Annotated in this window: 96 protein-coding genes, 2 tRNA genes and 1 pseudogene (2 of these 99 cut by a window edge); 44 read left to right on the top strand and 55 right to left on the bottom strand. The window is 71.2% G+C overall.

Annotated elements, in window-relative coordinates; translation table 11 throughout:
• Positions 1-181, bottom strand: partial view of an ArsR/SmtB family transcription factor gene (locus ACIREO_RS08275; RefSeq protein WP_404106570.1) — the 5' portion only. It extends 167 nt beyond the left edge of the window; only the first 181 of its 348 coding nucleotides appear in the window; the start codon lies at positions 179-181; its stop codon lies off the left edge, out of view.
• A 167-nt stretch (positions 182-348) separates the two neighbouring features.
• Positions 349-537 (bottom strand): hypothetical protein, encoded by a 189-nt coding sequence (locus ACIREO_RS08270; RefSeq protein ID WP_404106569.1) that lies wholly within the window; start codon positions 535-537, stop codon positions 349-351.
• Positions 538-881: 344 nt separating this feature from the next.
• Here ACIREO_RS08270 and ACIREO_RS08265 point away from each other — a divergent pair, with 344 nt between their 5' ends.
• From ACIREO_RS08265 to ACIREO_RS08250, 4 genes are all read left to right on the top strand, one after another.
• The gene (locus tag ACIREO_RS08265) at positions 882-2,015 is read left to right on the top strand and encodes a serine hydrolase domain-containing protein (protein WP_404106568.1); all 1,134 of its coding nucleotides are present in this window, start codon (positions 882-884) and stop codon (positions 2,013-2,015) included.
• A 275-nt stretch (positions 2,016-2,290) separates the two neighbouring features.
• A complete protein-coding gene (locus ACIREO_RS08260) occupies positions 2,291-2,737 on the top strand; it encodes a nitroreductase family deazaflavin-dependent oxidoreductase (protein WP_404106567.1) in 447 nt (148 codons plus the stop codon).
• A 66-nt stretch (positions 2,738-2,803) separates the two neighbouring features.
• Positions 2,804-3,190, top strand: coding sequence for a hypothetical protein (locus ACIREO_RS08255; RefSeq protein ID WP_404106566.1), 387 nt, complete (start codon positions 2,804-2,806; stop codon positions 3,188-3,190).
• Positions 3,191-3,252: 62 nt separating this feature from the next.
• A complete protein-coding gene (locus ACIREO_RS08250; RefSeq protein WP_404106564.1) occupies positions 3,253-3,789 on the top strand; it encodes a MarR family winged helix-turn-helix transcriptional regulator in 537 nt (178 codons plus the stop codon).
• A gap of 61 nt (positions 3,790-3,850) precedes the next feature.
• On the opposite strand, the gene ACIREO_RS08245 is transcribed toward ACIREO_RS08250, so the two are convergent.
• Positions 3,851-4,597 carry an SDR family oxidoreductase gene (locus tag ACIREO_RS08245; RefSeq protein ID WP_404106562.1) on the bottom strand — a complete coding sequence of 249 codons (747 nt, stop codon included), beginning with the start codon at positions 4,595-4,597 and terminating at the stop codon, positions 3,851-3,853.
• A gap of 104 nt (positions 4,598-4,701) precedes the next feature.
• Positions 4,702-4,827 carry a hypothetical protein gene (locus tag ACIREO_RS08240; RefSeq protein WP_404106561.1) on the bottom strand — a complete coding sequence of 42 codons (126 nt, stop codon included), beginning with the start codon at positions 4,825-4,827 and terminating at the stop codon, positions 4,702-4,704.
• 565 nt (positions 4,828-5,392) lie between these two features.
• On the opposite strand from ACIREO_RS08240, the gene ACIREO_RS08235 reads away from it, so the two are divergent.
• The 9 genes and pseudogenes from ACIREO_RS08235 to ACIREO_RS08195 all read left to right on the top strand — a co-directional run.
• A complete protein-coding gene (locus ACIREO_RS08235) occupies positions 5,393-5,827 on the top strand; it encodes an SRPBCC family protein (RefSeq protein WP_404106559.1) in 435 nt (144 codons plus the stop codon).
• A 109-nt stretch (positions 5,828-5,936) separates the two neighbouring features.
• The gene (locus ACIREO_RS08230) at positions 5,937-7,733 is read left to right on the top strand and encodes an ABC transporter ATP-binding protein (protein ID WP_404106557.1); all 1,797 of its coding nucleotides are present in this window, start codon (positions 5,937-5,939) and stop codon (positions 7,731-7,733) included.
• A gap of 42 nt (positions 7,734-7,775) precedes the next feature.
• A complete protein-coding gene (locus ACIREO_RS08225) occupies positions 7,776-8,069 on the top strand; it encodes an ArsR/SmtB family transcription factor (RefSeq protein WP_404106555.1) in 294 nt (97 codons plus the stop codon).
• Entirely contained in the window at positions 8,066-8,458 is a 393-nt protein-coding gene (locus tag ACIREO_RS08220; RefSeq protein WP_404106553.1) for a VOC family protein, read from the top strand. The genes ACIREO_RS08225 and ACIREO_RS08220 overlap by 4 nt, the downstream gene beginning before the upstream one ends.
• A 412-nt stretch (positions 8,459-8,870) precedes the next feature.
• Positions 8,871-10,889 carry an ATP-binding protein gene (locus ACIREO_RS08215; RefSeq protein ID WP_404106551.1) on the top strand — a complete coding sequence of 673 codons (2,019 nt, stop codon included), beginning with the start codon at positions 8,871-8,873 and terminating at the stop codon, positions 10,887-10,889.
• Between the two features lie 7 nt (positions 10,890-10,896).
• Complete coding sequence (locus ACIREO_RS08210) at positions 10,897-11,331, top strand: roadblock/LC7 domain-containing protein (RefSeq protein ID WP_404106549.1); 435 nt, start codon at positions 10,897-10,899, stop codon at positions 11,329-11,331.
• Between the two features lie 2 nt (positions 11,332-11,333).
• Positions 11,334-11,705, top strand: a complete 372-nt coding sequence (locus ACIREO_RS08205; RefSeq protein ID WP_404106547.1) for a DUF742 domain-containing protein — start codon at positions 11,334-11,336, stop codon at positions 11,703-11,705.
• Positions 11,683-12,303 (top strand): GTP-binding protein, encoded by a 621-nt coding sequence (locus ACIREO_RS08200; protein ID WP_404106546.1) that lies wholly within the window; start codon positions 11,683-11,685, stop codon positions 12,301-12,303. The genes ACIREO_RS08205 and ACIREO_RS08200 overlap by 23 nt, the downstream gene beginning before the upstream one ends.
• Positions 12,300-12,602 (top strand): annotated as a pseudogene (locus tag ACIREO_RS08195) (GAF domain-containing protein); the annotation flags it as partial. The gene ACIREO_RS08200 and the pseudogene ACIREO_RS08195, both read left to right, overlap by 4 nt.
• A gap of 56 nt (positions 12,603-12,658) precedes the next feature.
• Here the strand turns inward: ACIREO_RS08195 and ACIREO_RS08190 are convergent.
• On the bottom strand, positions 12,659-13,384 hold the full coding sequence (locus ACIREO_RS08190) for a TetR/AcrR family transcriptional regulator (RefSeq protein WP_404106544.1): 726 nt from the start codon (positions 13,382-13,384) through the stop codon (positions 12,659-12,661).
• 59 nt (positions 13,385-13,443) lie between these two features.
• Complete coding sequence (locus ACIREO_RS08185; protein ID WP_404106543.1) at positions 13,444-14,034, bottom strand: TetR/AcrR family transcriptional regulator; 591 nt, start codon at positions 14,032-14,034, stop codon at positions 13,444-13,446.
• 142 nt (positions 14,035-14,176) lie between these two features.
• Between ACIREO_RS08185 and ACIREO_RS08180 the strand changes: the two genes are divergently transcribed.
• The 3 genes from ACIREO_RS08180 (at position 14,177) to ACIREO_RS08170 (ending at position 16,506) form a co-directional block, all read left to right on the top strand.
• The gene (locus ACIREO_RS08180; RefSeq protein ID WP_404106542.1) at positions 14,177-15,223 is read left to right on the top strand and encodes an aldo/keto reductase; all 1,047 of its coding nucleotides are present in this window, start codon (positions 14,177-14,179) and stop codon (positions 15,221-15,223) included.
• A gap of 95 nt (positions 15,224-15,318) precedes the next feature.
• Positions 15,319-16,266, top strand: a complete 948-nt coding sequence (locus ACIREO_RS08175; RefSeq protein WP_404106540.1) for an NAD-dependent epimerase/dehydratase family protein — start codon at positions 15,319-15,321, stop codon at positions 16,264-16,266.
• 166 nt (positions 16,267-16,432) lie between these two features.
• Positions 16,433-16,506 (top strand) — tRNA-Pro (locus tag ACIREO_RS08170).
• On the opposite strand, the gene ACIREO_RS08165 is transcribed toward ACIREO_RS08170, so the two are convergent.
• The 12 genes from ACIREO_RS08165 to ACIREO_RS08110 form a co-directional block, all read right to left on the bottom strand.
• On the bottom strand, positions 16,472-16,795 hold the full coding sequence (locus ACIREO_RS08165; RefSeq protein WP_404106538.1) for a hypothetical protein: 324 nt from the start codon (positions 16,793-16,795) through the stop codon (positions 16,472-16,474). The genes ACIREO_RS08170 and ACIREO_RS08165 overlap by 35 nt on opposite strands.
• A gap of 108 nt (positions 16,796-16,903) precedes the next feature.
• Positions 16,904-17,998 carry a Rieske 2Fe-2S domain-containing protein gene (locus ACIREO_RS08160; protein ID WP_404106536.1) on the bottom strand — a complete coding sequence of 365 codons (1,095 nt, stop codon included), beginning with the start codon at positions 17,996-17,998 and terminating at the stop codon, positions 16,904-16,906.
• Positions 17,995-19,050: an MDR family NADP-dependent oxidoreductase gene (locus tag ACIREO_RS08155; protein WP_404106535.1), complete on the bottom strand. Its 1,056-nt coding sequence runs from the start codon at positions 19,048-19,050 to the stop codon at positions 17,995-17,997. The genes ACIREO_RS08160 and ACIREO_RS08155 overlap by 4 nt, the downstream gene beginning before the upstream one ends.
• Positions 19,047-20,690 carry a phytoene desaturase family protein gene (locus ACIREO_RS08150; RefSeq protein ID WP_404106773.1) on the bottom strand — a complete coding sequence of 548 codons (1,644 nt, stop codon included), beginning with the start codon at positions 20,688-20,690 and terminating at the stop codon, positions 19,047-19,049. Before ACIREO_RS08150 ends, ACIREO_RS08155 begins: the two co-directional genes overlap by 4 nt.
• Before the next feature lie 11 nt (positions 20,691-20,701).
• The gene (locus tag ACIREO_RS08145) at positions 20,702-22,387 is read right to left on the bottom strand and encodes a phytoene desaturase family protein (RefSeq protein ID WP_404106533.1); all 1,686 of its coding nucleotides are present in this window, start codon (positions 22,385-22,387) and stop codon (positions 20,702-20,704) included.
• Entirely contained in the window at positions 22,374-31,700 is a 9,327-nt protein-coding gene (locus ACIREO_RS08140) for an amino acid adenylation domain-containing protein (RefSeq protein WP_404106532.1), read from the bottom strand. The genes ACIREO_RS08145 and ACIREO_RS08140 overlap by 14 nt, the downstream gene beginning before the upstream one ends.
• A 178-nt stretch (positions 31,701-31,878) precedes the next feature.
• The gene (locus ACIREO_RS08135) at positions 31,879-32,784 is read right to left on the bottom strand and encodes a sterol desaturase family protein (protein ID WP_404106530.1); all 906 of its coding nucleotides are present in this window, start codon (positions 32,782-32,784) and stop codon (positions 31,879-31,881) included.
• A 1,051-nt stretch (positions 32,785-33,835) separates the two neighbouring features.
• Positions 33,836-34,912: a recombinase RecA gene (recA, locus tag ACIREO_RS08130; RefSeq protein ID WP_404106528.1), complete on the bottom strand. Its 1,077-nt coding sequence runs from the start codon at positions 34,910-34,912 to the stop codon at positions 33,836-33,838.
• A gap of 172 nt (positions 34,913-35,084) precedes the next feature.
• Positions 35,085-36,101, bottom strand: a complete 1,017-nt coding sequence (locus ACIREO_RS08125; RefSeq protein WP_404106527.1) for an alpha/beta hydrolase family protein — start codon at positions 36,099-36,101, stop codon at positions 35,085-35,087.
• A 284-nt stretch (positions 36,102-36,385) separates the two neighbouring features.
• Positions 36,386-37,285, bottom strand: coding sequence for a DUF2510 domain-containing protein (locus tag ACIREO_RS08120; protein ID WP_404106525.1), 900 nt, complete (start codon positions 37,283-37,285; stop codon positions 36,386-36,388).
• 72 nt (positions 37,286-37,357) lie between these two features.
• Positions 37,358-38,029 carry a response regulator gene (locus ACIREO_RS08115; protein WP_404106524.1) on the bottom strand — a complete coding sequence of 224 codons (672 nt, stop codon included), beginning with the start codon at positions 38,027-38,029 and terminating at the stop codon, positions 37,358-37,360.
• Positions 38,030-38,031: 2 nt separating this feature from the next.
• Positions 38,032-38,985, bottom strand: coding sequence for a HAMP domain-containing sensor histidine kinase (locus ACIREO_RS08110; RefSeq protein WP_404106522.1), 954 nt, complete (start codon positions 38,983-38,985; stop codon positions 38,032-38,034).
• Between the two features lie 211 nt (positions 38,986-39,196).
• On the opposite strand from ACIREO_RS08110, the gene ACIREO_RS08105 reads away from it, so the two are divergent.
• The 5 genes from ACIREO_RS08105 to ACIREO_RS08085 all read left to right on the top strand — a co-directional run bounded on the left by ACIREO_RS08105 (position 39,197) and on the right by ACIREO_RS08085 (position 43,385).
• Positions 39,197-39,472: a DUF3040 domain-containing protein gene (locus ACIREO_RS08105; protein ID WP_404106520.1), complete on the top strand. Its 276-nt coding sequence runs from the start codon at positions 39,197-39,199 to the stop codon at positions 39,470-39,472.
• 82 nt (positions 39,473-39,554) lie between these two features.
• The gene (locus tag ACIREO_RS08100; protein WP_404106518.1) at positions 39,555-40,286 is read left to right on the top strand and encodes a FadR/GntR family transcriptional regulator; all 732 of its coding nucleotides are present in this window, start codon (positions 39,555-39,557) and stop codon (positions 40,284-40,286) included.
• A gap of 152 nt (positions 40,287-40,438) precedes the next feature.
• A complete protein-coding gene (locus ACIREO_RS08095) occupies positions 40,439-41,206 on the top strand; it encodes a (Fe-S)-binding protein (RefSeq protein WP_404106516.1) in 768 nt (255 codons plus the stop codon).
• On the top strand, positions 41,203-42,753 hold the full coding sequence (locus ACIREO_RS08090; protein ID WP_404106514.1) for a lactate utilization protein B: 1,551 nt from the start codon (positions 41,203-41,205) through the stop codon (positions 42,751-42,753). Before ACIREO_RS08095 ends, ACIREO_RS08090 begins: the two co-directional genes overlap by 4 nt.
• On the top strand, positions 42,750-43,385 hold the full coding sequence (locus ACIREO_RS08085; RefSeq protein ID WP_404106512.1) for a lactate utilization protein C: 636 nt from the start codon (positions 42,750-42,752) through the stop codon (positions 43,383-43,385). The genes ACIREO_RS08090 and ACIREO_RS08085 overlap by 4 nt, the downstream gene beginning before the upstream one ends.
• Positions 43,386-43,401: 16 nt before the next feature.
• Here ACIREO_RS08085 and ACIREO_RS08080 read toward each other — a convergent pair whose 3' ends face one another.
• From ACIREO_RS08080 to ACIREO_RS08055, 6 genes are all read right to left on the bottom strand, one after another.
• Complete coding sequence (locus ACIREO_RS08080; RefSeq protein ID WP_404106511.1) at positions 43,402-45,294, bottom strand: DUF2264 domain-containing protein; 1,893 nt, start codon at positions 45,292-45,294, stop codon at positions 43,402-43,404.
• Positions 45,291-46,319, bottom strand: coding sequence for a hydroxyacid dehydrogenase (locus ACIREO_RS08075; protein ID WP_404106510.1), 1,029 nt, complete (start codon positions 46,317-46,319; stop codon positions 45,291-45,293). The genes ACIREO_RS08080 and ACIREO_RS08075 overlap by 4 nt, the downstream gene beginning before the upstream one ends.
• A 37-nt stretch (positions 46,320-46,356) precedes the next feature.
• Complete coding sequence (locus tag ACIREO_RS08070) at positions 46,357-47,232, bottom strand: carbohydrate ABC transporter permease (RefSeq protein ID WP_404106508.1); 876 nt, start codon at positions 47,230-47,232, stop codon at positions 46,357-46,359.
• Positions 47,229-48,230 carry a carbohydrate ABC transporter permease gene (locus ACIREO_RS08065; RefSeq protein WP_404106506.1) on the bottom strand — a complete coding sequence of 334 codons (1,002 nt, stop codon included), beginning with the start codon at positions 48,228-48,230 and terminating at the stop codon, positions 47,229-47,231. The genes ACIREO_RS08070 and ACIREO_RS08065 overlap by 4 nt, the downstream gene beginning before the upstream one ends.
• 48 nt (positions 48,231-48,278) lie before the next feature.
• Positions 48,279-49,646 carry an ABC transporter substrate-binding protein gene (locus ACIREO_RS08060; RefSeq protein WP_404106504.1) on the bottom strand — a complete coding sequence of 456 codons (1,368 nt, stop codon included), beginning with the start codon at positions 49,644-49,646 and terminating at the stop codon, positions 48,279-48,281.
• A gap of 102 nt (positions 49,647-49,748) precedes the next feature.
• Positions 49,749-50,879 (bottom strand): substrate-binding domain-containing protein, encoded by a 1,131-nt coding sequence (locus tag ACIREO_RS08055; protein WP_404106502.1) that lies wholly within the window; start codon positions 50,877-50,879, stop codon positions 49,749-49,751.
• 147 nt (positions 50,880-51,026) lie between these two features.
• On the opposite strand from ACIREO_RS08055, the gene ACIREO_RS08050 reads away from it, so the two are divergent.
• The gene (locus tag ACIREO_RS08050) at positions 51,027-51,794 is read left to right on the top strand and encodes a sulfite exporter TauE/SafE family protein (RefSeq protein WP_404106500.1); all 768 of its coding nucleotides are present in this window, start codon (positions 51,027-51,029) and stop codon (positions 51,792-51,794) included.
• 22 nt (positions 51,795-51,816) lie between these two features.
• Here ACIREO_RS08050 and ACIREO_RS08045 read toward each other — a convergent pair whose 3' ends face one another.
• Positions 51,817-53,346 carry an amino acid permease gene (locus ACIREO_RS08045; RefSeq protein ID WP_404106772.1) on the bottom strand — a complete coding sequence of 510 codons (1,530 nt, stop codon included), beginning with the start codon at positions 53,344-53,346 and terminating at the stop codon, positions 51,817-51,819.
• 91 nt (positions 53,347-53,437) lie between these two features.
• The gene (locus ACIREO_RS08040; protein WP_404106498.1) at positions 53,438-54,445 is read right to left on the bottom strand and encodes a hypothetical protein; all 1,008 of its coding nucleotides are present in this window, start codon (positions 54,443-54,445) and stop codon (positions 53,438-53,440) included.
• Between the two features lie 374 nt (positions 54,446-54,819).
• On the opposite strand from ACIREO_RS08040, the gene ACIREO_RS08035 reads away from it, so the two are divergent.
• Genes ACIREO_RS08035 through ACIREO_RS08025 form a run of 3 tightly spaced genes read left to right on the top strand, consistent with a single transcriptional unit; the run spans position 54,820 to position 58,939 of the window.
• Complete coding sequence (locus ACIREO_RS08035; RefSeq protein WP_404106497.1) at positions 54,820-56,253, top strand: FGGY family carbohydrate kinase; 1,434 nt, start codon at positions 54,820-54,822, stop codon at positions 56,251-56,253.
• On the top strand, positions 56,250-57,671 hold the full coding sequence (locus ACIREO_RS08030) for an FAD-dependent oxidoreductase (protein WP_404106495.1): 1,422 nt from the start codon (positions 56,250-56,252) through the stop codon (positions 57,669-57,671). The genes ACIREO_RS08035 and ACIREO_RS08030 overlap by 4 nt, the downstream gene beginning before the upstream one ends.
• Positions 57,668-58,939 carry an FAD-dependent oxidoreductase gene (locus ACIREO_RS08025; RefSeq protein WP_404106493.1) on the top strand — a complete coding sequence of 424 codons (1,272 nt, stop codon included), beginning with the start codon at positions 57,668-57,670 and terminating at the stop codon, positions 58,937-58,939. The genes ACIREO_RS08030 and ACIREO_RS08025 overlap by 4 nt, the downstream gene beginning before the upstream one ends.
• 19 nt (positions 58,940-58,958) lie before the next feature.
• On the opposite strand, the gene ACIREO_RS08020 is transcribed toward ACIREO_RS08025, so the two are convergent.
• The 3 genes from ACIREO_RS08020 to ACIREO_RS08010 form a co-directional block, all read right to left on the bottom strand.
• Complete coding sequence (locus ACIREO_RS08020; protein WP_404106492.1) at positions 58,959-59,312, bottom strand: hypothetical protein; 354 nt, start codon at positions 59,310-59,312, stop codon at positions 58,959-58,961.
• Between the two features lie 60 nt (positions 59,313-59,372).
• Positions 59,373-59,795 (bottom strand): DUF350 domain-containing protein, encoded by a 423-nt coding sequence (locus ACIREO_RS08015; protein ID WP_356715627.1) that lies wholly within the window; start codon positions 59,793-59,795, stop codon positions 59,373-59,375.
• A gap of 106 nt (positions 59,796-59,901) precedes the next feature.
• A complete protein-coding gene (locus tag ACIREO_RS08010; RefSeq protein ID WP_404106490.1) occupies positions 59,902-60,444 on the bottom strand; it encodes a DUF309 domain-containing protein in 543 nt (180 codons plus the stop codon).
• A 107-nt stretch (positions 60,445-60,551) separates the two neighbouring features.
• On the opposite strand from ACIREO_RS08010, the gene ACIREO_RS08005 reads away from it, so the two are divergent.
• Together ACIREO_RS08005 and ACIREO_RS08000 are read left to right on the top strand one after the other, a co-directional pair.
• Positions 60,552-63,206, top strand: a complete 2,655-nt coding sequence (locus ACIREO_RS08005) for an ATP-binding protein (protein ID WP_404106489.1) — start codon at positions 60,552-60,554, stop codon at positions 63,204-63,206.
• A gap of 49 nt (positions 63,207-63,255) precedes the next feature.
• Positions 63,256-63,329 (top strand) — tRNA-Pro (locus ACIREO_RS08000).
• Between the two features lie 291 nt (positions 63,330-63,620).
• Here the strand turns inward: ACIREO_RS08000 and ACIREO_RS07995 are convergent.
• The 6 genes from ACIREO_RS07995 to ACIREO_RS07970 form a co-directional block, all read right to left on the bottom strand.
• Positions 63,621-64,472: a ketose-bisphosphate aldolase gene (locus tag ACIREO_RS07995; protein ID WP_404106488.1), complete on the bottom strand. Its 852-nt coding sequence runs from the start codon at positions 64,470-64,472 to the stop codon at positions 63,621-63,623.
• A gap of 95 nt (positions 64,473-64,567) precedes the next feature.
• A complete protein-coding gene (locus ACIREO_RS07990; protein WP_404106486.1) occupies positions 64,568-65,518 on the bottom strand; it encodes a DMT family transporter in 951 nt (316 codons plus the stop codon).
• Complete coding sequence (locus ACIREO_RS07985) at positions 65,515-66,507, bottom strand: BadF/BadG/BcrA/BcrD ATPase family protein (RefSeq protein WP_404106485.1); 993 nt, start codon at positions 66,505-66,507, stop codon at positions 65,515-65,517. Before ACIREO_RS07985 ends, ACIREO_RS07990 begins: the two co-directional genes overlap by 4 nt.
• Before the next feature lie 49 nt (positions 66,508-66,556).
• On the bottom strand, positions 66,557-67,714 hold the full coding sequence (locus tag ACIREO_RS07980) for an SIS domain-containing protein (RefSeq protein ID WP_404106483.1): 1,158 nt from the start codon (positions 67,712-67,714) through the stop codon (positions 66,557-66,559).
• Positions 67,711-69,006: a D-tagatose-bisphosphate aldolase, class II, non-catalytic subunit gene (locus ACIREO_RS07975; RefSeq protein WP_404106482.1), complete on the bottom strand. Its 1,296-nt coding sequence runs from the start codon at positions 69,004-69,006 to the stop codon at positions 67,711-67,713. The genes ACIREO_RS07980 and ACIREO_RS07975 overlap by 4 nt, the downstream gene beginning before the upstream one ends.
• Positions 69,007-69,189: 183 nt before the next feature.
• On the bottom strand, positions 69,190-69,978 hold the full coding sequence (locus ACIREO_RS07970) for a GntR family transcriptional regulator (RefSeq protein ID WP_404106481.1): 789 nt from the start codon (positions 69,976-69,978) through the stop codon (positions 69,190-69,192).
• Positions 69,979-70,386: 408 nt separating this feature from the next.
• Here ACIREO_RS07970 and ACIREO_RS07965 point away from each other — a divergent pair, with 408 nt between their 5' ends.
• The 3 genes from ACIREO_RS07965 to dacB all read left to right on the top strand — a co-directional run bounded on the left by ACIREO_RS07965 (position 70,387) and on the right by dacB (position 75,099).
• Complete coding sequence (locus ACIREO_RS07965) at positions 70,387-72,462, top strand: glycoside hydrolase family 36 protein (protein ID WP_404106479.1); 2,076 nt, start codon at positions 70,387-70,389, stop codon at positions 72,460-72,462.
• Positions 72,463-73,040: 578 nt separating this feature from the next.
• On the top strand, positions 73,041-73,313 hold the full coding sequence (locus tag ACIREO_RS07960) for a hypothetical protein (RefSeq protein WP_404106478.1): 273 nt from the start codon (positions 73,041-73,043) through the stop codon (positions 73,311-73,313).
• A gap of 505 nt (positions 73,314-73,818) precedes the next feature.
• Positions 73,819-75,099 carry a D-alanyl-D-alanine carboxypeptidase/D-alanyl-D-alanine-endopeptidase gene (gene dacB / locus ACIREO_RS07955; protein WP_404106771.1) on the top strand — a complete coding sequence of 427 codons (1,281 nt, stop codon included), beginning with the start codon at positions 73,819-73,821 and terminating at the stop codon, positions 75,097-75,099.
• A gap of 53 nt (positions 75,100-75,152) precedes the next feature.
• Here the strand turns inward: dacB and ACIREO_RS07950 are convergent, their stop codons facing one another.
• Positions 75,153-75,719 (bottom strand): DJ-1/PfpI/YhbO family deglycase/protease, encoded by a 567-nt coding sequence (locus tag ACIREO_RS07950; RefSeq protein WP_404106477.1) that lies wholly within the window; start codon positions 75,717-75,719, stop codon positions 75,153-75,155.
• 88 nt (positions 75,720-75,807) lie between these two features.
• On the bottom strand, positions 75,808-76,260 hold the full coding sequence (locus ACIREO_RS07945; RefSeq protein WP_404106476.1) for a DUF5709 domain-containing protein: 453 nt from the start codon (positions 76,258-76,260) through the stop codon (positions 75,808-75,810).
• Between the two features lie 146 nt (positions 76,261-76,406).
• Between ACIREO_RS07945 and ACIREO_RS07940 the strand changes: the two genes are divergently transcribed.
• The 5 genes from ACIREO_RS07940 (at position 76,407) to fes (ending at position 84,330) form a co-directional block, all read left to right on the top strand.
• Complete coding sequence (locus ACIREO_RS07940; RefSeq protein WP_404106474.1) at positions 76,407-77,033, top strand: alpha-ketoglutarate-dependent dioxygenase AlkB; 627 nt, start codon at positions 76,407-76,409, stop codon at positions 77,031-77,033.
• Between the two features lie 115 nt (positions 77,034-77,148).
• Positions 77,149-78,465, top strand: a complete 1,317-nt coding sequence (locus ACIREO_RS07935; protein WP_404106473.1) for an acetyl-CoA carboxylase biotin carboxylase subunit family protein — start codon at positions 77,149-77,151, stop codon at positions 78,463-78,465.
• A gap of 39 nt (positions 78,466-78,504) precedes the next feature.
• Complete coding sequence (locus tag ACIREO_RS07930; protein WP_404106472.1) at positions 78,505-80,535, top strand: CocE/NonD family hydrolase; 2,031 nt, start codon at positions 78,505-78,507, stop codon at positions 80,533-80,535.
• Between the two features lie 105 nt (positions 80,536-80,640).
• Positions 80,641-82,929: a catalase gene (locus ACIREO_RS07925; protein ID WP_404106471.1), complete on the top strand. Its 2,289-nt coding sequence runs from the start codon at positions 80,641-80,643 to the stop codon at positions 82,927-82,929.
• Between the two features lie 132 nt (positions 82,930-83,061).
• Complete coding sequence (gene fes / locus ACIREO_RS07920; RefSeq protein WP_404106470.1) at positions 83,062-84,330, top strand: enterochelin esterase; 1,269 nt, start codon at positions 83,062-83,064, stop codon at positions 84,328-84,330.
• 19 nt (positions 84,331-84,349) lie between these two features.
• Here fes and ACIREO_RS07915 read toward each other — a convergent pair whose 3' ends face one another.
• A complete protein-coding gene (locus ACIREO_RS07915; protein ID WP_404106468.1) occupies positions 84,350-84,811 on the bottom strand; it encodes a MarR family winged helix-turn-helix transcriptional regulator in 462 nt (153 codons plus the stop codon).
• Between the two features lie 90 nt (positions 84,812-84,901).
• Between ACIREO_RS07915 and ACIREO_RS07910 the strand changes: the two genes are divergently transcribed.
• Positions 84,902-85,273, top strand: coding sequence for a VOC family protein (locus ACIREO_RS07910; protein ID WP_404106467.1), 372 nt, complete (start codon positions 84,902-84,904; stop codon positions 85,271-85,273).
• 94 nt (positions 85,274-85,367) lie between these two features.
• On the opposite strand, the gene ACIREO_RS07905 is transcribed toward ACIREO_RS07910, so the two are convergent.
• The 6 genes from ACIREO_RS07905 to ACIREO_RS07880 all read right to left on the bottom strand — a co-directional run bounded on the left by ACIREO_RS07905 (position 85,368) and on the right by ACIREO_RS07880 (position 94,749).
• Positions 85,368-89,306 carry an amino acid adenylation domain-containing protein gene (locus ACIREO_RS07905; RefSeq protein ID WP_404106466.1) on the bottom strand — a complete coding sequence of 1,313 codons (3,939 nt, stop codon included), beginning with the start codon at positions 89,304-89,306 and terminating at the stop codon, positions 85,368-85,370.
• A gap of 88 nt (positions 89,307-89,394) precedes the next feature.
• Positions 89,395-90,027, bottom strand: a complete 633-nt coding sequence (locus ACIREO_RS07900; RefSeq protein ID WP_404106465.1) for an isochorismatase family protein — start codon at positions 90,025-90,027, stop codon at positions 89,395-89,397.
• Positions 90,028-90,075: 48 nt separating this feature from the next.
• Positions 90,076-91,725 (bottom strand): (2,3-dihydroxybenzoyl)adenylate synthase, encoded by a 1,650-nt coding sequence (locus ACIREO_RS07895; RefSeq protein WP_404106464.1) that lies wholly within the window; start codon positions 91,723-91,725, stop codon positions 90,076-90,078.
• Positions 91,722-92,921 carry an isochorismate synthase gene (locus ACIREO_RS07890; RefSeq protein WP_404106462.1) on the bottom strand — a complete coding sequence of 400 codons (1,200 nt, stop codon included), beginning with the start codon at positions 92,919-92,921 and terminating at the stop codon, positions 91,722-91,724. The genes ACIREO_RS07895 and ACIREO_RS07890 overlap by 4 nt, the downstream gene beginning before the upstream one ends.
• Positions 92,922-92,983: 62 nt before the next feature.
• On the bottom strand, positions 92,984-93,772 hold the full coding sequence (locus ACIREO_RS07885) for a 2,3-dihydro-2,3-dihydroxybenzoate dehydrogenase (RefSeq protein WP_404106461.1): 789 nt from the start codon (positions 93,770-93,772) through the stop codon (positions 92,984-92,986).
• Positions 93,769-94,749: an ABC transporter substrate-binding protein gene (locus tag ACIREO_RS07880; protein ID WP_404106459.1), complete on the bottom strand. Its 981-nt coding sequence runs from the start codon at positions 94,747-94,749 to the stop codon at positions 93,769-93,771. The genes ACIREO_RS07885 and ACIREO_RS07880 overlap by 4 nt, the downstream gene beginning before the upstream one ends.
• Positions 94,750-95,023: 274 nt before the next feature.
• Here ACIREO_RS07880 and ACIREO_RS07875 point away from each other — a divergent pair, with 274 nt between their 5' ends.
• From ACIREO_RS07875 to ACIREO_RS07865, 3 genes are read left to right on the top strand one after another with little or no spacing between them, the layout of a single operon-like run.
• Positions 95,024-95,995 carry a FecCD family ABC transporter permease gene (locus ACIREO_RS07875; RefSeq protein WP_404106458.1) on the top strand — a complete coding sequence of 324 codons (972 nt, stop codon included), beginning with the start codon at positions 95,024-95,026 and terminating at the stop codon, positions 95,993-95,995.
• Positions 95,992-97,089 carry a FecCD family ABC transporter permease gene (locus ACIREO_RS07870; protein ID WP_404106456.1) on the top strand — a complete coding sequence of 366 codons (1,098 nt, stop codon included), beginning with the start codon at positions 95,992-95,994 and terminating at the stop codon, positions 97,087-97,089. Before ACIREO_RS07875 ends, ACIREO_RS07870 begins: the two co-directional genes overlap by 4 nt.
• 8 nt (positions 97,090-97,097) lie before the next feature.
• The gene (locus ACIREO_RS07865; protein ID WP_404106454.1) at positions 97,098-97,913 is read left to right on the top strand and encodes an ABC transporter ATP-binding protein; all 816 of its coding nucleotides are present in this window, start codon (positions 97,098-97,100) and stop codon (positions 97,911-97,913) included.
• On the opposite strand, the gene ACIREO_RS07860 is transcribed toward ACIREO_RS07865, so the two are convergent.
• The 3 genes from ACIREO_RS07860 to ACIREO_RS07850 are packed head-to-tail and all read right to left on the bottom strand — an operon-like array spanning position 97,897 to position 101,299.
• A complete protein-coding gene (locus ACIREO_RS07860) occupies positions 97,897-99,255 on the bottom strand; it encodes an MFS transporter (RefSeq protein WP_404106453.1) in 1,359 nt (452 codons plus the stop codon). The two genes, ACIREO_RS07865 and ACIREO_RS07860, sit on opposite strands and share 17 nt — an antisense overlap.
• Positions 99,256-99,299: 44 nt before the next feature.
• The gene (locus ACIREO_RS07855) at positions 99,300-100,220 is read right to left on the bottom strand and encodes an amidohydrolase family protein (RefSeq protein WP_404106451.1); all 921 of its coding nucleotides are present in this window, start codon (positions 100,218-100,220) and stop codon (positions 99,300-99,302) included.
• Positions 100,221-100,273: 53 nt separating this feature from the next.
• Entirely contained in the window at positions 100,274-101,299 is a 1,026-nt protein-coding gene (locus tag ACIREO_RS07850; protein ID WP_404106450.1) for an amidohydrolase family protein, read from the bottom strand.
• 219 nt (positions 101,300-101,518) lie between these two features.
• Here ACIREO_RS07850 and ACIREO_RS07845 point away from each other — a divergent pair, with 219 nt between their 5' ends.
• Entirely contained in the window at positions 101,519-102,187 is a 669-nt protein-coding gene (locus tag ACIREO_RS07845; protein ID WP_404106448.1) for a GntR family transcriptional regulator, read from the top strand.
• A gap of 22 nt (positions 102,188-102,209) precedes the next feature.
• Here the strand turns inward: ACIREO_RS07845 and ACIREO_RS07840 are convergent, their stop codons facing one another.
• The 5 genes from ACIREO_RS07840 to ACIREO_RS07820 all read right to left on the bottom strand — a co-directional run bounded on the left by ACIREO_RS07840 (position 102,210) and on the right by ACIREO_RS07820 (position 106,110).
• On the bottom strand, positions 102,210-102,704 hold the full coding sequence (locus tag ACIREO_RS07840) for an FBP domain-containing protein (RefSeq protein ID WP_404106447.1): 495 nt from the start codon (positions 102,702-102,704) through the stop codon (positions 102,210-102,212).
• 82 nt (positions 102,705-102,786) lie between these two features.
• The gene (locus tag ACIREO_RS07835) at positions 102,787-103,287 is read right to left on the bottom strand and encodes an NUDIX hydrolase (RefSeq protein ID WP_404106769.1); all 501 of its coding nucleotides are present in this window, start codon (positions 103,285-103,287) and stop codon (positions 102,787-102,789) included.
• 64 nt (positions 103,288-103,351) lie between these two features.
• Entirely contained in the window at positions 103,352-104,251 is a 900-nt protein-coding gene (locus ACIREO_RS07830; protein WP_404106445.1) for a hypothetical protein, read from the bottom strand.
• Positions 104,248-105,261, bottom strand: coding sequence for an SPFH domain-containing protein (locus ACIREO_RS07825; RefSeq protein WP_404106443.1), 1,014 nt, complete (start codon positions 105,259-105,261; stop codon positions 104,248-104,250). Before ACIREO_RS07825 ends, ACIREO_RS07830 begins: the two co-directional genes overlap by 4 nt.
• A gap of 201 nt (positions 105,262-105,462) precedes the next feature.
• A complete protein-coding gene (locus ACIREO_RS07820; protein ID WP_404106441.1) occupies positions 105,463-106,110 on the bottom strand; it encodes a TetR/AcrR family transcriptional regulator in 648 nt (215 codons plus the stop codon).
• A gap of 164 nt (positions 106,111-106,274) precedes the next feature.
• Here ACIREO_RS07820 and ACIREO_RS07815 point away from each other — a divergent pair, with 164 nt between their 5' ends.
• Together ACIREO_RS07815 and ACIREO_RS07810 are read left to right on the top strand one after the other, a co-directional pair.
• Positions 106,275-107,090, top strand: a complete 816-nt coding sequence (locus tag ACIREO_RS07815; RefSeq protein ID WP_404106440.1) for a phosphatase PAP2 family protein — start codon at positions 106,275-106,277, stop codon at positions 107,088-107,090.
• The gene (locus ACIREO_RS07810; protein WP_404106438.1) at positions 107,087-108,076 is read left to right on the top strand and encodes a hypothetical protein; all 990 of its coding nucleotides are present in this window, start codon (positions 107,087-107,089) and stop codon (positions 108,074-108,076) included. The genes ACIREO_RS07815 and ACIREO_RS07810 overlap by 4 nt, the downstream gene beginning before the upstream one ends.
• A gap of 29 nt (positions 108,077-108,105) precedes the next feature.
• Here the strand turns inward: ACIREO_RS07810 and ACIREO_RS07805 are convergent, their stop codons facing one another.
• Positions 108,106-108,639 (bottom strand): PadR family transcriptional regulator, encoded by a 534-nt coding sequence (locus tag ACIREO_RS07805; protein ID WP_404106436.1) that lies wholly within the window; start codon positions 108,637-108,639, stop codon positions 108,106-108,108.
• Positions 108,640-108,671: 32 nt separating this feature from the next.
• Positions 108,672-110,687 carry an FAD-dependent oxidoreductase gene (locus tag ACIREO_RS07800; protein WP_404106768.1) on the bottom strand — a complete coding sequence of 672 codons (2,016 nt, stop codon included), beginning with the start codon at positions 110,685-110,687 and terminating at the stop codon, positions 108,672-108,674.
• 207 nt (positions 110,688-110,894) lie between these two features.
• Here ACIREO_RS07800 and ACIREO_RS07795 point away from each other — a divergent pair, with 207 nt between their 5' ends.
• Positions 110,895-111,431, top strand: coding sequence for a DoxX family protein (locus tag ACIREO_RS07795; protein WP_404106434.1), 537 nt, complete (start codon positions 110,895-110,897; stop codon positions 111,429-111,431).
• 42 nt (positions 111,432-111,473) lie between these two features.
• Positions 111,474-112,316, top strand: a complete 843-nt coding sequence (locus tag ACIREO_RS07790) for a DUF1206 domain-containing protein (protein WP_404106432.1) — start codon at positions 111,474-111,476, stop codon at positions 112,314-112,316.
• A 17-nt stretch (positions 112,317-112,333) separates the two neighbouring features.
• Here the strand turns inward: ACIREO_RS07790 and ACIREO_RS07785 are convergent, their stop codons facing one another.
• Positions 112,334-113,644, bottom strand: partial view of a cryptochrome/photolyase family protein gene (locus ACIREO_RS07785; protein ID WP_404106431.1) — the 3' portion only. It continues 69 nt past the right edge of the window; only the last 1,311 of its 1,380 coding nucleotides appear in the window; its start codon lies beyond the right edge, outside the window; its stop codon occupies positions 112,334-112,336.

The raw sequence follows: 113,644 nt of genomic DNA, 5'->3' as shown, positions 1-113,644 counted from the left end.
TCGTGTGGTGGGTCAGCGTCGAGCGCGGCAGGTCGGGACCGAGCTCCAGGCTGTCGACCTCCCCGCGCTTGGTGAGGATACGGACCATCGTCAGGCGCAGTGGCTCACTGAGCGCGAACAGCACGCGCGGGAGCGCGATCTCATCCGCATCGGGATGGTGGTACGTACGGGCCGCAGCCATCACGCCACTCCAATCGTCCGGGAATTCTCGCACGATAATAGTGCGGGAATTCTCGAACGATCAACCCCTGGCGGCACGGTTCCGCACTGCCGGTTCGACAGCGGGTGCCGAGCGGTTCTCGCTCCCCGGCGGTGTCCTTGTCACGTAGGGGCCGCAGACCGTGACGCTCACGGCGTTCGCCGGCGGCGGACGGTATGGCCGTGGATGGTCAGCCAGGTGCCGTCGCCGAGGGCCGGCGGGTCGAGGCAGGTTGTGCCGGGGTAGTGGAGTTCGCCCACGGGCTGGAACGAGCGGGCGTCAAGGATGAGGTGCTGGGCATCGTCGTTGTCCAGGCCGCGGAAGCCGAGGTCGGCCAACGTAGAGGTAACCGGCTCCGGGCGGTTCCTCAGCCCTCGGCGGGGACCTGAGCGGGCGTGAACCGGACCGACGGGCCGTCCGGCGGGTCCGCGTCGTCCCGTCGGCTCCGGTGACCTCAGGGCCAAGACGCCAGGGGCGGTTGCACCTCTACGCTTCTGCGTTGCCTTCGTGCTCGTGCTCGTGCTCGTAAGGAGGTGTGGGGCAGGATCCCGCGCCGCTCGCTCGAACGCCGGATGAGATGTCGCGCGAGGAGCGGCCCTTGTGGCGCCGCTGCCGGGGAATAGGGTCCCGGGTGGGCGGGTTGCCGGAACCACCGGATCCGTACGGCAGTTGGGGAGGGCCCATGGCAGTCCACGGCACGGTGGCCGCCGGTTTCGAGGGAGTGCGGGAGGAGTTCGCCGCTTTCGTCACGGGCGAGGAGCATGCGCCGGGCGCGCAGCTGGTGGTGCATCGTGGCGGCGAGCGGGTGGCGGACCTGTGGTCGGACGGGGTGACCGGCGAGTCACTGCTCGGTGTCTTCTCGTCCACCAAGGGCGCGGCGTACCTGGTGACCGCGCTCCTGGTCCAGGACGGGGTCCTGGACCTCGACCGTACGGTGGCCTCGTACTGGCCGGACTTCGCCGCAGAGGGCAAGAGCGGGATCACCCTGCGCGAGCTGCTCGCGCACCGGGCCGGGGTGATCGGCCTGGATGCCGGCTTCGCCCCGGCGGAGCTGGCGGACGACCGGGCGATAGCGGCCCGCCTGGCAGGGCAGCGCCCGTTCTGGCAGCCGGGGCGGTTCTTCGGCTACCACGGGCTGGTGATCGGCGCACTGGTCGGAGAGGTCGTGTTCCGGGCCACCGGGCGCACCCTGCGGGAGTGGTACGAGGAGCGGATCCGCGCCCCGTACAACCTCGACCTGTGGCTGGGCCTCCCGGAGGCCGAGGAGCCGCGCTTCCTCACCACCCTGCCGATGCTGCCGACGCCGGGGCAGGCGGCCGAGCTCGAGGCCGCCGCGAGCAGCCCGTACAGTCTGGGCGGCATCGCCTTCAACGAGCACGCGCCCGGCAACGTGGAGCTGTACGACTTCCCCAACTCCCGCGCCGTGCGCGCGGGCGGCCAGGCGTCGGCCGGCGGCATCGGCTCCGCGCGTGGCTTGGCCGGCATGTACGCGGCGGCCGCCTTCGGCCTGGACGGCGGGAGCCCCCTGCTGAAGCCGGACACGGCCGCCGAGTTCGCCCGGATCCACTCCGAGGGCAAGGACCTGGTGAGCGGCCAGCCGCAGGCGTTCGGCCTGGGCTTCAACACCTTCGGTGCCCGCTTCCGGTCCACGGGCGCCGGCGCCTTCGGCCACAGCGGCGCAGCGGGCTCCCTCGCCCTCGCCGATCCCCGGCAGGGCTTCGCCTACGCCTACACCCGCCGCCGTTACGTCTTCCCGGGCGGCGCCGCTCCTGAGAACGAGCGGCTGCTGTGGTCGGTGGTCCGCGCGCTCGGATGACGAAAGCGGGGCGCGGCCCGGAGATCCGGATCACGCCCCAGTCGGCCAGGGGTGTACGGCCACGGGTGCCGTCCGTGGCACGTGGACGTGCCATGCCGGATCCCGCTAATTTAGTCGATGCAAAGCTTGCATCATCGAATGGTCGGCGGAGGCAGTCCGACAACCACGTCCAGCCCGCTGCCCGAACCACGCGCCCTACGGGAGGCATCGTCATGACGACAGGAGGACAGCGGACGCCGCAGCGTCCCGGGCTTCCCCGAGGCTGGCGGCGACGAATGGCCCGTTTGCCCGTGGGGCTCTTCCGGGTGGGGCTGGGCCCGGTGTTCGGGCGACGTCTGCTGCTGCTCCATCACCAGGGCCGCAGCACCGGCCTGGACCGGACCGTGGCGCTGGAGGTCGTCGCCTACGACCGCGAGGGCGGCAGCTGGACCCTCGCGTCCGGGTTCGGGCCGAAGGCCGCCTGGTATCAGAACCTGCGCAGGACACCCAAGACCACGGTCCAGGTCGGCAACCGGCACTACGCCGTCACCGCCCACTTCCTCCGGGAGGGCGAAGGGGCCGAGGTCATGGTGCGCTACGCGGCCGGTCATCCAGGCACCGCCCGCCGCCTGTGCTCCTTCATGGGCTTCGAGGCCGACGGCAGCGTGGAGTCCTACCGGCGGGCCGGTCATGACATCCCGTTCGTGCGACTGGACGCGGAGCCGGGACAGCCCCTGCCCTGAGGCGGGGCCAGGGCAGGAGAAGGGGGAGCGGGTATGAGTGAGCCGGGTGATCACGGAGCGTCGTCCGTGCCGGACGAAGTATGGCGGAAGTTCGCCGAGGACACCGAGGGGGCGATACGCGGGTCCGCGCCCCGGGAGCCGTCCGCGCGTGAGAGGGGGTCGGGGATCCGGGTAACCGGCGAGTACGGGGCGGGGCGCGGAGCGGCGGATGAGCCGGTGCGGTGGGTAGGCGAGTGCTACGACGCTCCGCAGGGGCGCCGGACGTGGCGAGAGCTCAGCGGATGGGCCCGATTGCGTTATGTCGGCCAGGTGATCGTCACGGCTGCCGTCCTGACGGTCCTTCTCCTGACGGTGTCCCGGCGTCCCTCCGAACCGGAGCCCGGCGCCGGCCGGCCGGGTGATGTCATGCTGCAGGAACGGGAGGGCCCCGCGGACGCGGCGTACGTGCGATGAACCTGCGCCCCGGTGAAGGGCAGGCCGTGCCGTGAGCTCCCCGCGCACGGTAGAAAGGTGACATGGCTGAGCGAAGCGCCCGGAACGAGGGCATGTCCGATGTGGACGCGGTGACGCGGGCGGTGTTGACGGCGTCACGGCTTCTGGTCGCGGTGTCCGCACGTTCGCTCGCCGAGGTCGAGGACCGCGTGACTCTGCCGCAGTTCCGGATGCTGGTGGTCCTGTCCACCCGTGGGGCGACGAAGCTTGTCGCGCTCGCGGACCTGCTGGACGTGGCACCGTCGACGGCGATGCGGATGGTGGACCGGCTGATCGCCGCCGGGCTCGCGGACCGGCAGGTCAACCCGCACAACCGCCGTGAGACCTTGCTCCAGCTCACCGACGAGGGGCGTAGCACGGTCGAGGAGGTGACGGCGCGGAGACGGCAGGACATCGCCGGCATCGTGGAGCGGCTCGACCCGGTCCAGCGCCTCGATCTCGTCACCGCCTTGACCGCCTTCAACGAGGCGGGCGGGGAACCGGCCGCGCCGGTCCACGACGACGACCCCGCGCTCCATCCCTTGGGCTGGACGGATCTGCCGAAGGGGCACACAGCCTGACTTCGGCCGCGCGGAGCGCTGCCCACATCCGGGACTCACGGCGGACTCCGGCGGACCGGGTTCACGCCGCTGTGCCGCGCGCCAGCCAGTCCGCGTACCGGGTGGGAGCGAGCGAGGCGTCGCCCTTGCCCGTGAGGACGTCTCCCCGGACCACCGCGAACATGCCGGCGGTGTCGTCCGTGGTGACGGTACGGCCGTCCGGACGTGCCGCGAGCGTGATCCTTCCGAGTTCGTCGAGGGGAAAGACCTCAGGGCCCGCGATGTTGTGAATCCCCTGGAGCGGGGTGCCCACTGCGGCTTCGGCGACCGCGTCGGCGACATCCTGTGCGGCGATCGGCTGGATCGGGGTGGTGGGCAGCCGGACGGTGTCATCGTCGGCCGTCCAGCTCATGACGGCGTCGACGAACTCCATGAACTGCGTGGCGCGGACGATGGAGTACGGGATCGGTCCCGCAGCGAGAATCTCTTCCTGGAGTGCCTTCGCGCGGTAGTAGTCCAGTTCGGGTACCTGGTCCACGCCGACGATCGACAGTACGACGAAGTGGCGCACCGAGGCCTTCCGGCCGGCGTTCAGCAGGTTGTCCATCGACTGCCGGAAGAAGGCCGGTGAGGCGGCGTCGAAGGTCGGGGAGTTGGTCAGGTTGACGATGACGTCGGCGCCGGACACCGCCTTCTCCAGGCCCTCGCCGCTGATGACGTCCACGCCCGTCGACTTCGAGTGGGGCACCGCCTCGTGCCCCTCGGCGCGCAACGTCCGGACGGTCCTCGCCCCGATCAGCCCGGTACCACCGATCACCGCGATCTTCATGACAGGCCCTTCCGCCTGGGGACGTCCTTGTCCCTTGCTGCAGCTACCGGTCCACTCAAACACGCCCGTCTCCGGAGCGCATACGCTCCGAGCGCTGCGGCCCGTCAGCCGGCCGTCATGGCCGCATGGTGCTCCGCGAGACGTTCCGAGGACAGCACCCGCGGGTAGACAGCGACCTTGCCGATCCCGCCGAGGAAGAAGGAGCGCAGTGCCGCGCTTCCGATGCGCACGGGCGACGTGGTGTCGCCCGGGACGATGTCGTAGATGGACAGGACATCGCTGTCCGGGACCTCGATGTACTGGTCGCTCGTGCCGTCGAACAGGGTGCCGGGCCGCCGTTGGGCAGATGAGTGTGTCCGGGGGAGCCGTGCTAGGCCGCCGTCGCTCCGCCCGGGGACACCTCGGTGCCGGCTCCTCCGAGTCTCAGGAACAGCACCGGGTCGTCGAGAAGGATCATCTGGTCGTAGCTGCTCACGAGCACCCTCCTTGCGTTCCGGCCGCGCCGAGGTCCCGCCGGTGCGAGGTGTCCCGTACGTCGTGTCTCGCGGCGCCGCAGAAAATGGTGGCGAACCGTCTCACTCCAGGAGGCGAGGACGGTGGCGGGAACGGCGCTCGAGCGGGCACCGCGAGACGAGTTGAGTGCGCCGGAGCGTGCCCCCGCAGGGACGCGCCGGCCGACCGGGGGACACGGAGGGGCATGCGTGAGCTGCCGACTGCCGGGTAGTCGGCAGTTCACGGTATGACCGAGCGAAATGACCGAGCGAAATGACCGAGCGAAAGAAGGAGTTGTTCTTCATGTCCTCATCCCTCGTGGAAACCGTCGACATCAATGCGCCGGTCGGCGTTACCTGGGCGCTGTGGAGCGATGTGACGCAGTGGCCGAAGTTTCTGAGCCACGTGCGCCGTGTGGATCCGATGGACGAGGTCCGGTTCTCCTGGCAGCTGTCCCTGCCGGGCGCCGACAAGAGCTTCGTCGCGGAGCTCACCGAGGTCGTCCCGCAGGAACGGATCGCCTGGAAGACGATCGAAGGCGTGCACCACGCGGGCGTGGTCACCTTCCACCGGCTCGACGACACCTCCAGCCGGGTCGCCCTGCAGATCGAGTACGACCCCAGCGGATTCGTCGAGCACCTGGGTGCCCTGACCAATCTCGACTCGGCACTGGCCAACTACGACCTGGGCGAGTTCCAGAAGCTGGCCGAGTCCACCACCACGGGTGACGGCCGTTAGGGCCTCTCGTCCGGATCATGCCGGGGAAGCTGCGTGACCCCGTCGGCCCGGTGTCTCCTCCAGTGGAACGGGGGTTGTCGGCGGCGGCGGGAGCGGGTGGGATGATCCCATGAAGCAAGCGCTTTCACCGCTCTCCGCCGAACCCCTGGCACCCTTCCACCACCTCGACCACCGCTACCGCGGCGAGAACCCCGTCCGCACCCTCGGCCACCTCTTCCGGCCCGACCGCGGCCGGCTCGTCCTGGCGGCGGGCATCTTCGTCGTGAAGCACAGCCCCATCTGGCTGCTGCCGCTGATCACCGCCACGGTGCTGGACGTGGTCGTCCAGCACGGACCCGAATCGGGGATCTGGAAGTCCACCGGCGTCCTGCTGTTCATCCTCGTGATCAACTACCCGCTCCACCAGTGGTACGTGCGGCTCCTCGGCGGCAGCATCCGCCGCATGGGCACGACCCTGCGTTCGGCGCTCTGCCGCCGGATGCAGCAGCTCTCCATCGGCTATCACGCGAGGGTCAGTTCGAGCGTCCTCCAGGCCAAGGTGGTCCGTGACGTCGAGGCTGTGGAACAGATGGTCCAGCAGAGTTCCGACATGGGCCTCGGCGCCGTCGTCACACTGGTCGGCGGGCTCGTCGTCATCGGCATACGGGTGCCCGAGTTCCTGCCCCTCTTCCTCGTCGTGGTGCCCGCGGCCGGCTTCCTCGTGATGAAACTGCGCAGCCGGCTGCGCAGCCACAACGAGTCCTTCCGTCGCGAGGTCGAACACCTCTCCTCCCGTGTGGGGGAGATGACCACCCTCATCCCCATCACCCGCGCCCACGGACTTGAGCGGACCGCGCTCGGCCGGGTCGACGGTTCGCTGCGCCAGGTGTTCGCGGCCGGACTCCGCCTGGACATGATCAACGGCCGGTTCGGATCGCTGGCCTGGGTCATCCTCAACACGCTCGGTGTCCTGTGCCTTTCGGGCTCGGCCCTGGTCGCCTACCACGGCTGGATGCCCATCACCGCAGGCGACGTGGTGATGCTCAGCGCCTTCTTCACCGTGCTGACCGGTTCCGTGACGACCCTCCTCGGCCTAGCTCCCGTCCTCACCAAGGGCTTGGAGTCGGTGCGTTCGGCAGGTGAGGTGCTGCAGGCGCCCGACCTGGAGAACAACGCGGGCAAGGCGTCGGTGGAGAGCGTCGTCGGCCGTATCGACTTCGAGGACGTCGGGTTCGTGTACGAGGACGGGGAGCCGGCGGTCGACAAGTTCACCCTCTCCGCACGGCCGGGCGAGACCATCGCGCTCGTCGGAGCCTCGGGTGCCGGCAAGTCCACCGTGCTCAACCTGCTCATCGGGTTCATCAGGCCCACCTCGGGGCGCATCCTGCTCGACGGCACCGACATGGCCGGGCTCGACCTCCGGACCTACCGGCGCTTCCTCTCGGTGGTGCCCCAGGAGTCGATCCTCTTCGAAGGCAGCATCCGCGACAACGTCACGTACGGCATGGGGGACACGGACGAGGAGACGCTCGCACGCGCCCTCCGGGACGCCAACGCGCTGGAGTTCGTGAACGGTCTGCCACGCGGCCTGGACACGGTCATCGGGGAGCGCGGCGCACAGCTGTCGGGCGGTCAGAGGCAACGTCTCGCCATCGCCAGGGCGCTGATCCGCGATCCCAGGGTGCTGGTGCTCGACGAGGCGACCTCCGCGCTCGACAACCGTTCCGAGGCCCTCGTGCAGGAGGCACTCACCAGGCTCGTGCACGGCCGGACCGTCTTCGTGGTCGCCCACCGGCTCTCCACGATCCAGGGCGCCGACCGGATCGTGGCCATGGAGGGCGGCCGGATCGCCGAGGTGGGAACACACGAGGAGCTGCTGAGCGGGGGCGGTGTGTACTCCGGACTTCAGCCCGCCCGCCCTGTGTGACCGGGCTTGATAGGCAAGTCGGTACTTGCCTAAGGTGTGGTCATGGCGGAGGATGTGTTCAAGGCCCTGGCCGATCCGACCCGTCGGCGCATCCTCGACGAGCTGAGGGAACGCGACGGCCAGACCCTGTTCGAGATATGCGCGCGGCTGGTGACCAAGTACGGTCTCGGGCTGTCCCGCCAGGCGATCAGCCAGCATCTGGCCGTCCTGGAGTCCGCGGGCCTGGTCCTGGTGCGGCGCCAGGGGCGCTACAAGTTCCACGATCTGAACACCGAACCCCTTGAGCACATCGTGACCCGGTGGCTCAGGTCCGACACGCCGGAGAGCAGCGCATGAAGATCCATCTGTCCAGTGTCTTCGTCGATGACCAGGAGAAGGCGGTGCGCTTCTACACGGATGTGCTGGGCTTCGTGAAGAAGGACGATGTTCCGCTCGGTGCGGACCGATGGCTGACCGTTGTCTCGCCGGAGGACCCCGACGGGACCCAGCTGCTGCTGGAGCCCGACGGCCACCCCGCGGCCAAGCCCTACAAGGCCGCGCTGGTCAAGGACGGTATCCCGGCCACCTCCTTCGCCGTGGAAGACGTGCACGCCGAGTTCGACCGGCTGTGCGGGCTCGGGGTGCGCTTCACCCAGGACCCGCTGGAGATGGGCCCGGTCACCACGGCGGTCCTGGACGACACCTGCGGCAACCTGATCCAGATCGTGCACAGCGAGAGCGAGTAGGAGCCCGGCGGCGGGCCGCGTGGGCGGTCGGACCGCCCGGGCCCGCCGAGGCGCGCGTACGAAGGAGCGGGGAGCCCGGAACGCCGGGGGCTCCCCGCTCCTTCGTGCGCGCCGGTTCCGCGCGCCCGTGCAATTCGTGCGTACGGCCGACGCGCGGCACTCTGTGCGGAGTGGGTGCTGGAGGGATTCGGCTGTCCGTGCGAGTCGTCATACCAGAGCGGGACGCCTGGCGGGCAACTTCGACAACTGCACGTCGCGCACGGGCGATTGACGACTACCGTGTGTGTCCGGTGATCAACGGTGGGCTCATATCGGTCGAGCCTGCCCCAGCCGTTGGCCCGGGCCTGACCGACCACCGTAGGTGTCACCACACGAATGCCGATTCCTGGTGCCCCACGTACCGAGGACGATGATGTCTCAACTTCGCGCACCCACCGCGCGACCGGAACGCCGCGAAGGCGGACGGCACGGCCGTCCGGGTGGCCGTTCGCACTCGGCGACGAGCCGGCCGCGCGCCGCGCAGCCCGCCTCGGACGGCCGGCTGCGACCACAGCTGCTGCGCACCGCCCTCCTGCCGACCGTGGCCGCCCTCCTCAGCGGAGCCGCAGCCGTCATCTTCACCCTCCGTTCCTCCGGGGTGCGCCCGTCAGGCAGTCTCCTGGCGGCGCTCGGCGGATCCGGGGCACTGGCCGTGGCGGCCGTGGCGGCGGCCTTCCTCGGCGCCGGCCGTGTCGCCACCGGCGTGCTCGACCGCGCCCTGGCGCTGCGGCGCACCGGCGCGCAGCACCAGGCCGAGCTCCAGCGCGTCGTGGAACAGCTGCGCGACGGCGAACCCCTGGCCGCCCGCCGTCCGACGCCGGCCGCCGCCGACGACGCGGACGCCTTCGACCTTCTCGCCCAGGAGATGGGCCGCTCGCAGGACGAGGCGGTGGCGGCCGTCATCGAGGCCTCGCAGCTGTTCCGCGGCAACGGGAACGAACAGAAGGTGGAGGTCTTCGTCAACCTGGCGCGGCGGCTGCAGTCCCTCGTGCACCGGGAGATCCAGATCCTCGACGAGCTGGAGCACGAGGTCGAGGACCCCGACCTGCTCAAGGGGCTCTTCCATGTGGACCATCTCGCCACCCGCATCCGCCGGCACGCCGAGAACCTCGCGGTCCTCGGCGGCGCCGTCTCGCGGCGGCAGTGGAGCAACCCCGTGACCATGACCGAAGTGCTGCGCTCGGCGATCGCCGAGGTCGAGCAGTACCCACGGGTCAAGCTTGTCCCGCCGATCGACGGCACCCTGCGCGGACACGCCGTCGCCGACGTGATCCACCTCCTCGCCGAACTCGTCGAGAACGCCACTGTGTTCTCCGCCCCGCACACCCAGGTCCTGCTGCGCGCCCAGCGCGTCACCGCCGGGCTCGCCCTGGAGGTGGAGGACCGGGGGCTCGGTATGCCCGGCCCCGAGCAGAAGCGGATGAACACCCTGCTCGCCGACCCGGACCAGGTCAACGTCGCCCATCTGCTGCAGGACGGGAGGATCGGGCTGTTCGTGGTCGCCTCCCTGGCCCGCAGACACGGCATCGCCGTACGACTGCAGAGCAACATTTACGGGGGCACGCAGGCGGTACTCGTGCTGCCCGAGATCCTCCTGGGCATCGACATCGATGCCACGACGGCACCCGACGCGGTCCTGTCACCCGGGGCGGGCGAACCGTCGCAGGCAGCCGCGCAGCGGGCGGCGGTCCAGCCCCCGCTGCGGTTGGACCGGCCCCCCGGGCAGGACCGGCTCCAGGGGGAGGGGCCGCCGCTGCCGCTGCGTGCCGAGCGGGTCGACCGGCCGAACCTCGCGGCGCCCCCGGCGGGCGTCCGGTCCGCCGAGACGTCCGCCCCCGCCCCGTCGGCCGGCCCCGCCGCGTCGCCTTTGTCCGCCCCGCCGGTCGTGCCCGCCCCGTCCGCCGGCCTTGATCCGCCGGTCGCGCCCGCCGGGTCCGTCGCATTCGTACGGTCCGCCATGGACGCCACCGCCCCTGTCGAGGCGCCCCAGGCAGACGGCGCGGGCCCCGGCCGTCCGCAGCTCCCCAGGCGCAGCAACCAGGAGCATCTGGTCCCGCAGCTCAGGGACGCCCCGGTCCCGCGCACCGAGGACGAGAACGCCCTGCACGACCCCGGTCTGATGGCGGCCTTCCGGCGCGGGGTCGACCTCGCCGAGGCCCAGACCGCCGAGGAGCCGGAGACGGCGGACGCGGACGGCGCACCGGCCGCCGGGCCCGCCGCCCCCGGTCCCGCCGTGACCGTCGGGGCGCAGCGGTCCCACGGCCTCGCCCCGCTGCCGTTCCGCGCCCCCACGACCACAGCGACAACCGGTGCCGAGCGGATGGACCCGGATCACCGGGGACCGCGGACGCCCGAACCGGATCCACGAACCGAGAACATGTTCAAGGAGTAGATGCACCATGACGAGCGAAATGCCGTCCGGTCAGGTCTCGGACCTCGACTGGCTGTTGAGCGGCCTTGTCCAACGCGTGCCCCATACGCGCAGCGCCGTCCTCCTCTCCGCGGACGGCCTGGTGAAATCCGTTCACGGGATGGACGCGGACAGTGCCGATCACATGGCGGCCCTGGCCGCCGGCCTGTACTCACTCGGCCGGAGTGCCGGTGCCCGGTTCGGTGACAACGGCGACGTGCGGCAGGTCGTGGTCGAGCTCGACTCGACGCTCCTGTTCGTCTCCACCGCCGGCTCCGGAACCTGTCTCGCCGTCCTCGCGGGCCGTGAGGCGGACGCCGCAGTGCTTGGATACGAGATGGCCATGCTGGTCAAGAGCGTGCGCCCCTATCTGATGACGCCGCTCCGGCAGCCGGCCGGAGCGCCGTTCACCCCGGGGCTGTGAGAATGCCGGCCCCGCAGGACGGGCCGTTGCTCGACGATGCGGCAGGCCGGCTCATCCGCCCGTACACCGTGAGCAACGGCCGGACGAGGCCGACCACCGTGCTCGACCTGCTCTCCCTGGTGATGGCCACCGGAAGCGAGCCCCAGGTCCACCTCGGTCCTGAACACACCGTGGCCCTGGAGCTCTGCCTCGGACCCACGTCCGTGGCGGAGGTCGCCGCTCATCTCCGGCTCCCCGCCGTCATCACCAAGGTCCTTCTGTCCGACCTGGTCGACTGCGGGGCGGTCACCGCGCACGCCCCTGCGTTTCATGACATGCCAACCGACCGATCCCTGCTGGAGGCAGTGCTCGATGGTCTACGACGACAGCTCTGACAGCTCCGGAAGCTCCGAATACTTTCCCGTGGCCCTCAAAATCCTGGTCGCGGGCGGATTCGGCGTCGGTAAAACGACGTTCGTGGGTGCCGTCAGCGAGATCGCACCCCTGAGTACCGAGGAGCTCCTGACACAGGTCAGCGCGGCGACCGACAGCCTCGAAGGCATCGAATCCAAGTCGGCGACCACCGTGGCCATGGACTTCGGCCGGATCACGCTGTCCGAGCAGCACGTGCTCTATCTCTTCGGTACCCCGGGTCAGGAGCGCTTCTGGTTCATGTGGGACGAACTGTCCAAGGGCGCCCTCGGAGCAGTCGTGCTGGCAGACACACGCCGGCTGGCCGAATGCTTCGCGGCGGTCGACTTCTTCGAGCGGCGCGGCATCGGATTCGTCGTCGCGGTCAACGAGTTCGACGGCGCCTACCGTTACGAACCGGAAGAGGTGCGGGCGGCGCTCGACCTCGGGCCCGCCGTGCCCGTCGTCCTCTGCGACGCGAGGATCGCCAGCTCGGGCACCGGGGCGCTGGTCACTCTCGTCCAGCACCTCATCAACGCCACGGCACCGGCGCCGCTCTCAGGTTTCGGAGCGCATCCGTGACCTCGTTCGGGACGAGCCGCCCGCTGGTCACTTCCCTAGGGCCCCGCCGGAGCGCGCGGCTGCGGAGACTCGGTCCGGGAGCGCGCGCCGACGCCTCGTTCGACAGCTTCGACAGCTTCGACGCCTTCGCCGACCGGGTGGCCGAGGTGACCGCGACACCGTTCTCGATGGTCAACTTCATCGACGAGAAACGACAGTTCTTCGCGGGGCTGCACACCCAGGCCGGCATCCGGGGCGGAGCCGACCTGAGTGCGACTGCCGCGGCCGCGGCCGGCGGAGTCCGCTGTCCGGCCCGGGAGTTCGTCCTACAGATCGAGCGCCGGGAGGCAGGGGCCCCTGACCGCGGGGCGCACGCTCAGTCCAGTGCGAACGCGTCCGCGAGCAGGTGAAGTTGCGTGCCGAGCAGGGTGTCACCGCTGTGTCCCATCCCGGTGAACTGGCCCGCCGTCTCGAGCCCCACCGAGCCGTGCAGCTGTGCCCATACGAGCACGGAGCCAGCCAGCGCGTACGCCGCGCGGCGTGTGTCGGAGGCCGTGTGCGGGGCGTACCGGGCGACCCACTCGGCGACCCCCGCGTCGGCCGCGAGCCAGGTCTCCATCTCGGTCACCAGCGCGGAGCAGCTCGCTCCCGGTGACCCGTCGGTGAAGAGCGGCAGGAACGGGCCGAGCACCGCACGGGCCCGGTCCCGGGTGTCGTCGGGGGCGACATAGCCCGGCACGGGTGCGCCCTGGATCAGCAGATAGCGGTGCGGCTCCGCCGCCGCCCAGGCCCGGTAGGCGCCGCCCAGGGCATGCAGTCGCGTACGCGGACTCCGCCCCGCCGCCTCCGCTCCGGCCGCCGCATGGGCGACTGCCGTGGCCGCGTCGTCGTACGCGTCCCTGATCAGGGCGCTCAGAAGATCGTCACGGCCGGCGAAGTACCGGTAGAGCGCCGGACCCGAGAGGCCCATCTCCTTGGCGACGCGGGTCAGCGCGAGAGCGCCGGCTCCCGACTCGGCCAGCTGCCGCAGCGCCGTGTCCTTGATCTCCGACCGGGTCTGCTCCCGGTAGCGGGCCCGTGGGCTTTCCTGGCCTCGGACCATCGGGACTCCTCTGCTCGGCGGACAGTACCTGCTAGACGCACTCACCTTCGTTATGGATCCTAACAATGCCCGCGCCATCGGTCCGGGCGGGTGATGCCGTCCATCAGCAGGTCGAGCAGCCGCTCGGCCTGTGCGCGCTGGTGAGCGGCCCCGGCTGCGAGGGTGACGCCCGCGAGGTTCATGAGGATGTCGGTCGGGGGGACGTCCTCCCGGATCACTCCCTGGCTGATCCCGGCGAGACGGAACTCCTCGATCGCGCCGGTCAGCTGCTCGCGCGTCTGCGAGCTGAGCTGCTCGTCGTCCCGCAGGAGCGTCTTGAGCGTGTCGGCCATGCCGTGCTTGGTGGCGAGGTAGTCCAGCACCTCGGACATCCATGCGCGCAGGGCCCGGTCGGCGGGCAGCTCGCCGAGCAGATCGGAGGTCCGTGCGGAGAGACGGGCCGTCTCGTAGCGATAGGTGGCGTCGACGAGCTGCTCCCGGGTCGGGAAGCGCCGGTACAAGGTGGCGATGCCGACACCGGCGTCCTTCGCGATCTGCTTCAGGGTCGCGGCGGCGCCGTCCCGTGTGAAGGCCAGGGCTGCCGCGGCGAGGAGTTTGTCCTCGTTGGCCCGGGCGTCGGCCCGGACCGGTCGGCCGGACGGATCAGGCATGCGGTTCTTCCTCTCGGCTTGCGAAGCGGAGTCGGCTCCGCTTAGGTTGCGAGTAAGTGGAGTCGGCTCCGGTTGTCCGGACGTTAGCAGGCCGCCTTCGCTCGTTCCATCGCGCCACCGCGATCAGAGAAGGGCATCGGTCATGCAGTACCGCACGCTGGGAAGCACGGGAGTCCACGTCAGTTCGCTGTGCCTGGGGGCCATGATGTTCGGGCAGTGGGGAAACCCGGACCACGGTGACTCGATCGGCATCATCCGCATGGCGCTCGACGCGGGCGTCAACATCATCGACACGGCCGACGTGTATTCGGGCGGCGAGTCCGAGGTCATCGTCGGGAAGGCGGTTGCCGGGCGGCGCGACGACGTCGTCCTCGCGACCAAGGTGTCGAGCCCGATGGGTCCCGGTCCCAACGAGCGCGGCGCCTCGCGGCGCTGGATCGTCCGGGCCTGCGAGGAGAGTCTGCGTCGCCTGGGTACGGATCACATCGACCTCTACCAGGTGCACCGGCCTGATGCCGCCACCGGCCTCGACGAGACGCTGGGCGCGCTCTCCGATCTCGTCCGCGCGGGCAAGATCCGCTACGCGGGATCCTCGACGTTCGCGCCCTCGGCCATCGTGCAGGCGCAGTGGACCGCCGAGAGCCGGCAGCGCGAGCGCTTCGTGTGTGAACAGCCGCCGTACTCCCTCCTGGTCCGGGGGATCGAGGCCGATGTGCTGCCCACCTGTGAGGCGTACCGGATGGGGGTGCTCGTCTGGAGCCCGCTGGCCGGGGGGTGGCTGTCCGGCCGCTGGCGCCGCGACGCGGCCGGCCTGTCCAGTCACCGCACACGGACGATGCCCTTCCGTACCACTGCCTCCCATTACGACCTGGACGTACCGGGCAACCAGGCCAAGCTCGACGCCGCCACGGAACTCGCCGCCATCGCCGAGGAGGCGGGCCTGTCGCTGGTCCAGCTGGCGCTGGCGTTCGTCACCACGCATCCCGCGGTCTCCGCGGCGATCATCGGCCCGCGCACCGCCGATCATCTGCGCGGCCAGCTGAGCGCCGCCGACATCGTCCTGGAGCCCGCCGTGCTGGACCGCATCGACCGTGTCGTGGCGCCGGGCGTCGATCTCAACCCCGATGACGCGGGCTACGGCGCCGCCGTCCTGCGGGATCCGAAGCGCCGGCGTCGCGGGCCGGAGTGAGGAGTCGGACCGCCATTGCTATGACCCATCGCAAGAGTTACAGTCTCTAACGGAAGTGAGAGGTTGTAACTCTCGATGAGTCGAAGGGGCACACCATGACCACCGCACCCGCTCTCCACGCCGTTCTCGGCGCCGGACCGGCCGGTACCGCCCTGGCCGGGGAACTCGCAGCCCGGGGCCACCGGGTCCGTCTCGTCGACCGGAAGGGGCAGGGGCCCGGGATCGCGGGCGTCGGCCGGTTCGCGGCAGACGTGTCCACCCCGGAAGGCGCCCGCGAGGCCGTCGAGGGGGCGGCGGTCGTCCACCACTGCGTCAACGTCGGGTATCACCTGCAGGTCGAGATGATGCCCCGCATACAGAAGGCGGTCCTCGCGGCGGCCGAGGAGGCAGGCGCACGGCTGGTCGTCCTCGACACGCTCTACCCGTACGGAGAGACGCACGGCGCCGTGATGACCGAGGACACTCCGTGGAACGCGACCAGCCGCAAGGGCGTGATGCGCGCGGAGCTGGACGCCCGGTACCTCGCCGCGCACGCCGAAGGACGTGCCCGCGTCGTGCTGGGCCGCTCCGCCGACTTCTTCGGGCCGGGCGTGCTCAACTCCACGCTGGGCGGCGCCGTGTTCCCCGCGGCGCTCACCGGGGGAGAGGTCCCGGCCTTCGGTGACATCGATCTGCCGCACAGCTACACGTACATCGCCGATGTCGCGGCCGGGCTCGCCACCCTCGGTGACAACCCGGACTCCGACGGACGCGTCTGGCACCTTCCCACGGCACCCGCGCTCACCACGCGGAGGGTCCTCGCGATGATCGAGGAACGCGTCGGCCGTCCCCTGGACCTCACCATGGTCACCGAACCCCGCGCGTTCGGTCCCTTCGACGAGGTGTTCATGGCGGAGTACGCCGAGATGTTCTACCAGCACACCGAAGGCCAGACGGTCGACTCCTCCGCCATCGAGAAGGCCTACGGGCTGTCGCCCACCCCGCTCCCCGAGGCTCTGGACGCCACCCTCGCCTGGTACGGGACACTCCTCGCGGCGCGCTGAGAGCCGCGGGACGCGGGCCTCGGCGCGTAACGGGCGGCTGCTCACGAGGGCGCTCCCGCCTCTGTTGGGTCCGGGCCTGCACGAAACGGGTTCGTGAGCACCGGTGCAAGTGCGGTATTGTTCTCATGCGCGTTCAGCCAGGGGAAACCCCAGGTCAGACGGGCAGCGGGACGTGGCGCAGCTTGGTAGCGCACTTGACTGGGGGTCAAGGGGTCGCAGGTTCAAATCCTGTCGTCCCGACTATGCGGAAACGCAGGTCGGAGGCCGTTCTCTCATCCGTGAGAGGGCGGCTTTTCGTGCGTCCCGGAGCGTGCTGGTCGCAGTGTGGTCGCACGCCTGGGCCGGGGCTGGTTCGCCTGGGTGCTGGGGGCGGGTGGTGCGGGGGAGCGGAGGGGTTGTTGTCGATGGCGGAGAGCGTGCAGCGGATGTAGAGCACGCCCTTGTCGAGGTGGACGTCGTCCCAGTGCAGGCCGAGGGCCCCGCCCTTGCGCATGCCGGTGCCGATGAGGACCTCGAAGAGGTCGGCCATCTCGGGGTCGGTCTGATGGCAGTGGGTGAGGAATCGGGCTGCTTCCTCCGCTGTCCAGATCCGTCGTTCCGGCGAAGCCCCCGCCCCCGGCTTCTCGGAGCGGCCAGGCTACGTCACCCTGTTCTCCGATTCCCCCGCCGCTCCCCGCATCACCGACGACGGCACCCGCGCCCGCAGCCGGTCCGGCGGGTAGAACTGCCGGGCCCAGAGGCGGAACGGGCCGATCGGGCCGTCGCCGCGGGCCAGCCGGGGCGGAGACACGTACCGCTTCGTCGCCCAGACCGGGAAGTCCTGGGACACGAAAGCGCAGTTGCCCCGGAACATCACACCCGCCAGCAGCCGGTGTACCGAGCCGCTCACCCGGCGGGCCAGCGGGGCCGGGAGGGCGGCCGGCTCGGCCACCTCGAAGCGGCTCGTCTGGCGCAGCTGGAAAGCCGCGGGCGCGATCATCGTGGTCGTGTATACGGCACAGGTGCGCACCCCGAACCGAGGGAGCGCCGTGCACACGTGCACCCGGCTGATCCCGTTGCCCTCCAGCGTCACCTCCAGCGGACTCGCGCCCAGCAGCGGCACCCGCTCCTCGGAGCGCACCGAGATCCGGAAGGACCGCCCCTCGAAGACCGCCGGCTCGGCTACCTCCGACGCGCCCCAGCCGTGCAGCGGCGTGAAGTGCCCGATGTCCACCGTGTTCTCGACCACGTCCTGGCTGTGCCCCGCCATCTCCCACGCGGCCAACCGCGGCGCCCACGTCCCGAGCGTGTGCCAGGGCGTGAGCTCCCAGTCCGGCGCCCGCCCGTCGTGGTGCCGCCACACGAAGACGGCGCCGTCGACCTCGCGCACCGGCAGCAGGGTCAGGTCCGAGGACGGCGGCGGGGGCGTGCCGTACCCCGTCCGCGTGCAGGCGCCGTCCGGGCCGAAGGCGAAGCGGTGGAAGGGGCACAGCAGTTCGTCGCCCTCCAGCGCGCCGAGCCCGAGGTGCGCCCCCAGGTGCGGGCAGTACGGGCGGACCGCCCGCACCTCGCCGTCGCGGAGCCGGTAGAGCACCACGTCCTCGCCCTGGAGCGGCCGGGTCAGCAGCGCCCCCCGCACCACCTCCGAGGAGAACGCCACCGAGAACCAGCCGTCGGGGTACGGCAGGACCGGCTCGTGCGCGTCGGCCGGGCTCGGGCCCTCCGTGAGCGCCCGGGTGTGGCCGCGCCTCACAGCTCGACCAGCACCTTGCCGAAGGACGCCGCGCGGTCGCTGTACAGGCTGCGGTAGGCGGCGGGAATGGAGTCGAAGCCGTGGTGCACGGTCTGCTGGTAGCGGATCGCGCCGGCGCGCACCAGCGGCCCCAGCTCGGCGTGCAGCGCCGCCCAGTTGTCCTCGGTGAACCACTCCAGCGCGAAGATCCCGCGGATCGTCGTGCGCGGGAACATGATGTACGGCAGCAGCCGGGGCCCGGTCCACTCGCCGCCAACCTGGCTCGCCCACTGCCAGCACACCGCGACCCGGCTGTCCACGGTGAGCATCGTGAAGACGGTGTCGGTCATGACCCCGCCGAGGTTGTCGAAGTACCGGTCGACGCCGCCAGGAGCCGCCTCCGCCAGGTCCTCGCGGAGCTGCGCCGGGTCCCCGCCGTGCCGGAAGACGACGACGGCGTCGAAGCCGAGCGCCGTCAGCCGCGCCGCCTTCTCCGGCGAACCGGTCGTGCCCACCACCCGCGCGCCCGCCCGCTTCGCCAGCTGCCCGACCAGCGTGCCGATCGCGCCGGACGCGCCGCTGATCAGGACCGTGTCGCCTGGCCGTACGGCCAGGAAGGTGGTGAGGGCGCCCCACGCGGTCATCCCGGCGCCGCCGAGGATGCCGAGCGCGGTGCTCAGCGGCAGCGCCTCGTCGTAGTGGGCCGGGTCCAGCTTCCGGTACGCGGGGAAGACCATCGGGAACGTGCCGGTCTGCCACAGCGCCCCCGCGCCGTTACTGACCAGGTGGGTGCGCCAGCCGCCGAAGCCCTGCACGAGGTCCCCGACGCCGAACATCGCCCGCGGTCCGGCCGCCAGCACCTCCATGATCGAGTCGGCGCCCATGTGGGCGCCCACCGGGGTGTCCAGGGCGATCCCGTGGAGGTACGGGTCGACGGAGACGTACCGCGTGCGCAGCAGCATCTCGTCCTCGGCCAGGTCGGTGTCGAGCTCCTCCACCTCCTTCACGTACATCCGGTCCACGTCCGGCACGCCGTCGTTGTGCTCGCTGACGATCCACTTCTCGGTCTTCACGGGGTCGCTCCTGCGGGTTCGATGAGTTGTACGGGGAGAGGGGCGCTGTCGTCGACGGAGGCGGTGAACGGCCGCCCGTCGTCGCGGCAGACGAAGTGCATGACGTGCCGTCCCGAGGCCGCGGCCCGGATCAGGCCGCCGGTGGTGGCCCAGACGCCGGACAGATAGAAGTCCGCGAGCCCCGGCAGTCCCGGACCGTGTCGCTCGACCTCCTGCTCCACGGTCTCGCCGCTGTCCACGAACGGCTGCCAGCCGAGCACCGTGCCGTCGTAGTTGCCGGTGTAGCGGACCTGGGTGAGCGGGGTGGACACGTCCCGCACCACGATCGCGTCCCGCAGCCCGGGGTGCCGCTCGTCGAGGAAGTCCACGATCGTGTCCCGCACCTGCCGCTTGGCCCGCTGGTAGTCGCGCCCGCGCCCGACCGGCAGCGTGTGCAGCTCCTCGCCGCGGCGGATCCGGGTGAACTGCTCGGGACCGGTGCTCAGCTCCCGCCACGGCGCGATGTCGCAGAAGTACGTGGCGTACACCACGGAGGTGCCCGGCGGCGACAGCTCCGGGTAGTGGCGGCTGCGGAACTGCACGTTGACGCTGGGGTGCCGGATGCCGGTGAGCCGTTCCGCGACCGCTTCCTCCAGGAGGTACGTGGTGCAGGGCTCGCCGTCCGGGAAGGGCCGGCGCAGCCCCAGGAAGACCGTGAGGTAGCCGGGGAAGACCATGTCGGGTTCCGTGATGGTCCGGGTGTACAGCTCCCGGTACGTGTCGGTGAGGTAGCGGCCCTTCAGCAGGTCGAGGAGCGTGGTGCGCCCGTCGCAGGCGGAGACCACGATGTCCGCCCGCAGCTCCGTGCCGTCGCTCAGCCGGACCCCGGCCGCCCGGTCGTTCTCCACCAGGATCTCCACGACCCTGGCGTTGTACATGACCTCGCCGCCGAGCCCCCGGTAGCGCTCCTCGACCGAGCGGGCCAGGCCCAGCGAGCCGCCCTCGGGGACACCGGCCGAGGCGTCGGCGTGCGCCGCGAGCTGGAAGTAGAACGGCAGCACGGGGAAGTTGGGATGCTTCTCGTACAGGATGAAGTTGAACGCCTCGCGCAGCAGCGGGTCCCGGAAGCGCTGCGAGTAGTCCCGCATCAGCGTGCCGATGGAGCGCCGGATCACGTTGAAGTAGGGGACCAAGGACGCCAGCATCCGCCAGCGCTCCAGGCGGCCCATGAGCCCGACCGGGGTGAGGAACGGGTAGCGGGCCAGTGCCTTGCGGAAGGTCCGCAGCCCGGCGCAGAAGTCGCGGATCACCCGGGCGTCGCCGGGGGAGAGGGCGAGCAGGTGCGCTTCGAGGCGGTCCGGATCGGAGTAGAAGTGGACCGCCCGCCCGTCCCGGCCGCGCACCGTGTTGAACACGTCGAAGTTGCGCATCCGCTTGCCCTGGAGCGCGCCGAGCTCCAGCCAGATCTGGTGCATCTCGTTGCCCGGCCCGCTGCCGAGCAGCCAGCTCACACAGCAGTCGAGTGTGAAGTCGCCCCGGTCCCAGGCCGTGCAGGAGCCGCCCGGGATCTCGTGCATCTCCAGCACCCTGCTGCGATAGCCGTTCATCTGGGCGTAGCAGCCGGTGGAGAGCCCGCCGAGCCCTCCGCCGACGATCAGCATGGTCCTTCTGGTCATTCGGCCACCGCCGCCTTCCCGGCGTCGCCCCGCTGTTCGAGTCGTGGCAGCCGGTCCAGCTTCCCGGGATGCCACGGCCCGGCACCCTCGCTCGGCCAGGCCCGGAACTCCCGGCCCAGCTCGTCGCAGAGGAACTGGACCGCGTACCGGCCGCTGGTCGCGGCCCGGATCAGGCCGCCCATCCCGGTCCACTGCCCGGCCATCGAGAAGCCGCTCAGCCCCGGCAGCCGCATCCGGTCCCGGTCCACCAGCGCGGTCGACACGTCGTCGGCCTCGGAGAACGCCTTCCAGGCCAGGATGCTGCCGTAGGTGTTGCCGGTGTACCGCTCCGTCGTCGCCGGCGTCGCCACGTCCACCAGCTCGATCCGCTCCTCGAGGCCCGGATGACGCTCGGCCAGGAAGCCCCGCAGGAAGTCGACGACCTCCTGCTTGCGCTCCCGGTACGCCCGCCGGTCCGCCTTCCGCAGATCCTGCCAGGACCGGTGGTCGGTGAAGTACGTGCAGTGCAGCACCGACTTCCCGGCCGGCGCGAAGCCGTCGGCGTAGTCGGACCGCCGCTGCACCACCAGACTGTGCTGGAGGCTCCCCGGCAGCGCCGCGCCCCGCTCCGGACCGAGGAGGTACGTGGTGCTGTGTGGCTCACCGGCGGGCAGCGGGCCGTCGATCCCGACGAACGCGGAGACCACCGCCGGGTACAGGTTGTCCGGCCGGTCCAGCAGCTCCGTGTACAGCCGCTCGGTGCGGGGGCTGCTCCACCGCCCCTCCAGCAGCCGGTCCAGCACCGTCGGCCCGTCGCAGGCGGCGATCACATGGTCGGCGAAGTGCTCCTGCCCGTCCCGCAGCCGTACGCCGACCGCCCGCCCGTCCTCGACGAGGATCCGCTCCACCCGGGCGCGGTAGCCGATGTGCCCGCCGAGCCCCGTGTACCGCTCCTCCACCGACCGGGCCAGACCCAGCGAACCGCCCTCCGGGAAGCCCGCGTTGCCGTTGAAGGCGCAGGACATCGTGAAGAGGAAGGGGAGCAGCGGGAAGCCGGTCAGCTCCTGGAGGAACATGTTCGGGAACGCCTGGCGCAGCAGCGGGTCCTCGAAGCGGTCCGCGAACCGGCGCATCGGCGTGGCCGCGGTGCGCCAGTACAGCCGGAACGCCGGCAGGATCGCGAGCAGCGTTCGCGCCTTCTCCGTCAGGGACTTCAGCGGCGGCGGCTTCAGCTCCCAGTGCGGGGCGAGCCCCGCGAAGCGCCTGAGGTCCCGGCAGAACGCCCGGATCAGGCGCTCGTCGCCGGGCGAGAGCTCCAGCAGGTGCTTCTGGAGCCGGTCCGGGTCGTTGTAGAACGTGACGGACCGGCCGTCCTCCGTCACCACCCGGTTGAACTGGTCGAAATGGGTGATCCGCTTCCCGTCCAGCGCCCCGAGCTCGCGCCACACGTCGTTCGCCCCGGTCCCGGGTGCCGTGCCGATCAGCCAGTCGATGCAGTAGTCGAAGAGGTAGCCCTGCCGAGCCCAGGCGGTGCAGCAGCCCCCTGGCAGCACGTGCTTCTCGAAGATCCGGCTCTCCAGCCCACTCATCTGCGCGTAGCAGCCGGCGGCCAGACCCGACATGCCCGCGCCGATGATGATCACCCGGGGCCGCCCGCCGGGAGGCCGGGCCTCCCAACGGGGCCCGCCGTCACGCACGCCCATCTGCGGCACCTCCTGCCAGCAGCGCCCGGACCAGCTCCGCGTTCCCGTCGAGGAACGAGCCGTCGAGCATCTCGGCGTGCCGCCCGTGCCCCTCGCGTACGGTGCACCCGGCGGCGGTGACCCCGTGCCAGCCGCCGGGCTCGTCCGCCGCGAAGCGGAGCAGCTTGTCCTGGTCGGAGATCACCGCGATCGGCGCGCCGAGCACACCGAGCGACGGGTGAGCACCGCAGTGCGCCAGGTACTCGCGGGCCTGCTCCACGGTCTCCCGGGCGACGATCTCGGAACCGGTGTGCCGCCGCAGGTGCTCCGCGAGCTCCGCCTCGAACTCGGCCAGGTGCTCCTCGCCGAGGGCGACGGCCTCGGCGATCCGGTACGAGTCCATGATCAGCACGAGGTCCACCGCGCGGCCCCGCCGCTCCAGCTCCCCGGCGATCTCGAACGCGAGGTTGCCGCCGAGGGAGTAACCGAACAGCGTGTACGGCCCGCCCGGGTGCAGCTCCTCGGCCAGATCCGCGTACCGGGCCGCCTTGCCCGGACCCGGCAGGTAGTTGAACGCGGCGAAGCGGTGCTCGGGCAGCCGCGCCGCGAGCTGCCGGTACACCAGCCCGTGCCCGCCCGCGGGCGGCAGGCAGAACACCGTCGCCGCCGGGTCCGCGCCCGGGTTGAACCACAGGTACGGCTCGGCGCCGGGCAGCCGCCCGGTGACGACGTCCTCCAGGGTGCGGGCCATGCCGTGCAGGGTGCTGGTCTGGAACAGCCGCCCGACCGGCACGGACGCGTTGAACTCGGTCCGCAGGTGGTGGATCAGCTCGATCAGCTTGATCGAACTGCCGCCCGCCTCGAAGAAGTCGTCCCGCAGCCCCGGCCGCTCCAGCCCGAGCAGCGACCGCCAGTGCGCCGCCATCCGCGTCTCGTACAGCGTCACCGGCGGTTCGTACCTCTCCGGTCCCGCCTCCGCGCGCGGCTCCGGCAGCGCGCCGAGATCGACCTTGCCGTTCGCGGTCAGCGGCAGCGCGGACAGCTCCGTGAAGTGCGCCGGGATCAGATACGTCGGCAGCTGCTCCGCGAGGTGGCGGCGCAGTCCCCGGGCGTCGGCCACCGCGCCCGGCGCGGGCACGCAGTAGGCGCACAGCACGTTCTCGCCCGTCTCGTCCCGCCGTACCGTCACGCACACCTGCGCCAGCTCGGGCCGGGCGGCCAGCCGCGCCTCGATCTCCCCGGTCTCCACCCGGTGGCCGCGCACCTTCACCTGCCCGTCGGCCCGCCCGAGGAGGTGCAGCACCCCCTCCGCGTCCCAGTGCCCGAGGTCCCCCGTCCGGTACAGCCGTACGGGTTCGCCGCCCGGTTCGAGGGTCACGAACCGCTCGGCCGTCCGCTCCGGATCGCCCAGGTAGCGGTCGGCGACGCCGGCGCCGCCGATCCACAGCTCACCGGCCACCCCCGGCGGCACCGGCTCGCCGTGCCGGTCGAGGACGTACAGCTCGCTGTTGGGCAGCGGCCGGCCGACCGGCACCATCCGGCCCGGCTCCAGCCCCTCCGCCGGCCCCTCGTAGTAGGCGCTGTCGATGGTGGCCTCGGTCAGCCCGTACGAGTTGACCACCCGGGTCCCCGGCCCGCACAGCGCGACGAGCCTCCGGTGCTCGCCCGCCCGCCAGGCGTCCGAGCCGACGATCACCAGGCGCATGAACTCCAGGCCCAGCCCCTCCCGCTCGCAGTGTGCCAGCAGCCCGCGCGCCACCGACGGCACGAACTCGCCGCAGTCCACGCCCTCCGCGCGCATGGTCCGGTAGAGCCGCGCGGTGTCGAAGAGGAGGTCCCGGTCGACGAGGACCAGCGTCCCGCCCGAACACAGCGCCCGGACCAGGTCCCCGGTGAACACGTCGAAGGAGACGCCCGCCATCTGCAGGTGCACCCGGACGTCGGTGTCCAGCCGGTACTCCTGCTGCCAGGCGACGAACACCGAGGCCAGGTTGCGGTGGCTGACCCGCACCGCCTTGGGGCGGCCGGTGGAACCCGAGGTGTGGATCACGTATGCCGTCTGGTCGAGGCCCACGGCCGGCTCCGGCCGCTCCTCGGTCCCCGGCCGGTCCAGCTCGTCGAGGGTGACCGGCCGTCCCGGCAGCCGGTCCGCCTGGCCCCGCCGCCCGTCGGTCAGAACCAGCGTGGCCCCGGCGTTCTCCATCAGCTCGGCCAGCCGCTCCGCCGGGTGGTCCCGGTCCAGCGGCAGATACGCGCCCCCGGCCCGCCACACCGCGAGCAGCGCGATCACCAGCTCCGGCGACTTCGCAAGACGCACCGCCACCACCGTCCCGGCGCCGACGCCGCGTTCGCGCAGCGAGGCCGCCACGCGCCGCGAGCGCTGGTCAAGCTCCCGGTAGCCGAGCCGCCGCCCGCCCGGCACGGACACCGCGACCGCCTCCGGGAACTGCGCGGCGATCTTCCCGATCAGCTCGTGCACCGGCACGTCGTGGTCGATCCGTCGGCCGACGCCGCCGAACCCGGTGACGATCCGCTCCCGTTCCCCGGCCCCCAGCATCGGCAGCCGTCCCGCCGGGCGCTCGCCCTCCGCGCGGGTCAGGCCGTCGAGGAGGTTCCGGTAGTGCGCGGCCATCCGACGCGCCGTCGCCGCGTCGAACAGGTCGGTGTTGTACTTCAGCACGCAGTGGAAGCGCCCGTCGGACCGGTCCTCGTACGCGGACAGCGTGACATCGAACTGCCCCTCTTCCTCGGGGAGTTCGATGTACTCCAGTGTGTACCCGAAGCGCTCCACGGCCACCTTGTGGGTGAGCAGGATGAACATCGCCTGGAAGACCGCCGAGCGGCTCGGGTCGTGCTGGAGGCCCAACTGCTCCACGAGCAGCACGAACGGGTACTCCTGATTGTCGAGGCCCCCGAGGACCGTGTCCCGCACCCGGCCCAGCAGCTCGGCCACCGACGGCTCCCCGGCCAGGCTCACGTGCAGCGGCAGCGGATTGACGAAGTAGCCGTAGACGGAGGCGAACTCCTCCTCGGTGCGCCCTGTGACGGGGCTGCCGACCACGATCTCGTCCTGCCCCGACCAGCGGTGCAGCAGCAGGTAGTACGCGGTGAGCAGCACCGTGAACAGGGTGACGTTGTGCTCCCGGGCCAGCGTCTGCACCCGGGCGCTGAGCTCGTCGTCGAGCTGGAAGAACTCGGAGGCGCCGTTGTCGGTCTGCACCGGCGGGCGCGGCCGGTCGGTGGGCAGTTCGAGCGCCGGGACCTCCCGCGGCAGGTGCTCCCGCCAGTACTCCAGCATCCGCCGCGCCTCGGGCCCGGCCAGGAAGCGGTTCCGCCGGTTGAGGAAGTCCAGGTAGCGGGCCCGGACCGGGGCCAGCTCCGCCGGCCGGCCGGTGCGCAGCCCGTGGTAGACCTCGAACAGCTCCTCGATGAAGGTGAAGGTGGAGATCGCGTCCGAGACGATGTGGTGGACCGCCTTCATCAGCACCCAGCGGTCCGGGGCCCGTCGGAACAGCCGCAGCCGCACCAGAGGATCCCGCTCCAGGTCGTACGGCCTGCGGTACTCCGCTACCAGCCGGGCGCGGACCTCGTCCCAGGGCAGCCCGGACACATCGAGAAGACCGGTGTCGGCGATGGCCTCGGGCCGCACCCGCTGGACCGGACGCCCGTCCTCGGTGGTGATGTTGACGCGCAGGCTCGGATGCCGGGCGATCAGCGTCCGGAAGGCATCGAACAGCAGCTCCGGGTCGAGCTCCGCGCGCACCTCCACCGCGCCGCCGATGTTGTACGCGAAGCCGTCCGGGTTGAGCTGCCGGAGAAACCACAGGGCCTGCTGGTTGTGGGTGAGTGGGTAGCACGCCTCGTCGGTGAACAACTCCACCGCCGTCTCCGCCACCGGACCCCCGGCCGCCGCGAGCTCGGTCAGCCCCGCGTGCAGCCGCTCGGTCAGCTCGCTCACCGGCCCATTGCTGAGCAGCGCCACCACCGGCAGCGAGACCCCCAGCTCGGTGTGGGTCCGGGCCCGCAGCTCCATGGCGAGCAGCGAGTCCAGACCGAGCGAGCCGAGCCGGGCGTCCGCGTCGACCAGCTCCGGCCGCACCCGCAGCACACCCGCCGCGAGGGCCGCGAACCGCTCGGCCACCAACGCCGTACGCGCCGCCTCGTCGGCGGCGCGGAACGCGTCGAGCAGACTGCCGCCCTGCCCCGCCGGGACCTCCCGCGCCGCCGCGGCGGCGAGCGCCGACACCAGCGGCGGCGGGGTGGGATACCAGGACAGGAACACCGGCCAGTCCACCACCGCGGCCACCAGCAACTGGGCCCGGTCCTGCCCGATCACCCGCTCCAGGACCGCCATGCCCGCCTCCGGCGCCAGCGAGCTCATCCCGCGCGCGTCCCGGTAGTGGGCGACCAGCCCGAGCTCCTCGATCATGCCGGTGGCCCACGGCCCCCAGTCCAGGCTGAGCGCGGGCAGACCGAGCGCCCGGCGGTGATGGGCGAGCGCGTCCAGGAACGCGTTCCCGGCCGCGTAGTTGACCTGACCGGCCGTGGTCAGCAGCGAGGCGACCGACGCGAACAGTACGAAGTGCTCGACCGGCTCGTCGCGCAGCAGCCGGTGCAGCAGGTACCCGCCGTGCACCTTCGGCCCGTAGCCCGCGTCGAACGCTTCGCGGTCCAACGACGGCAGCAGGACGTCCCGCACCTGTCCCGCGAGGTGGAACACGCCCCGCACCGGCGGCAGACCGGCGGCCCGACGCCCGGCCAGCCAGCCCTCCATGGCCGCCGCGTCGGTCACGTCTACCGCGGCGACCAGCACCTCTGCGCCGAGCGCTTCGAGCTCGCGCAGGAACGTGACCCGCCGCCCCTCGGGGCCGCCCGGATCGAGCTCCCGCCACGCGCCGCGCTCCGGCACGCCGGTGCGGCCGAGCAGGACCAGGCGCCGGGCCCCGCGCCGTACCAGGGTGCGGCAGAGCAGCCGCCCCAGCGCCCCGAACGCGCCCGTGACCAGATAGGCGCCATCCGCGCGCAGCCGCAGCGGCAGCGGACGGGTCAGCCCCGCGGGCGGACGCAGCCGGCTGAGGTGCCGCCGCCCGGACCGCAGCGCGATCTCGCCCTCGCCGTCGTCCGCCGTGAGCGCGCGCAGCAGCACCTCGGCCTCGCCGGGACCCCCGGCCGGGTCGAGATCGATCAGTTTGCCGCTGTGACCGGTGAGCTCCTGCTGCCACAGCACCCGGCCGATGCCCCAGGCGGGCGCGCCGAACGGCTCCACCGGCTTGCCCGGCACCACCGCCTGGGCGCCCCGGGTGACGATGTGCAGGCGCCCCTCCGGGCACGCCTCGGGCAGCACCTGGGCGAGCAGGACGAGCGAGTAGCCGCCGACCGTGCCGATCCCGTCGAGGTCCGCCGCGCCGACCGTGTCCAGCGGGGGCAGATCGAGGTTCCACATATGCACCACGGCTCCGAACCCCGGCCCGAGTTCGTCGAACAGCCTGCGCAGATCGGCCTCCGATTCGGGTCGCACGGTCATGTGCCGGGCCCCGCTTCGGTATCGGCTGCCCGGGCGGACCAGCCGGCACCGCCCGCCGCGCGCCACGACCGCCTCGGCCATTCGCGCGCCGAGCCCGCCCTCGTCGGCGAAGACCACCAGGTCGAGCGCGGGGGAGCCGTCGGGACCGTCCCCGGTCCCCTCGGCGGTCCCGCCGTCCTCCGGCGCCTCGGTGGGCGTCTCCTCCCAGACCACCTCGGCCAGCCAGCCGTCGATGGTGCCGAGCTTCACCGAGGAGGCCACCCGGTCCACCGCCGCCGCGCGGAAGCCGCTGATCCGGCCGAGCGGCGTCCCGTCCTCGGCGTACAGGGCGAGGTCGCCGACCAGTTCCTCGTCGCTCTCCGCGGTCACCGTCGCGTGCGCCCACAGGGCCCGGTCGCCGACCGCGTCCAGCCGCAGCTCCGCGATGCCGACGGGCAGCCGGATCCCGGCGGACCGGCCGTCGTCCGGCGTCATCGCGGTGAGCATGGTCTGGAAGCAGGCGTCCAGGAGCACGGGGTGCACATGGCAGTCCGCGGCCCCGTCGCCCATGCCCGGTGTGGGCCGGATCAGCGACAGCGCCTCGCCGGGCGCAGTCCACACCTCGTCGATCGCCCGGAACGCCGGGCCGTAGTGGTAGCCGAGCGCTGCCAGTTCGCCGTAGCACGCCTCCCGGTCGAGCCGACGCCCCGCCCGCGCCCGTACCGCGTCCGTTTCCAGCGGTTCCGCGAGCCGGCGTGGCTGCCCGGTGCGGACGACCCCGCTCGCGTGGACCGTACGGTCCGGAGCCCCGGTCCCGGAACCGGCGAGGGAGGCGATGGTGAACCCGGCCTCCTCCGGCGCGAAGGCCAGCTGGACGGTCGTCGCCTCGCCGTCGGGCAGGAACAGGGCCCGGGAGAACTCGACGTCGGCCAGGGTCGCCGTGTCGCCGCCGGTCAGCGTCCGGACCGCCTGCGCGGCCATCTCCAGGTACCCGGCGGCCGGGAAGACCGTGCTGTCCTCGATCCGGTGGTCGGCCAGGTACGGCAGCCGCTCGGTGTCCAGGCGGCTCTCCCAGGTCGGCTGCAGCGCGGAGGTGCGCCGGCCGAGCAGCGGGTGGTCCAGCCGGCCGAGCCGGATCTGCTCCACCGGCGCGGGCTCCACCCAGTACCGCTCCCGCTGCCACGGATAGCCCGGCAGCGGCACCGGCCGCCCCACGGGCTGGAGCACCGACCAGTCCACGTCGACGCCCAGCGTGTACAGCTCCGCGAGGGAGCGGGCGAACCGCTCGGGCTCGTCCTCCCGGCGCCGGATCGACGGCAGCGTCACCCCCTCGACGGCCCGGCCCTTCAGGCACTCCCGGATCGAGTGGCCGAGCACCGGGTGCGGACCGATCTCCAGGAACAGCGTGTACCCGTCGTCGACCAGCCGGTCGACCGCGGCACGGAACCGGACGGGCCGCCGGACGTTCTCCCACCAGTACGCGGCGTCCAGCTCCGGCCCCCGCGCACGCCCCTCGCGGGCGGTCAGATACAGCGGGAGACCGCCGGCGCGCGGCGCGATCCCGGCCAGCGCCTCGTGCAGCTCGGCCTCGATCGGGTCCATCCGCACGCTGTGGTACGGCACTTCGACGTCGAGGAACCGGGCGAAGACCTGCTCCCGCTCCAGCCGCCCGGCGAGCTCCCCGAGGGTGTCCCGGTCCCCGGACAGCGTCACCGACGCCGGGCTGTTCACGGCGGCGACCGACACGTGGTCCCGGTACGGGCGGACCAGCCGCTCGGCCTCCTCCTCGGACAGGTTCGCCGCCAGCATCACGCCGGTGCCCGCGAGCCGGTGCTGGAGGGCGCTGCGCGCCAGCGCGATCCGGACGGCGTCCTCCAGGCCGTACACCCCGGCCTGGTGGAAGGCCGCGATCTCGCCGGTGCTGTGCCCGACGACGGCGTCCGGCCGCACCCCGTGGTGTTCCCACAGCGCCGCGAGCCCCACCTGGACGGCGAAGTTGGCGGGCTGGGCGAGCCAGGTCTCGGCCATCCGGGACTCCGCCTCGGGCCGGGTCAGCTCGTCGAGCAGCGACCAGCCCGCCTGGCGCCGGACCTCCCGATCGCAGCGCTCGACCGCCTCCCGGAACACGGGCTCGGCGTCCAGGAGCTCGCGCCCCATGCCCCACCACTGCGGCCCCATGCCGGTGAACACCCACACCAGCCGCCGCGCCCCGGGCTCCCGGAGGCGGCCCCGCACGGCCCGGGGGTGCTGCTCCCCGCGCTCGCAGGCGGCCAGTACCTCGTCGAGGGAGCCGGGCGGGCCGAGGGGGGAGTGGACCACGGCGAGGCGCTCCTCGAAGTGCTGGCGGCGGTGGGCCAGGGTGTGCCCGAGGTCCGCGAGGGGCACTCCGGCGGCAAGTTCGCGGCGGACGCCCGCGGCCAGTTCGGCCGGGCCCGACGCGTGCCGGGCACTCAGCGGGAGGACCGAGCGGGCGGGCGTCCGGGCCGTCGCGCGCGGCTCCTCCGGCGGGCGGGGCGGCGCCTCCTCCAGCAGGACGTGGGCGTTGGTGCCGCCGAAGCCGAAGGAGTTGACGCCTGCCCGCGCGGGTCCCTCGTGCTCCGGCCAGTCGACCGGTGCGGTCGGGATCTCGAAGGGCAGCGCGGCGAAGTCGATGGCGGGGTTGGGCTGTTCGAGGTTCAGGTGCGGTGGGATGCGGCGGTGCCGGAGGGCCAGCGCCGTCTTGATCAGGCCCGCGACGCCGGCGGCGGCCTCCGTGTGCCCGATGTTGGTCTTGACCGAGCCGACGTAGCACCGCGCCCCGGGCGCCCGGCCCTGCGCCAGTACCCGGCCCAGCGCCCGCGCTTCGATCGGGTCGCCGACGGGGGTGGAGGTGCCGTGCGCCTCGACGTACTGAAGGCTGCCCGGTGTCACTCCCGCCTCGGCGCAGACCCGCTCGATGAGCGTGGCCTGGGCGTCGGCGCTGGGCACGGTGATGCCGTTGGTGCGTCCGTCCTGGTTCACCCCGCTGCCGATCACCACGGCGTGCACCGGGTCGCCGTCGCGCAGCGCGTCCGAGAGGCGCTTGAGCGCCACGACGCCGACGCCCTCGGCCCGTACGTAGCCGTCGGCGGAGGCGTCGAAGGCGCGGGAGCGTCCGTCGGGGGAGAGGAAGCCGCCCTTGGTCTCGGCGATGGTGTACTGCGGCGCGAGGTGCAGCAGGGTGCCTCCGGCCAGGGCGAGTTCACTCTCGCCGCGCTGCAGGCTCTGGCAGGCCAGGTGGACCGCGACCAGGGAGGAGCTGCACGCCGTGTCGATCGAGATGCTGGGGCCGCGGAAGTCGAGGCAGTGCGAGATGCGGTTCGAGACCATCGTCATCATCGTGCCGGTCGCGGTGTGCGCGGACAGCGTCTCGAAGCCGAGGTCGGCGAACTGCAGGATCTTGTAGTCCAGGGTGAAGGCGCCGATGAAGACGCCGACGTCCCGCCCGGCCAGTTCGGCGGGCCGCTGCCCGCCGTCCTCCAGCGCCTCCCAGGACACCTCCAGGAGCTTGCGCTGCTGCGGGTCCATGTGCTCGGCCTCGCGCGGGCTGATCCCGAAGAAGTGGGGGTCGAACTCGTCGAAGCCGTCGATGTAGCCGCCCCGGCCGCCGGTCAGCCGGCCCGGCTTGGCCCGGTCGCGGCTGCCGAGGGTCGTGGTGTCGTACCGGTCCGCCGGGGTGGGGACGAGACAGTCCCGGCCTTCGATCAGGTTGCGCCAGAAGGACCGGTGGTCACCCGCGTGTCCGGGGAGCCGGCAGCCGATGCCGATGATGGCGACCTTGTCGCGGTGGGCGGCGCTGGGTGAGTCCGTCATGGTCCAATCCGGTGGAGACGACGCCTCGGTACGGGCCGGGCGGGGGCGTATGGGGGCACGACGCCGGTACGGCGCGGGACTGCGCGGTACGGGGCGGGGAGGTCGCGGTACGGAGCGGGTGTGCGCGGTACGGGGCGGGGAGGTCGCGGTACGGAGCGGGTGTGCGCGGTACGGGGGACTACGCGGTGTGGGGCGGGCGGCGCACGGGGTGGAGCAGGCTGGCGACGATCGAGCCGGTCTCCGGGAACGTGGCGGGGTCCTTGACACCGACGATCGCCGGGCGGCGGTCCGGTCGCCAGGTGAAACTGCCGAAGAGGCGGTCCCAGACCGAGAGGTCCACGCCGAAGTGACCGGCCTCGGCCAGGTCGGCGCTGTGGTGCAGCCGGTGTTGCTCGGGGCTGGCCAGGACGTGGTGGAGCGGACCGAGTCGGACGTCCACGTTCGCGTGCACGAAATAGCCTTGGACAAGGGTGAAGAGCGCCACCGCGAAAAGGCAGTCGGCTGAGAATCCGAGAAATCCCAGTGTCAATTGGACCGTGCCCTGTTTGAAGGCGACATCCAGTAGGTGGTTGACGCCGTTATTGGCGACGTTCACTTTTCCCGGGACGTGATGAATTCCGTGTACCTTCCACAGCCATCGATTGGAATGCGCCCAGCGGTGGGCGAGGTAGCCGGTCAGTGAGGAGGCCAGCAGCGCGAGGGGCACCTCGGCCCCGAGCGCGAGCCCCGGTCCCGTGACGGGGGTCGCGGCCAGAACGGCCGCGACGACCGACTGGCCGAGCACAGCGCCGGCCATGGTGAACCCGAAATAGGCTGCGTACCAGCACAGTTCCCGGCCGCTCGGGTGCCAGTCGGTCCGGTGCGGAATCAGCCGCTCCAGCGCCGCGAGATAGACGATGGTGCCGATCAGGAAGAGCTGGACGGCCCGGCCCCGGTCCCAGTCGAAGCGCAGAACCGAGGTGAAGAGCCAGACTGCGGACAGGAGCAGAATCGGGTACGCGGCATAGCGGAGACACTCGCGGGCGGACGCGCCGGTGGTCCACGCATTCGCCGGCAGCGACCCCGTATCGGGTCGATCTTCCATGCGGAGAATCTCCATCACATCCGAATAGGGAGTTCGCAGAGTAGCAGCGGACGTGAGGGGCCGTGAATGAGTGAAGGGCGTTTTTTGGCCAGCGCGGTAAGGGGGGCGCACGAGGGTAATTTATAAGAAGAAGTTCTTTTCATTGTTCGGTGCCCGTGGGGCGGGGTGGAGGGCACGGGGTGCCGGTGACCGGAAGTAACGATTCCGCACTCGCGTGGGCGGCGTCGGCCATGCCGGTCGCCACCCACGTAGAGAGCGCTTACTGCGGGGTCCCGGGCCCGGCGGATATGCCCGAAACCATCGCCCCGTGGGAGCGCGTGTGGGGCCACGGGCGGAACGCGAGCCGTACAACTCGGGCGGCCGGACCGCACAGGAGCCCGCAAGGAGAGAATGTTTGTGGGCAGAGGCCACCGACAGCTCGGGCAAAGCCGCGCCACGGCTTCGCCGAAGGGGACGTCGATCTGGTTCACGGAGGCGGCTGACCGCCGCGTGCGGCACTCGGGGCTTCCGTGGAGCTTGCCCTTGCCTGTCGCCGAGACGTGGCAGGTGATGAGGATGTCCCGGGTCGACCCAAGGGGAACCTCAGGTGTAATGAGGGAACCGAGCATGACTAAGCTCATCGCGAGTCGAGGACATGTCGGCAGGCTATGCGCGGGCGCTGACAGTCCGCCGGTCAATCTGCCCTCTCCACCCTGCAGTGACCAGAGATGCCAGAGCGATCCTCACCGCCAGGACGGTGATCCTGGGGACCAGTTGGGGACCACACGGTACGCGCGGTGGTGCACGATGCATGCTTCCATGCACAACTTGTGCCCGGATTGAGTCTGCTATGTCCAGAAAATGTCCTTGACCCTCACTCCTGGGGGTCAAGGGGTCGCAGGTTCAAATCCTGTCGTCCCGACTGGAGACAGTCGTAGCTCAGGGCCGGTTTCGGAGAGATCCGAAACCGGCCCTTGGCCGTTCTGGGGGGGCAGGATCAAGGCCGTGGAGCGCTCCGCGACGCTGGACGCGTCGGAAAGCCTGGCCTCCGGCCGGGCCGCGCCCGTGTCCGTCAGGCGGGGCTTCCCGCCGGGGCTTGGGCGGTATCCGGGACCGGGACGGTGCCCGTGTCCTCGGCGGCCGCGGCCTTCGCCGATACTCCGATTCCGAGCTTGTCGAGGATCTTCCTCTCGATCTCGTCGGCGCGATCGGGGTTGTCCTTGAGGAATTTGCGGGAGTTCTCCTTGCCCTGGCCGAGCTGGTCGCCCTCGTACGTGTACCAGGCGCCGGCCTTGCGGACGAAGCCGTGTTCCACGCCCATGTCGATCAGACCGCCCTCACGGCTGATCCCCTGGCCGTAGAGGATGTCGAACTCCGCCTGCTTGAACGGCGGCGCCACCTTGTTCTTGACGACCTTGACGCGGGTACGGTTGCCGACCGCGTCGGTCCCGTCCTTCAGCGTCTCGATACGCCGGATGTCCAGACGCACGGAGGCGTAGAACTTCAGCGCCCGGCCACCGGTCGTGGTCTCCGGCGAGCCGAACATCACGCCGATCTTCTCGCGCAGCTGGTTGATGAAGATCGCCGTCGTCCTCGTCTGGCTGAGCGCGCTGGTGATCTTCCGCAGCGCCTGGCTCATCAGGCGGGCCTGCAGACCCATGTGGGAGTCGCCCATCTCGCCCTCGATCTCGGCACGTGGCACCAGGGCCGCGACGGAGTCGATGACGATCAGGTCGATCGCTCCGGAACGGATCAGGATGTCGACGATCTCCAGCGCCTGCTCGCCGTTGTCCGGCTGGGACAGGATGAGGTTGTCGGTGTCGACGCCGAGCTTTTTGGCGTACTCCGGGTCCAGAGCGTGCTCGGCGTCGATGAACGCCACCGCGCCGCCCGCCTTCTGTGCGTTCGCCACGGCGTGCAGTGTCAGCGTCGTCTTGCCGGAGGACTCCGGTCCGTACACCTCCACCACGCGGCCGCGCGGCAGACCGCCCACACCGAGCGCCACGTCCAGCGCGGTCGACCCGGTATGGATCACCTCGATGGGCTCGTTGGGCCGCTCGCCGAGGCGCATGACCGCGCCCTTGCCGAACTTCCGCTCGATCTGTGCGAGCGCGGTGTCCAGCGCCTTTTCGTGATCGGTTCCTGCCATGAGTTTCACCCGGTCCGATTGAGTGGCACGCCACACGTCGGAGAACGTGAGCGTCTACTGCCGACAACGGACGTGTCGGAGATCCCAAAAACGAACATCCGATCGAATTTCGTGTCCAGTGAAAGGTACCAAACCGAGGGAAGCGGGACGGCGTGCGCGCCGGACCGCGGCGTCAGCCGTTGACGCCCGAGTGATCCGTCGAGGCGGTGGGGGCCGGTCCCTGGTCCTCCTTGGACTCGACGTGCCCGTAAGCCTCTGGGCCGGTGGCCAGTGCGTCCCGCGCGCTCCGCCAGGCGTTGTCGTCCCGGTGAAAACAGGTGAGCAGATAGGCCGCGGTGAGTTCGGCGACCGCGGCGACCCGCCCGGGGTTCTCGTCGGTGGTCTCGGAGCCGTCGTAGCCGTGGATTCCGCCGAGGAGGTGCTCGCCGTCGAAGACGGTGAGCAGCGCCTTGGGGCCGGGGGCGAGGTGGTAAGGGTCTGCGTGCCAGTCCGGTCCCATGGTCGTCCAGTGCTGGGAGTCGTCCTTGTCGCCGGCGACGATGAGTGCCGGGGTGGTCATGGTGGACAGGTCGATGGTGCGGAAGACCGGTGCCCTCTCGGCCATGTGTCCGTCGAGGGTGTCGCCGCCCCTCCCGATGGCTGCGAACAGGACGCCCTGCTTGATCCGTGGCTCCAGGTGGTTCACCTCTTCTCCCGTGGCGGGGTCGGTGACTCGGGCGCCGAGGAGGAGCTCCGCGGTGAAGCCGCCGAGGGAGTGGCCGGCCACCGCGATGTCGTCGTGGTTCATGCGCCCGGCGAGCTGCGGCACGGCGTTCTCGATCTCGTCGAGCCGGTCCAGGATGTGGATCATGTCCTCGGCGCGGGAGCGCCAGAAGAGCGGCCCTTCGGGGGTCTCGGGGACCAGGTGGCTGAGGGTCCTGGAGCTGAGGTGGCTCGGCTGGATGACCACGAATCCGCGGGATGCCCAGATGTTGGCGACCGGCGCGTAGCCGTCGAGCGAGGAGAGGTTGTTCGCGTTGCCGTGGCCGTGGGAGAGGAGGACGACCGGCAGGTCGGCTCCGGTGGCGGGTGCGGAGACGCGGATGTGGAGATCTGTCGGGCGTCCTGGCACGGACAGTGCGACGGGGCTGTACGACAGCACGGGGGTTGACAGGCCTGCGGTGCCGGAGATGGAGGTTGATGCCTTCATGACGCGCCTTCCTCGGGGTTTCCCGGGACTCGTTCGCGCTCCCCTGGATCGGCTGTGCTTGGGAGCGCGAGTGGGGCCGCTTCGGACGACACCGAAACGGAACGTTGCTCCATTTACAATACGGAGCGCCGTTCTGCCTGGCAAGCGCAAATGGATCGTTGTTCCGTTTTCGCGGCGGCGCCGTACTGTTCGCGGCCGTGGCGTACGCGTGGAGGACACTGCGGCACGCGACCGGGGGCTGTACCGGAAGTGTCCGGTACAGCCCCCGGTCGCGATCGGATCACTCAGGCGGTCTCGCCCGAGCCGGAGCCCGAACCGGCCCCTTCCGCCTTCTTGATGCCCTTGGTGATGTCGTCCAGGACCGACAGCTTCGGTGCGTCGGTGTTGATGTCGAAGCCCGAACGGACCATCACCAGCATGCTCTTGATGTTGGGTGAGGGGAACGCGAGCGACTCGACGTAACCGTCGTCGCCCTTCTTCGTCACCACCTTCCAGCGAACCAGATAGCCCTTCTGCCCGGCGATCGTGACCTCCTCGGACTTGAGCTCCTCGTGCGAGGTGATGCCGCCGGAGGCCTTCTCGCCGTACGACTCCTCGGCGTTGGCCTTGATGTCGGCCTCCGCCGCGGCCTTCGCCGTGGTCGCCTCGATCTCCAGGGCCTGCGCCGGTGCGGAGGACACCCCGCCGCGCACACACTTCTGGGACTCGTCGCCGGGGCAGGTGTACTCGCCGGTCGTCACTCCGGCGCCGATCGAACCGGACTGGCCGGTCCAGCCGTCGGGCACGGGGATGCTGATGCCGCTGGCCGCGTCGGTGGCGTAACCCTCCTCGGTCTGCGGCATCTGCTGGTCGGGGCTCTGCTGGCCCCCGCCACCGTCCTGCCCGCCGCCGTCGGGGGCACCCGGCAGGCGCGGGCTCCCCGAGGGGGCGGGCGCGGCGGACGAGGTGTCGGCGCTGCCGTCGGGGCTGTCGCCCAGCAGGTACCCGCCGCCGCCGACGGCCGCGAGGACGACGACACCGGCGGCTATGCCCGCGCCTATGCGTATGCGACGGCGCCGGACCGTCGCGGGGGGTATCCGGAGCTGGTCGGTCCAGTGGCTCCCGTCCCACCAGCGTTCCTGAAGGGGGCCGATTCCTGAGTGCCCGGGGTCTGGATGCCAGCCGGGCGGGGTCGTCTGGGTCACGAGAGCACCGTAGGGGCACTGGGTGAGAATCCTATGAAACGCACAGCGTGGCCGTAGTCACGTCCCAGGCCCCTACGGCTCGATCAGCCCGGCCCGGATCGCGTACCGGGTGAGTTCCAGGCGGTCGCGGAGCCCCAGCTTCTGCAGCAGGTTGGCCCGGTGCCGCTCGACGGTCTTGATGCTGATCACGAGCATGCCCGCGATCTCCTTCGAGGAGTGGCCCTCGGCGACCAGCTTGAGGATCTCCTCCTCCCGCTCGGTGATCGCCCGGTCCGGGATGTCGCCGCCGTCCTTGACCCGGTCCAGGTAGTTCCGGATGAGAGCGGTGACCGCGCCCGGATAGAGGAACGGCTCGTCGCGCATGGCCGCACGGCACGCCTCGACGAGATCCCGGTCGGCGACGGACTTCAGCACGAATCCCGAGGCGCCGGCCTTCAACGCCTCGAAGAAGTACTGCTCGTTGTCGTACATGGTGAGCATCAGGATGCGCAGCTCCGGCATGGCCCGGGACAGCTCACGGGCCGCCTGAAGGCCCGTCAGGCGTGGCATCGCGATATCGAGGACGGCCAGGTCGGGCCGCTCCGCGCGCGCCATCTCGATGGCCTCGGCGCCGTCACCCGCCTCGGCGACGACCTGCAGGTCCGGTTCGCCGTCGAGGATCAGCCGCACGCCGCGGCGGACCAGGGCGTGGTCGTCGGCGAGGAGGATGCGGGTCTTCCCGGATCCGGCGGGGGAGTGGGGCATGGTCAGGCACTTCCGTTCCGTACGGGCACGTCGAGGCGTACGTCCGTGCCACCCGCCGCACCGGTGCCGAGAGTGAGTGTGGCGCCGATGAGCAGGGCGCGTTCGCGCATGCCACGCAGGCCCGCGCCCTCCGGGGCGCCCCCGAGGCCGCGGCCGTCGTCACGGATACGCAGCTCCACCCCGTCGGGGCTGCGGCGCAGAGAGAGTTCGAGCAGGGTGGCCCGCGCGTGCCGGACGGTGTTCGTGACCGCCTCCTGGGCGATGCGGTAGACCACGAGCTCCGCCTCCTCGCCGAGCGGCGGCAGGTTCTTCTCCATCCGCCGTCGGATCGTCATGCCTCCTGGTGTGGGCGTCTCGGTGGTCAGTGCCGTCAGGGCGCTGACCAGCCCCAGCTCCTCCAGGACCCCGGGACGCAGCCGTCGCGCGATCCGTCGGATCTCGTCGAGGCTGCCCCGGGTGATCTCCTGGACGTGGGCCAGCTCCTCGCGCAGGGGATCCGGCGCGTGACCGGTGACCCGCTTCAGCTCCAGCAGGACCGCGGTCAGCGTCTGGCCCACCTCGTCGTGCAACTCCTGCGCGACACGGCGGCGTTCGGCCTCCTGGGCCCAGAGGGCCCGGGCGCTGCTCGTCGCGCGCTCCGCCTCCAGCCGGTCGAGCATGCTGTTGAAGGTCTCGATCAGGGCCGCGACCTCCCCCTCGCCGGCGACCTCGGGGCGCGGCCGCGGGCTCAGCAGGTCGATGGTCGTCATGGCCCTGGTGACCCGTTGCAGCGGAGCGAGCCCCAGGCGCAGGAGCAGCGCGTTCGCGCCGAGCATCAGGGCCATTCCGCCGGCCAGAATGAGGGCCTCGGTCAGTACCACCGGGGCGGACACGGTGATCGGGCCGAGCAGCAGCAGGGCCCCGGCGGCGACCAGCACCGCGGCGTTGAGCAGGAAGATGCGCCAGAACAGGGACAAGACCGCACGGCCTCCTTCGGACGGGTACACGGGCGGGTGACTGTCTCCACTATCGCCGGTCGGTGGTGTTGCGCGTCGGCGTCCCCGCTCCGTGGCCGCGTCTGCATGGTGAGCCCCCTCGAAGATGGGTGTCAGCCCCTATGTCCCGAGGCGTCCGCCGGCACCGACGATGGAGTCGGACCCGACGGGTCCGATCCGGGAGGGAGTCACCATGACCCATCACGACGAGCGGCTGCGCGGCATCGAGGACCGGCTCCGCAGTGACGACCCCGAACACGCCGGCACCCCGGTACGGGACGCCCGGCGCGAGGTCCGCCCCGGCCGGACATGGCTGTGGCTCACCGTGGGCGTCGTCGGCCTGGTCGCCGGCATCGTCATCGGTCACGGTCTGCTCATCGCCGCCGGCCTGGTGGTGGCCGGGATGGCCGGACAGCTCCTCGACCCCCAGCGCAGGGGGCCACGGGGCGGCGTACCGCGTCCCCGCTGAGCCGTCTCCGGGCTTTGGTCCGACCACACGTGCTGTGTGACATAGTCGGGTCATGTGTATCGCCCGGAACAGGGAGTAGCGGATGCCCGTCGAGTGGCAGCCCGTACGACAGTCCCGCACCCATGAGCTGGTGCTCCAGAGCATCGAGCAGCGGGTCTTCGCGGGAGAGCTCAAGGCGGGCGACCGCCTGCCGCCCGAGCGGGAGCTCGCACCCGTGCTCGGCGTCAGCCGGTCCGCGCTGCGTGAGGCGCTCAGGGTGCTGGAGACCATCGGCGTCCTGGTCGCCCAGCCCGGCCGGGGCCCGGACTCCGGGGCGCGCATCGTGCGCAACCCGGACGACGCGCTCGGCCGGCTTCTGCGGCTGCACTTCGCACTCGGCAGTTACAGCCTGCACGATGTGCTGGAGGCGCGCGTCGTGCTCGAGCGGTCGAGCTGGGAGGCCGCCTCCCGGCATGCCCGGGCCGAGGATCTGGACGAGGCCGGGGAGCTCGTCCGGAGGATGGGGGAGCCGGATGTCGGCGTGGCCGATTTCAACGACCTCGACACCCGTTTCCATGTGCTGATCGCCGGAAGTTCGGGCAACGCGCTCACCTCCACGCTCACTTCGGCGGTGCGCGAATCCGTCCGCCCCCTGATCCTCCGGGCGCTGGAGGAGACCGCCGACTGGCCGGCGGCGGCGGGGGCCCTCAACGCACAGCACACGCAGCTGCTGCGGCTCGTGCGTGAGGGCAGGGGCGGCGAGGCGGCCGATCTGGTCGAGGAACACATCCGGGACCTCCACGGAACGCTGGTCGACGAGAACGGCACTCCGTAGGGCCGGGGCGACGGCTGCGGAACGGGAGCGGGGACGGTGCGCACGCACCGTCCCCGCTCCCGTTCCGTCGTTCTCCGGTGCAGCGCGCCCACAGGGTTCCCTGCTAGGACCGAGGGTAGTATGGTCGGACCATAAATCCCCGAGGAGGCCCCATGCGTATCGGACTCTTCGCCACCTGTCTGGGAGACACGCTCTTCCCGGAGGCGGTGAAATCCACCGCGGTGCTGCTCGCCCGCCTTGGCCACGAGGTGGTCTTTCCGCCGGACCAGACCTGCTGCGGCCAGATGCACGTCAACACCGGCTACCAGCGTGAACCCGTCCCGCTGGTGCGGAACTTCGCCGAGCAGTTCGGGGACGCCTCGATCGACGCCGTCGTCATGCCGTCCGGCTCGTGCGCCGGCTCGGTCCGCCACCAGCACGAGATCGTCGCCGAGCGGTACGGCGACGCCGCGCTGCGTGCCGGGGTCGCCACGGTCAAGGCCAAGACGTACGAGCTCTCCGAGCTCCTCGTCGACGTCCTCGGCGTCACCCAGGTCGGTGCCTACTTCCCGCACCGTGTCACCTACCACCCCACCTGCCACTCCCTGCGGATGCTGCGCGTCGGTGACAAGCCGCTGCGGCTGCTGCGCGCCGTCGAGGAGATCGACCTCGTCGAGCTGCCCGAGGCGGACTCCTGCTGCGGCTTCGGCGGCACCTTCGCCGTGAAGAACGCCGAGACCTCCACCGCGATGCTCCAGGACAAGATGCGCAACATCTCGGACACCAAGGCCGATGTGTGCTCCGCCGGGGACTCCTCCTGCCTGATGCACATCGGCGGTGGGCTCTCGCGTATCAAGTCCGGTACGCGCACCCTGCATCTGGCCCAGATCCTCGGATCCACCCGCACAGCGCCGTACGCCCTGATGGAGGCCGCCCGATGAGCACGTTCCTCGGCATGCCCGCCGCCCCGCCCCGCTCCCCGTACGGAACCGGAAACCTGCGAGGGGAGCGCAAGTTCCCCGAGGCCGCCCACGACGAGCTGCGCAACGAGCAGCTGCGCCGCAACCTCGGACGGGCCACCCGCACCATCCGTGCCAAGCGCATCAACGTCACCGGTGAACTCCCGGACTGGGAGCAGCTGCGGGACGCCGGATCGGCCATCAAGACCGACACCATGAACCGCCTGCCCGAGCTGCTGGAACAACTGGAGGAGAAGGTCACCGACCGCGGCGGCACCGTCCACTGGGCGCGCGACGGTGTCGAGGCCAACGAGATCGTCACCCGGCTGATCAAGGCCACCGGTAGCAGCGACGTCATCAAGGTCAAGTCGATGGCCACGCAGGAGATCGGCCTCAACGAGCATCTCGAAGAAGAGGGCATCACGCCCTACGAGACCGACCTGGCCGAGCTCATCGTGCAGCTCGCCGACGACAAGCCCTCGCACATCCTGGTGCCCGCGATCCACCGCAACCGCGACGAGATCCGGCAGATCTTCCTCGACGAGATTCCCGGCGTCGACCCGGATCTCGACAACGTGCCCGCGCACCTCGCCGCCGCGGCCCGCGCCTATCTGCGCGAGAAGTTCATGACGACCAAGGTTGCCGTCTCCGGTGCCAACTTCGGTATCGCGGAGACCGGCACCCTCACCGTGGTCGAGTCGGAGGGCAACGGCAGGATGTGCCTGACCCTGCCCGACACCCTCATCACCGTGATGGGGATCGAGAAGGTCCTGCCGCGCTACCAGGACCTGGAGGTCTTCCTCCAGCTGCTGCCCCGCTCCTCGACCGGCGAGCGGATGAACCCGTACACCTCGATGTGGACCGGCGTGACTCCGGGCGACGGACCGCAGGACTTCCACCTGGTCCTCCTCGACAACGGCCGCACCGCCGCTCTCGCCGACACGATCGGCCGCGAGGCGCTCAACTGCATCCGCTGCTCGGCCTGTCTCAACGTCTGCCCCGTGTACGAGCGGGCCGGCGGTCATGCGTACGGATCGACGTACCCCGGCCCGATCGGGGCGGTGCTCACCCCGCAGCTCGCCGGGATGGACGCGGCCAAGAACGACCCCAACAGTTCGCTGCCGTACGCCTCCAGCCTCTGCGGCGCGTGTTTCGACGCCTGCCCCGTGAAGATCGACATCCCCTCCATGCTCGTCGAACTGCGCCACCAGCACACCGAACAGTCCGGAACCACGGCGGAGAAGCTCGCCATGAAGGCCGCGGCCACGGTGATGAAGTCTCCCAGGATCTACACGGCCGCGCAGAAGGCCGCCTCCCTGAGCCGCTCCGTCGGCGTCGGTGGACGCGACCGCACCATCTCGCACCTGCCCGCCCCGCTCCACGGCTGGAGCGACAGCCGCGACACCGCGGCCCCGCCCAAACAGTCCTTCCGCTCCTGGCTGGCCTCCGCCGAGGGCAGGTCCACCATGCGCGAAGCCTCCGAGGAGGGCGCCGCCCGGCGCTCCGACGACCAGCAGGAGGAGCAGTGACGACCACCGCACGCGACACGGTGCTGGGCAGGATCCGGGACGCCCTGGCCCTCGCGCCCACCCCAGGCGGCGAGATCCCCCGCGACTACCGCACGGGCCGCACCCTTCCGGACGACGAACGCCTCACGCTCCTGACCGACCGGCTCGTCGACTACAAGGCGCAGGTCCATCCCTGCACCGGTGACCGCACGGCCGAAGTGGTCGCCAGGATCCTGCGCGAGTGCGGAGCCCGGCGGATCGGAGTTCCGGACGGCCTGGACGAGCAGTGGCTCACCGCCTACGACGGCGAGGTCCAGCGGGACTCCGCGGACATCCCCGCACCCAGCCTCGACGCGCTGGACGGTGTGGTGACGGCCTCCGCCGTCAGCTGCGCGGAGACCGGCACGATCTTCCTCGACGGATCGCCGGACCAGGGCCGGCGCGCCCTGTCCCTCGTCCCCGACCTCCATGTCTGCGTGGTCGACCTGTCCTCCGTCGTGGCAGGCGTCCCGGAGGCGGTGGCCCGGCTGGTGCCGGACAGGCCGACGACCCTGATCAGCGGTCCTTCGGCCACGTCCGACATCGAACTGGAGCGGGTGGAGGGCGTCCACGGCCCCCGCACCCTCGCCGTGGTGATCCGTACCGACGCCTGAGGAGCCTGGGCGGAGGTCAGGGGGAGTGGGTGACCTCCAGCGGCGCGAAGCCGATACGGGTCGTCGTCCCGTCGTCGGCCCAGCGCACCGCGACCGTCTCCCCGTTGACGTCCACGCCGCTCACCGCCGTGGCGAGAGGGGAGGCGTCCGGCTCGGCGGAGAGGGAGGCCAGCGCGACCAGCACCTCGGTTCCCTCCACATCGGCACCCAGCCGGGGCAGCACCGCCCACCGGGTGAACGCCGTGCCCTGCGGAGCCCGTACGACCTCCTGGTCGGGCCAGCCGTGCAGCCCGTGCAGCGCGGAACGCACCGGGCCCTGAGGGTCCGTCGCCCAGCCCGTCAGCTCGGCGCGTGTCCCGGCGGGCGCGCCCAGGACCCGGTGCACCCGTAGTTCGTACCGGCCCCGGACGACCGTGACGCTCTCCACACGCAGCCCCGGCACCGTCGGCGCGCCCCGGTCGAAGACCGGCGTGTGCCAGGACGCGGCCCATCCCCAGCCGTCCCCGTGTCCGGCGCCCAGCGGGTGGATCCGGACCCGGCTGCTGCGGGAGCCCGCGACCCGTACCGACAGATGGTTGTCCGCGGTGTTCGCGGCCGCCGTCGGGCCGGTGGCCGTCGAGTACGCGTGGCGCGCGTAGAGCGGGTCCGACAGGCCCGCGGTCTCACCCTCGTGCGGCCTGATGTGGTCGCTGCCGTGGTTGTGCAGCCGCACGATGCCGTCCGCCCGGGTCGACTGCACCAGCAGTCCGGGCGACGGCAGCGACAGCACCCGGTCGGGGCCCTCGCTCGGGGCGGGCTCCTCCTCCGCCGTCCACAGCGGGTGCTCCGCCGGGGCGAGGAGCGCGACGAAGGCCTTCGAGGCCCAGTACGGCGACGAAGGACCGGAGTACACCTGGAGTGACGCGTCGTGCGGACCGTGCCAGCCCAGGCTCAGCAGACCGTCGTCCCCCACCGAACCGCGCTCCAGGAAGTACCGCAGGGAGCCGCTGATCAGCCGGCGTGAGACACCCGGCGCCAGCGGGGTGTGCCCGGACACCGCGCCCATCCCGACAGCGGCGCCCGCCGCGAACCGGTAGGTGACGGAGCGCCCGAAGTGCAGCGGCGCGCCGTCCGCGCCGAACATCAGCGAGAAGCCGTCCAGATGTTCGCTCAGACGTGCGCCGTAGTGCGCGGACAGCTCCGCGTCGCCCGACAGATACGCGTCCAGCACGGGATACAGGTGCAGCGCCCAGCCGTTGTAGTGGTCGAAGGCGCGCCCGTCCCCGTCGGCGTACCAGCCCTCGCCGCGGTACCACCCCTCCAGCAGGTCGAGTGCCCGCTGCCGGACCCGTGCCGTCTCCGCGTCGCCCCGGCCGACCGACTCCAGGAATCCGGCCACGGAGAAGGGGAAGAGATACCAGTTGTTGGGTGCCGGCGTGTGCCGCAGGGCGCCGCGCAGCCACTCCTCCGCCCGGTCCTGGGTGGCGGCGTCCAGCCGGTCCCAGAGCCAGGGGCGGGTCAGCCGCAGTCCGATCGCCACCGAGGCCGACTCCACCATCGGCTGGCCGAAGACGGTGTGGTCCAGGATCAGCGGCCAGGACTCGGCGTCGTCCCGCCCGGCCGAGCGGGTACCGGCGGTGAGCCCGTCGGCGTACCGCTCCAGCCAGTTGTGCGGGTCCTTGCCCTCCGCGCCCGCGACCCGGAACGCGGCGGTGAGGAACGTACGGGCATAGCCCTCCAGGCCGTCGGACCTGACCCCGGAGCCGGAGGGGCGCCCCGGCAGGTCGAGCAGGGCGCGGCCGGGGGTGGCCCACTTCCAGGCGGCGTCCAGCAGTCCGTCCGCCGTCGCTTCCCAGTGGGCCCGGGTGTAGCCGGTGTACGGGCTCGACACGCGGTCGTCGGAGGGGAGTTCGAAGGGAGTGGATGTCATGCGAGGAACGCCAGCCTTTCGCGTCGTACGGGATGGGTGAAGCCGTCGCCCGCGGCCCAGCGGGCGACCTCGCCGACGGCCAGATCGGCCAGCCGCCGCAGTTCGTTGCCCTGGGATCCCGCGAGATGGGGGGTGATGACCGCGTTCTCGCAGTCCCACAGCGGATGGCCGGCCGGAAGCGGGTCGGGGTCGGTGACGTCGAGCACCGCCCGGATCCGCTCCGTCCGCAGTACGTCCGTGAGGGCGTCCTGGTCGACGACCGCACCCCGGGAGGTGTTGATCAGGACGGCGTCCGGCCGCATCGAGGTGAGGAGTCCGCGGCTGACCAGCCCCGTGGTCCCGGGCAGAAGCGGTGTGTGGACGCTGACCACGTCGCTCTCCGCGAAGAGCCCGTCCAGGGTGACGGGGCGGACGCCGAGCCCGGCGGCCTCCTCGTCCGTGACGTACGGGTCGTGGAGCAGCACCCGCAGGTCGTAGGGGCGCAGCAGCTCGATCACCCGTCGGCCGATCAGGGATGCGGACAGAATGCCCACCGTGCGGCGGTAGTTGCCGACACCCGGCGGCATCGCGAGCCAGTTGTCGCGAATGCGGGTGGCCCGGTATTCCCCCGCCCGCTCCAGGACCCGTTTGCCGGACAGCAGGATCATCGCGACGGTGTACTCGGCGACCGGCAGCGCGTTGGCGGCGGCGGCCGACGACACCTCGATGCCCCTGTCCCAGCAGGCGTCGGTGACATGGCCGCGTACCGAGCCCGCCGTGTGCACGACCGCCCGCAGGGCGGGCGCGGCCTCCAGGACACCCGCGTGGATCGGCGGGCAGCCCCAGCCGGTGATCAGGACCTCCGTGTCCGCGAGTACGGCCCGGGCCTCCTCGGTCGTGAAGTCGTCGATCGCGGGGAGGGGGGCGAGAGCGCACACCTCGGCCAGTGCTGCCAGGGAGTCGGGGGAGAGCACCGCGGCTGCGGCCTCGGCCCCCATGGCGAGCGCGGCTCGCGGACGGCGGGATGCGGGGGGAGTGCTGGGCATGGTTCTCCTGAGCGGTGGTCCGGGCGGGGCGGCACGGCTACTTGACGGCACCCGCCGTCAGTCCGGACCGCCAGAATCGCTGGAGCAGGGCGAAGGCGAGGATCAGGGGCAGCACCGCGAGCAGCGAGCCCATGACGACGACGGGGTAGTACTCGGGTGATACGGACGCGGAGCTGTTCCAGGAGTACAGGCCGAGGCTGACGGGGTACAGGTCCTGGTCGGAGAGCATCACCATGGGCAGGAAGAAGTTGTTCCAGATGGCCGTGAGCTGGAAGAGGAAGACGGTGATCAGTCCCGGCCCCAGCATGCGGAGCGCCACCCGGAAGTAGGCGGCCAGTTCGCCCGCTCCGTCCATCCGCGCGGCCTCCAGCACCTCGTCGGGCACGTACCCCTGGCTGAAGATCCGGCCGAGGTAGACCCCGAACGGATTGAACAGGACGGGGATGAAGACCGCCCAGAAGGTGTTCACGAGACCGGTGCCGGAGGCCATCAGATAGAGCGGCAGGGCGAGCACCGTCTGCGGCACCATGACGGCGGCGAGCACCAGGCCGAACAGCTTCTCCTTGTGGGCGAAACGGTACTTGTCGAAGGCGTAGCCGCACGCGACGCTGATCAGCGCGCCCAGGGCCGCGCCGAGCACCGCGTACAGGAGGCTGTTGCCGTACCAACGGCCGTACAGCCCGCCGTCGATGGTGAAGAGGTCCTTCATGTTCTGGACGAAGGAGAAGCCGCTCAACGACAGGATGTCGCTGCTGAACAGGGTGTCCCTGTCCTTGGTGGAGGCGAGAACCAGCCACAGCACCGGCAGCAGGGTGTAGAGCACCGAGACGAAGACCACCAGGTTGACCACGGAGCGCCCGAGAAGCCGGGGCCGCAGGGCAGAGGCGGTGCGAGAGACGGTCGACGCACTCATCGGGTGGCCTCCTCGGCGGCGTTGGCGCGGTTGGTCCAGCGGGTGACGCCGTAGGAGAGGGCGATCGTGCACAGGAGCAGGATGACCGAGGCAGCCGCCGAGAGACCGTAGTTGTTCCGGGTGAACGCCGCGTCGTAGATGTACATGCTGGGCGAGAAGCGCGAGTTGATCATCGGGGTCGACTGGCTGAGCAGCATCGGCTCGGTGAAGAGCTGGAGCGCGAAGATGAGCGTGAACATCGCCACCATGACGATCGACGAACGCACCAGCGGGGCCTTGACCTGGAGGGCGGTGCGGACGGGGCCCGCGCCGTCGACGACCGACGCCTCGATGACCTCGCGGGGGACCGCCTGCAGGGCGGCGTAGAACACGACCATGTTGTAGCCGAGGTTGCTCCACAGTGCGATGTTCACGATGGACGGGAGCACCATGTGCACCCCGAGGAAGTCGACGGTGATGTCGGCGCTGCCGAGCAGGTCGATGACCGGACTGATGCCGGGGGTGTACAGGTACAGCCAGATCAGGGCCGCGATGATGCCCGGCACGGCGTGCGGCAGGAACAGGGCGAGCTGCACCGTGGCCCGGAGGCGGACCACGCCGGAGTCCAGCAGCAGTGCCAGCACGAGGGCGCCGATCACCATCAGCGGGATGTAGACCACGCAGTACAGGGCGACGACACCGAGACCGCTGAGGAACGTCGGGTCCGCCAGGACGGCGGTGTAGTTACGGAGCCCGGCGAAGACCGTCCGCTCGGGGCCGAAGCCGAGCCCGGGCTGATCGTCGCTGAAGAAGCTCAGATAGGCGGCGGTGGCGACCGGGATCAGGAAGACGGTCACCAGAAGGACGAAGAACGGTGTCATCAGGACGCCGCAGGCGCCGAGTTCACGCCGGCGGGCGGACCTGCGGCCCACGGGTGCCGGTGCGGCGGCGGCCGGACTCTTCGGTGACGGCCGGGCGGAGGCGTCCGCCGGTACGGACACGGGGGTGGTGCTGGTCATGGGTGTCACCTGCCTCTCTGCTGCTGGGAACGGGGTGCGGATCGCCGGTCAGGTGGTGTGCCGGGTGGTGGAGAGGCCGAGCGCCCTGAGGTCGGGCATCGTGCCCTCCTGCGCCGCCCGGACCGCTCCGAGGATGGAATCCTGGCCTCCGCTCGCCCGTGCCAGCCCGTCCTTCATGATCCTGCCGGTGGCCGTCATCCGGGGGCCCCAGATCCAGCCCGGCCGGATCTTGTGGGCCTCCTGCTCGAAGAGGGTGTAGATGTCCTGCCCGCCGTAGTAAGTGCGGTCGAAGGCCTTGCGGCCCACGTCGACGAGGCCCGGCGCGGCGGGGTACTGGCTGCTCGCACCGCTGGAGAGCCGGGCTCGCAGTGCGTCCGGATGCGAGACCTGCCAGTCGATGAACTCCATCGCGGCCTCCGGGTGCCGGCTGTCCTTGGTGACCGCGAAGGTCGAGCCGCCATGGGTCCCGACACCGGGGTCGGCCGGATCCCACTGGGGGAGCGGTGCGAGTGCCCACTTCCCCGTCTGCTTCGGACGGGCTTTCATCTGTGCACCGGCGTCCCACGCGCCGCTGAGCCGGCTGAGCACCATGCCGTCGCCGATCTGGACATCGCTCTGACGGCTCTCCACCGCGTTCATGAAGACCAGGTCCTGGTCGGTCAGCCGCTGCCAGAAGGCGGACACACGGCGGGTGGGCGCGTCGGCGAGCGAGACGTTCCAGGCGCCGCCCGCCGTGTCGAACCACTGGGCGCCCGCCTGCCAGGCGAACGCGGCGAGATGGGTGTCACCGTCCGTGGGGAAGAGCGCCATCCGCCGGTCACCGCTCTTGCCCCGTACGGTCCTTGCCGCGTCCTCGAACTCCTCCCAGGTGCGTGGGACGGTCAGCCCGTAACGCTCGAAGAGGTCGGTGCGGTAGTGCAGCACCATCGGTTCTATGTCGAGCGGGACGCTGAACACCCGCTTCTCGAAGGTGGTCAGCCCCAGGGCCTGCGGCAGCAGTTTCGCCCGCAGCCCTTCGCCAACCAGGTCCGTGATGTCGCGGCAGACCCCGTCGATGGCGAAGCCCGGGACCTGCGGGTATTCGAGGGTGGCCACGTCCGGGGCGTTGCCGGCCCGTGCGGCGCTGCTGAGCTTGGCGTAACCGCCCTGGGTCCCGGACGGGACCTGCTGGTAGTCGACCTCGATGGTGTCGTGCCCGCGGTTGAACGCGTCCACGACCTCCTGACTGCCCCGCAGGGCGGACCAGAAGGTGATCCGCGTCTTCCTGCCCGTCCTGCTGCTTACGTTCCTGCCGGTACTGCTCGTACCGCCCGATCGTGTGTCTCCGCCACCGCCTCCGCAGGCGCTGAGAGCGCCTGCCAGAGGAAGTGCGGTGATCGTGGCGAGCACGGATCGACGGCTCTGTCGACCAGGCATGTGCGCCTCCCGCGGCTCCTGATTCGAGACACGGGGAATACTGATCGGCTGATCGATAGCGGTCAATAGATCGATCAAAAGAAGCTTGAAGTGTTCAAACGATCAGTTGGCCGACTGGGGCAGCCCCTGGGTCGATCCCCGCACTTCGAGGCGGGGAAGCAGCTCCACCCTGCGCACGGGGCCGGCCGTGCCGGGCGGGTGCGCCAGCCGGTGCAGGAGCAGTTCGGCCGCCGCCCGTCCGATCTCCGCCCTCGGTGGGGCGACCGCGGTGAGAGCGGTGCTGCCCAGAGCGGCGACGACATCGTCGTACGCCACCACGGAGCAGTCCCGCGGTACACGGATCCCGCTCTCCGTCAGCCGCTGGACCAGCATCAGGGCGTCCTCGTCGCCGTGCAGGACGGCGCCGGTCACACCGCGCTCCCGCAGCAGCACGGTGAGATCCGGGACCGACTCCCGTGTGCCGGGTTCCCCGGGGCCCGCGTTCGGGGAGCTGAGCACCACGGACCAGTCCTCCACCTCCGGCCGGGAAGCGGCGATCTCGGTGAACGCGGAACGTATGGAGCGAGCCGTCGGACTGTCGTTCCTGGCGGCCAGCACGAGCCGGCGGTGGCCGAGCGAGATCAGGTGGTCGACGGCCAGGTGGATCCCGTACCAGTGGTCGGAGCAGACCGAGTCCAGGGCGTGCAGCGCGCTGCCGGGCCGGGGTCGCCGCTCCATCAGGACCGTCGGTACGCCCAGTTCGGCGAGCCAGCCGTAGTCGGCCTCCTCGCCGGCGGCGCTCCGCCACCGGGGGGCGATGAGCAGACCGCGCGCCCCGGCTGCCAAAGCCCGCTCCACCTGCGGCCGTTCCGCTCCGGCCGCCTGCGGGGCGATGTGGAGGGTGATGCGGGTCCCGGCCTCCTCCAGGGCCGTCCTGGCGCCGTGCAGGGTCTCGTAGAGATAGGAATGCCGCTCAGGGACGACCAGGGCGACCGCGGCCCCGTCGCCGTCCGGTTCCCCGCTCCGGGCGGCGGGTACGGCCGGCACAGCCGTGGCCGGGCCGGGATCCCCCATCGGACGGACCACCCCGTGCCCACGCCGCAGCATTCCCGTCCTGGCCAGCTCCTCCACGTCCCGCCGCAGCGTGACCGCCGAGACGTCCAGCTCGGTGGCGAGCGAACTCACCTTGACGGCACCGCGCGCGTGCACCACCGCGAGGATGCGCTTGCGCCGCAGCTCGACCGGCTCCCGCATGCTGGCCCCCTTGCCTACCGCTGTGCGATGTTCGTTTGAACGTTTCTCATGAATGATCGCAGCATAGCGAGGGACGGCGGCTCCGGACGGCCACAGGACGGAACGATGATCCGCCGAAGGGACGATGTGTCTACCATCTGATCCGAAATGGACACCCTCACGCTCTGGCCACTGGCCGCGCTCGCGGCGGCATCCCTGCTCGTCGGCTTCTCCAAGACAGCCGTCAGCGGCGCCAACACGATCAGCCTCGCGGTCTTCGCGGCCGTACTGCCGGCCCGCGAATCGACCGGAGTGCTGCTCCCGATCCTGATCGCAGGCGACATCCTCGCCGTGCTGGTCTACCGCAGGCACGCCCACTGGCCCACGCTGCTGCGGCTCTTCCCCGCCGTCGCCGTGGGCGTGGTTGCGGGCACCGTCTTCATGCTGTGGGCCGACGACGAGGCCGTCGCACGCTCGATCGGCGCGATCCTGCTCTTCATGGCGGGCGTCACCCTCTGGCGCCGACGAGCCCGGCCCGAGCCGCCGGCGGAAGGGGAGGACACGGACGAACCCTCACGCGGCGGGCGCCTCAAGGCCCGGACGTACGGGGTGCTCGGCGGCTTCACGACGATGGTCGCCAACGCGGGCGGCCCCGTGATGTCTCTCTATCTGCTCTCGGCGGGATTCCGCAAGCTCGGGTTCCTCGGGACGTCGGCGTGGTTCTTCCTGATCGTCAACACGTCCAAGGTGCCGTTCAGTGTGGGACTCGGCCTCATCGACGCGCAGTCGCTGTTGCTGGACGCCGCACTGGTGCTCTTCGTCATCCCGGGTGCCTGCCTCGGCCGGGCCTGCGTCGGCCGGATCAACCAGAAGGTCTTCGACCGGATCGTGATCGGAGCCACCGTCCTGGGCGGCCTTCAGCTGCTGCTGCGCTGAAGACCGCCCGGGGGAGCGGTCGTCAGACGATGCCCTCGGCGATCTCCGCCTGCTCACGGGCGTTCCCGTACGCGGCCGGGGTGCTGTACGAACGGCGCGCGACGAACCACCACACCGTGGCCAGGACCAGCACGGCGACCAGGGCGATCGACGCGTAGTTCATCGAGTCGATGGTCACCGGCGAGGACTGCGGCAGCAGGAACAGCACGGACACGGCCGCCACCCAGACCACGGCGATCCAGCCGATCGGCTTCGACCAGCGGCCGAGATGCCAGGGCCCGCGCTGGAAGCGGTCCCCGGCGCGCAGCTTCAGGTAGATCGGGATGGCGTACGCGGGCGTGATCCCGATGACGTTGATCGCGGTGACCGCCCCGTACGCGGTCGCGGAGTACAGCGACGGAACCGCCAGCAGAGCGGCGACAGCGACCGACAGCCAGACAGCCGGCACCGGGGTCTGCGTACGCGCGCTCACCTTGCGCCACAGGGCCGAGCCCGGCAGCGCGTTGTCACGGCTGAAGGCGAAGACCATTCGGCTGGCGGCCGCCACCTCCGCGTTGCCGCAGAACAGCTGGGCCGCGATGACGATCAGCAGCATGGCGGTGGCACCCGCCGTGCCCAGCGCGTCGATGAGGATCTGGGCCGGCGGGACCCCGGTGGCACTGTTCTGGGTGCCCGCGTAGTCCTGGATGGCGAAGGTCAGTCCGGCCAGCAGGACGAAACCGGCGACCCATGAGACCCAGATGGCGCGGACGATGCCCTTGGCCGCTGTCACCGAGGCGTTCGAGGTCTCCTCGGAGAGATGGGCCGAGGCGTCGTAGCCGCAGAAGGTGTACTGCGCCAGCAGCAGGCCGATCGCCGCCACGTAGATCGGGTTCTCCCAGCCGGTGTCGTTGACGAACTCGGTGAAGACGAACGACGGCGACTGGTGGTTCGCGGGCACGATCGCCAGCACCGTCACGATCACGGCGACACCGGCCAGATGCCACCAGACGCTGATCGAGTTGAGCACACTGACCAGGCGCACACCGAACAGGTTCAGCACGGCGTGCAGCAGCAGGATGCAGAGGAAGATCAACATGGTGGAGCCGGGGGTGGGGTCGAACCCCCACTGCAGATTGAGCAGAGCGCCCGTGAACAGCGCAGCCCCGTAGTCGATACCGGCGATCGCGCCCAGCAGCCCGAGCAGGTTCAGCCACCCGGTGTACCAGCCCCATTTACGGCCACCGAGCCGGTCCGCCATGTAGTACAGGGCGCCGGACGTCGGATAAGCGCTGGTGACCTCGGCCAGCGCCATGCCCACACAGAGCACGAACAGGCCGACGCCGGCCCAGCCCCAGAGCATCACGGCCGGGCCGCCGGTCGACATGCCGAAGCCGTACAGCGTCATGCAGCCGGAGAGGATCGAGATGACGGAGAAGCTGATCGCGAAGTTGCCGAAGCCGCCCATGCGGCGGGCCAGCACCGGCTGGTAGCCGAGTTCGCGCAGCCGCTGCTCCTCGTCCTTGTGCGGCGTGGGCTCCGTGCTCGACGGAGGCGAGGCGGATATGGACATGGAGACGACCTCCAGGTGGGGGGAACGGGGACGGTAGAAGTCATGGGTGGAGTAACGCCGTGCGCTCACTCCGCGGAGGGGCACGGGCCGGTCAGCCGTGCGGATCCCTCCCGGGCTCGGGCCCGGCGGCCAGACAGCGGCTCCGGGCCCGGAGGAACACCTCCTCGGCGCCGGCCGGATCCTGCGGGGTACGGGTGCGGTGGGCCCAGGGGACAGACGTGTAGTACGGCCCCATCGCACGGAACACCGGGGCGGCGTCGGCGAAGCGGAGCGAACCCCACAGCGCGTGCGCCAGATGGTTGAGGTCGAGCAGGGACAGGGCGGCCGGGTCCGCGGCGGCGAACCAGACGCGCAGGGCACGCCGGGCGTCGCGCTCGCCGTCCTCGGTGACCCAGTGCAGGTCCAGCGCCCGCTCGTTGCCGTGCTCACGGCGGTAGCGCTCCACCCGGACGTACAGCGGCAGCGCATGGAGCGCGGACCCTTCAGGGGCTGAAGAGGCCGCCCACTGGACGAAGTTGACCGCCTCGGAGAGTGTGCCGCTCGCCTGTCTCGCGTAGACGAACTGCAGCATCCGGTGGTAGGCCTCGCGATTGAACGGATCGCGTTTGTCCGCCTCCGCCAGCAGCCCCCACGGCCCGGGGAACAGCATCGGGCCGGGCGGGCGCAGCCGGTGCTCCTCCAGGCGCTGCCCCTCGTCGAGCTGGGACAGCGCGAGCAGGCAGACCCAGGGCACCGGGTCCGAGGGCGAGGCGTGCGCGGCGGAGCGACACCCCTCCCACGCCTCCTGCCACAGCTCCTGGGCTCTCGGGCGCCCTTCCCGGTGGGCCCGTACGGCCCGTTCCACGGTCACCCGGGCGTGCATCACCGCAGCGGCCACACTCCGGGGCTCCTCGGCGAGCCAGGCCTGCACCATGTCGGAACCCGCCGCCACGGCCGCGAGTACCTGGGTCCGCTGGGTCCACAGAGCCCAGTCCGGTGTGCTCTCCAGCAGATTCCGCATGGCGAGCCAACGGCCGGTACGCAGGTCCTGTAGCGCCACACGCAGCGGGTGGTCGTGCCCTGCTGGGTGGTAGACCGGCCGGAAGTCACCGGAAGCCATGTACGCGCCCCGCCCCTGAACGCGCGGTGGGGGCGGGGCGGTGGGCCGGGCACAGTGGCACGGCGCAGGTTCTACTCGTCATGAATCCTCAAGGAACGTGGGGGGTTGGGCTGTCTGGTCTCGAACTGTCATTGGTCATCGTCCGGTTGTGTGCTCGGCGGTGAGTGTAGAGCGCTGCGGGCCTCTCTTCCGGCGACTCTGCGGATCTTACTCAAGTAGCCTTCATATACCGGACGTTGCGCGCTTCCGCCCCCTTCGGGCGGGATGTTCCGGTGAGGGTTGACGCAGGGCGTGGTCTGCACGACTGTGGGCGCGGGGACCAGATGATCACGATTCCGCCCGAGTCAGGGCGGTCCGCACGGCTGGAGCGTGGATTGACGAAACCGGTGCTCGCCATCGACCAGGGGACGTCCGGGACCAAGGCGCTGGTGATCTGCCCCGAGCGCGGGGTGATCGGTTCCGGTTCCGCGCCCGTGCGCACGCGGTACGGCGCCGGGGGCCTCGTGGAGGCCGACCCCGCCGAGCTGATCGGGTCGGTCCTCGACGCAGGCCGGCAGGCGGTCGCGGACGCCGCCGAACCCGTGGCGGCCGTCGGCCTGGCCAACCAGGGCGAGACGGTGCTGGCCTGGGACCCCGCGACGGGCCGGGCGCTCACCGACGCCGTCGTCTGGCAGGACCGGCGTGCGGAAGGGATCTGCGCCGGCCTCTCCGCCCACGGGGACGAGCTGAAGCGGCTCACCGGGCTGCCGCTCGATCCGTACTTCGCCGCGCCCAAGATGGCGTGGGTACGCCGCGAACTGACCCGGGAGGGTGTCGTCACGACCAGCGACTCCTGGCTGGTCCACCAGCTCACCGGATCCTTCGTCACCGATGCCGCCACCGCGGGACGCACCCAGCTCCTCGACCTCCACGACGTCGGCTGGTCGACCGCGGCCCTGGAGATCTTCGGCCTCTCCGACGAAAGGCTGCCCGCGGTCGTCGACTGCGCGGGGCCGGTCGGCACCACCACCGCGTTCGGCGGCGAAGTTCCTCTGACCGGTCTCATCGTCGACCAGCAGGCCGCCCTGCTGGCGCAGAACGCGCTGGAACCCGGCCAGGCTAAATGCACCTATGGCACCGGGGCGTTCCTCCTCGCCCAGACCGGCGGCCGGCCCAGCACCGGCTCCACCGGCCTGGTCAGCTGTGTCGCCTGGCGCCTCGGCGGGCGGACGGACTACTGCCTCGACGGACAGGTCTACACGGCGGCCTCGGCCGTGCGCTGGCTCACCGACCTCGGTGTGATCTCCGGGGCGGCCGACCTCGACCCGGTGGGCGCCTCGGTCCCCGGTACCGGCGGGGTCACCTTCGTCCCCGCGCTCGCCGGCCTCGCCGCCCCCTGGTGGCGCAGCGACCTGCGCGGCTCCGTGACCGGTCTCGGCCTCGACACCACTGCCGGCCACCTGGTGCGCGCCCTCTGCGAGGGCATCGCCGCTCAGGTCGTCGCCCTCGCGGACGCCGTCGCGTCCGACCTGGGGGCCCCGCTGACCTCGCTGCGGGTGGACGGCGGGCTGACCCGCTCCTCCCTGCTCATGCAGACCCAGGCGGACCTGCTGCAACGACCGGTCGAGGTCTCGGCACTGCCCGACGTGACCGCGCTCGGCGCCGGCGCGGTGGCCAGGCTCGGGCTCGATCCGCGGCTGTCGCCGAGCAGCGCCGCCCCCGAGTGGCGGCCCTCCGCCGTGTACGAACCACGGATCGGCCCCGAGGAGGCGTCCGAGCGGCTCGCGGGCTTCCGTGCCGCGGTGGACAGCCTGCTGGAGCGCGCGTGACCGTCACCCTCACCACAGCAGGCCCGCTGTCCTCGGAGCAGGACGCCGAGGACACGTACGACGTGACCGTCGTCGGCGCGGGCGTGGTGGGCGCCGCCATCGCCCGCGAACTGGCCCGGTACCCCCTGCGCACGGCCCTGATCGACGCCGCCGCCGACATCGGCGACGGCACGTCGAAGGCCAACACCGCGATCCTGCACACCGGATTCGACGCCGTCCCCGGCTCGCTGGAGGCCAGGCTCGTACGCGAGGGGCAGGAGCTCCTCGCCGCCTACGCCACGGAGACCGGCATCCCGGTCGAGCGGGTCGGTGCCCTCCTCGTGGCCTGGGACGAGGAACAGCTCGCCGCACTGCCCCGGCTGCGGGACAAAGCCGGACGCAACGGCTACCACGCGTCCCGCATCATCGACGCCGACGAACTGCGGACCCGTGAACCGCATCTGGGGCCCGGCGCGCTCGGCGCCCTCGTCGTCCCCGACGAGAGCGTCATCTGCCCCTGGACCACCCCGCTCGCCTTCGCGACGCAGGCCGTCCGGGCGGGCGTGCACCTGCATCTCAACTGCCGGGTGCGGGGCATCGGCAGCGACGCCGGGGGGCACACACTCACCACCTCGCGAGGCCCGCTGCGCACCCGCTACCTGGTCAACGCCGCCGGTCTTCACGCCGACGAGATCGACCGGCTCCTCGGCCACGACGTGTTCACCGTGACCCCGCGCCGCGGGCAGCTCATCGTCTTCGACAAGCTCGCCCGCGAACTCGTCCGCCACATCCTCCTGCCGGTCCCCGGAGCGGCGGGCAAGGGCGTCCTGGTCGCACCGACCGTGTTCGGCAACGTCCTTCTGGGACCCACCGCCGAGGAGCTCGACGACAAGACCGACACCGGGTCCACCGCCGACGGCCTGCGCCTCCTGCGCCGGAAGGGCCACCGGATCGTGCCCGCGCTCCTCGACGAGGAGGTCACCGCCGTCTACGCCGGCCTGCGCGCCGCCACCGGGCAGGAGGACTACCGGATCCAGGAGTACCCCCGCCTGCGCTACGTCGCGGTGGGCGGCATCCGCTCCACCGGCCTCACCGCGTCCATGGCGATCGGCCGCCATGTCATGGGACTGCTCGCGGCCACCGGCCTCGAGCTCGCCGAGCCGCACGACCTCCCGTCCCTGACGATGCCCAACCTCGGCGAGGCGTTCCCCCGCCCTTATCGCAGTGCCGGCCTCATCGCCGGGGATCCGGCGTACGGCACCGTCGTCTGCCACTGCGAACAGGTCACCCTCGGGGAGATCCGGGACGCGCTGTCCGCGACGATTCCGCCGCACTCCCTGGACGGCCTCCGGCGCCGTACCCGCGCGCGCGGCGGCCGGTGCCAGGGCTTCTACTGCGGCGCCGCCGTCCGCGCCCTGTTCGAGGAGGCACGACCGTGACGCGACACGCACGCGACGTAGACGTCCTGATCGTCGGCGGAGGCCCGGCCGGCCTCGCGGCCGGAGCCGAACTCGCCGCGGTGGGAGCGGGCCGGGTGGAGATCCTGGAGCGCGAGCAGGAGGCGGGCGGGATCCCCCGCCACTGCCACCACGGCGGATTCGGCGGGCGCCTCGCCCGGTCCGCGTACGCCTGGGCACAGGCGACCGGATCGGCGTACGCCCCGGGCGGCACGGGCGGGCCCGCCTACGCCAGGCTGAGCGTGGCAGCGGCCGTCGACGCAGGAGCCGCCCTGCGCACCGGAGTCACGGTCACCGGGTGGGCGGGACCCCGCACCGTCGAGACCACCGGACCCGGGGGCCTGGAGCGGATCACCGCCCGGGCCCTCGTCCTCGCCACCGGCGCCCGCGAACGCCCGCGCAGCGCCCGTCTGATCCCCGGCACCCGGCCACCCGGCGTCTACACCACAGGTGAACTCCAGCAGGCCGTCCATCTGTACGGGCAGCGGATCGGCACCAGGGCGGTCGTCGTCGGCGACGAGCCCGTCGGCCACGCGGCCGCCGCCACACTGCGCGCCGCCGGGGTCCGCGTCGTCGCCATGGTCACCGGCCGGCAGCCCCGCCCCGTCCGGCTGCGGAACCGGCACACCCCGCTGCTCACCGGAGCCACCGTCACGGGGCTCACGGGCAGGACACGGCTGTCCGGGGTGACTCTGCGCCGCCACGACGGCCGCACCACGACCCTGCGCTGCGACACCGTCGTCCTGACCGGCGACTTCGTGCCCGACCACGAACTGGCCAGGCGCGGTGGGATCCTCCTCGATCCCGGCACCCGAGGACCCGCGTACGACGCGGCGTTCCGCACCTCGGTGCCGGGTGTCTTCGCCGCCGGGAATCTGCTGCACGCCGTCGAGCACGCGGGGTTCGCGGCCCAGGAGGGCCGAGCCGTGGCGGTGCCCGTACTGCACCGGCTGGCCGGCACCGAGGAACCGGCGGGAGGCGGACGGCGCCTGGTGGTCGACGCACCCCTGCGATGGATCGCCCCCAACGTGACGGATCCGGACGGCGCGCGACCGCAGGGGGACCGGTTCGTGCTGCGCACCGCCCGGCGGCTGTCCCGGCCGCTGCTCGTCGTCTCGCAGGACGGGCGCGAACTCCACCGGCAGCGGCTGCTTTCGGCCGCCGTCCCGGGCAGGCCGTTCCATCTGGCGGCCGACTGGGCCGGCCGGGTCGACCCGGCCGGCGGAGCCGTACGGATCACCGCGCTGTGACGGGCCGGGCGGGGCCGGCTCAGGGAATGAGCAGCCAGTCGGCGCCGACGGCTGCCACGAGCCCCGCGCCCAGCAGCCAGCTGCCGAGCCGGGTGCGGCCGTTCCTGCTCAGCTCGATCACCACACCGCAGAGGATGAGCGCGAGCCCGTAGACCCCGACGACCAGGACCGACGAACGGCTGGCGATCCGCAGGGCCAGGACGACGGCCATCGCCGCCATGCCGACCGAGGAGAGAACGATCCGCAGCCGCCGCGCCTGACGTGGCGTGAGTCTCTGCTCCGGCGCGGCGGCCCCCGGTATCGCCGCGGGGCTCTCGCCCGGCTCGTGGTCCTGCTCTTGCCGGCGGTCCTGGTCCTGGTCAGAAGTGCTCATGACGCCGGATCGTAATGGCTGCGCACCGTGATGTTCGCCGGACGGGGGATCCCGGGCCGATCAGGCGATCGACGCCGACACGATGGCGGACACCGCCAGGTTGCAGGCGGCCGTCACCCACACCGCCGGGTGGGGCTCCCGCTCCACCAGCGTGGCCCCCAGCTTTCCGGGCGTGACCAGGTCCACGACCAGGAAGGCCACCGCCATCATGATCAGACCCAGCAGCCCGAACGCGGCCGTCGAGGCGAGCCCCTTGCCGAAGTCCTCGTACGTCGTCCAGATCGACGTGAACACGATGCCGCCGATGCCCAGCAGCGCCGAGCTCAGAAGCAGCGCGGCGTTGCGGTTGCGCTCCTCCCATATCTGGCGGCCGAGCTTGCCCGGTGTCAGGGCGTCGATCAGAAATATGCCGAGAACGAGCAGTACGACGCCGAGGGCCCCGTATGCGGTGGCACGGCCGAGGCCGTTGATGATGTCGGTCATCGGGGCGTCCGTCTCCTGAGCGAGTTGGTCGAAGAATGGAACGTGAATGAGACCGGCGTGATCAACACGCCGTCAGGAAGGAGCAAAACCTATCGCATGGGTGTGTTCACTCTCCGGCCCGGTCTCCCCGCAGCAACCAGGGTGCCTCCGCGGCCGCGTCCACCGCGGCGGCGCCCCTGGTGTCTCCCGCCGCAGCCTCCTGCCCCTCCAGCCCGGGCGGGTCCACCCGGCCCGCCAACTCCCGTGCCCAGCTGATCAGCCCGTCCACGCCGATCCCGTGCGGATCCGACGTCCGGAACCCGTCGACGGCGGCGGCGCCCCGCCTCAACAGCCGGGCCCCGCCCGCCGCGTTGCCCCGGGCGGCATGGGTCAGCCCCACCGCCATCTGCGCGAGACCCCGCCACAGCTCCCGCTCCGCGTCAGGCCCCGACTTCCAGGCGTCCTCGAAGACCTCGTGGGCATGGAACGGCATGCCGGCGTCCAGCAGCCGCTGGGCCTCGCGTACCGACTCGCCGGGGGCGCGCACCACACCCTCGGGCTGCCGCTCCACCCCCGGAGTCCCGTACGGCAGGGGGCGCCCCAGCCCGTCCCGGGGGCGCGCATTGCGCGCCCGCCCTTCTTCGTCGCGGTCCCTGCGAGATTCGTCCACCCCCTGATTGTGCCTCGCACCTGCGGATAACCGCGGGAACCCTGTCCGCCTGTACCCGCGCACGGTTAGGCTCGGTCCTCTTCACAACCACCCTGGGAAGGGGAGGCATGAAGCCGTCCCGGCCGTTGTACGAGCGCGAACCAGAACTCGCCGCAGCCGCAAAGGCGTTGGACGCCCTCTGCGGCGGACAAGCAGTTGGGGGACTGCTGGTGTTCAGCGGCGAAGCCGGCATCGGCAAGACCGCGCTGCTCGGAGAGATCCAGGCCATGGCCGCCGACCGGTGCACCGTCTGGTCCGCCCGCGGCGGCGAGACGGTCACCTCGGTCCCGTTCCACGTCGTACGCCAACTGCTCCAGCCCGCGCTGGTCAGGTTCCCCGCCGACGAGATCCGCGCCCTGTTCGGCGACTGGTACGAGATCGCGGCACCGGCGCTCGGCCTCTCCGACCCCAGTGGCCCGCAGCCCGACCCGCAAGGTGTCAGGGACGGCCTCGACTACGTCGTGGCGCGGCTCGCCTCCCGCCTCAGCCACCGGCCGCTTCTCCTGATAGTGGACGACGCGCACTGGGCCGACGGCGAATCCCTGGCCTGGCTCTCGGGCTTCACCGCGCGGCTGACCGAACTGCCCGTGCTGGTCGTCCAGGCGCACCGTCCCCAGGAACTCGCCGACCGCAACGCCGACTGGGCCATCGCCCGCACACCGGAGAGCCGCACCACCGGCCATCCGGCGCTGACCCGGGTGGCGTTGCGCGCGCTCACCCCCGAGGCCACGGCCGACCTGGTACGCGCAGGCCTGGGTGACCACGCCGACGGTCCCTTCTGCCGAGAGGTCTGGGCCGTCACCGGAGGCAATCCGTACGAAGCGGTCGAACTCGTCGCCAAGGCGCAGGACCGCGAACTGGCGCCGGTGGAGGAATCGGCCGGGCTCCTGCGCGAGCTCGGCGCCTCCGCCCGGGGCAGCGGTCTCGTCGCCCGCCTCGAACGGCTGGGTACCAACGCCAACCGCTTCGCCTGGGCGGCGGCCGTGCTCGGCACCGAGATCTCCCAGGAGCTCGCCGCGACACTGGCCGGCATGAGCTCGGCGGAGGCCGCCGACTGCACGGCCCGGCTGCGGGACGCCCGCATCGTCAGCGGCTTCGACCCGCTGGAGTTCGTCCACCCGCTCATCGCCACCGCCGTCTACCGCTCCATCCCGCCGGCGACGCGCACCGCCATGCACGGACGGGCGGCCTGGGCGATCACCCAGGCCGGTCTCGGGGCCGCGGCTGCCTCCCGCCATCTGCTCGAGGTCCACCCGGACGACGACCAGGAACTGGTCGCACAGCTCCGCGAGGCAGCACGGCAGCACCTCGCCGTCGGCGCCCCGGAAGCCGCCAGACGCTGCCTCGAACGCGCCATGGACGAGCCGCCGCGCCCCCACGACAGAGCGGCGCTGCTGTACGAACTGGGCTGCGCCACGCTGCTCTCCTCGCCGGCCACCACGGTGCAGCACCTGCGCGCCGCACTCGACACGCCGGGGCTCGACGGGACGCTCCGGATCGACGCCACCTTCCGGCTCGCCTCCGCCCTGTCCCACAACAACCAGCTCAAGGAGGCTGCGCTCTCGCTGGCGGCCGAGGCGTCGCGCACCGCACCCGGCCCCGGGCTGATGCGTCTGCAGGCCGCGCACTTCCTGTGGGAGGGCATGCAGGCCGCCGAGGACGACGGGCCCGCACGGTCGGCCCGCCTCGCCCGCAACGCGGACCACCTCAAGGGCCGTGACAACGCCGAGCGCGCCCTGCTCACCCTGCGGGCCTTCGACGCCATGCTCCGTGGCGAGAACGCCCAACTCGTCGTCGGCTTCTGCGAACGGGCGCTCGTCGACGGGCGGCCCGCGCGCGGGCTCGGCTGGACCGACTCCGAGTGGGGCTTCGAGCTCCCCACGATGGTGGGCATCACCTACGCGTTCACCGACCAGCTCGACCGGGCCGAGGCACTCTTCGGCGAGGCCGTGCGTGCCTTCGAGATCTCCGGCTGGAGCGGTGCGCACCTCGCGTTCGCCCACACCCTCCTCGGCCTCGTGCACCGCAGGCGCGGCCGTCTCGCCGAGGCGGAGGGATTCCTGCGCGAAGGGCTGCGCCTCGCCGACCGGGCCGGCAGCGGACTGCCCGTCCACTGGGACGCCACCTGTCTCCTTGTCGACACCCTGCTCGCCCGCGGCCGGACGGCGGAGGCCCGGCTGGTCGCCGACCGTTACGACTTCGGCCCGCCGTACCCCAGCGCGATGGTCCTGCCGGACGCTCCCTGCGTACGCGGGCGGCTGCTGCTGGCCGAAGGGCGCACGGAGGAGGCCGTGGCCGAACTGGAGTCGGCGGGAGCCGCATTGGAGCCACGAGGCCGCTTCAACGGCGTCTGGGCGCCCTGGGCCGGGGATCTCGCCCGTGCCCTGGCCGACAGCGACCCCGTCCGGGCCGCCCAGCTGGCCACCCGGGCACGGGTCCACGCGGAACGCTTCGGCACGGACACCGCGATCGGCGAGGCCCTGCGCTGCGTGGCCCTGTTCGCACCGGCGGAGGAGGCCGCCCACCTGCTGGCCGAGTCCGTACGCCACCTCGAGTCGTCCTCGTCCGCCTACGAGCACGCCGTGGCCCGCTTCGAGTACGGCACCGCGATCCGCTCCCGTCAGGAGGTCGCCCGGGCCGAGAAGCTCGCCGCCGCGTGCGGCGCCGAAGGGCTGGCGACCCGCGCCCAGCAGGTAGGGGCGTCGATGCGGGCCTCGGAGTGAGGTAATGTTTGTCCTGCGCGGTCACCCGGGAACACCGGGGGAATCGCATCGGGACGTGGCGCAGCTTGGTAGCGCACTTGACTGGGGGTCAAGGGGTCGCAGGTTCAAATCCTGTCGTCCCGACTCGAGAGAGTCGCAAATCAGGGCCGGTTTTGGAGAGATCCGAAACCGGCCTTTGATAATTTTGGGGCCAGTTGGGGACCGGCGTTCCTTGACCGGTGACAGCGGGTGAGGACGTGCGGGCTCGGCAGGGAGCGCGGTGCGCGGAGCACGCTGAGGTGTGCGGAGACTCACGCTACGGCGAGGCGCACCCACAGGCCGCCCTCCTCACCATCACAGGACCACCGGGCATCAACCATGATCCACCGGACAGCTCATAGGCGACATCCGGTGCGGGGAAAGCTTCGGCCCCGCTCAGCCACTCACCACACCGAGCAGGACCCGGACCGTCTCCGCCATCGCCTCCCGGCCCTGGGCGACGTAGGGGCGGGGGTCGGTCAGGTCGGGGCGCTGCGCCAGTGTCTCGCGGACCGCGCCGGTGAACGCGACGTTGAGAGCGGTACCGATGTTGATCTTCACGATGCCCGCCTGAACGGCTTGTCGCAGATCGTCGTCGCCCACGCCCGACGAACCGTGCAGCACCAGAGGCACGGGCACGGCCTCCCGCAGGCGTTCGATGAGCGCGTGGTCCAGGGTCGCGGAGCGTTCGGTCATCGCGTGGCTGCTGCCGACGGCGACGGCCAGGGCGTCCACGCCGGTGTCCGCGACATAGCGCGCCGCCTCCCGCGGGTCGGTGCGCACCCCGGCCGCGTGGGCGCTCGCGGGAGCGTCGGGCTTGCCGCCCACATAGCCGAGTTCGGCCTCCAGCCACAGGCCCGCGCCGTGGGCCCACTGGGCCGCGGCGCGAGTGGCGGCGAGGTTCTCGGCGTACGGCTGCGCCCCGGCGTCGAACATCGCGGAAGAGAACCCCGCGTCGGCCGCCGTGCGCAGCAGCCGCATGTCCGTCACGTGGTCCAGGTGCAGTGCGACGTCGACGTCACAGGCCTTGCCGACCTCGGCCGCGGCCCGCGCGATCGGCTCGACCCGGCCGCCGTGGAACCGTACGGCGTTCTCACTGATCTGCAGGATCACCCCCGGGGCGCCCGCGGCGACCGCGCCGGCGGTGATCGCCTCGGCGTGCTCCAGCGTGATCACGTTGAACGCCGCGACGGCCCGGCCTGCGGCGGCGGCCTTCGAGACGAGTTCGCGCGTGGGAACCAGGGGCATGGAGGTGTCCCCTCGCTTTCATGTCGGTTCGGTGGGTACGGGCCGGTGCCGGCCCGTACCGCTACGTGGTTCGGCCGGTACGGGTATGTGGGCGATCAGGACTTCTGCGGGGCCGGACGCACGTCCGCGCCGTCGTCCGCCGCGTCCGTGGCCACGGAGTTCTCGCCGCTCTTCTCGTCGCTGTAGACCATCAGGGTCGAGCCCGCGAGGGCCAGCACGATACCGAGGGCGCCCCACACGTTCGGGAGCGTCCGGTAGACCGCCAGGGACAGCACGATGGTCAGCACCGGGGCCAGCGCGTTGGTGATGGGGGCGACGACCGTGGCCTTGCCCCGGCTGAACGCCATGACCAGGAACAGCGCGCCGACCGCGTTGAGGACCTGCGTCACCGCGGTGAGTGCCGGCGCCTGCCACGGAGCGTCGGACGGGAAGTCGCCCATCATCACGAACGCCACCGGAACCAGCAGCAGGCCGCTGATGGTCATCCAGCCGAAGGTCGTCGCGTCGTTGACCCCGACCACTGCGGCCTTGCGCATGCAGAACGCCTGCACGCCCCAGGCAACACAGATCAGGATGGCCATCAGCAGCCATGGGCCGTGCGAGTTCGAGTCGTCCTTGCCGCTGGGAATGCTGAGCAGCACGATCGCCGCCAGCGCCGCGACGACACCCACCAGGGCGAGCCGGTTGATCCGCTCCCGCAGCAGCGCCATCGCCATGAGGACGGTGATCACCGGGGAGAGCGACACCAGGGGGAAGATCAGGTACGCCGGGCCGTTGGCGAGCGCGTGGAACAGCAGGAGCTGGCCGCCGGCGCCGGTCAGTCCCGCGATCAGTCCGTACACGGCGGCGATCGGCCGGCGGTCGAACTTTTTGCCGCGCATCGCGAAGTACGCGGGTATGAGCATCGTGAGGGCCCAGATGATGTAGATCATCTCGTTGGGGTAGCCGTACCTGCTGTTCGGCTCGCTGGAGAAGGCGCCCCACACACCCCAGAACAGGACCAGCAGTGACGCGTACAGGATCCAGCTCTTCGTGCCTCTGTTCATCGGTCTTCCCCTTCTGAGGCAGAGATCCCGGAGGCCAAGCGCAGCGCGTTGAGCGCGGGCTGGTCGAGCGGGGTTCCGGCGATTTTCGCCGCGTACAGGGCGGCACCTACGACGGGCTCGTACAGTGGGTGTCGCAGTTCGTAGTGGGTGAAACGACTCTTCAGTCCGGTGGCGAACTCCTCCAGAACCGCGCCCGCGCCGAAGGTGCCGCCCGAGTAGGAGACCGGTACGGTCTCGTCCGGGCCGAACTCCAGCCGCTCGCGGGTGACTTCGACGAGCAGGGCGAGTTCCCGGCCGGCCTCGGCGAGGATCGCCGAGGCCGCCTCGTCGCCCAGACCCGCCGCCTCGGCCACCGAGCGGCTGAGCGCGGCGATCCGGCCGCGGTCGCCCTGCCACTGGTTGTGGACGACGTCGATCACGTCAAGGTCGGACGCGAGATCCAGGTGGCGTCGGAACACCTCGGCCAGGGGGCCCTCGGGGAGCCGTCCGTCGCCCATCCGCGAGAAGGCGTTGAGGCCGCGGACCGCGATCCAGTGCGCCGATCCCTCATCGCCGAACATCTCGCTCCAGCCACCGACGCGCACGCCCCGGCCCAGCCGCTCGCCGTAGGTCATGGAGCCGGTGCCGCTGATGACGTTGATGCCGTCGACCGCGCCCAGTGAACCGGCCCAGCCGCAGACCATGTCGTTGTCGCAGGCGTAGCGGTGGTGTCCGAGCACGGCTCGCGGGGTCGCGTTCAGTACGGGCAGATCGCGGGCCGCCTCCCCGTAACCGGGCAAGCCGAAAAAGGCGTACTCGATGTCGGCGGGGGTCAGCTCGGCCGCCGCACAGACAGCGTCGACGCCTTCCCCCAGCACACGCTCGACGAGCTCGATGCCGTGGGAGAAGTAGTACGAACTTGCCGCCTGCGCTCGCGCCACGACTTGTCCGCCCCGGTCGACCAGGCAGAATGCGGTTTTCGTACCGCCGCCGTCGACACCTAGGAACATCGTTGTACCTCCGTCTGGCGCCCTGGATCCGCGCCGTTGATGCCTTTGATCAGTTGTGCAAGGAGTGCAGGGTCACGCCCTGCACGACGCGGTTGATCTCACCCGAGGGGAACGGGTTGTCGGCCCGCAGGCCCCGGGCCTGGGAGGCGCGCAGGGCGATGAGCTGGGCGTACACCACAGCGGACAGCGCCAGGGCGACGTCCTCGACCCCATCGAGGCCCGGCAGCGGCCAGGCGTCGTTGCCGTCCGCTTCCGCCTCGGGGCCCGCGGAGACGGTGACGACGCTGCCGGCGGGAAGATTTCCGCGCAGCTCCGCGGAGATGTCCTGGTCGTACTTGCGGGTGTAGGGGTCGTTCGACATGTACACCACGACGACCGAACGCTCGTTGAGTACCGCCTTGGGACCGTGCCGGAATCCCAGCGAGGTCTCCGAGACGGCCATGAGCCTCCCACCGGTGAGTTCGAGCACCTTCAGCGCCGACTCCTCGGCGAGGCCCTTCAGCGGGCCGCTGCCCAGGAAGACGATGCGCTCGGGCTCGCGGGCCACGAGGGCGCCGACGGTGCGGTCCACGGCGTCGCTCTCGCAGATCGACTCGACCGCCTCGGCCAGACGTTCGGCGACCCCGTCGTAGGCGCTGCCGCCGAGAGCGAGCAGTGCCGCGAGCGTCATGCACGTGAAGCTCGACGTCATGGCGAAACCGCGGTCGTTGGACGCGGCCGGCATCAGCAGCACGTGGGACTTCGGCAGCTCCGCGTGCTCGCGGGCCAGGCGGCCCTGCTCGTTGCAGGTGATCACGAGGTGGTGCACCTCGGAGAGGACCTGGTCGGCCAGGGCGGTGGCGGCCACAGACTCCGGACTGTCGCCCGAGCGTGCGAAGGAGACCAGCAGCGTGGGAACGTCCTCGGCGAGACAGCCGCGGGGGTCGGCGACGAGGTCCGTGGTGGGGACCGCGTCGACGCGGCGTCCCAGGCGCCGGGCCAGGGCGGGCTGGAGCACCTGGCCGGCGAACGCGGAGGTGCCGGCACCGGTGAGTACGACGCGCAGGTCACCGCGGGCGACGAGCGGACGCAAGAAGGCGTCCAGCGACTCCCGGGAGGCCGCGACGATCCGGTCGACCTCCCGCCACAGGGCGGACTGCTGCGTGATCTCGCGGACGGTGTGGGCGGCGCCGTCGTCCAGGGACAGGGCGCCGGAGGGCGTGGTCACACGTGCTCCATCAGGTGGGGGTGGGAGGCGCGGTCGTAGTCGCGCAGAACGTCACGGACGTGGTCCACGGCCAGGTCGCGCGGCCGGGCGGCGAGCCCGCCGTGGCGGATGCGGGCGTACTGGAGTGGGAGGTGGGCGCTGAGCAGCGGCAGGGGGATGTCCACGGCCGAGAGGTTGTCCATCAGCCGTGCCTGGGCCTTTTCGATCTCAGGGTCGGGCCAGTAGTAACGCATCCGGTCGCTGTAGCTGTAGCGGCGTGCGAGGCGCTGCCCGGCAGCGCTGCCCGGGTAGTAGCCCTCCCACTTGGCGGGCTCGGCGAGCATCCGCTCCTCGACGACCTCGGGAAGGCGTGACCGCTCGGCGGCCGGGACCAGCTCGTCCTCGATCGCGGCGAGGGCGAACAGCGCCTCGCGCAGGGCGAAGGTCAGCCCGGGGCCCACCTTGAGGACCGCCCAGTGGTCCTCGACCAGCGCGGTGAGCGCCTCGGCGGTCTGGTAGTCGGTCGAGTGGGCCTCGTAGACCATGGTGGGCTCGTCGTCGAGGACCTTGCGCAGCTCCTCGGTCAGCTCGCGCCGGTAGTCGACGACCTGCACATGGTCGAACTCGACGGCCGGCTGGACCACAAGGGCCATGACGCGCGGCCAGACCTCGTCGATGCCGTGCTCGGCGAACGCCTTGCGGTGCTGCTCCAGAGTGGTGCGCGCCGCCTCGGGCGAGGTCGGGACGAGCGCGTCGAGCGTCTCGTGCGCGCCGCCGGGTGTGGGCACCTCGGTTCCGATCACGTACCGGATACGCTCGGCCCGCTCGGGGCCGGCCGTCTCCTCGGCCACCCGGATCAGCCGCGCGGCGCGTTCGGCGACCACGTCGTCGGTCAGCGGGACGGGGTCACCGGCGCAGGCGAAGCTGCAGTCCAGGTGGATCTTGGTGAAGTCCGCCGCCACGTAGGCGGCGACCAGGGCCTCGGCCCGCTCCATCGCCTCGTCGGGCGTCAGGGCCTGCCACCGGTTCGGTCCGAGGTGGTCGCCGCCGAGAATCACGCGGTCCAGTGGCAGACCACTTTCGGCGGCGACGCCGTACACGAGGTCGCGGAATTCCGCGGGCCGCATGCCCGTGTAACCGCCGTACTGGTCGACCTGGTTCGAGGTCGCCTCCACCAGTACATGACCGCCGGTCTCCCGTGCTTGCACCACGGCTGCCTCGATGACCAGCGGATGAGCCGAACACACCGAGGTGATGCCCTGCGGCTGTCCGGCCTTCTGACGCCGGACCACCTCTGTCAATGGGCTCTGCATTGCCAACCCCTTACGCAACGTGTATTTCAAGCCAATGTGCCGTCATGGCCTGCGGCTCATTTCGGACAGTACTGGTCTTGCTCAGGGTCGTCAATAGTCTTATTCTGGTATGCATCTGGTATTGCCAACCGAACCGTGAACCGGCAGATCCACGGCGATCGTCCGAGTCCGGCTGGTGATGGTTCAGGTCTGGTTGGTGATGGAGGCCCGGAACCGGTAGCGGTCCCCCCGGTAGACCTGGACGGTCAGTTCGATCGGGCGTGATTCCTGGTTCGACGTCAGCTGGGTCGCGACGAGCATCGGCATGGTCTCCCCGATCTCGAACAGCTCGATCTCAAGTGGCATGGGGTGGCGGGCCTCGACCGAATAGTCGGCGATGCGGGGCAGCTGCGGCGGGTCGGCGGCGCGCAGGGTGGCGTAGAGCGAGGCCGTATGGAAGTCGGTCTCGGCCAGGGCAGGGCAGGCCGCCAACGGAAGCCGGTTGTGCTCGAGCACGACGAGCAGACCGTCGAGGAAGCGCAGTCGGCGGAGGTCGAAGAGGTCGGCGCCCGGAGCGATCCGGAGCTGCTCGGCCTCGGACACCGTGGCCGGGCGAACGGTGGCGGAGAGCACCTTGCCGGTCGTCGTCAAGCCGTTGGCCTGCGCATAGTCGGCGAACCCCTGGACCTGCGGGCCCGCCGAGGCGGACGCCATCGTCGCCTCGGGGAGCAGACCGAGCTCGGCGACGAACCACCCGCGCGACGAGGACGGTCGCACGATGCCCCGCGACTCCAATTGCGCGAGGGCCGCTCGCAGCGTCACGCGCGACACGGCGTACCGGTCGACCAGAGCCCGCTCGGAGGGCAGCCGGTCACCGGGGCGGGCGGCAGCGGCGCGCAGGTCGTCGAGCAACTGCGTGGCTGTGCGCTCGTACAACGGGAGGACGTCGTCACCGAATAGGCCTCTGGGCATCGACGTTCTCGCATCTGTCATACCAGAAGCATACCAATCGAAGCGACGGCACGATCCCTCGTCCGGGAGGCCTACCCGTTGACATGCCACTCGAATACCACTTACGTTCTCGAAGCAGGCCACTCGATGATGGAGAAGTCGCCCGTGAGCGACCTTCCGTTTCGCCGTACCTCGGTGATCGAGTCAGCGTTGTCGCAGCTCACCGAGGATGCCCGCCCGCTACCGCCGGAGGCGACCTCACACTGGGGTACCCGTTCGGACGATACGCCGTCCCCCACCCCAGCCGACCCACTGCGAAAACCGGTAGCAGACCAGGCATCGACCAGCCTTACGGACGTCGCGAGCGTGCGGCTCGACTTTGACGATCCCCAACGACGGACAAAAGGCGGCTGCCCCAGTCGGGCACGCACGACCGAAAGAGAGTTCGACATGACGGACAAGAACCGGCGAAGCGTACTGAAGGTGGCGCTGGGGGGTGTCGGCCTGGCCGCCTTCCCCGCTGTGGCCATGGGCACCTCGCCCGCGGCCGCCGCACCGAACTCGGATCCTGACCTCGTCGGAGTCGGCGACACCTCCATCACCCTGGAGTTCGACGACCAACTGCGCAGCAGGGTGGCGCTCAAGGGCCTCGACCTCACCCGCTTCGACGCCGGCGAAGCCCTGCTGGTGGGCGGTAAGGCCATCGAGGCGTTCGCCTACCGCGGGCACACGACCCGCGACACCAGCCACCCCCGCCACGGCGCGGGCGTCCGGGTGACGATCGAGGGCGCGTCAGAGGAAGGCGTACAGAAGACGGTCGTGCTTACCTCCTTCGAGCGTCTTACCGGCATGATCGTGATGAAGGTGACCTACACCAACAGGTCCTCCACCGCGCTGAAGGTGACCGGGTGGCGCAACGGAGCCCACGAACTCCTGGAGACTCCCGGCGGCTTCTACACCTTCTCCGGTACCACGTACACGGACCGCCGTGACTGGGTGATGCCGGTGAAGGACGGCTATGCGCAGGAGAACTCGTTGGGGATGGACTCCTCCGACTACGGCGGCGGCACCCCGCTGGCGACCGTCTGGCGCCGGGACGCGGGCCTCTCCGTCGGACATGTCGAGCCCGTGGCGACGGCCCTGCGCATGCCGGTCCGCAGGACGGGCGCCGGAGCGAGCATCGCCATCCAGGACGACACCGCCCGCACCCTGAAGCCGGGCCGTCGGCTCAGCACCGACACCACGTTCCTGACCGCCCTCCCGGGCGACCACTTCGTGCCGCTCCAGCGGTACCGCGACTACATGAGCGACATCGGCCAGCGCGCCCCCAAGGCCCCCGCCTCGGCCTTCGAGCCCATCTGGTGTGCCTGGGGCTACGAGCGCGGCTTCGCCACCGAGCAGGTCACCGGAGCGCTGCCGAAGGCGCACGAGATCGGTCTGCGCTGGGCCGCGCTCGACGACGGCTGGCAGACCAACGAGGGCGACTGGGACATCAACACGGCGAAGTTCCCGCGCGGCGAAGCGGACATGCGGGCCTTCACCAAGAAGATACGAGACGCCGGTCTGCGGCCGCGCCTGTGGTGGGCCCCGCTGGCGGCGGACCCCGACAGCAACCTGTTCCGGGACCGGCCCGACATGCTGCTGCTGGACCGCGACGGCAACAAGCAGGACGTCACCTGGTGGGACGCCTACACCCTCTGTCCGGCCTACCAGCCGACGGTGGACTACTTCGTCGAGCAGGCGAAGAGGTTCATCGGCGACTGGGGTTACGAGGGGCTCAAGATCGACGGCCAGCACCTCAACAGCGTCGCGCCCTGCTACAACCCGAAGCACCGCCACGCCCGCCCCGAGGAATCCACCGAGGGCGTGGCCCTGTTCTGGAAGGCGATCCACGAAGCCGCGCACGAGGCGAACCCCGACGCCCTCGTCGAGCTCTGCCCCTGCGGCACCGCCTTCGCCTTCCACAACCTGCCCTACGTCGACCAGTACCCCAGCTCGGACCCGGAGTCCTCCTACCAGGTCCGGAGCAAGGGCAAGTCGATGAAGGCGCTGATGGGCGCGGGCAGCAGCTACGCCGGCGACCACGTTGAACTGAGCGACGGCGGAAACGACTTCGCGTCCTCTTACGGGGTCGGAGCCGTCCTGTCGACCAAGTTCACCCTCCCCGGAACCGGAGCCCCGGACAAGGCGACCGACCTCACCCCGGAGAAAGAGGTCCTCTGGCGCAAGTGGGTGTCCCTGTACGAGAAGAACATGCTGTCCACCGGCGAGTACCGCGGTGAGCTGTACGACATCGGCTTCGACAAGCCCGAGGCGCATGTCGTGGCCAAGAAGCGGACCCTCCACTACGCCTTCTACGCCCACCAGTGGGACGGGGCAATCGAGTTGCGCGGTCTGGGCCGCACGCGGTACCGCCTCACCGACCCGTTCACCGGCAAGTCACTCGGAACTGCCACTGCTCAGCACAACACCGTGAATCTGTCCTTCGAGCGGTTCCAGCTCATCGTAGCCGAGCCCATCGGCTGATCAGCCGGGACGGCCAGGCAGCCGGGGCAACACTCTCGATAATGCGAGTGCCGTGCCACAGGCTTGCCGGGCCGCCGCTTCTCCACCTGTGACATGGAGTCCCGCATGCCCCGCAGGCGGCCCACCTTCCGGCAGGTCAGGGTGGGGCTCGGACTCGGCATGGCCGGTGTGGTCTCGCTGGTCCTGGGCGTCACCGTCGGTCATCGGGCGGACCGGCACGGCGCTCATCGCCGACCGCGGCTTCGCGGTGGACTGGAAGCTGTGGGAGCGGAACTACGCCGCCTGCGGCCCGTGCCACCCAGGCGCGAACTGCCACTGACCGCCCGTCCCCTGGCCCGGCAGCGTCTCGTCCGCTGCCGGGCCTCGGCTCGCCGCCGCGCCCCTGGGGTGAAGGTGCATCAACTGCCGGTGCCAGCACCGGGTGCGCTGATACGTGTGGCGCACCCGTCCGGAGGAGTGCCATGTCCCGCGCCGCGACCTCCCTGCCCGAGTACTGGGATACCTCTACCGTTCCCACCGAGCCCCGTTCCGCTCCGGGGTGGAGGTGGTGACCGTCACCTCCAGAATGATCAGTCCCGGTGGTCAGTAGGATCCATTCCCACGCGTACCGGCGGGGGCCTCACGGGGGACTTGATGCGCTCACCGACGGTGGCAGCTCGGAGGCCGGCGCCGTCTACAACCGTCAGGTCGACGAGTTGACAGCTGGTGGCGTTGTCGTCGGGGCGTGCGTCAACGCGGCTCGTGCCGACGGATCCGAAGCCGAACTCCTCCGCCGCGGGTTCAACCTGCGGGTGGCTCGCGACGAGTTCCTGCGCTTCACGCTCGAAGGCGCGACCGTCATCACCTTTTAGGGCCCGTTCGGGCCTGCTGGAGGTGACGGCGGAGCCGCAGGGGTGACACGGCTCCGGGAGGGAAGTGCGAACGTGTAGGCGCGTTGCGCGGCGCATCCTGGCAGGTGCCGGTGGGTGTACACGACCGGTGTCCAGCCGGTGAACGTGTGTTCCTGTCCATCGGCAGTACCGGTCATGGCGCGTCACCCTTCTCCCGCTCCGGGACGTCCATGATGGACCGTCCGGCGGCGCACCTGGACGTGCACGTCAGGGCACATGGACGGTGCTCGACGCTGCCTTCAGGTCCTTGACGGCGGCCCTGCCACGGAAATGCCCCCGGACCGTCACCGAATCTGCACAGCAGACGGCTGGGGTGATCACTCCGGGAGGGGCGGCTGCCACTAGGTTTATTTGCGTCCCTATTACCCCTACTCGTCACGCACGTTGACGTGGAGACGCTGTGATACACAGTTCCGCCGCCCTGCCCGTCTCCTCCACCGGAGGCCGTCACCGCAAGCTCAAGCCCATGAGCCGGACCGTTCGCCGGACGCTCGTCGCCGCGGTTCTCACCCCGGTCGCCGGTGCGGTCATGACCGGACAGTCCGCCTTCGCAGCCGACCAGCCGGCAGCGAGCAACGAGAGTGTCAACAGACTCGACCCCACCGAGCAGAAGCTTGTCGACAACCTCGACGCCCGGACCCAGGACAAGAACATCGGCAGCACCTTCAGCGGTGTGGTGCTGGACGCCGAGTCCGACAAGGTGATCTGGGGCCACGACGCGAAGACCGCGCTGATGCCCGCGTCCAACACCAAACTCGCCACCGCCACAGGCGCCCTGACCCTGCTCGGCCCCGACCACACGTTCACGACCAAGGTGGTCTACGGCGACGGCACACTCACCCTGGTCGGCGGCGGTGACCGCACCCTGACGACCGCCGATGTCACCGAGCTCGCCAAGAGCGCGGCCGCGGGCCTGAAGAACGCGGGCCTGGACACCGTGAAGGTCCGGATCGACGACAGCCTCTTCGCCGCGCCGACGCTCGCCGAGGGCTGGAACGACAGTTACTACGACGATCAGATCGCACCGGTGCGTTCCCTGGTGGTGGACGGGAAGCTCGTCCAGGACACCGCCATCGACGCGGGGAACGTCTTCGCCGCACAGCTCGCGGACCAGGGCATCGGAGTCACGGGCGACGTGACCCGCGCCGAGGCCGCCACGACGGACTTCCCCGTGGCCGAGCACCGGTCCGCGGAGCTGTCCGTGATCGTCAAGCAGATGCTGAAGACCAGCGACAACGACATCGCCGAGACGCTGCTGCGCGCGACCGGACTCGCCTCCGGCCGGGAGGCCACCTACGAGGGTGGCACAGCGGCGGTGCGTGACGTCCTCACCGGCTGGTACGGGGTCTCGGTGTCCAACTTCGAGATCCACGACGGCAGCGGGCTGTCCCGCTCCAACCGCATCACCGCCCAGACGGTGGCCGAGATCCTCGATCTGACCACCGACCCCCGGCACACCAAGCTGAAGTCCATCTCGGAGGGGCTTCCGGTCGCGGGCGAGGCGGGCAGCACCCTCGGGCCCGAGTGGGGGCGGTTCGACACCGCGAACTCCGAGTGCGCCGTGGGCAAGGTCACCGGCAAGACCGGCACCCTGACGGGAGCCACCGCTCTGAGCGGGCTCACGAAGGGGGAGGACGGCCGCTGGAAGGTCTTCTCCTTCATCGAGAACAACTCCACCGCCGACGGTGCCGCGATCAAGGACTCCTTGGACGGTCTCGCCGCCACGGTGAACGGCTGCTGGGCCTGAGCGAATTACGGTGCCGGAAGCCTCCGGGCTTCCGGCACGCCCGATCCGGACCGCTACGGCCGCGCCGCGAGGGCCGTGCGGATCTCCCCCACGAACGGTTCCAGGTCACCCGGGTTGCGCGAGGTGATCAGCGTCCAGCCGCCGGAACCGTCCGTCACCACCGGCTCGTCGGTCCACTCGCCCCCGGCGTTGCGGATGTCGGTCCGCAGTGACGCGTAGGAGGTCAGCCTCTTGCCCGTGACGACGTCCGCCTCGACCACCGCCCAGGGGCCGTGGCAGATGGCCGCGACGGGGCGGCCGGAGTCCGTGAAGGAACGGACGATCCCGGTGGTGGCGCCCTGGAGCCGGAGGGTGTCGGCATTCAGGGTGCCGCCCGGGATGAGCAGCAGGTCGTAGTCCGTGGGGTCCGCGTCGTCCAGCGTGAGATCGGGCCGGACGCTCCTCCCGGGATCCTTGTCACCGACCAGCGTCACGATGTCGTCCATCGACACCGCCGCGACGTCGACCTGGGCTCCCGCACCACGGAGGTGGTCGAGGGGTACGAGAAGCTCGTCCTGCTCCACACCGTAGTTGGTGACCACGGTGAGTATCTTGCGCTGCTTCATGCCGTTGTCGGTCATCGGTTGTCACCCTTCCTGCATGCGGACCACCGGGTCGCGGCCCGCTTCCTGCGTGCGTGTGGAGGGACCGGGACACGGTCCCGGCCGCTCAGGCCCCGTCGTCCTCCTGGATGTGGACCGCGGCCTCCTCGGCGGAGGCCGCCCCTCCGTCGATGCCGACGTCCCGGCCCAGCACCCTGTTGTTGCGCTCGGCCCCGGGTTCCTCGTCGGTGGCGGCGACGCGTCCGGCACGCTCGTCCCCGGCGTCGTCCTCCTCGGGGCCGTTGTCCTCCGGGCCGTCGTCGGCCCGGAGGGGGTCGTCCTCCGGCACCTCCTGCGCGAGCCGCCCGTCGAGGGACTCGCCCTCGCGCTGCTCCTCGCCGGTCGTCCCGTACTTCGACACGCCCAGGGGCTTCTCCGGCGGGGAGTATCCCGTGTCCAGCATGTCGTCCATGTCGGGCTCGTCGATCACGTTCTCCGGGTCGAGGTCGTCCGTCGGCCGGTTGTCCGCGTCCGAGCCTTCCGGCTGGTAGACGTCGTCCCCGCGTCCTTGTTCCGACATCAGCCCGCTCCTTCCGTCGAGGTCTTCCGTGTCCGCGCCGCTCTCCTGCCCACCGCCCGGCAGCCTATGGCCGATCCCTGGACGCGGCGACCGGACGACTCCATCGAAGGGAACGTTTGTTCTAATCGCCGGGTAGGCTTGTCTCCATGTCTGTTCATCTCCAGGGTTCGCTGTTCGACCAGGCCGACCGCCCGCACTTGGGCAGGCTCGCCGGACTCCGCAGGACGGTCCTCGGTGACGGGGCATGGATCGACGTGCTGCCGGGCTGGCTGAGCGGCGCCGACGAGCTCTTCGCCGAGCTCGCGGGCAAAGTGCCCTGGCGGGCGGAACGCCGGCAGATGTACGACCGGACCGTCGACGTGCCCCGGCTGCTCGCCTTCTACCGTGCCGAGGACGCACTGCCGAACCCCGTGCTGGACGAGGCCCGCGACGCGCTGTCCTCCCGTTACGGTGACGAGCTGGGGGAGCCCTTCACCACGGCCGGGCTCTGCTACTACCGGGACGGACGTGACAGCGTCGCCTGGCACGGCGACCTGACCGGGCGCGGCTCGCACCAGGACACGATGGTCGCGATCCTCTCCCTCGGCGCCCCGCGCGACCTGCTGCTGCGCCCCTGCCGCGGCGGCGACACCGTGCGCCGGCCGCTGGGCCACGGCGACCTGATCGTCATGGGCGGCTCCTGCCAGCGCACCTGGCAGCACGCCGTTCCCAAGACGGCGTACGCCCGTGGGCCGCGGATCAGCGTCCAGTACCGCCCGCACGGAGTGCGCTGACGCGGGAGCGGAGGGCGGAACGGCTGCCTCCGGAGAACGGCACTGCATGTCGGCCGCGGGGAAGGGCAGGCGCATCTGGTGTGCAGGGAGCACTTCTGAACGAAAGGACGTCCACATGCCGCAGGTGCACCGCGAGAACATTTTCGTCGTCGGCCTCGATGATTCGAATCTGCCGATGCTCGAGGCCGTGCCGGATGCCGGCTCCTACCGGTTCCACCCCCTGCTGACCGTCGAGGAACTGCAGGAGGGCGAGGTGTCGGTGCCCGCGTTGATGGACCGTGCCCGGGCCGTTCTCGACGCGCACGAGGGCAGCATCGACGCGATCGTCGGATACTGGGACTTCCCGGTGAGCACTCTCGTCCCGATGCTCGGCAAGGAGTACGGCGTGCGCACGACCAGCCTCGAATCCGTCGTCAAGTGCGAGCACAAGTACTGGAGCCGGCTCGAACAGCAGAAGGTCATCGACGAGTACCCGCGCTTCGGCCGGGTCGATCTGGAAGCGGATGACCCGAGGCCCCCCGAGGGCGTGAACTTCCCCATGTGGCTCAAGCCCGCGCTCGCCTACTCGTCCGAGCTGGCGTACGGAGTCTCGGACATGACGGAGTTCCGGGCGGCCGTCGACAAGATCCGGGCGGGCATAGGCCGGGTCGGCAGGCCCTTCGACTCCGTACTCGGCCTTCTGGACCTCCCCCCGGAGATGAAGGACGTGGGAGGCCAGGTCTGCCTGGCCGAGGAGACGATGACCGGTATCCAGGTGGCCGTCGAGGGCTACGTCCATGAGGGCAGGGCGACCGTCTACGGCGTACTGGACTCGATCAACTACCCGGCGTCCTCGTGCTTCCTCCGCCATCAGTACCCGAGCAGCCTCCCCGCTCCGGTGATCCAGAAGCTCCACGAGGTCAGCGAGCGGACCATGGAGCAGATCGGGATGGACGAGGCCACCTTCAGCATCGAGTACTTCTACGACCCGAAGACCCAGGACATCAGCCTGCTGGAGATCAACCCCCGGCACTCGCAGTCCCACGCCGAACTCTTCGACTACGTCGACGGCGCGCCCAACCACCACCGCATGATCCGCCTCGCGCTGGGCCGCGACCCGGAACTCACCGGCCGCAAGGGCCCCTACGCCGTGGCCGCCAAGTGGTACTACCGCTGGTTCGGGGACGGGAAGGTGCACGAGGTGCCCACCCCCGAACGGATCGCCGCGATCGAACGCGAGATACCCGGAGTGCGGATCGACGTCGTGCCCGAGGAGGGGCAGAAGCTCTCCAGCGTCTCCGGGCAGGACAGCTACAGCTACGAGGTGGCACACATCTTCACCGGAGGCGACGACGAGGAGGACCTGCGCGCCAAGTTCGACCGGTGCGTGGCCGCCCTCGGTCTCACCTTCGACGAGACGGAGCCGGGAGGCCACTCCACGAAGACCCGGTGACCCGTCCGGTCCAGCACGACGAAAGGAGGTCGCACAGGCATGCGCCACGTCGACCGGCTGCCCTGCGCGGTCCAGGAAGAGAAGCACGTCACGATCCCCATGGAGGACGGAGTCAAGCTCTCCGCACGGATCTGGCGTCCCACCGCATCGGACGCGGAACCCGTGCCGGCCGTCCTGGAGTACATCCCGTACCGCAAGAACGACCTCACCTCCACCCGTGACGCCATCCACCACCCGTACATCGCCGGCCACGGATACGCGTGCGTGCGTGTCGACCTGCGGGGGACGGGCGAGTCGGAGGGGGTGCTGCTGGACGAGTACCTCGAACAGGAGCAGAGCGATGCCGAGTCGGTCCTCGCCTGGATCGCGGAGCAGCCCTGGTGCGACGGGAACACCGGGATGATGGGCATCTCCTGGGGCGCCTTCGCCGCCCTCCAGACAGCCGCACGCAGGCCGCCGAGCCTGCGCGCCATCTGCATCGCGTCGTTCACCGACGACAGGTACGCGGACGACATGCACTACCTCGGCGGCGCGATGCTGTCCGACAACCTGGCCGAGGCCGGGACCATGTTCGCGTACGCCACGTGCCCGCCTGATCCGGCCGTCGTCGGTGAACGCTGGCGGGAGATGTGGCGGGAACGGCTCGACGCCGCACGCCCCTGGGTCCTGGAATGGCTGCGCCACCCGAACCGGGACGACTACTGGCGTCACGCGAGCCTGAGCGAGGACTACTCGGCCCTTCGCTGCCCGGTGCTCGCGTCCAGCGGCTGGGCGGACGGCTACTCCAACGCCGTGACCCGGCTGCTGAGCCACGTCGACGTGCCGCGCAAGGGGCTCATCGGCCCGTGGTCGCACAAGCTCCCGCACCTCGGCGAGCCAGGACCGGCCATCGGCTACCTCCAGGAGGTCGTGCGCTGGTGGGACCACTGGCTCAAGGGCATCGACAACGGCGTCATGGACGGCCCCATGCTGCGGGCCTGGATGCAGGAGAGCGTTCCGCCCTCGACCTCCTACGAGGAACGGCCCGGGCGGTGGGTCGGAGAGCCGTCCTGGCCCTCTCCGAACGTCGGCGAGACCGTCCTCCCGCTGCGCGACGGCGGACTGGGGGAGCCGGATGACCAGGAGAGCGGGGAGGACCGCGTCCACACGGTGCAGTCGCCGCTGTCCGTCGGCCAGTTCGCCGGCAAGTGGGCCTCGTACAACGCCCCGCCGGACCTGCCCTACGACCAGCGCGAGGAGGACGGCGGCTCGCTCGTCTTCCAGACCGCGCCGCTCGACGGACGCATCGAGATCCTCGGCGCCCCCGTCGTCGTCGTGGAGGTGTCCGCCGACACCCCGGCCGCGCAGCTCAACGTCAGACTGTCCGACGTCGCACCGGACGGACGCTCGACCCGGGTGACCTACGGCGTGCTCAACCTGGCCCACCGCGACAGCGAGGAATCCTCCGAGCCCCTGGAACCGGGCAGGCGCTACCGGGTGCGCGTGCCGCTCCACAGCGTCGCGCAGGCGTTCCCGCCGGGCCACCGCATCCGGCTGTCCCTGTCCACCTCGTACTGGCCTCTCGTGTGGCCGGCCCCCGGGCCCACACTGCTGAGCGTGTACGAGAAGGGCAGCACCCTCACTCTGCCGGTCCGCCCCGACGACGTACCGGAGGACAAGGCCCTGCGCCCCTTCGGGGAGCCCGAGGGCTGCGCGCCTCCCGAGGTCACCCGGCTGAGCGAGCCCGAACAGGCGTGGACCGTGACCAGGGACCTGGTGGACTACCGGTCCGTGCTCGACATCGTGAAGGACCGTGGCCTCCAGCGGTACGAGGACAACGGGATCGAGACCGGGCTGAGGGCCTGCGAGAAGTACAGCTGGGTCGGCGAGGACTTCGGGTCCGTACGTGGCGAGTCGGCCTGGGAGATGCGCTTCCGCCGGGCCGACTGGGACGTCCGGGTCGAGACACGCACCGTGCTGACCTCGGACGACGAGGCCTTCCACGTGGACGCCACACTCGACGGATACGAGGACGGGCACCGGGTCTTCTCCCGTACGTGGAACGAGCGGATCAGCAGGCAGAACGTCTGACGCACCTCCGCGCGGACCGGCTGCCACGCGGCGACGGACGCTGCCGAAGGAGTGACGGCCCGGCGTCCGGCGTGGCACGTGGGTCCGGTGGCGGGAGGTATAGGCATGCCCACGCGGCTCGGCGCGTCGAACTCACCCGCACGTCGGTCCGGCGACGAGCTATATGTCAGGAGACGAGAAGTGACGGAGAAACCAGGACAGCAGCCCATCCCGGGCGCCCCGAGCAGCCTTCCCCCGTCGAAGGAGGAGCCGACCGAACCGCGCGAGCCGCTGCCGCCCAAGGACGACCAGAACGGCCCCGAGACGGTCAGCCCCACCGGTCAGCCCACCGGCGCCGACCCTGCCCGCAACGCGCAGAGCGGCGCCCACCTGACCACGGCGCAGGGGGCACGGCTGTACGACACCGACCACTCCCTGAAGGCGGGCCCGCGAGGGCCGGTCCTGCTTCAGGACCACCACCTGCGGGAGAAGATCACCCACTTCGACCACGAACGCATCCCGGAGCGTGTGGTGCACGCGCGCGGCGCCGCCGCCCACGGTTTCTTCAGGGGTTACGGGGCCGCGTCGAAGATCTCCAAGGCCGCCTTCCTGGCGAGGGACGTGGAGACTCCGGTCTTCGTCCGGTTCTCCACCGTGCTCGGCTCACGCGGATCGGCCGACACCGTGCGTGACACCCGCGGGTTCGCCACCAAGTTCTACACGGAGGAAGGCGTCTTCGACCTCGTCGGGAACAACATCCCGGTGTTCTTCATCCAGGACGCCATCAAGTTCCCAGATGTCATCCACGCCGGGAAGCCGCACCCGGACCGGGAGATCCCGCAGGCGCAGAGTGCCCACGACACGTTCTGGGACTTCGTGACCCTGCACTCCGAGGCCACGCACCACACGTTGTGGAACATGTCCGACCGCGGCATCCCGCGCTCGTTCCGCACGATGGAGGGCTTCGGGGTCCACACCTTCCGGCTGGTCGACGCCGAAGGGGCCTCCACCCTGGTGAAGTTCCACTGGAAGCCCAAGCTGGGTGTCCACTCCCAGGTCTGGGAGGAGGCCCAGATCGCGGGCGGTGTGGACCCGGACTTCCACCGCAGGGACCTCGCCGACGCCATCGAGGCCGGTGCCTACCCCCAGTGGGAGCTGGGCATCCAGACCTTCCCGGACAACCCCGAGCAGATGTTCCAGGGGATCGATCTGCTGGACCCGACCAAGATCGTGCCGGAGGAGCTCGCGCCGGTACAGCCGATCGGCCTGATGACGCTCGACGCCAATCCGTCGAACTACTTCGCCGAGACGGAACAGGTCGCCTTCCACGTCGGCAACATGGTGCCGGGCATCGACCTCACCAACGATCCGCTGCTCCAGGGCCGCCTGTTCAGTTACGTCGACACCCAGCTCACCCGGCTCGGCGGCCCCAACTTCCCGCAGCTGCCCATCAACCGGACCCACGCCCCGGTCAACGACATGCTGCGCGACGGCATGCACCAGACGGCGGTCCACCGGGGTGTCGCGCCGTACCGGCCCAACTCCCTGGACGGCGGCTGCCCGTTCCTGGCGGGTGCCGACACCGGCGCGTTCGTCGAGGTGCCGGCCGAGGTCGCCGCGAGCCGGAAGGTACGCGAGGCCCCCGCGTCGTTCGACGACCACTTCAGCCAGCCCCGCCTCTTCTGGCTCAGCATGACTCCCGTGGAGCGTGAGCACATCATCGCCGCCTACACCTTCGAGCTGGGCAAGTGCTACGAGCAGACGATCAAGGAACGCGCGCTGAAGGTACTCGCGCGGATCGACGCCCAGCTGTGTGAGCAGGTCGCCGCCGGTCTCGGGCTGCCCGCGCCCGAGCCGGACGGACCGCTGGCGGATCCCGAGCCGAGTCCCGCGCTGTCGCAGGTAGGCGGTGTCTGGCCGCTCGACGGCCGTGTCATCGGCATCGTCGCCGACAAGGAGGCCGACCTCGACGGTGTCCGGGCCGTACGCGCCGCCGTGCAGGCCGCCGGCATGGTGCCGCTGGTCATCGCTCCCGCCGGAGGAGTCCTCGACGCGGACGGCGATCCGGTCACCGTCCAGCGCACCTACGCCACCGCCCGTTCCGTCGAGTTCGACGCCGTTCTGCTCGCCGGCGCCCCCGGAGCGGGAGTCGACGCGATCGGCGCGCGGGACGCCAAGGCGGGCGCGGCCGGTACCGCCATCGATCCCCGGGTGCTTCTGCTGCTGAACGAGGCGTACCGGCATGCCAAGGCGATCGGGACGTGGGCGGGCGGCGACGCGGTCCTCATCTCCGCCGGCGTGACTGCTGACGCGCCGGGTGTGGTCGTCGCCGGCACGGGCGAGGAGGTGCTGGAAGAGGTCAAGCAGCTCCTCGGCAAGCACCGCGTCTGGGACCGCTTCCCCGCCACCATCTGACCCGGCACACCACGAACACCGGCCGGAGGCGGCGCCCGGGAACGGACACCGCCTCCGGCCGGTGCGGGCCCGGGACCCTGGGAGGTAAGGTAACCCTAAGTTGCCGTTTCCTCGTACTTCGGAGTCCCGCTCGTGATCACGTCAGTGCCGCCGGAAGGCACCCCGCGCCGGCCGCCGCGCACCGCCCGCCCCGACGAGGTGCCGCGGCTCAGGGTGCCGGGATTCCGGCTGCCGGTGCCGGGGGAGACCGAGGAGTTCTGGGCGGCCGTGGGCCGCAGCGGCACACCCCTCGTCACCCCGGACCCGCAGGGCGGCGCCGATCACCGTGCGGTGACGTTCCTCTGGCGCGGCACGGCCGGTACCCGCGCCGTACAGGTGCTCCCCAACAAACTCGGCGACCCCCGTGCCCCCGAGGGCAACCTGATGGAACGGGTGCCCGGCACCGACGTCTGGCACTGGTCGGTGCGCCTGCGCCACGACTGGCGTGGCACCTACGACTTCTACGTGGACGAGGGTGACGGCCCCGATCCCGGAGCCGCCGGCTACTGGCAGTGGCTGCGCACCCGGTGCCGGCACGATCCGCTCAACGGCCGTGCGCTGCCGCGCCGCTGGAGCGGTGGGCCGGTGTCCTACGCCGAGCTTCCGGCCGCCCCCGGCGGGCAGGACTGGCAGCCGAGGCCGGGCGTCGCCCGCGGCCGGGTGGCCGCCCACGAGGTGCCGGCCGAGAAGCTCGGAGGCGGTACCCGCCGCGTCTGGCTGTACGAACCGCCTCTGGATCCGGGGCACTCGGCGGAGTTCCCCGTCCTCGTCCTACTCGACGGCGAGCACTGGCAGCCACGGCTCGGGCTCGCGCACCTGCTGGACAACCTGATCGCCGACGGCCGTATCCCGCCGCTCGTCGCCCTGCTGCCGGATTCCGTGGACGCCGGCACCAGGTGGGCGGACCTGACCTGCCGCCCGGAGTTCGCCGCCTTCCTCGCCGGCGAGCTGCTCCCCTGGGCGGCGGCCCGTCTCCCGGTCGCGGAGGACCCCGCCCGTACGATCGTCGCCGGACAGAGCCTGGGCGGCCTCGCGGCCGCCCACGCCGCGCTCTCCGTACCCGGCCGCTTCGGTAACGTCCTCGCCCAGTCCGGCTCCTTCTGGTGGCCCGACGGGCCGCAGGCGCAGTGGCTCACCGACCGGATCGCGGGCGCCCCACGCCTGCCGGTCCGCTTCCGGCTCTCCTTCGGTGAACAGGAGTGGGTCGCCCTGCCCGCCGCCAGGCGCCTGCGCGAGGTCCTGGAGACGGCAGGCTACGACGACGCCTCCTACCGGGAGTTCAACGGCGGCCACGACTACCTGTGCTGGCGCACGGAGCTGGCCGACGGCCTCGTGGACCTGCTGGGTCCTGCCGCCTCCTAGGGTGCCCGCGCCGCGCCCGTCACCCGTCGAGCGCCTCGGTCATCGTGTCGAGGTCGGCGAGGAGCGCCGTCAGCCGCCCCTCGGGAACGCTCCTGATCATGCGTTTCTCAATGGCGTAGACGGCGCCGCGTGCCGCTCGCAGGCGCCGCTCTCCGGCCGGGGTCAGATGGGTGGGCAGGGCGCGTCCGTGGTCGGTCGTGAGCGGCCGGGTGATGAGGCCGGCTTCCTTGAGGCCGCGCAGGACGACATTGGCCGACTGCCGGGTGACGAAGGTGCCGCGGGCCAGGTCGGCGTTGGACAGGCCGGGCCGTTCGTCGAGTAGTTCGAGACAGGAGTACTGCGGGACGGTGAGGCCGTGCTCGCGCAGGGCCTTGTCCATGGCGGTGCGCAGGGCGGCCGAGGCGCGTTTGAGGCGGTATCCGACGTGTTCGGTGACGTCTTCGGCCGGGTGGGGTGCGGGCACAGGGGCACGGTCTTCCATGTCAACATTTTGACATACCCGGAGGTTGGTGCCTATGGTCAGGCATGTCAAAGTACTGACATCGAAGCGATGCACCGCCCAGGAGGAACCATGACCGCCACCGTCGAAGGCCCCGATTTCATCGCTCTGCAGGTGAAGGACGTGCCCGCCGCGGCCGCCTTCTTCGAGGAGCGGCTCGGGATGCGCCGGGCCCCCGCCGCGCCGCCCGGTGCGGTCGTTTTCGCGACCGCCCCGATCCCGTTCGCCGTCCGTGAGCCGCTGCCCGGCGTCGACCTGGACGGCGCTGCGCGCCCCGGCCTGGGGGTGGCGCTGTGGCTGCGGACCACGGACGCCGGCACGCTGCGCGAGCAGCTCGTGGCGGCGGGCACGGAGGACGTCGCCCCGTTGCAGGACAGCCCGTTCGGGCCGATGTTCTCCTTCACCGGCCCCGAGGGCTACCGGCTCACCGTCCACGGAGGCTGACTTACGCGGCGTCCCGGACCTCAGGCCCGGCCCGGCACCAGCGCCGCCGTGCACGCCTCGTGCGGGGCCGGGCCGCACGGGCCGCTCCCCACAGTCATGTGGCCAGCTCCTCCAGACGGGCCGCCAGGACGGACGCGATGTCGTCGAGATGGCGGTCCCGCATCAACTGCGGGTGGGTGCAGTCGAGGTCGTGGTTGTCGACGGCCCCCGTCACATGCGCCCGCCACGCCTCGCGGGTCAGCCAGTCCTCCGCGCGCGGGGCGGCGGCCGTGAAGAACAGCAGGTCGCCGTCGAAGCGACGGTGATGGTGCTCGCGCATCATGCGGGCGTGGTTCGGCACGATGTCGACGATCTTCGACAGCGCACGGGCGCTGAGCCCGGCCAGCGGGCTGCCCGCCCGGCGCAGCGTCGCCAGCACGTCCTCACGGTCCTGCTCGTGCGTGCGCTCGAAGCCCGCCATCCGCAGCACCGCGGTCAGCGCGTCGCCCTCCTCGGGCGCAGGCCGCTCGCGCCACTGCTCGGCCGGGAACGAGTCGAGCAGCGCGAGCAGCTCGACCTCCTCGCCCGCCTCCTGGAGCAGCACGGCCACGGTGTGCGCCAGCACCCCGCCCACGGACCAGCCCAGCAGCCGGTAGGGGCCGTGCTCCTGCACCGCGCGGATGTGCTGGACGTAGTCGGACGCCTCCTCCTGCAGGGTGCGCGGCAGCGGTTCGTCGCAGGCCAGGCCGCGCGCCTGGATGCCGTACACCGGCTGCTCAGGGCCCAGGCGGGCCGACAGCCCGGCGTAGCACCACGCGATTCCGCCGGCCGGGTGGATGGCGAACAGTGGCGGGCGCCCGTTCCCGCCGCGCAGCCGCAGGACGACGTCCAGCGCGTCCTCGGAGGCCGGCCCCGTGGAGCCGATCCGTGCGGCGAGTGCGGCAGGTGTGGGCGACTCGAACAGTGAGCCGATGGTCAGCTCCGCGCCGAACTCCTCCCACACGCGTGCCACGAGCCGTACGGCCAGCAGCGACGTACCTCCCAGATCGAAGAACGCGTCGTCAGGACCGACCCGGCCGACGTCCAGCACCTGCGCGAACAGCCGCGTCAGCGTCTCCTCCCGCGCGTCCGACGGACGCCGCGCACCCGCGCCGCCGCTGAACACCGGTGCGGGCAGGGCACGCCGGTCCAGCTTGCCGTTGGGGCTCAGCGGGAAGGCGTCCAGGGCCACCACCGCCGTCGGCACCATGTGCTCCGGCAGCTCCCGCGCCAGCGAGGCGCGGACGGCCACCGGATCGGCGCCGCCAGTGATGTAGCCGACCAGTCGCTGCTCGCCGGGCCGGTCCTCCCGGACCAGGGCGCAGGCGGCGTCCACCCCTGTGCGGGCGGTCAGCGTCGTCTCGATCTCGCCGAGTTCTATGCGCTGCCCGCGCAGCTTGACCTGGTCGTCCGTGCGGCCCAGATGGACGACCTCGCCCTGCGGCGTCCAGCGCGCCAGGTCGCCTGTGCGGTACATGCGCTCCGCGGGCTGGCCGAAGGGGTCGGCTACGAAGCGGGACGCGGTCAGCTCCGGGCGGTTCAGATACCCCTCGGCCAGCTGACGGCCCGCCAGGCAGAGCTCCCCGGGGACCCCCGGCGGGCACGGGTGGAGCGCCGCGTCGAGCACGTACAGGCGGGTGTTCCAGACGGGCCGCCCGATCGGCACCGGCCCGGCGTCGTCCACGGCGCACGCGTGGAAGGTGACGTCGACGGCCGCCTCCGTGGGGCCGTACAGATTGTGCAGTTCGACCCCGGGCAGTTCACGCTCGAACGCGTCGGCCGACTCGCGGGGCAGGGCCTCGCCGCTGCAGAAGACCATCCGGAGACTTCCGCACGTGTCCGCGTCGGCCTTGGCCTCCGCGAGGAACACCTGGAGCATCGACGGCACGAAGTGACAGGTGGTGACGGACTGTTCGCGGATCAGCCGGGCCAGGTAGGCCGGGTCCTTGTGGCCGCCCGGTTCGGCGACCACCAGGACCGCGCCCTGGCGCAGCGGCCAGAAGAACTCCCACACCGACACGTCGAACGACGACGGCGTCTTCTGGAGCACCCGGTCGTCCGCGGTCAGCCCGTACGCGCCCTGCATCCAGCGCAGCCGGTTGTCGATCGCACTGTGCGAGACGACGACGCCCTTGGGGCGGCCCGTCGAGCCCGAGGTGTAGATGACGTAAGCCGGATGGGACGGGGTGAGAGGCCGCGACGGGTTCACCCAGAGGTACTCCGAGACGTCCAGGCCGTCCAGGACGACCAGCGGCGTCCCGGTGTCCTCGGGGAGCCGTCCCGCCCGGTCCGTCACCGCGCACACCGGCGCCGCGTCCCGCAGCATGTACGCGAGACGCTGTTCCGGATAGTCCGGGTCCAGCGGCAGATACGCGGCCCCCGCCTTCAGCACGGCGAGCAGCGACACCACCAGCTCCACCGAGCGTGGCACCGACACCGCCACCACCGCGCCCGGCCGGGCGCCGAGCGTCCGCAGATGCCGGGCAAGCCGGTTGGCGCGGGTGTTGAGCTCCCCGTAGGTGAGCGAGGTGTCGCCGTGGACCAGGGCGGTCGCGTCAGGAGTACGGGCGGCGCGCGACTCGATCGGGCCGATCAGCGTCGTGGGCGGCAGCGCCCGGTCGGTGTCGTTGAACGTACGGAGGACCAGCTCGGTTTCGGCCTCGGTGGCGATGCCGTGCGCGGCCGTCGGAACATGCGGGTCGGCCCGGCTAAGCCGCTCCAACAGATGCAGGAAGCGCTCCTGGTGTGCGGCGAGGTCATCGTCGTCGTACAGCGCGGGATTGCCGTCGTGGTCGATGCGGAGACCACGGCCGTCGGACCGGTCGTAGATGTTCACCGTCAGGTCGTCGACCGGTCCGGCGGAGAGGTTCCGGGCCCGCGCCGGGGCGCCGGCGAAGTCCACGTCGTAGTCGAACGGCATGACGTTGACGAGCGGGCCGACCAGCCCGCGGTTCTCCCCGAGGAGCCGCAGGTCGCGGCGGATGTCCTCGTAGCGGAAGCGCTGGTGGCGGCGGACCTCGCGGACGGTGAGCACCACCTGGCGGACCAGTTCCGCGAAGGTGGTGTCGGGGGAGACGTCCAGCCGCAGCGGAAGCACGTTCATGACCATGCCCGGCACCCGCAGCGAGACGGATCCCATGCGTCCCATCATCGGCAGGCCGAGGACGACCTCCCGGTGGCCGGTCGCCCGCGAGGTGTAGAGGGCCTGAGCGGCGATCAGTACGTCCGGCCAGGAGGCGCCGAGCCGGCCGGCCAGGTCCCGCACGCCCTCGGTGGCCTCAGGAGCCAGATGGGCCGTGCGACGGAGGAACGTCCGCGAGGGCAGGGCCCCGCGGCCACCGAGGCGGGGCACCTCGGGACGGTCCGCGAACGCCCCTGTCCAGTGGGCACGGTCGGCGGTGAAGGCCTCCGACGACCGGTACGCCGCGTCCTCGGCGACCAGATCGGCCAGCGTCCCGAAGGCCTGGGGACCGGGTTCCTCGCCCCGGGCGAGCGCCGAGTGGACCTCGGCGGTCCTGCGTACGAGGAGCGAGTAGCCGAAGCCGTCCATGACCAGGTGGTGGATGCGCTGGTACCAGAGCCAGCGTTCCTCGCCCACCCGGAACAGGGCGTGCCGGAACAGCGGCCCGGTGGCCAGGTCGAAGGGCTCGGAGAGGTCCGCGCGCATCCACTCCTCGGCCTGCCGGCCGGCGTCGGACGCCTCGCGCAGATCGTGTGTGGTCAGCGGCAGCGCGACCGAGGGGAGGACGCGCTGACGCGGGCCGTCGGGGGAGTCCTCGACGGTCACACGCAGGGCGTCGGCCTCGGCGGTCACACGGCGCAGAGCCGCGGCGAACAGCTCCGGATCGAGCGGCCCGTCGATCTCCAGGCACTCCGCCGTGTTCTGCGCCGGACTGAGCGGATCGAGCGACTGCGCGAACCACATCCCCGACTGGGCCGCGGTGAGCGGCAGTACGACGGGCGGGGCGTCCTCGTGCGGTCCGGCCCCCTCGGCATCGGTGAGCAGGACGGTCATGAGGCCTCCAGCAGCGGTACCCAGACATCGATGGCGGGCTGCTCGGCGAGGTCGTGGCGGATCAGTTCAAGGGTGAGCGCCACGGTGTTCAGACCCCCTTCAGGAGCGCGTCGGTCGACGTGACGACCGCGCAGCGGCCCGTGGCCCAGCGCAGGGCCATGTCGTGGTCCTCGCGCGAGAAGTCCGCCACGGCGTCGGCGACCAGGAAGGCCTGGATGTCACGCATCCACGCGTCGCAGGCGCTCATGAGCACCCCGATGTGCGCGTACACACCGGTGATCACCAACTGGTCGCGGCCGGACGCGCGCAGCAGGGACTCCAGTTCGGTGCGCACGAACGCGCTGTACTTCCATTTGGTCAGGACGGTGTCGCCGTCCGCGGGAGCGACGATGCCGGGGATCGCCAGCGCCTCCGGGTCGTCGGCGGCACCGGGACCCCAGAAGTCGAGCTGGAGACCGCGTTCCTCCGCCGTCTGACCGCCGCGCTGCACCGAGTAGACGACCGGCACACCGAGGCGGCGGAACTCCTCGATGACGCGGGACGTGTTCTCGAGCATGCCGGTGAGCGGCTGCTCCCCTGGCGGGAACGCGCCGAGGAAGTGGTTCTGCAGGTCATGGACCAGCAGTACGGCCCGCGCGGGGTCGACGGTCCAGTCCACGCGGTTCGCGGGCAGTTCGGCCTCGGTCGGCAGTGCGTAGGAAGCGATGGCGGGAAGAGCCATGGGGGTGGAACCTTTCGGTACCGCTCTGGGCGGAACTCGGTGCTGAACTCAATGCTGATCGGACGCGGGCCGGCCGGGGACCGCGTCGGAGCGCAGTCCCTTCTTGCTGACCTTGCCGATCCCGGTCTGCGGGAACGTCCCGACGAATTCGACGAGGTCGGGAATCTTGTACGCGGCGACACCGCGTTCACGCACGAGGCGTTTGATCGCGGCCGGCTTCAGGGGCTCGACGCCCTCGCGGAGGATGACGTAGGCGAGGCTGCGTTCCCCCAGGTACGCGTCGGCCACCCCCACGACGGACACGTCGTGCACCGAGGGATGACCGAGGATGATGTTCTCGATCTCCTCCGGTGCGACCTTCTCACCGCCCCGGTTGATCTGGTCCTTGGCGCGTCCTTCGACGACGAGGTGGCCCGTCGGTGTGCGGCGCACGATGTCACCGGTGCGGTAGAAGCCGTCCTCGGTGAAGGACTTCCGGTTGTGCTCGGGCGCCCGCCAGTAGCCCCGGATCGTGTACGGGCCACGGGTCAGCAGATGCCCGAAACCCCCCTCGGGCACGTCCTCGTCCGCGTCGTCGACGACACGTATCTCGTCGTCCTCGGAGATCGGCAGGCCCTGCGTGGTGACCACGGTCTCGTGGTCGTCGTCCAGACGTGTGTAGTTGACGAGGCCCTCGGCCATGCCGAAGACCTGCATCAGCCGGCACCCCAGAGCGGGCTCCAGCCGGCGGGCGGCAGCCTCGCTGTACTTGGCGCCGCCGACCAGGATCAGTTCCAGGCTCGACAGATCGTGCTCGGCGCCGGGGCCGGCCTCCGTCCAGATCAGCGCGAGGGGCGGCACCATCCCCGTCATCGTGACGCGTTCGCTTTCCACGAGCGGGAAAGCGGTCGCCGGATCGGGGCGGGAACACAGGACCACGGTCCCCCCGGCGTACAGCGCTCCGAGCCAGCCCGGGGAGCTCATCGGGAAGTTGTGCGCGGCAGGCAGCACGACGAGGAAGCGGGTGTCACCGTCCACGCCGCAGATCTCGTTGGATCCGCGCAGCGAGTAGATGTAGTCGTCATGCGTACGGGGGATGAGCTTGGGAACACCCGTCGTGCCGCCCGACAGCTGGAGGAACGCCAGATCGTGCGGCGCCGGCTCGTACCCGGCTCCCGTGGGTGCGCAGGGCACCTCGGACAGGGCGGTGTGCTCGCCCGGCGCACCGACCACGAACACGTGCTTCAGGCTCGGCGTACTCTCCTTGACCTTCGACGCGAGCGCGAGGTGGTCGAAGCCGGCGTGCCGGTCCGGGACCACGTAGGCGACGGCCTCGGTGAACGAGCAGAAGTACTCGATCTCCGTCTCCCGGTGCGCGGGGAGCGCGTAGACGGGCAGCGCGCCGATCCGGAAGAGGGCGAAGACCACTTCGATGAACTCGGCGATGTTCGGGAGTTGTACGACGACCCGGTCGCCCGGGGAGATCCCGCGCGCCGCGAACCCGGCGGCCAGCCGGGAGGCCCGCTCGTCCAGTTCCCCGTACGTCCACTCGCGGCGTTCCGGGGCCGGGTCGACGACCGCCACGCGGTCGGGGTGCGCGGCGGCGCGCTCGCGCAGCACACCGCCGAACGTCTCCCCGCGCCAGTGGCCCGCCGCGCGGTAGCGCTCGGCGAACTCGGCGGGCCAGGTAGGTGCGTCAGCTACTCGGAGGGCGTTCACAGGGCGGCTCCCACGGCGCTCAGGAAAGTACGGAACTTGGCCCCGGTCTCCGCCGTCTCGGCGGCAGGTGAGGACTCCGCGACCACACCCGCGCCGGCGAACAGCCGCAGGGTGCGGCCCTCGGCCTCGGCGCAGCGGATGGTCACCACCCAGTCGCCGTCACCGTCCGCGTTCTGCCAGCCGACCATGCCGGTGTACGCACCGCGGTCGAAGGGCTCGGAATCCGCGATGACCTGACGGGCCACCTCGGTCGGCGTGCCGCAGACCGCGGGAGTGGGATGCAGTGCCGACGCCAGGTCCAGGGCGGTGGACGCGGGGTCGCGCAGCTCACCCGTCAGGGTTGTCGACAGGTGCCACATCGCGGCGGTCCGTACGAGCGTGGGACGTTCGGGGACGTCGAGCCGCGCGCAGAACGGGGCGAGTGCCTCCCGGATGGCATCGACGACGACCGCGTGCTCGTGGAGGTCCTTCGGTGAGTCCAGCAGCGCGGCCGCCCTGCGGACGTCCTCCGCCAGGTCGCTGCTGCGCTGCGCGGATCCCGCCAGCGGGTTGGCGACGAGCCGGCCGCCCCGGCGGGCCACGAGCAGCTCGGGGCTCGCACCCACCAGCGTACGGCCCGGGCCGCTGGGAACGGCGAAGGTGTAACCGTCGGGGTCACGGCGCGCCAGCCGGCTCAGCATGGCCGGCAGATCGAGTTCACGGGCCGAGGTCAGTTCCAGGGTGCGGGCGAGGACGACCTTGTCGAACTCACCCGCGCGCATGCGCTTCACGGCGGCGGCGACCGCCGCGGCGTACTCCTCCGCGGCAGGCACCTCACGTATCCGCCAGGCGTCTTCCCGGCCGGCGTCGGGGCCGTGCAGCGCGATGAGCGGGTCCGCGCGCAGGGCGGTCGCCCACCGGACGGTTTCCGGGACGGCCAGTTCGGCCGCACCGCCGGGCGCGAAGGGTACGGAGCCCACGACGACCGGGGCGGGGTCGCCCGCACGCCGGGCGGCGTCCAGGACTTCCTGCACCCGCAGGGGCAGGGGACGTGAGTCGTGCGGCACCTGCGCCCTGGTGCCGGAGCCGAGCAGAGTGTGCAGGGGGGTGGCCAGGAAGCGGTCCGTGCCGGGCCGATAGGCCTCCAGCAGGTTTGTCGCCGCGCCGGGGGAGTCGAGTGGGGGAGGAACGGCGGGGACGCGCAGAGAGGCAGACATGGGTGGTCTCCAGTGGGGATTGCTCGAGCGTCGGCAGGATGAAGGGCGGGCGGAGCGGGGTGTCAGGCCCGCAGGGTGGCCCCGCCGTCGACATACAGGTCGTGCATGGTGATGTGCCGGGCGCGGTCGGACACCAGGAAGGCGACCGCGTCGGCTATGTCGGAGGGGTCAGCTATCCGGCCGAGTGGAATGCCGGTGCGATACGTCGCCGCGTCCCCCTCGATGACGCGGCGGGCGGCGGCCTCCTCGTCCCCCGGCGTCCACATACCGCGCTGCATGTCGGTGAGGGTCGAACCGGGGGAGACGGTGTTGCACCGGACGCCCTGGGGCGCCACTTCGAGGCCGAGGCATTTGGTGAACATCACGGCCGCCGCCTTGGAGGCGGCGTACGCCGCCATGTTCGTACGGGGGATGCCGGCGGCGTTGGAGGCGACGGTGACGATGCTGCCCGAACCCCGCTCGGTCATCCGGCGGGAGACCGACCTCGACACATGGAACACACCATGGGTGTTGACGGCGAACGTGGCCGCCCACTCCTCGTCCGACAGGTCCGCGACCGGCGAACCACGCAGGATTCCGGCCACGTTGACCGCGATGTCCAGCGGGCCGAGTGTGCCCTCGGCCTCCGCGACGAGGTCCTCGACGGCCGTGGGGTCCGTCACGTCGAGCGTGCGCGCGGTCACCAGGCCCTCGTGCGTCTTCTTCAGCGCGGCGATGCCGTCCGGGGCCAGGTCGGTGGCGAGGACGCGGGCGCCACGGCCGGCCAGGGCGTTGACAACCGCCTCGCCTATGCCGCGTCCCGCTCCCGTCACGAGGGCGAGCCTGCCGCTGAGTTCCTGCTCGGTGTTCACTTGACCATCGCCTTCCGGATGTCGTCGAGCACCGAGACGGCTGCCTGCGCACCGCCGAGGCTGGTCCACCTGGTCCCGTCGACGACGGTCGACTGCTTGTCACGCACGGCGCCCAGCTGCTGGTAGGCGGGCTTCTTCGCCAGATCGTCGAGGAGGCCGGCGTCGGTGCCGGCGTCGAGGGAGCCGATGAACAGCCAGTCGCCGTCGATCTCGTCGAGGTTCTCGTCGCTGAGCGGCGTCGAGTGCCCCTCGCCCTTGTCGTTCTGGATGCCGGGGCGTTCGAAGCCGAGGTCCTTCAGCACGTCACTGATGAAGACGCCCTGCTGCATGACCGCGGTGCCCTTGGCCGAGTAACGGGCGACGGACACGCTCGCGCCGGCCTGCGGGCCGAGGTCGGCCCTGAGAGCCGCCGCCTCGGTCTCGTAGCCGGCGAGGAACTTCTCGGCTTCGTCGGACCTGCCGAGCGCCGTGCCGGTGAGCTCGAGGGCCTTCTTCCAGTCCTTGGTGCTGTCGATGGTGACGACCGTGGGCGCGATCTTCCGGAGCTGGGCGAGCACCTGCTGGTCGGCCAGCTGCCCGGCGAGGATCACATCCGGCTTCGCCTGGACGACCTTCTCGATGTCCGGGCCCGTGACTGCGCCCACCACGGGGATGCCCCTCGCCTGGTCCGCGAGGTACTGGGGGGCGCCCTTCTGGCCGCGTCCCGCGGTCAGACCCACCGGCTCGACGCCCAGGGCGAGGGCGGCGTCCAGGTCCATCTCGCTGAGAGCGACCACGCGCTTCGGGCTGTCCGGTGTGTTCACCTTCGTGCCGGTCGCGTCCGTCACCTGGGCCGTCGCTCCGCCCGAGTCGACCGATGCGGCGGCCTTGTCCTCGGATCCGCAGGCGCTCAGGGCGAGAGCGCAGAGCGTGAGCAGGGTCGCCGACACGACGGGACGTGGGAAACCGCGGGACGAGGGGGGCGAATACGGCGCCATGGCCTTGGATCTCCGTTTGTGTTCAGACGAATCCTGTTCCGGCGGGGCGCTCTCCGCAGTCCGAACCGGAGAGAAGCGGTACGCATCGCACCACTTCAGGGCATAGGTGTGCCCGCGACCCGCCAGAACCGGACGAGTGCAATTAGGTTAGGCTACCCTTATGTCGATAGCGCAAGGGGGTCGGCCAAGGTCAGCCGGATCCCGCCCATCCGAAACACCACCGTCGCCGGGCCGCTCAACCCCCTGGGTCATCACGGGACTTCTGCTTCTCCTCATGGCCCTCGTGCTGCTCTCACTCGTCATAGGCACAGGTGAAAGCCCTGCGGGGCGTGCCTGGGACTTCCTCCTCGGTGATCCCGCCGCCCGCGCCGATGCGCAGATCCGGCTGGCCGTCATGGACGTACGCCTTCCGCGTACGCTCGCCGCGCTCCTCGTGGGCACCTGCCTCGGCGCGGCCGGCTGTCTGCTCCAGGCCGCCACCCGCAATCCGCTGGCCGAAACCGGTCTGCTGGGCGTCAACTCCGGTGCGGCCTTCGCCGTTGTCCTCGGGCTCACCTTCTTCGGCGCCGACTCGCCGGGCGCGCTGCTCGTGTGGGCACTCGTCGGGGGCATGGCGGCAAGCGCCGTCGTCCTGCTCTTCGCCGGATCGGGACGTACGGCGGGCTCACCGCTGCGCCTCGTCCTGGCCGGATCCGCGCTGGGCGCCACCTTCCACGGCTGCACCTCCTACGTCCTGCTCGGCACGCAGTCGACCTTCGACACCTACCGGTACTGGACCATCGGCTCGCTCGCAGGGGTGGAGACCCCCGATCTCGTCCCCCTGCTGCCGCTGGTGGCTCTCGGTCTGCTCACCGCGCTCGGCTGCGCCCGCCCGCTGTCGGCACTCGGCCTCGGGGACGACGGCGCCCGCTCGCTCGGACACCACCCCGGCCGGATCCGGCTGGTCGTCGCCGGAGCGGTCTCGCTGCTCGCCGGGTGCGCGGTCGCCGTCGCCGGGCCCATCGCCTTCCTGGGTCTGCTGGCCCCGTATGCTGCGAGAGCGCTGACCGGGCCGCGTATGACCGCCCAACTCGTCCTGTCCGCACTGATCGCGGCCGACATCATGATCCTGGCCGACATTCTCGCCAGAGTCGTCATCCGGCCGTGGGAGACACCGGTCAGTGTGCTGCTCGCCTTCGTGGGCGGTCCGCTGCTCGTCTGGATCGCGCGCTCCTCCCGGCTGTCCACCGCGGGGGCCGAGGCATGACCGACCTGAGGAGAACGGCCGGCGGCGCCGCCTCCCGTACCGGTGTTGCCGACGTGACTCCCCCCGACAGCACCGTGCTGCGCAAGGGCGGGTACTCCTGGCTCCTCCCGCGCCGCAGCGCGCTCGCCGCCGCGGTCCTCCTGCCGGTCCTCGTCGTCCTCATCGCCCTGGCGGTGGTGGCGAGTTCGACCGGAATGAGCCTGTCGGAAACCGTCTCCGGACTTCTCGGTACGGGCGACCCGGGCACCGTCATGATCGTGCGGGACTTCCGGCTGCCCCGTGTCTTCGCCGGCCTCCTCGTCGGGGCCGCGCTCGGCATCGCCGGCTGCCTCACCCAGACCCTGGCGGGCAACCGCCTCGCCACCCCCGACCTGGTCGGTGTCAACGACGGCGCCACCGCGGCCGTCGTCGCCGCCGCGGCGGGCTCCACGACCGGCATGGTGGGAAACTGGTGGCTCGGCCCGATCGGTGCCGTCGCCGCCGCCGGGATCGTCGTCCTGTGCGCGGGCGGAGCCGGAAGCGCCGGTTACCGCGTCCTCGTGACCGGCATCGGTGTCTCCACGTTCCTCGGTGCGGTGGGCGACCTGATCATGTCCCGCGAGAACGACAACACGGCGGGCGGCGTCTTCCTCTGGGCCGTGGGAAGCCTCAACGGCCGGGACTGGGCCGTCGGTACGCCGCTGGCACTCGTCCTGCTCGTCCTGGTCCCGCTCTCCCTGGCCGTCGGCCACCGGCTGCAACTCCTGCGCTTCGACGACGACGTGGCGGCCTCGCTCGGCGTCGACCTGCGCCGGCTGCGCGCGGGCGCGCTCGCCCTCGCCGTCGCCCTCGCGGGCACAGCCGTCGGCGTGGGCGGCCCCATCGCCTTCGTGGCCCTCGCCGCCCCGATCCTGGCCCAGCGGATGGCCGGACCCACCCGGGTCCCGGTCACCGGCTCCGCACTGACCGGCGCGGCACTGATCGCCGCTGCCGACGCCCTGGGGCGGGTCGCCGCCCCCGTCGAACTGCCCGTCGGCGTCGTCACGAGCGTCCTCGGCGGCCCCTTCCTGCTCTGGGTCCTGTTCCGCCCGGACCGTGCCACCGGAAAGGCCTGACCACCCCCATGACCGACGTACCCCGCGAGACCGCCCCCGGTCTCGAAGTGACCGCGCTCCACGCCGGATACTCCGGCCGTCCCGTCGTCGAGAACGTCGGCTTCACCGTCCCGGCCGGACAGGTCGTCGCGATCATCGGCCCCAACGGCTGCGGGAAGTCGACCCTTCTGCGCACCGTCGCGCGCCTGCACCGGCCCGAGTCGGGAACCGTCCGGGTCGGCGGCGAGGACATCTGGGAGGTCGGCCGGCGCCGGGCCGCCCATCGCGTCGCACTGCTGCCCCAGTCGCCGCGCGCCCCGGAGGCCGTCACGGTGGCCGGGCTCGTGCGCTACGGCCGCCACCCCCAGCAGGGCCTGCTGCGCCAGTGGTCCAAGGAGGACGAGAGCGCCGTACGCGACGCGCTGGAGGCCACCGGAACGACCGGACTGGCCGCCGAGCGCCTCGACAGGCTCTCCGGTGGCCAGCGCCAGCGCTGCTGGCTCGCGATGGTCCTCGCCCAGCACACCCCGGTCATCCTGCTCGACGAACCCACCAGCGCCCTCGATCTCGGCCATGCCGTGGAAGTCCTGGAACTGGTGAGGGAGGTCGCCGCCACCGGCCGCACCGTCGTCATGGTGCAGCACGACCTGGCAGCCGCGGCCCGCTACGCCGATCTCCTGGTGGCCATGAAGGACGGGCGGGTCGTCGCCCGGGGCGAGCCGGCCGCGACGGTCGACGAGGCACTGGTGAAGGAGCTCTACGGGGTCGACGCCGACATACTCGGCGCACCGGGCGACGCCTCACCGGTCGTGGTGCCGAGGAGCAGGCTCACGACGCGGACGTGACGGGCTTCGGCTCCCGTACGGCCGGCCGGGACGGCCGGGTCCGGGGGCCGAACACGGCCAGGGCCACGGCGCCCACCATCCAGACGCCGGCGATGAAGTAGAAGACGCTCTGGTAGCCGGTGCGGTTGTAGAGCGCCGCGATGATCAGCGGGCCTGCGGCGTTCGACAGCCGGCCGATCCCGTAGGTGATGCCCGTCCCCAGCGAACGGCTCCGGGTGTCGAAGAGCTCGGGGGAGTAGGCGTACGCGAGGGCGGTGTAGCCGCGCTCGAAGAGGTTCACCAGGAAGCCGAAGACCACGATGAGGATCGGGTCGAAGGTCAGCCCGTACAGCAGACCGCACACCGCGATGACCGTGCCGAAGGCGACGAGACACCACTTGCGTTCGAACCGGTCGGTGACCAGGGAGGCCAGATAGGAGCCGAGGGGCGCGCCGACCGTGGTGAGAGCGACGTAGAAGACGGACTTCTCGACGCTGAAGCCCTCCTTGGAGAGCAGGGTGGGTGCCCAGCTGGAGTAGCCGAAGAAGCCGATGGTCTGGGTCACCCACAGGACGGTGAGCAGGAGGGTCGGCGCGAGGTACCTCTTCCGCAGCAGCAGACGCAGCGGGGCCTTGACCGCCGGGGGCTCCTCGACGGGCGCCGCCGGTTCGGCCAGCGGCCCCTTCTCCGCGCTGACCCTCGCCTCGATCTCACGCAGGACCTCGTCGGCCGCGGCGTGGTCGCCCCTGCTCTCGTGCCAGCGGGGGGACTCCTTGAGGTGCTTGGTGAACAGCACGAGGAGGATGCCGAGCGCACCCCACAGATAGACCAGCCGCCAGGACCAGTCGCTGAGCGGGACGACGAGACTGGCGATCAGGTTGGTGGCCGGCGTGCCGCAGATGCCGATGACCATCGCGTAGGCCTGGTACTTGCCGCGGACCGCGGCCGGATACATCTCGTTGACGTAGATGACCGCCACGACCGTCATCGCGGACAGCCCCGCCGAGGTGAGCACCCGGAAGACGCCCAGCGAGACGACGTCCCACGAGAACACCGAGACGAACGAGAAGAAGCCGAAGAACAGGGTGGTGCGGAGCAGGGTCTTCTTGCGGCCCCACCGGTCGGCGACGGCTCCCGCGACGACGGAGCCGAGGAACATGCCGACGAACGACAGCGAGGTGACGTAGGCGACCTGGTCGACCGTCACACCCCAGAGGTCGATGAGCTTGGGAGCGGTCGTCGCGAAGCTGTTGATGTCCGCGAACTCGAAGAAGTACGCGAAGGCGACGGCCAGCAGGGTGGTCTTGTGGAAGCGGGAGATCGGCAGCCGGTCCAGCCGGTTCGCCGCATTGGCGTGCTGCATGGGGACGGTCCCTGTCGGAGTGCGGGTGCGGGCGGGGAGAGACCTCAGACGGCTTCGCCGGGCCAGTACAGGCTCATCGGGTTGGCGACGAGGAGCCGGTGCTGCTGCTCGGGGGTGACCGCGATGTGCGGCACGTGGTCGACGAGGAGGCCGTCGTCGGGCATGTGGTCCGTGAGATTGGGATGGGGCCAGTCCGTGCCCCACAGGACCCGGTCCCCGAACTCCTCGACCATGCGGCGGCCGAAGGGCACGACATCGGTGTAGGCGTGCCTCTCACCGCCGAGGGCGGCGGGACCGGTCACGCTGAGGCGCTCGGGGCAGCTCACCTTCACCCATACGTCGTTGGAGTCGACGAAGCGGAGGAAGCGGCTGAACTGCGGGCCGTCCACCGGCAGGGTCACATCCGGCCGGCCCATGTGGTCGACCACGAGCGGTGCGGGCAGGGAGCCGAAGAAGTCCCCCAGTTCGGGGAGGTCGGCGCTCTCGAAGTAGAGCACGATGTGCCAGCCGAGCGGGGCGATCTTCTCGGCGATCGCGGTCAGGGCCTCCTTCGGGGAGGTGCTGACCAGACGGCGCAGGAAGTTGAAGCGCACCCCGCGCACGCCGGCCGCGTGCAGCTCGCGCAGTTCGGCGTCGGAGACGTCCGGCCGGACGGTCGCGATGCCGCGTGCCCGGTCGCCGGCCGCGCGGACCGCGTCGGTCATGGCGGTGTTGTCCGCGCCGTGACAGGTGGCCTGGACGATGACGGCGCGGCTGACGCCGAGATGGGCGTGGAGCGCGGCGAGTTCGCTCCTCCCGGCGTCACAGGGCGTGTACTTGCGCTCAGGGGCGAAAGGGAAGTCGGCCTGCGGCCCGAACACATGGCAGTGGGCGTCGACGGTGCCCTCCGGCAGCCGGAACGTGGGCACGGACGGGTCCTGGTACCAGTCCAGCCAGCCGGGAGTCTTGGGGGAACGCACACTCATGGAATCTCCTGGAGGCAGATGGGAACGGCCGGGGCGTGGGTCCGCCTGCGGGTTCAGCGGCCCTGGCGCTTCAGCAGGGCGTCCAGGCGCGGGTACACGGAGCGCGCGTTGTGCTCCTGGATGTCGGCCAGCCTGTCCGGGGACAGTCCGGCGACCTCGGTGTAGCGGCGCGTGTCGTCGAAGTGATGGCCCGTCCGGGGGTCGATGTCACGGACGGCGCCGATCATCTCCGAGGCGAAGAGGATGTTCCGGGTGGGGACGACGTCGAAGAGGAGGTCCGAACCGGGCTGGTGGTAGACGCAGGTGTCGAAGAAGACGTTGCCCAGGACGTGCTCCTCCAGCGGCGGCTTCCCGAGTGCCATCGCCAGACCGCGGAACCTGCCCCAGTGGTAGGGGACGGCGCCGCCGCCGTGGGGGATGATCAGCCGGAGGGTGGGGAAGTCCCTGAACAGGTCGCCCTGCACGAGCTGCATGAACGCGGTGGTGTCGGCGTTCAGATAGTGCGCCCCCGTCGTGTGGAACGCGGGATTCACGCTGGTGCTGACGTGGACCATCGCCGGAATGTCGTACTCGGTCATCTTCTCGTACAGGGGGTACCAGGAGCGGTCGGTGAGAGGCGGAGAGGTCCAGTGCCCCCCGGACGGGTCCGGATTGAGGTTGATCGCGACGGCGCCGTACTCCTCCACACACCTGGTGAGTTCGGGAACACAGGTCGCGGGGTCGACGCCCGGGGACTGCGGAAGCATGGCGGCGGGGACGAAGCGCTCCGGATACAGCCGGCTGACGCGGAAGCACAGCTCGTTGCAGATGGCCGCCCACTCGGTGGAGGTGCCGAAATCACCGACGTGGTGCGCCATGAAGGACGCCCTGGGCGAGAAGACCGTCATGTCGATGCCGCGCTCGTCCATCAGCCGCAGCTGGTTCGACTCGATGGTCTCGCGCAGCTCGTCGTCGCTGATCCTCAGGTCAGCCCTTCGCGGGGAGACGGACGGGTCCCCGAGCCCCTCGATCTGCTGATTCCGCCAGGCCTCCAGGGCGGGCGGGGCCGTCGTGTAGTGGCCGTGGCAGTCGATGATCATCGCGGTTCCTCTTCGAAGTGCCTGCGTGTGGTGCCTGCGCGTACGTGGCGGGAGCTGCCTCCGGCCTTTCCCGCCCTGCCGTCCGCCACGCCACCGTAACCGTCGATGAAATTGTTGACAATATGCCTGACGAGAAAGTTTCGGGCATCATCACTGATGTCACGGCGTGCGGTGCACGCGGCGAAGAGGATGTCCCGACGATGTACGGAAGGCGGAGGGGTGACGTCGAATCAGGTCACCGGCAGGACCGGCCGGAGCGCGGTCTCCAGCGGTATCAGGGAGGCGCTCGCTGCGGGCGACATGGTGCCAGGACAGCGCCTGGTCGAGCAGGAGTTGTCCGAGGTCTTCGGGGCGACACGGAGCTCGGTGCGGGAGGCGCTGCAGGATCTGGCGGCCGAGGGGCTGGTGGAGCTGATTCCACGGCGCGGGGCGCGGGTGCGGGTGATCTCCGTCGAGGAGGCGATCCAGATCACCGAGTGCCGGGCCCTGCTGGAGGGGCTGTGTGCCAGGCGGGCGGCGGAGTACGCCACGGACGAGGTGCGCCAGGAGCTGAAGGGCATCGGCTCGGCGATGAGCCGGGCCGTGGAGGACGGTGATCCGGACGCCTACTCGGTGCTGAACCGCAGGCTGCACGAGTGCCTCGGCGAGGTCAGCGACCAGAAGGTCGCCCAGGCCCTGCTCGAGCGCATGAACGGCCAGATGGTGCGCTACCAGTTCCGTCTCGCGCTGCGCCCCGGGCGTCCGGCGCAGTCGCTGCCGCAGCACCTGGCGATCATCGACGCGGTCCTGGCCGGTGATCCGGAGGCGGCCGAGGCCGCCGCCCGGGCGCATGTCGAGAGTGTCATCGTGGCGCTGAGGGAGACCCCGACCCCGGTCCGCCTCGGCTGACGGAGGCGGCCCGCCCGGCCGGTCAGGCGTCGAGCAGGTCCAGGAACGCGGTGAGCTTGTTCCTGGTCCGGTCGACCTGCTGCTCGACGGTCAGCGACTCCTCGAAGCGCCCGCCGGGGGCGGGTGTCTTCCTGCCGCGCACGTACAGCGAGCAGTCGAGGTCGGTGCAGAGGTAGATCCCCACCGAGTTGCCGTCCCTGCCCGCCTGTCCCCGCTTCCTGGCGGTCATCAGCGAGACCCCGCTGCCCGGGTGCGTGGTGAGGCAGACCGAACACATGCTGCGGTGCGTGCAGCCGCGCTGCTGGGACGGGAAACGGAGCGTGATGCCGGTCAGCTCGCCGCGCAGCTCGGTGACGATGTAACTCCGGTCCGGGGCCGAGAGGTCGCGCCAGCCGAGGAAGTCCAGATCGTCCCAGCGGCGCTCGTCGAGGTCGCGGGGGAGCGGCAGGCGCTTCGCCTCCCCCTTGGAACAGTTGACGAACGACGCTCGGATGTCCTGCTCATTGACGGCTCTCATGTGTTCGACGCTAACTCTGCCTATGAGGCCTAGGCAAATATTTAATTGTTCTAGGCCAGGACCTGGGATGGAGGGCTCCGGCCTAGCCGGGTTCCTGGAGCGGCGAGATCCGCAGATGATGGGCCGCCGGATACTCGATGGCGAGATCGGGACGCCAGACGGCCAGGATCTGCGCCGACGGATCGAACAGGGGGCCCGGCAGCTCCTCGGGGGACGTCCACCGCCACGCGCTGACGTTGTGCGGCTCGGTGACCTGGGGGACCGCCGACTCCACCCTCACCAGTGCGGCCATGCTGATCCGGTTGATGCCGCCCACCACGTCGTGCACCATCGCGAAGACGGACACGGCGTCCTCGGACACCGTCAGGCCCGTCTCCTCACGCAGCTCGCGAGCGGCGGCGGCGGCGACCGACTCGTGTGTGGGGTCGACCTTGCCGCCGGGCAGCTCCCAGGTGCCGCCGCGGTGTCTTCCCAGCAGGATCCTGCCCTCGCGGTCCTGTACGACGACGCCTATCCCGAAGGCCGCCTGGGCCAGTGGGGGACGGGCGTTCCGGGACGGAACATTCACGGAATCGGTGGTCATGGGCTGCTCGGCTCCCGGCTCGTCGCTCACGGTTCCCACGGACTCCGTCATCCTCACACGGCGGTCATGCCACCAGGTTCAGAGTGGTGTCCGCGACCCCGACCCGTATGGACTGGCCCCACGTCAGTTCCAGGGCGTCGGATTCCATCCCGTCGCCGAACACCACCATCCGGTCGCACTCGACGGTGAGCCTGAGGCCGTCCCGGCGCCCCAGTTCGCCCGCGACCGACGAGGTGCCGGTGGCCGGTGAGGGCCAGGCCTCGCGCACGAACCAGACCAGCTGCGGATCGGAGGGGGCCGGCAGCCGCAGGGCGCTGCCGCGCTCGATCCAGAGAGACCGCAGCCAGCCGGTCGAGCCCGTGCCGGTGCCGACCAGGACGCCCGAGGAGGCCTGCGGCTCGCCGGCGGACGGGGCGTCGTCAGGGCCGATGCGGTAGCGGGCGGTCTGATGGCCGGGAGGGCCGAGGTAGATCTCGTTGAGCGCGAGGAGCCGCTGCGTGTCGTCGGCGACGGCCTCGGCCATCGTCAGGGCGTCCACCCGCCCGCCGGGCGACGTGGCGGCTCGGCACAGCGCCGCCGTGTCACGGGCCCGATGGCGTACGAGGACTCCCGGATTGCGGCCCGGGTCGGTGTCGACGCCCACCACCGGCTGGCCGGAAAGGTACTTCGCGGCGTTGGCGACGAGGCCGTCCTGCCCGACCACGACGACCACGTCCTCCGGTGCGAACAGGAAGCGGTCGAGGTCGGCCCGCTCCACCCGGGTCCGGCGCCACCGCAGCGGAACGGCGGCGGCCACCTCGGTGAGCGCCTGCTCGTTCCGCCGGTGACGCTCTGCCACCTCCTCGACCGAGCGGCCACGTCCGGCCAGGACGAACGCCGCCTGCCCATGCGTCCCGTGCCGCGCCAGAAGCTCCTCGTACTCCGTCGTCCGGTGCACCAGCACCGCCCGCGGGGCCAGGCTCACGCCCGCGTCTCCGGCTCCGGCCTGCCGAGCCTGGCGAGCAGACCGGTCAGGACGTCGGGGGACAGCGTGAGGCTGTCGATGCGGGGCAGGTTCTCGGCCAGGCGCGTCGCGGCGAGGGCGTGCAGCGTGCCGGGGTCGGCGTCCGCGTGCGCCCGCAGCCAGGCCGCCTGCGCCTCGGCCCGCGCCGCCCCGATGTCGCGGGCGGCCTCCGCCTCCGCGCGGGCCAGGCGCACGGTGCGGGCGGCCTCGGCGGCCGTACGCACCTCGTCGGCCGCCGACTTCTCCTCGGCCTCCCGGCGGGCGTTGGTGCCGTGCTGGTCGACCAGCTGCTCCTCGCGACGCGCCAGCTCGATCTTGCTGGCGAGCTCGTTCTCGGCGATGGTGCGCTCTCGCTCGACCGCGACGGCCCGGCGCTCGTACACCGACCGGTCGGCCTCCTGCTGGATCTGTTCCCTGGCCGGGGTGCGCAGCGCGCGCTCGACCTCGGCCTCGGGGCGGATGGCGACGACACGCACGGCGACCACCTCGATGCCGGTGGCGGGAAGCCGGGGCTCGGCGGCGAGCCCGTCGGCGACCCGTTCCCGTACGGCGGCGACTCCGTCCACCAGGGCAGTGGCGAGGGGAGTGCGTGCCAGGACGTCCAGGGTGTGCTGCTGTGCGGTCTCGGTGAGCAGGGTGGCGATCTGCTCCAGGGGTGCGCCGCGCCAGATCCCGGTGTCGGGGTCCACCGAGAAGTCGATCCGGCGGGCGGCCTCGGCGGGGTCGCTGATCCGGTAGGTGACGGTCGCCTGCACGGTGACGTCCTGGAAGTCGGCAGTGCGGGCGTGGAACGCCATCGCCAGCTCGCGGTCGTCGATGGGGACCTCGGAGAGCGCGGCCGAGAGCGAGCGGTACCAGAAGCTCAGGCCGGGCCCGTCGTGTGTGAGCCTGCCGCGCTTGTGGTGGCGGATGTGGGCGGTGGGCGCGGAGCGCAGGTGCCGCCTGCCGAAGCGCCGGGTGATGTCGGCCATCTCGGGGACCCCTCTTTCTCGTCATGGCGACGATAATGGGCGCCAAGGGATATCGTCAAGAGGACGAGAAGGGGGGTGTGAAGCGGCCGGCCGGCGGTCTCCTCGAAGACCACCGGCCGGCCGGGTGTGCGCCGACCCCGTCCCCACGGTGCGGCGCGCGGGTGGACCGCCGTCATCCGCTCGGGCGACGGTCCACGTTCATCAGGAGGTCCCGCTTCCCTGAGGAGCGGGCGGGGACGAGGCGAGTCCGAGTGCCGGAAGTACCGCGCACTCGACGAAGCGGGCGAGGAAGGCGTCCTCCGGGTACCGCCCCTCCAGGAGCGACCGGACGCGCATGATGCCGAGCACCTGTGCCGCCACGTAGTCGGCCGCGGGGTTCCGGGCGTCGATCTCCCCTCGCCGGACGGCGCGCTCGACCATCGCGTCGATCGCGACGATGGCCGGCGCGATCAGCGTGGAGCGCAGTGCGCAGAGCAGGTCGGGGTTCTGGAGGGCGGCGTGGCTGAGCGCGTGCATCAGGGCGGTGTCCTCGCCGGACGCCGCGTCCACCACCCGCGCCACCTCGTGCAGATCGCCGCTCAGGCTGCCGGTGTCGATGTCCGAGAACAAGGTCCTCCGGGTGCTGTGCAGCGCGGCTACGACCAGCTCGGGCTTGGAGCCCCACTGGCGGTAGAGCGTGGACTTCCCGCACCGGGTGCGCGAGGCGACGCCCTCCATCGTCAGCGAGTCGTAACCGCTCTCCCGCAGGAGATCCAGCACGGCTGTGTAGAGCTCCTGTGCGCGCTCCGGTGTGATCTTCGACCGTCGTGACGCGGGTACGGACTCCTGTGCTGAACCGGGCGACGGCATCTGCTTCCCTCTCTGCGACTCTGCGGCTGGGGACCCTCGATACGTCAGTGTACCGATACGCGCGTGTACCGATACGCCGCCGTATCGGTACACTGGCGTATCGATACGGCATGGACTGGCCATGCCGACGTCGTGACAGCGCAACCGTCAGCAAAGGGGCACGGGTGATGTACACCCGCAGCAAGCCTGCGGAGCGGGAGCCGGACGCCTCAGCCCGACCGCCCCTCGTCCGTGAGCTGCTACTGATAACCGGACTCTTCCTGGTCTACAAACTCGGCCGCCAGGCCGCGAACGGCCATGTCGAGGAGGCCTACCGCAACGCCGGACACGTCTGGAGCTTCGAACGAGTCCTCGGCCTTCCCGGTGAGGGAGCCGTACAGGGCGTTCTGCTGCACAGCCACACCCTCGTCCAGGCCGCGAACACCTACTACGCGACCGTGCACTTCCCGGCCACGGTGGCGTTCCTGGTCTGGCTGTACTGGCGCCGCCCGCGCCACTACGTCTGGTCACGACGGATCCTGGCCGCACTCACCGGTGCCGCGCTCGCCCTGCACCTGCTCTTCCCGCTCGCCCCGCCGCGCATGCTGCACGCGGCCGGCCTCGTCGACACCGGGCAGGTCTACGGCCCCTCGGTGTACGGCGAGACCCCCTCGACCGACTCGATGGCCAACCAGTTCGCGGCCATGCCCTCACTGCACTTCGGCTGGGCCCTGGCGGTCGCGGTCGGGCTGATCGTCGCCACCCGCTCGCGGTGGCGCCTGCTGTGGCTGCTGCACCCGCTGCTCACCCTGTTCGTCATCGTGGGCACCGCCAACCACTACTGGCTCGACGTGATCGTGGTCTCCGCCCTGCTCGCCGTCGCGTTCGCCGCCCTCAGGCTGCCGCACACACCGGTCCGTACTCAGCTGCCGTGGCCGACGGCCGTGCCGGCCCAGAGCTACGCGTCCCCCGCGTACGCACGATCCGGAGCGCGCCGATGAACGCCACACTCATAGCCGTCGCGCTCTCCCTCGTCTCCGCCGGCGCCTACGCGACCGCCGCGGTGGCGCAGGCCCGGCTCGCCGGCCGGACCGAGCCCTCCGCCGGAGCCCTGCGCATGATGGGCCGCGGGGCCTGGTGGTCGGCGGTCGGCCTGAACGCCGGCGGGGCGCTCCTGCACGTCGCCGCGCTGAAGTACGGACCTCTCACCCTGGTCCAGCCGCTCGGAGCGCTGACGCTCGTCGCAGCCGTCCCGCTCGGCGCCCGTGCCGCCGGCCGCCGGGTCAGCCGTACGGAATGGCGCGGCACGCTCCTCACCCTCGTCGGCCTGGCCGCGCTGCTCCTGGCGGCGGGTGGCGCCGCGCCGCACGACACGCTGAGCCTCCCCGAGGCGCTGGGCGTCGGGGCCGCGACCATGGCGCTCGTCGCCGCGCTCAGCCGCCCTGGCACCAGGCCCGGCCTCCGGCACGCCGCCGCCTCCGGTATCACGTCCGGGGTGGCCTCCGCCCTCACCCAGACCCTGACGGTCGCCGCGACCGACCACTCGGGCCCGCTGCTGAGCTGGCGGCTGGTGACCGTGGCGGTGCTGGTCTCCTTCTTCGCGCTGGGCGGCCTGATGCTGTCCCAGACCGCCTACCGGGGCGGTCTCGGCGCACCGCTCGCCGTGGTCACCCTCTCCAATCCGGTCGCCGCCGCCGCGATCGGGCTGATCCTGCTCGGCGAGCGCATCCAGGGCGGGGTGCTCGGCCTGGTCCCCGCGCTCATCGGGGTCGTGGCCGCCGTGCGGGGCGTGGTCCTGCTCAGCCGCGCACAGGTGCGGAGCGCGGCCGGGAGCGTTCCCCCGCCGGACGGCGCGGTCCCCGGCCGGGCTGTCACCAGGGCGCCGTCGAGGGTCGTCATCACCGGCCCCTCCGTCACGGCCCCACGCCCCGCCGAACCGCTCACACTGCACCCGGAACCGGTCGGGAGCCCCGGCGGCCACCGCTGAGGGCTGACCCGCGTAGGACAGGACAGTCCTCAGGAACCGTCCAGCTCGTCGATCGCCCCGGTCAGCCACCCTGTCCAGAACGTCTCGAGATCGATGCCCCCGCGCAGCACCAGACGACGCAGCCGGTCGTCCTCCGCCGTCCGCTCCGGAGGGAAGTCCCGCTTCTCGATCTCCAGGTACTCCGCCAGCTGCTCCTGGTGCAGCACCAGATGCCTGCGCAGTTCCCCGGCCAGTCCCGGGGCGCCCACCACGGCGGCTGCCCGCATCCTCAGCAGCAGCGGGTCGCGGACCGGCCTCGGGTTCTCGGCGAGCGACACCCAGGCCCTCAGCTCCTCGCGGCCCGCGGACAGCACCTCGTACTCCTTCCTCTGCCCACGCGCCGGCTGCGCGGCGGGCAGGACCCTGATGTGACCGGCCCGTTCCAGCTTTCCCAGCTCGCGGTAGATCTGCTGATGCGTGGACGGCCAGAAGTAGCCGATCGACCGGTCGAACCTGCGCGTCAGTTCGAGACCCGACGACGGCTTCTCGAGCAGGGCGGTGAGGATCGCGTGCGGGAGTGACATGCGTGCATCCTAGGGACGGCGGAAGCGGGTGATCACAGCTCCGCGGCGAGCTCCGTACCCTGGCGGATCGCACGCTTGGCGTCCAGCTCGGCCGCCACGTCCGCGCCGCCGATCAGATGCACCGGACGGCCCGCGGCGCGCAGTTCCTCGTACAGCTCCCGCCGCGGTTCCTGACCCGCGCACAGCACCACGGTGTCGACCGGCAGCAGGCGCTGCTCGCCGTCCACGGTGAGGTGCAGGCCCTCGTCGTCGATCAGGTCGTAGGACGCGCCCGCGATCATCGTCACGCCGCGGTGGCGCAGTTCGGTGCGGTGGATCCAGCCGGTGGTCTTCCCGAGACCGGCCCCGACCTTGCTCGCCTTGCGCTGGATCAGGTGCACCGTACGCGGGGACTTCGGGCGCTCCGGGGTCCGCAGACCGCCCCGGTCGGCGTAGTCCGTGTCCACGCCCCACTGCCGGAAGAAGACCTCCGGGTCCAGGCTCGCCGCGTCGCCCCCGTCGGTCAGGAACTCGGCGACGTCGAAGCCGATGCCCCCCGCGCCGACGACCGCCACCCGGTCGCCGACCTCCGCGCCGCCCCGCAGGACGTCCAGATAGCTGACGACGCCGGGATGCCCGACGCCGGGGATCGCGGGGGAGCGGGGCTCGACACCGGTGGCCAGGACGACCTCGTCGAAGCCGTCGAACGAGTCCGGGGTGGCCCGGGTGCCGAGCCGGAGCTCCACCCCCTCCTCCGCGAGCCGGGTACGGAAGTAGCGCAGTGTCTCGTCGAACTCCTCCTTGCCCGGGACCCGGCGCGCCACGTTCAGCTGGCCGCCGATCTCGTCGGCCGCGTCGAACAGCGTCACGGCGTGCCCGCGCTCGGCGGCCGTCACCGCGCATGCCAGCCCCGCCGGCCCGGCGCCGGCCACGGCGACGCGCTTGCGTACGCGGGTTGGCGAGAGGACCAGTTCGGTCTCGTGGCAGGCGCGCGGATTCACCAGACAGGAGGTGATCTGCAGGCTGAAGATGTGATCCAGACAGGCCTGGTTGCAGCCGATGCAGGTGTTGATCGCGTCCGCGCGCCCTTCGGCCGCCTTGGCGACGAAGTAGGGGTCGGCGAGGAAGGGCCTGGCCATCGACACCATGTCCGCACGCCCCGAGGCGAGGATCTCCTCGGCCAGCTCGGGGGTGTTGATGCGGTTGCTGGTCACCAGCGGTACGGATACCGCGCCGCGCACCTTCTCCGTCACCCAGGTGAAGGCGCCGCGCGGCACGGAGGTGGCGATCGTCGGGATGCGGGCCTCGTGCCAGCCGATCCCGGTGTTGATGATGGTCGCGCCGGCCGCCTCCACCTCGCGGGCGAGACGGACGACCTCGTCCAGAGTGGACCCACCGGGCACCAGGTCCAGCATGGACAGCCGGTAGATCAGGATGAAGTCGGGTCCGACCCGCTCACGGACGCGGCGCACGATCTCGACGGGGAGACGGATGCGGTTCTCGTACGAGCCGCCCCAGCGGTCCTCGCGGTGATTCGTCGCCGCGACGATGAACTCGTTGATCAGATAGCCCTCCGAGCCCATGATCTCGACGCCGTCGTACCCCGCGCGACGTGCCAGCTCCGCGGCCCTGACGAAGTCCTCGATGGTCTCCTCGACCTCGTCGTCGTCGAGGGCGTGCGGGGTGAATCCGCTGATCGGGGCCTTGAGCGCGCTCGGCGCCACCAGGTCCGGATGATGGGCGTAGCGCCCAAAGTGCAGGATCTGCATCGCGATCCGGCCGCCCGCCGCGTGCACGGCCGCCGTGACCTCGGCGTGCTGCTCCGCCTCGGCCTCGGTGGTCATCTTGGCGCCGCCGGGGAAGGAACACGCGCGCTCGCTGGGCGCGATCCCTCCGGTGACCATGAGCCCCACCCCGCCGAGTGCACGCTCCGCGTAGAACGCGGCCATCCGCTCGAAACCGCGCTCGACCTCCTCGAGACCGATGTGCATCGACCCCATCAGCACCCGGTTCGGGAGCGTGGTGAATCCGAGGTCGAGCGGGCTCAGCAGAGTGGGGTACGGGCTCATCCGGGTCTCCTCGCAGGTGTCGTCGAGCCAGTTGTAGACCACTCGAAGCCCTTTATGCAACTAGTTGCACAAGGGTGTACGTCGCAGTCCCCGCAAGGCCCGGTCCACGGATGGCGTAACACCATCGGCCTCCGCGCCCCGCTCCGGACGAGAGTGGATCCGTACGGCTCACCGCCGCTGCTCCTCCTTGTCGACAGGAGACACCTCATGGCTTGTATCAACCGACGTGATGTCGGCCTTCTCGCGCTCAGGGTCGGCACGGGAGCCGTCCTCGCGGCCCACGGCAGCCAGAAGCTGGGAGGGTGGTTCGGGGGCGGGGGCATCGAGGGGACCACCGCCGCGATGGAGGCCATGGGCTTCCACCCGCCGAAGCACAGCGCCCTGGCGGCCGGTCTCGGTGAGGCGGGTGGGGGGATCCTGCTGGCGCTCGGCCTCGCCACCCCCGCGGCGGGTGCCGCCGCGGCCGGCACGATGGCGGGTGCCGTCGCCGTGCACGCGCCCGCCGGCTTCTTCGCGATGGGCGGCGGCTACGAGTACCCGGCGTTCCTCGGCTTCGTCTCCGCCGCGATCGCGGTGACGGGTGCGGGCCGCTACTCCCTGGACCACGCCACCGGGCACGTCCTCGACCGGCCGTGGGTCATGGCGCTCGCGTTCGCGGGCAGTGCCCTCGGCGCGGCGGCCGTGGTCGGCCGCCGCGCCAAGGGGCAGGCCTCGCAGGACGGGCCGGCGGACGAGGACGCGTAGCCCTCCCGCATTGATCGCCGTTCGAGGGGCACCCGGCAGTGCATGAATGCGAACGCACTGTCGATGAACACACGCGGCCGGGCGAAGAGAGCCTCGCGCAGCCGGGCCATGGACATGGGTGCCCGCGCCGGGTTCGTGGCGCGCGGGGTGATCTATCTCCTGGTCGGGGTCCTGGCCCTGCGCATCGCCTTCTCCGACGGAGGCGGAGAACAGGCTGACCGCGGGGGCGCCATCGCGCAGATCGCCGGGCAGCCCTTCGGGACCGTCCTGCTCTGGGCGCTCGGTGTGGCACTGGCGGGGATGGCGCTGTGGCGGCTGTCCGAGGCGTTCTTCGGCCAGGCGGGTCCCGACGGCGACAAGGCCGGCAAGCGGGCCATGGCCGCCGCGCGCTTCGTCTTCTACGCCTTCGTGTCGTACTCCGTGCTCTCCTACGCGCTCGGCGACAAGGGCAGCGGCAGCGGATCGAGCGACCGTCAGACCGACGACGTCACGGCACGGGCCCTCGAATGGACCGGCGGCCAGTGGATCGTGGGGATCGCGGGTGCCGTAGTGGTCGGCGCGGGTGTGTGGATGGCGTACCGCGCCCTCGCACGCAAGTACCACAAGCACCTGAAGATGGGCGGAATGACGAGGAAGACCCGTCAGGCCGTCGACTTCGTGGGCATGTTCGGCGGCGCCGTCCGCGGTGCGGTCTTCGTGGCAGCGGGCGGGTTCGCCGTGGCCGCAGCCGTCCGTCACGAACCGGGCCGCGCCAAGGGCATGGACGACACCCTGCGCTCCTTCACCCAGACGCCCGTCGGGCCCTGGCTGCTCGTCCTGATCGCCGTCGGTCTGGCCGCCTTCGGCCTCTTCTCCTGGGCCAACGCCCGCTGGCGCAAGATCTGAACGGGACGCTGCCGGGCTCAGTCCAGTCCTCGCGCCTCCCTGAACCTGGCCAGCCCCTCGGCCAGCGTGACGACCGGCTCCGGGTAGTCGTAGTGGGCGCGCTCACGCTCCGGCAGTCTCCACGGCTCGTGCACGGCCGGACCGGAGATCCCCGCCAGCTCGGGAACCCAGCGGCGTACGTACGCGCCGTCCGGGTCGTACCGCTTGCCCTGCGTCACCGGATTGAGCACCCGGTTGGGCCGGCTGTCCGTGCCCGTCCCGGCCACCCACTGCCAGTTGAGCTGGTTGTTCGCGACGTCCCCGTCGACCAGCAGCTCCAGGAAGTGACGCGCTCCGGCCCGCCAGTCCACATACAGCGTCTTGGTGAGGAAGCTCGCCGCCAGCAGCCGCCCCCGGTTGTGCATCCAGCCCTCGTGGAGGAGCTGGCGCATGGCGGCGTCCACCACCGGATAGCCCGTGCGGCCCTCCTTCCAGGCGGCCGTCTCGTCCGCCGCCGCCCGCCCGGTCCGCCAGCGGTCCTGCCGCGGGCGGTAGTCGGAGCGGGCGGCCGCGGGGCGGGCGGCCAGGACCTGGTGGTGGAAGTCCCGCCAGCACACCTGGCGCACGAAGGCGTCCGCACCGGGTCCGCCCGCGGCGCGGGCACGGTGGACCACCTCGGCGGGGGAGAGCGTGCCGAAGTGCAGGTGCGGCGAGAGCCGCGAGGTGGCGTCGCCCGCGAGGTCGTCGTGACGGTCCTCGTACGACGCGAGCCCGTGACGGCGCCACGCGGCGAACAGCCTGCGCCCCTCGGCCTCCCCGCCCTCGGCCAGGCCCGGAGACAGTCCGCGTACGCCGGCTCGCGACGGCAGGGCGGCGGAGCCCGGGCCCACCGGTACGCGCACGGCGCGAGGCGCCCGGAACGGGGAGCGGAGCCCCTCCCCGGACCACCGGCGGAAGTACGGGGTGAAGACGGCGAAGTGGTCCCTGCCCGCTCCCGAGGGAACCACCGCACCGGGCGCGACCGCGTTGATCACCGCGTCGTGCACGCTCAGCCGGCACCCCATGGACGTGAGAGCCGCGCGCAGCCGCTCCTCCCGGCGCTGGGCGTAACCGCTGACGCCCGCCGCCGCATGGACCGAGTCCGCCCCCGTCTCGGTGACGAGCCGGCAGACCTCGTCGGCGACGTCCCCCTCGCGGACGACCAGACGCCCGCCGCGCTCGCGGAGGCCCGCGTCCAGGTCCCGGAGACAGTCGGCCAGGAAGGCGCGCCGGTTCGGAGGGCCGAACCCGGCGGCCTCCACGCCGTCGTCCAGAACGAAGAGGGGCACCACCTCGTCGGCCGAGGCGAG

It is taken from the genome of Streptomyces sp. NPDC102441, assembly GCF_044765585.1.
GTDB lineage: Bacteria > Actinomycetota > Actinomycetes > Streptomycetales > Streptomycetaceae > Streptomyces.
This window is presented reverse-complemented; position numbering and strand designations above follow the sequence as displayed.

What these genes read in the sequence shown, in the direction of transcription:
- ACIREO_RS08265 (WP_404106568.1), top strand. Translation starts at nt 882, where the DNA reads ATGGCAGTCCACGGCACGGTGGCCGCCGGTTTCGAGGGAGTGCGGGAG.
- ACIREO_RS08260 (WP_404106567.1), top strand. Translation starts at nt 2,291, where the DNA reads ATGGCCCGTTTGCCCGTGGGGCTCTTCCGGGTGGGGCTGGGCCCGGTG.
- ACIREO_RS08250 (WP_404106564.1), top strand. Translation starts at nt 3,253, where the DNA reads ATGGCTGAGCGAAGCGCCCGGAACGAGGGCATGTCCGATGTGGACGCG.
- ACIREO_RS08245 (WP_404106562.1), bottom strand. Translation starts at nt 4,597, where the DNA reads ATGAAGATCGCGGTGATCGGTGGTACCGGGCTGATCGGGGCGAGGACC.
- ACIREO_RS08235 (WP_404106559.1), top strand. Translation starts at nt 5,393, where the DNA reads ATGTCCTCATCCCTCGTGGAAACCGTCGACATCAATGCGCCGGTCGGC.
- ACIREO_RS08230 (WP_404106557.1), top strand. Translation starts at nt 5,937, where the DNA reads ATGAAGCAAGCGCTTTCACCGCTCTCCGCCGAACCCCTGGCACCCTTC.
- ACIREO_RS08225 (WP_404106555.1), top strand. Translation starts at nt 7,776, where the DNA reads ATGGCGGAGGATGTGTTCAAGGCCCTGGCCGATCCGACCCGTCGGCGC.
- ACIREO_RS08220 (WP_404106553.1), top strand. Translation starts at nt 8,066, where the DNA reads ATGAAGATCCATCTGTCCAGTGTCTTCGTCGATGACCAGGAGAAGGCG.
- ACIREO_RS08215 (WP_404106551.1), top strand. Translation starts at nt 8,871, where the DNA reads ATGTCTCAACTTCGCGCACCCACCGCGCGACCGGAACGCCGCGAAGGC.
- ACIREO_RS08210 (WP_404106549.1), top strand. Translation starts at nt 10,897, where the DNA reads ATGACGAGCGAAATGCCGTCCGGTCAGGTCTCGGACCTCGACTGGCTG.
- ACIREO_RS08205 (WP_404106547.1), top strand. Translation starts at nt 11,334, where the DNA reads ATGCCGGCCCCGCAGGACGGGCCGTTGCTCGACGATGCGGCAGGCCGG.
- ACIREO_RS08200 (WP_404106546.1), top strand. Translation starts at nt 11,683, where the DNA reads ATGGTCTACGACGACAGCTCTGACAGCTCCGGAAGCTCCGAATACTTT.
- ACIREO_RS08190 (WP_404106544.1), bottom strand. Translation starts at nt 13,384, where the DNA reads ATGGTCCGAGGCCAGGAAAGCCCACGGGCCCGCTACCGGGAGCAGACC.
- ACIREO_RS08185 (WP_404106543.1), bottom strand. Translation starts at nt 14,034, where the DNA reads ATGCCTGATCCGTCCGGCCGACCGGTCCGGGCCGACGCCCGGGCCAAC.
- ACIREO_RS08180 (WP_404106542.1), top strand. Translation starts at nt 14,177, where the DNA reads ATGCAGTACCGCACGCTGGGAAGCACGGGAGTCCACGTCAGTTCGCTG.
- ACIREO_RS08175 (WP_404106540.1), top strand. Translation starts at nt 15,319, where the DNA reads ATGACCACCGCACCCGCTCTCCACGCCGTTCTCGGCGCCGGACCGGCC.
- ACIREO_RS08165 (WP_404106538.1), bottom strand. Translation starts at nt 16,795, where the DNA reads ATGGCCGACCTCTTCGAGGTCCTCATCGGCACCGGCATGCGCAAGGGC.
- ACIREO_RS08150 (WP_404106773.1), bottom strand. Translation starts at nt 20,690, where the DNA reads ATGCTGATCGTCGGCGGAGGGCTCGGCGGGCTCTCCACCGGCTGCTAC.
- ACIREO_RS08145 (WP_404106533.1), bottom strand. Translation starts at nt 22,387, where the DNA reads ATGGGCGTGCGTGACGGCGGGCCCCGTTGGGAGGCCCGGCCTCCCGGC.
- ACIREO_RS08140 (WP_404106532.1), bottom strand. Translation starts at nt 31,700, where the DNA reads ATGACGGACTCACCCAGCGCCGCCCACCGCGACAAGGTCGCCATCATC.
- ACIREO_RS08135 (WP_404106530.1), bottom strand. Translation starts at nt 32,784, where the DNA reads ATGGAAGATCGACCCGATACGGGGTCGCTGCCGGCGAATGCGTGGACC.
- recA (WP_404106528.1), bottom strand. Translation starts at nt 34,912, where the DNA reads ATGGCAGGAACCGATCACGAAAAGGCGCTGGACACCGCGCTCGCACAG.
- ACIREO_RS08125 (WP_404106527.1), bottom strand. Translation starts at nt 36,101, where the DNA reads ATGAAGGCATCAACCTCCATCTCCGGCACCGCAGGCCTGTCAACCCCC.
- ACIREO_RS08115 (WP_404106524.1), bottom strand. Translation starts at nt 38,029, where the DNA reads ATGCCCCACTCCCCCGCCGGATCCGGGAAGACCCGCATCCTCCTCGCC.
- ACIREO_RS08105 (WP_404106520.1), top strand. Translation starts at nt 39,197, where the DNA reads ATGACCCATCACGACGAGCGGCTGCGCGGCATCGAGGACCGGCTCCGC.
- ACIREO_RS08100 (WP_404106518.1), top strand. Translation starts at nt 39,555, where the DNA reads ATGCCCGTCGAGTGGCAGCCCGTACGACAGTCCCGCACCCATGAGCTG.
- ACIREO_RS08095 (WP_404106516.1), top strand. Translation starts at nt 40,439, where the DNA reads ATGCGTATCGGACTCTTCGCCACCTGTCTGGGAGACACGCTCTTCCCG.
- ACIREO_RS08090 (WP_404106514.1), top strand. Translation starts at nt 41,203, where the DNA reads ATGAGCACGTTCCTCGGCATGCCCGCCGCCCCGCCCCGCTCCCCGTAC.
- ACIREO_RS08080 (WP_404106511.1), bottom strand. Translation starts at nt 45,294, where the DNA reads ATGACATCCACTCCCTTCGAACTCCCCTCCGACGACCGCGTGTCGAGC.
- ACIREO_RS08075 (WP_404106510.1), bottom strand. Translation starts at nt 46,319, where the DNA reads ATGCCCAGCACTCCCCCCGCATCCCGCCGTCCGCGAGCCGCGCTCGCC.
- ACIREO_RS08070 (WP_404106508.1), bottom strand. Translation starts at nt 47,232, where the DNA reads ATGAGTGCGTCGACCGTCTCTCGCACCGCCTCTGCCCTGCGGCCCCGG.
- ACIREO_RS08065 (WP_404106506.1), bottom strand. Translation starts at nt 48,230, where the DNA reads ATGACCAGCACCACCCCCGTGTCCGTACCGGCGGACGCCTCCGCCCGG.
- ACIREO_RS08060 (WP_404106504.1), bottom strand. Translation starts at nt 49,646, where the DNA reads ATGCCTGGTCGACAGAGCCGTCGATCCGTGCTCGCCACGATCACCGCA.
- ACIREO_RS08055 (WP_404106502.1), bottom strand. Translation starts at nt 50,879, where the DNA reads ATGCGGGAGCCGGTCGAGCTGCGGCGCAAGCGCATCCTCGCGGTGGTG.
- ACIREO_RS08050 (WP_404106500.1), top strand. Translation starts at nt 51,027, where the DNA reads ATGGACACCCTCACGCTCTGGCCACTGGCCGCGCTCGCGGCGGCATCC.
- ACIREO_RS08045 (WP_404106772.1), bottom strand. Translation starts at nt 53,346, where the DNA reads ATGTCCATATCCGCCTCGCCTCCGTCGAGCACGGAGCCCACGCCGCAC.
- ACIREO_RS08040 (WP_404106498.1), bottom strand. Translation starts at nt 54,445, where the DNA reads ATGGCTTCCGGTGACTTCCGGCCGGTCTACCACCCAGCAGGGCACGAC.
- ACIREO_RS08020 (WP_404106492.1), bottom strand. Translation starts at nt 59,312, where the DNA reads ATGAGCACTTCTGACCAGGACCAGGACCGCCGGCAAGAGCAGGACCAC.
- ACIREO_RS08015 (WP_356715627.1), bottom strand. Translation starts at nt 59,795, where the DNA reads ATGACCGACATCATCAACGGCCTCGGCCGTGCCACCGCATACGGGGCC.
- ACIREO_RS08005 (WP_404106489.1), top strand. Translation starts at nt 60,552, where the DNA reads ATGAAGCCGTCCCGGCCGTTGTACGAGCGCGAACCAGAACTCGCCGCA.
- ACIREO_RS07995 (WP_404106488.1), bottom strand. Translation starts at nt 64,472, where the DNA reads ATGCCCCTGGTTCCCACGCGCGAACTCGTCTCGAAGGCCGCCGCCGCA.
- ACIREO_RS07990 (WP_404106486.1), bottom strand. Translation starts at nt 65,518, where the DNA reads ATGAACAGAGGCACGAAGAGCTGGATCCTGTACGCGTCACTGCTGGTC.
- ACIREO_RS07985 (WP_404106485.1), bottom strand. Translation starts at nt 66,507, where the DNA reads ATGTTCCTAGGTGTCGACGGCGGCGGTACGAAAACCGCATTCTGCCTG.
- ACIREO_RS07975 (WP_404106482.1), bottom strand. Translation starts at nt 69,006, where the DNA reads ATGCAGAGCCCATTGACAGAGGTGGTCCGGCGTCAGAAGGCCGGACAG.
- ACIREO_RS07970 (WP_404106481.1), bottom strand. Translation starts at nt 69,978, where the DNA reads ATGACAGATGCGAGAACGTCGATGCCCAGAGGCCTATTCGGTGACGAC.
- ACIREO_RS07965 (WP_404106479.1), top strand. Translation starts at nt 70,387, where the DNA reads ATGACGGACAAGAACCGGCGAAGCGTACTGAAGGTGGCGCTGGGGGGT.
- dacB (WP_404106771.1), top strand. Translation starts at nt 73,819, where the DNA reads ATGAGCCGGACCGTTCGCCGGACGCTCGTCGCCGCGGTTCTCACCCCG.
- ACIREO_RS07950 (WP_404106477.1), bottom strand. Translation starts at nt 75,719, where the DNA reads ATGACCGACAACGGCATGAAGCAGCGCAAGATACTCACCGTGGTCACC.
- ACIREO_RS07945 (WP_404106476.1), bottom strand. Translation starts at nt 76,260, where the DNA reads ATGTCGGAACAAGGACGCGGGGACGACGTCTACCAGCCGGAAGGCTCG.
- ACIREO_RS07940 (WP_404106474.1), top strand. Translation starts at nt 76,407, where the DNA reads ATGTCTGTTCATCTCCAGGGTTCGCTGTTCGACCAGGCCGACCGCCCG.
- ACIREO_RS07935 (WP_404106473.1), top strand. Translation starts at nt 77,149, where the DNA reads ATGCCGCAGGTGCACCGCGAGAACATTTTCGTCGTCGGCCTCGATGAT.
- ACIREO_RS07930 (WP_404106472.1), top strand. Translation starts at nt 78,505, where the DNA reads ATGCGCCACGTCGACCGGCTGCCCTGCGCGGTCCAGGAAGAGAAGCAC.
- ACIREO_RS07925 (WP_404106471.1), top strand. Translation starts at nt 80,641, where the DNA reads ATGCCCACGCGGCTCGGCGCGTCGAACTCACCCGCACGTCGGTCCGGC.
- ACIREO_RS07915 (WP_404106468.1), bottom strand. Translation starts at nt 84,811, where the DNA reads ATGGAAGACCGTGCCCCTGTGCCCGCACCCCACCCGGCCGAAGACGTC.
- ACIREO_RS07910 (WP_404106467.1), top strand. Translation starts at nt 84,902, where the DNA reads ATGACCGCCACCGTCGAAGGCCCCGATTTCATCGCTCTGCAGGTGAAG.
- ACIREO_RS07905 (WP_404106466.1), bottom strand. Translation starts at nt 89,306, where the DNA reads ATGACCGTCCTGCTCACCGATGCCGAGGGGGCCGGACCGCACGAGGAC.
- ACIREO_RS07900 (WP_404106465.1), bottom strand. Translation starts at nt 90,027, where the DNA reads ATGGCTCTTCCCGCCATCGCTTCCTACGCACTGCCGACCGAGGCCGAA.
- ACIREO_RS07890 (WP_404106462.1), bottom strand. Translation starts at nt 92,921, where the DNA reads ATGTCTGCCTCTCTGCGCGTCCCCGCCGTTCCTCCCCCACTCGACTCC.
- ACIREO_RS07880 (WP_404106459.1), bottom strand. Translation starts at nt 94,749, where the DNA reads ATGGCGCCGTATTCGCCCCCCTCGTCCCGCGGTTTCCCACGTCCCGTC.
- ACIREO_RS07875 (WP_404106458.1), top strand. Translation starts at nt 95,024, where the DNA reads ATGGCCCTCGTGCTGCTCTCACTCGTCATAGGCACAGGTGAAAGCCCT.
- ACIREO_RS07870 (WP_404106456.1), top strand. Translation starts at nt 95,992, where the DNA reads ATGACCGACCTGAGGAGAACGGCCGGCGGCGCCGCCTCCCGTACCGGT.
- ACIREO_RS07865 (WP_404106454.1), top strand. Translation starts at nt 97,098, where the DNA reads ATGACCGACGTACCCCGCGAGACCGCCCCCGGTCTCGAAGTGACCGCG.
- ACIREO_RS07860 (WP_404106453.1), bottom strand. Translation starts at nt 99,255, where the DNA reads ATGCAGCACGCCAATGCGGCGAACCGGCTGGACCGGCTGCCGATCTCC.
- ACIREO_RS07855 (WP_404106451.1), bottom strand. Translation starts at nt 100,220, where the DNA reads ATGAGTGTGCGTTCCCCCAAGACTCCCGGCTGGCTGGACTGGTACCAG.
- ACIREO_RS07850 (WP_404106450.1), bottom strand. Translation starts at nt 101,299, where the DNA reads ATGATCATCGACTGCCACGGCCACTACACGACGGCCCCGCCCGCCCTG.
- ACIREO_RS07840 (WP_404106447.1), bottom strand. Translation starts at nt 102,704, where the DNA reads ATGAGAGCCGTCAATGAGCAGGACATCCGAGCGTCGTTCGTCAACTGT.
- ACIREO_RS07835 (WP_404106769.1), bottom strand. Translation starts at nt 103,287, where the DNA reads ATGACCACCGATTCCGTGAATGTTCCGTCCCGGAACGCCCGTCCCCCA.
- ACIREO_RS07825 (WP_404106443.1), bottom strand. Translation starts at nt 105,261, where the DNA reads ATGGCCGACATCACCCGGCGCTTCGGCAGGCGGCACCTGCGCTCCGCG.
- ACIREO_RS07820 (WP_404106441.1), bottom strand. Translation starts at nt 106,110, where the DNA reads ATGCCGTCGCCCGGTTCAGCACAGGAGTCCGTACCCGCGTCACGACGG.
- ACIREO_RS07810 (WP_404106438.1), top strand. Translation starts at nt 107,087, where the DNA reads ATGAACGCCACACTCATAGCCGTCGCGCTCTCCCTCGTCTCCGCCGGC.
- ACIREO_RS07805 (WP_404106436.1), bottom strand. Translation starts at nt 108,639, where the DNA reads ATGTCACTCCCGCACGCGATCCTCACCGCCCTGCTCGAGAAGCCGTCG.
- ACIREO_RS07800 (WP_404106768.1), bottom strand. Translation starts at nt 110,687, where the DNA reads ATGAGCCCGTACCCCACTCTGCTGAGCCCGCTCGACCTCGGATTCACC.
- ACIREO_RS07795 (WP_404106434.1), top strand. Translation starts at nt 110,895, where the DNA reads ATGGCTTGTATCAACCGACGTGATGTCGGCCTTCTCGCGCTCAGGGTC.
- ACIREO_RS07790 (WP_404106432.1), top strand. Translation starts at nt 111,474, where the DNA reads ATGAATGCGAACGCACTGTCGATGAACACACGCGGCCGGGCGAAGAGA.